The following is a 115343-nucleotide window of genomic DNA, read 5'->3' as shown; positions in this document are numbered from 1 at the left end:
TCGCCGTCGAGCTTGGAGAGCACCACGCCGTCGAAGCCGACGCCGTCGCGGAAGGCCTCGGCGGTGTTGACCGCGTCCTGACCGATCATGGCGTCGACGACGAAGAGGACCTCGTCGGGGCCGACCGCGTCCCGGATGTCCGCGGCCTGCTGCATCATCTCCTGGTCGATGCCCAGGCGGCCGGCGGTGTCGACGATGACGACGTCGTACTGCTTGGTCCGCGCGTGCTCGACGGAGTCCTTGGCGACCTGGACGGGGTCACCGACGCCGTTGCCCGGCTGGGGGCCGTAGAAGGCGACGCCGGCGCGCTCGGAGACGACCTGGAGCTGGTTGACGGCGTTGGGGCGCTGGAGGTCACAGGCGACCAGCAGCGGGCTGTGGCCCTGGCCCTTGAGCCAGCGGCCGAGCTTGCCGGCGAGGGTGGTCTTACCGGCACCCTGGAGACCGGCCAGCATGATCACGGTCGGCGGCTGCTTGGCGAACCGCAGCCGGCGGGTCTCGCCGCCGAGGATGCCGATGAGCTCCTCGTTGACGATCTTGATGACCTGCTGGGCGGGATTCAGCGCCTGGGAGACCTCGCTGCCGGTGGCCCGCTCCTTGACCTGCTTGATGAAGGCGCGGACGACCGGGAGGGCGACGTCGGCCTCGAGCAGGGCGATACGGATCTCGCGCGCCGTGGCGTCGATGTCCGCCTCGCTCAGGCGGCCCTTGCCCCGGAGGTTTTTGAAAGTACTCGCCAAGCGGTCGGAAAGCGTATCGAACACGGCGGTCGTCGATCCTCGGGGTCGGGGGCGGGGTGCAGTCGGCTTCTAGGGTATCCGCCCTTGCAAGCGATACGGGCCGGGCCTTGGTGCGATGCGCTACAGCAGGGCGCTCTGCACGCTCTCCGCGAGCGCCGTCGCCGCCTTCTCGGCCAGCGGCCGCCCGTCCGGCTCCGTCACGTAGAAGGCGTCGACGGCGTTCGCGCCGAGCGTGCTGATGTGGGCGCTGCGGACGCGGACCCCGGCGGAATCCAGGGCCCGCCCGATCCGGTGCAGCAGACCGTGGGCGTCATGGGCGCGGACCTCGATGACGGTGGCCGTACGGGAGGTGCCGCGGGCGACGGTCACCCGGGGCGGCGGGGCGAGGGCGGCGCGGGCCCGGCGGGCGTAGGCGCGTTCGCGCTCCGCGAGGCGGGCGGGGATGTCGAGGGAGCCGTCCAGGGTGCGGATCAGGTCCACGCGCAGCCGGTCGGCGTCCGGCAGCGAGCCGTATTCGGCGGCCACCCGCCAGCTGAGCAGGAGCACCGGGCCGTCCCCTACGGGGTCGAGGGTGCGCAGATCGGCGGCGCGGACGGTGAGGCGGTGCAGGGCGAGGACGCCGGCCGCCGCGGGCAGCACGCCGGGCCGGTCGGGGACGGCGATGTGGAGTTCGACGCCGACGGGTTCCTGGGCGTCGTGCTCCGTGGGCGTTTCGGCGCGGGCGTGCAGGGCCAGGACCGGGCCGCCGGTGCGGGCGGCCTCGACGGCCAGCCGTTCCTGCTCCGCGGTCGGCTCGTCCGAGCCGACGACGTCCTCCTCGGCCTCCCCGGCGAGGTGCGCGGCGACGCGTTCCACCAGGCCGGCGACGAGCCCGCCGCGCCAGGCGCTCCAGGCGGCCGGCCCGGTGGCGAGCGCGTCGGCCTCGGTCAGGGCGTGCAGCAGCTCCAGTGTGCCCGCGTTGCCGACCGCGGCCGCGACCGCGCCGATGGTGGCCGGATCGTCCAGGTCGCGGCGGGTGGCGGTCTCGATGAGGAGGAGGTGATGGCGTACGAGCGCGCCGATCACCGCCGTGTCGCGGGCCTCGAAGCCGAGGCGGGCGGCGATGTCCCGGGCGAGGGGCTCGCCGGCCACCGAGTGGTCGCCGGGCAGTCCCTTGCCGATGTCGTGCAGCAGGGCGGCGATCAGCAGCAGGTCGGGGCGGTGCACCCGGCGGGTCAGGGCGGAGGCGCGGACGGCGGTCTCGACGAGGTGACGGTCGACGGTCCAGGTGTGGACGGGGTTGCGCTGCGGGCGGCAGCGGACGTGCTCCCACTCGGGCAGCAGCCGCGTCACGATCCCCTCCGCCTCCAGGGACTCCCATACCGGAACGGTGGGCGCGCCGGCGCCCAGGAGGGTCACCAGCTGCTCGCGGGCCTCGGCGGGCCAGGGCACGGGCAGCGGCCGGGCGGCCGCGGCGGTGGCGCAGCGGCGGATGGCGTGGGTGGCGAGCGGCAGCCCGGCCTCGGCGGCGGCGGCCGCGGCCCGCAGCACCAGCACCGGGTCGTGTCCGGGCCGGGCGGTGCGGGCCAGGACGGCCTCGCCGTCGAGTTCGACGACTCCCTCGGCGAGCGGTGAGCGTTCGCTCCGGCCCGTCGTACGGCCGGAGAACAGGCCGCGCAGAGTGGGCCGCACGGAGCGGGCGCGCAGGACGCGGCCGACCTCGCGCCAGGTGACGTCGGCGGCGTAGGAGATGGTGCGGGCGGCTTCGTAGGTCCGGCGGAGCAGCGTGTCCGCGTCCGGCGCGCCGAGGGCGGCGGCGACCTGGTCCTGTTCCTGGAGGGAGAGCCGGTCGGTGGCGCGGCCGGTCACCAGGTGGAGCGCGTCGCGGGTGTCCAGGAGGCGGGTGCGGGCGGCTTCCAGGCCGCCGCGGGGCGCGTCGGCGAGCCAGGAGGCGGCGACGGCCCGCAGCGCGGTGGCGTCCCGCAGGCCGCCCTTGGCCTCCTTGAGGTCCGGTTCGAGGAGGAACTGCAGCTCGCCCTGGCGCTCGGCGCGTTCCTGGCACAGGTCGTGGAGTTCCGGCAGGCGTTTGGGGGCGCTCTCGCGCCAGTCGGCGTAGGCGGCGGTGCGCAGCGCGGTGGTCAGTTCGCCGTCGCCGGCCAGGTGGCGGGCGTCGAGCAGGCCCAGCTGCACCTTGAGGTCGTCGCGGGCGGCCTTGCGGGCCTCGTCGGGGGTGCGTACGGAGTGGTCGAGGTCGAGGCCGAGGTCCCAGACGGGGTACCAGAGGTGGTCGGCGAGCTTGGCGACGGCGCCGGGGTCGGTGCGGCCGTCGTGCAGGAGCAGGAGGTCGAGGTCGCTGCGGGGGGAGAGTTCGCCGCGGCCGTAGCCGCCGACGGCGACAAGGGCGGCGCCGGGGACGCCGGCCTCGGTGGCGGCGCGGTCCAGGAGGGCGGCGAGCCAGTCGTCGGTCAGCCGCGCGAGGGCGGCCCGGCGGTCCGGGCCGGCGGTCGCCTCGCCCTGGAGGAGGCGCAGGCGGGCGGCAGGGTAGCCACCGGTCTCATCGACACTCTCCGTCAAGGGATCCTCCTGGGCCGCGATGGTGTGCTCATGTGGGCCGCGTCCGCCGTTCACTCGGTGGGCCGCCTTCCGCCGTTCACTCGGTGCGCCACGTGCCGCCGCCCACTCGGTGGGCCGCGCTCCGCCGCTCACTCGGTGGGCCGCGGGAACCGCCAACCGGCAATCGCCAACCGGCAAGCGGGAACCGGGAATACCGCCCCGCACCCGCCGCGTTGTGGCCCCGCAGGGGGCGCCTGCATCCCCTACGGGATCCGTTCGACCACCCCTCAGGACAAGCCCCGCGCGGTGGACCGGCGCTCCCCCGGCGAGCGCCGGTCCACCACCACAGGCAGCCGCGGGCGGCCAGGTGCTACAGCGCGTCGGGTCCGCGCTCCCCCGTCCGCACCCGGACGGCGTCCTCGACCGGCACGCTCCACACCTTGCCGTCCCCGATCTTGCCGGTACGGGCCGCCTTGACGACGACGTCCAGCAGCTCCGGCGCGTCCGCGTCCTCCACCAGCACCTCGATGCGGATCTTGGGCACCAGGTCGACGGTGTATTCGGCGCCGCGGTACACCTCGGTGTGGCCGCGCTGCCTGCCGTAGCCGCTGGCTTCGGTGACGGTCAGTCCGTGCACGCCGAACGCCTGCAGGGCTTCCTTCACCTCGTCCAGCCGGTGCGGCTTGATTACTGCCGTGATGAGCTTCACGCGTCCACCTTCTTCGTCAGGGTCTCGCCGAGTGCCGGGCCCTTGCGGGCCATCGCGCCGCCGCCCGCACCGGTGAAGTCGTAGGCCGTCTCGGCGTGTGCGGCCTGGTCGATGCCGGAGATCTCCTCGTCCGCATCGACCCGGAAGCCCATCACCAGGTCGATGGCCTTGGCAAGGATGTAGGAGACGACGAGCGAGTACAGCAGCACACAGACCACTCCGACGGTCTGCTTGCCGAGCTGTTCGAAGCCGCCCCCGTAGAAGAGGCCCTTGGCCTTGCTCTGCACGCCGCCGGTGGCGAACAGCCCGATCAGCAGGGATCCGGTGACGCCGCCTACCAGGTGGACGCCGATGACGTCGAGGGAGTCGTCGTAGCCGAACTTGTACTTCAGGCCGACGGCCATCGCGCACAGCACACCGGCGATGGCGCCGACCGCGATGGCGCCGAGCGGGCTGACGCAGCCGCAGGCCGGGGTGATCGCGACGAGTCCGGCGACCGCGCCGGAGGCGGCGCCCAGGGTGGTGAAGGAGCCGTGGCGGAGCTTTTCGTAGGCGAGCCAGCCGAGCATCGCGGCGGCGGTGGCGACCTGGGTGTTGACGAAGGCGACCGCGCCGATCCCGTCGTCGTTGCCGAGCCAGGAGCCGGCGTTGAAGCCGAACCAGCCGAACCACAGCAGACCGGCGCCGAGCATCACCAGCGGCAGGCTGTGCGGCCGCATCGGGTCCTTCTTGAAGCCGATGCGCTTGCCGACGACGAGGATCACGCCGAGTGCCGCGGCGCCGGCGTTGATGTGTACGGCCGTGCCGCCGGCGAAGTCGATGACCTCCAGTTTGAAGAGCCAGCCGCCCTCGCCCCACACCCAGTGGGCGACGGGGAAGTAGACGACGGTCACCCACAGGGCGATGAACAGCGCCCAGGCGGTGAACTTCACCCGGTCCGCGAGCGCACCGCTGATCAGCGCGGGCGTGATGACCGCGAACATCAGCTGGAAGACCGCGAAGACATAGATCGGGATGGTGGTCGATCCCCACAGCTGGGTCAGGCCGATGTCGCTGAGGCCGGCGAAGTGGCTGTCCCAGCCGATGAAGCCGCCCTTGTCGGTGCCGAAGGTGAGCCCGAAGCCGTACAGGACCCACAGGATGGTCACGATGCCCAGGCTGATGAAGCTCATCATGAGCATGTTGAGGACGCTCTTGACCCGGACCATGCCGCCGTAGAAGAAGGCGAGTGCGGGGGTCATGACCATCACCAGTGCGGCGCAGATCAGCATGAATCCGGTGTTCGCCGGGCTGAGTGTGGCCTTGTCTGCTGCCAACGTCAGGATGCCTGGGGGCATCGGCGTCTCCTCGTCGTCGATGCGGCCCGTGCGGGCGTGTTTCTGGTGGGCCGACTTCGCGATGAGGTTGTCGCAGGGGGGTTTCGGCCAAACCTTGCCGGTGTTTCGCACCAGTGACGAAGACGCCCTGCGTGTTACGCCACGGTGAACTGCGCCCGCGCCCCCGTTCACCCGTTCGCCCCACCGCCCCCCATCGAGTAACCACCCATTGAGCAACCCCCACGGCGATCAACCCCCTCCGCGAATGCGGCGCCGGCTCAGGCGCAAAAAAGAGCCCGCCCGCGGTGCCGCTCCCGCATGACCTGGCGTGGGGAAGCCGAGTCGGGCTGTACGGGGCGGCGGCCGCGGGCGGGGGCCGGGGGCGGATGGGGTCAGACGGCCTGCGCGGCGTGCTCGGGAAGCTGGCGGGAGAGCTCGTCGCTCAGCCGGACCACCTCGGCGACGCCGGAGAACTCGCGGGCGGCGGTGTCCACGGTCTTGCGCAGCCGGGTGTTGACCCGCTCGGAGCGGACCTGTTTGGCGAACGGGATCGCCCGCTGCGCCATCGCCGCGCAGGCCTCGGGCTCCTTCTGCAGCAGATGGACGGTGGCCATGCCGATGAGGTTGAGGGCATATGACCGCTGATGCTCGGGGTCCTTGCCGAACAGCTCCACCGCGCGCTCCATGACGGGCTCGGCGAGCGAGGCGTAGGTGGGGCTGCGGCCGGCGACATAGGCGAGGTCGCGGTAGGAGTGGGCGTTCTCGGCGTTCAGCTCGGCCTCGGAGAAGAAGCGGATCCAGTCCGGTTCGGCCTCGCCGGGCAGCACGTCGGAGAAGGTGTCCTCGGCCATCCGTACGGCGCGCTTGACCTTGCTGGGCTGGCCCATTCCGGCGTAGGCGCGGGCCTCCATCGCATACAACATCGCCTGGGTGCGGGCGGTGGCCGTCTCGCGGCTGCCGTACTGGGCGAGGTGGATCAGCTCCAGCGCGTCCTCGGACCGGCCCAGGTGGATCATCTGGCGGCTCATGCTGGAGAGGATGTACGAGCCCAGGGGGCGGTCGCCTGCCTCCTTGGAGGCGTGCAGGGCCAGGACGAAGTACTTCTGGGCGGTGGGCTGGAGCCCGATGTCGTAGCTCATCCAGCCGGCCAGCTCGGCGAGCTCGGCGGCGACCCTGAACAGCCGCCTGGAGATCTCGTCGGGGTGTGGTTCCTGGAGGAGGTCGGTGACCTCGTGGAGCTGGCCGACGACCGCCTTGCGGCGCAGGCCACCGCCGCACTGGGCGTCCCACTGCCGGAACATCGCGGTCGTGGACTCGAGGAGTTCGAGCTCGGGCCGGGAGAGCCGGGCGGGCCGCCGGGCACGGTCCTGCGGTACGTCGACGCCGCCCTGCCCGGCAGGCACCGGCACCAGCCAGCGTTGCATCGGCTCGATCAGGCTGGGGCCGGCGGCCAGTGCCAGGGACGTGCCCAGGAAACCGCGGCGGGCCAGCATCAGGTCGCTGCGGGAGAACTCGCTGATGAGGTTGACCGTCTGGGGGCCGGCCCAGGGCAGGTCGACGCCGGAGGTGGACGGGGACTGGTGGGCGGTGCGCAGACCCAGTTCCTCGATGCCGACGACGCAGCCGAACCGCTCGGAGAACAGCTCGGACAGGATCCGCGGAATGGGCTCGCGCGGCTGCTCGCCGTCGAGCCAGCGGCGTACCCGCGAGGTGTCGGTGCTGATGTGGTGGGCGCCCATCTGGCGCGCCCGGCGGTTGACCTGCCGTGCCAGCTCGCCCTTGGACCAGCCGCTGCGCATGAACCACGAACCCAGTTGTGCGTTGGGTCGTTTGACGGCGTCGGTGCCGCCCGTGCCGCCGTTGCCGGCCACTTGGTAGCCCCCATCCCGATCGTTGCCCGGTGCTTGGTGCGAACCCTTCACAGGACGCCGCCCGTTGCGACGCCTGTCCGCGGTACATCTACCCGATCACGTCTTCCGGCCACACCTCTTGGCCTGTGCCGGACCGGTGCGTTGCCACCGGCATACCCGTGCGAGTGTTGCCTCTCCGGGGTTCGTGTACCGAAAGTAATCCTACGATCACGCCCCCCGCGAGGGCGATTACGGAAACGCCACCATTCGCCACCCCTTTGAATGAACTGCCCGGCGGGCTCTCGCGATTGACTTGACAGGGGTCGGAACGGGCCGGGCGGACCGAAGCGCACAAGGGAGTGCGGCCCACACCGCACCACCCGGCGCACCGCACCGCATCGCGCCGCACCACCTGCACGACCGGCCGGCCGGCTGTCGACGCGGCGGCGCAGCACGGCAGTTGGGGTCCGCCCGGCGGTTCGCCGACTCGTAACCACAGGCACACAGCACCCGTTGGAGGGGGTATGGGCTTCACGATCGGCGGCTTCCGGGAGATTCGGTCCGGCGCGCGGCGCCGCGCCCGCTCGTCCGAGATCACGGCGGTGGCGGAGTACACGGGGCTGTGGGGCTGGGACGTCGTTCCCGGCGCCCGCGCGGCGCGCTCCGGCAGCGGCCGTGCGGACTGTTCGTGCGGCGTCGCCGACTGCCCCTCCCCCGGGGCGCATCCGCTGGACTTCGCCAAAGAGGTGGCTGCGGGGGCGACGCTGGAGGAGGCCGCGGCGGCCTGGGCCCGGACGCCGGGCGCCGCGGTGCTGCTGCCGGTGGGCCGGTCGTTCGACATCCTCGACGTCCCGGAGGCGGCGGGCCGCGGTGCGCTGGCCCGGCTGGAGCGGATGGGACTGCCGCTGGGCCCGGTGGCCGCCACCCCGACCGGCCGCGCCCTGTTCTTCGTCGCCCCCGGCGCGGCCGCCGGCCTGCCGGGCCTCCTCTACCGCACGGGCTGGGACGACGCCGATCTCGATCTGCGTCCGCTGGGCAAGGGCGACCACATCACCGCGCCCCCGTCCGACCTCGGCGGCCACGGCCCGATGCGCTGGCTGCGCCCGCCCGCCCTGGAAACGGCCGCCCGGCCGCCGCAGGCGCGGCTGGTCGTGGGCACCCTGGCGTATCTCTGCGCGCGCGTCTGCGTCTGAGCCGGATCCGAACCGCCCCGGTTGCCTGGCCGTTGCCGTACGTCATCCCCATACCGCGCGTCGTCCCGTACGGCGCGTCGGTCCCGTCACGGTGCATTGCCCCGTTACGGCGCGTCGGCCGGTCCCGCCGACCCGGTGCGGTCGAGGAGCGTACGGAGGATGTCCTCGGCGTGGGTCCACAGCACCGCGCCCCCGATCCCCGGAACGAGGTGCCGGACGGCTCCGGGGATCCGTTCGGTCAGGCCGGCTCCCTGGTCCGGTGAGTGGGTGGTGTCCTGTTCGCCGTACCAGAGGTCGACCGGGACCCGGATCGCGGAGAGGTCGATGTCCCACCGGCCCATGGCGAGCACGGTGTCCCGCGCATACCCCTGCGGCCCCGGCGCGAAGGCCTCTGCCAGCGCCCGGCGATAGGCGGCGGCGAACGCGGGCTCCTCGTAGACGGCGAGGTCGCACGCCGGGCTGCCGGTCATGACCATGTCCCACATGGCCTGCGGGGTGAACCCGGCGAAGAGCCGCTCGGCCGCGTCCGGGTCGGACACCGCGAGATCGACGAGTTGCCGCAGTTGGCCGGGCAGCGCCCCGGCGAACCGGTGGGCGGCGACCTCGTCCGCTCCGGAGACCACCGCCAGCGCGCCGGTCACGTCGTGCGCGGCGCAGGCGAGGGCGAACGGCGCGCCCTGCGAATTGCCGACCATGGCGGGCCGGCCCAGGTCCCGCCGGGCGGCGAAGTCCCGTACGTCGGCGGCGAAGCCGGCGAAGGTGCGCCGGGGCGCGGGCGAGGAGGCCCCCAGGCCGGGCCGGTCCAGGCCGATGAGCCGGACCCCGAGCGCGCCGACGGCCGCCGGGCCGAATCCCAGGGTCCGGCTGGTGGCCGCGCCCGGCGAGAGCAGTACCGGCGTGCCGTCCGCCGGGCCCCATTCGGCCCAGCCCAGCAGTCGTCCGTCGGGGAGGTGTTCCGCGCCGGTGCGGTCCGGGGCGGTGATGTGCGGCGTCATGGGCCCAGCGTGCCCAGTGCGGGGTGCGTTCGGCCGGGAATTATGCGCGTGCGGAGGCCGGCAGCTTCCCGGGGGCGCTGCGGGGCGCGCGGTCCGGCGTCGTGCGGAGCCTGCCGGTCAGGGCGAGGAAGGCGACGAAGGCGCCCATGGCGAGCCAGCCGGGCCAGCCGAAGAGCCCCATGTGCAGGGGGTCAGGGCGGGCGTTGGGTGCGGCGAATTCCTTGACCATGCCCACGCCGGCCGTGCTGACGAAGGCATGGCCGAGGACGGCGGGGATCACCGAGCCGGAGCGCAGCCGCAGCCAGGTGAAGACCGGCAGGGCGAGCGTGCAGCTGACCACCATCGCGGGCACGGCGACGTACCAGGGGCGTCCGGGGTACTGGCCGCCCATCAGGAGGGTGGGCAGATGCCACAGCGCGAAGGCGATGCCGGTGGCGAGGTAGGCGGCGATCAGGCGGGGGCGCCGTCCGTCGCCTGCCAGGCGCGGGAAGAGATAGCCCTGCCAGCCCAGTTCCTCGCCGAAGAACAGCGGCAGCGACGCCACGAGTTCCAGCAGCGTGGCCGCCGCCCAGGGGCCGAGTCCGCTCGGGGGCACCTGCGCGGGGTAGACGCCCGCCGCGGCGCCGATGGCCAGGGCGGCGGCGGTCAGGCCCGCGGGGACGGCGAGGGCCACCAGGCATGCCCGTACGGCGCGGGTCCAGGGCGTCGGCCACCGCAGGGCGAGGACGTCCCGCAGCCGGCCGCTCCGCTCGATGCGGTGGATCACGAGGACCGCCGCGAGCGCCGGCGCGCACATCGCCGCGGCGATGCACCACTGCGCGAGGGCACCGGTCTCCGCCCGCCCGTCGGTCCGGGTGAATCCCGTGACCAGGAGCGGCGTCATGGCCACCCACATGCCCAGATAGGCGACGCCCAGGAACACCGTCAGGCCGCGGCGCCGCGGTAACGAGGCCGGCGCCTCGGAGGAAGTTGTCATGGCGGGACGCTAGGGGCGTGCCCCACGGGCGGGGAATGGGGTTGTCCCGACACCTGATCCTGCGGTGTTCCCCAGGGGGCGCGGACGGACGTCGGCCCCCGGTGCCCGCCAGGTGCGGGTCCGGGGGCCGGGGACAGCCAGGGGCGCGGCGCCCTGACGGCGTCAGCCGATCAGCGCGTCGACGAAGGCCTCGGGCTCGAACGGCGCGAGGTCGTCCGCGCCCTCGCCCAGGCCGACGAGCTTGACCGGTACGCCGAGCTCGCGCTGGACGGCGACGATGATGCCGCCCTTGGCGGTGCCGTCGAGCTTGGTGAGGACCACGCCGGTGATGTCGACGACCTCGGCGAACACCCGGGCCTGCACCAGGCCGTTCTGGCCGGTGGTGGCGTCCAGGACGAGGAGGACCTCGCCGACCGGGCCGTGCTTCTCGACGACCCGCTTGACCTTGCCCAGCTCGTCCATCAGGCCGGTCTTGGTGTGCAGGCGGCCGGCGGTGTCGATCAGGACGACGTCGGCGCCCTCGGCGATGCCTTCCTTGACCGCGTCGAAGGCGACCGATGCGGGGTCGCCGTTCTCGGGGCCGCGGACGGTACGGGCGCCGACCCGCTCGCCCCAGGTCTGCAGCTGGTCGGTGGCGGCGGCGCGGAAGGTGTCGGCGGCGCCGAGAACCACGGACTTGCCGTCGGCAACCAGGACGCGGGCGAGCTTGCCGGTGGTGGTGGTCTTGCCGGTGCCGTTGACGCCGACGACCATCACGATGCCGGGGATCTCCTCGCCGCCGTTGCCGATGCCGTTGTGGGTGTGCACGGTGCGGTCGGCGTCGGTGCCGATGAGGGTGAGCAGCTCCTCGCGCAGCAGGGCGCGCAGGTCGTCGGGGGTGCGGGTGCCCAGGACCTTGACGCGCTCGCGGAGGCGGTCGACGAGTTCCTGGGTGGGGGTGACGCCGACGTCGGCGGTCAGCAGGGTGTCCTCGATCTCCTCCCAGGTCTCCTCGTCGAGGTGTTCGCGGGAGAGCAGGGTCAGCAGGCCCTTGCCCAGGGTGTTCTGGGAGCGGGAGAGCCGGGCGCGCAGCCGTACCAGGCGGCCGGCGGTCGGTTCGGGGACCTCGACGGCCGGGGCCGCGGGCGCCTCGGGCTCGGCGGCCGGAGCGGGGGCCTCCGCCTCGGCCTCGGGCAGTCCGACTTCTTCGATGGTGCGACGTTCTTCGTCGCGGGGGGTTTCGGCCTCCTCACCGACGTGCGGTTCCGCGGGGGGTGCGGTGACGGAGGGGGTGGAGGGCGCGGACGGGGCAGCCGGCGGGGACGGCGGCAGCTGCTTCTTCTTGCGGCCGCTGACGATGAGCCCGCTGATCGCGCCGAGCACGACCACGGCGATGACTACAGCAAGGATGACGGTTTCCATAACCCCTCCAGTATCAGTCACGGCCCGCCGGTGGGGACTGCACGCGCCGGACCCGGATTGCGGGCCTCTGGGGCGGGCTGCGGGGATGCGGAATCCGGCATCCGTGCGCCCCCGTTGAGGGATTCTGGATTGTCACTCTCCAGATTGATTCTGGATGTGTAATATCCGGATTCATCTCCCGGGACCCGCCCGCGGAGCACCGGAAGGAGAATCTGGATGTTTGATGTCCTGGTTTTGGGCGGCGGTTTCGCCGGACTCTGGAGCGCCGCCGCGGCGACCCGCCTGCTGCGCAGCCGTACGGCCGAGCACCCCTCGGCCGCAGGCACCAGGGTCGCGCTGCTCACCCCGCTCCCCGACCTGACCATCCGTCCGCGCCTCTACCAGGCCGACCCGGCCGGCTTCCGCGTTCCGCTCGACCGGGTGCTGGGCCCGGTCGGCGTCCACCGGATCGCCGCCACCGCGACCGGCGTCGACACCGAGCGCCACCGGGTCGGCGCGACCACCGCCGACGGCACCCGTACCGAGGTGGGCTACCGGCGGCTGATCGTGGCCACCGGGAGCGCGGTGGTACGGCCCGATCTGCCCGGCGCCGAGCTGCTGCACGACATCGACACGCTGGCCGCCGCGGTGAAGCTGGAGGACCATCTGCGGGCGCTGCCCCACGGACCGGAGGGGCCGGACCGCTGGAGCGCGGTGGTGGTCGGCGCCGGATTCACCGGGCTGGAGATCGCCACGGAGCTGGTCGGCCGACTGCGCGCCAAGGCGGCCCCGTACGGCGCCGCGGACGAGGTGCGGGTGACGCTCGTCGAGCGCGCGGCGGCCGTCGGGGAGGCGCTGGGCGAGGCGGCCCGGCCGGTGATCACCCGGGCGCTGGACGAGCTGGGCGTCGAACGCCGCCTCGGGGTCACCGTGACGGGGCTGGACGCGCACGAGGTCCGCCTCTCGGACGGCAGCGCGCTGCCCGCCCGTACGGCCGTGTGGACCGCGGGGATGCGGGCGAGCGCGCTGACCGCGCAGATCCCCGCACCGCGCGACGAGCTGGGGCGGCTCGCCGTGGACACCCGGCTGCGGGTGCGGGGCGTCGCCGACGTCTACGCGGCCGGGGACACCGCGGCGGCCACGGCCGAGGGCGGCCACACGGTGCTGCAGAGCTGCCAGCACGCGACGCCGCTGGGCAAGACGGCGGGCCATAACGCCGCGGCCGGTCTGCTCGGCCTGCCGGAGGTCGACTTCGCGCCCGACCCGTACAGCACCTGCCTGGACCTCGGCGCGGCCGGCGCGGTGGCCACCACCGGCTTCGACCGCACGCTGCGCCAGGGCCCCGAAGGCTTCGCGAAGGAGCTGAAGCGCGCCATCAACGAGACATGGATCTCGCCGCCGGTCGACGATCCCCAGGAGCTGCTGCGGCGGGCCGACCACCGCGTCAGCCAGCGGCGGTCCGCACCGTCCCCGGCCTGATCAGCGGCGTGTGCCTGGTCACTCCGACGAGGGTGTGTGACGCCCGCCCTTGTCGGAGGGCCCAAAGGTATGTACGAGTAGAAGTCGGTTCAAAGTACGATGGCCCCCAGCCGCTCAACGCGCGTAGAGTCCTGGCAGCCAATTTCGGCCAGGTACCACAGCCGCTGCCTGCACCCCTCCCCCACCGGGGGTGCCCAGATCCCCCCCCGCACGGAGACACCGCACCTATGGGCACCAGCACCACGTCCCCCGCCACTCCCGAGAACGACGGCGCCGTCGAGACCCGGGGCATCGAGCCCGTCCCGGACAACGAGCGCCAGGGTCGCGTCCGCGAACTCTTCCCCACCTGGGTCGCCGCCAACATCAGCGTGCTGCTGCTCACCATGGGCGCCTCCCTGGTGGTCAACAACGGGCTGAACTTCTGGCAGGTCCTGCTGGTCGCCGCGGTCGCCGCCACCGTCGCGTTCGGCATGGTCGGCGTGCTGTCGGTCTCCGGTAAGTGGGGCGGCGCCCCCGGTGCGCTGCTCTCCCGGGCCGCCTTCGGGGTGCGCGGCAACTACTTCCCCGGCTCGATCCTGTGGGTCGCCCGCTTCGGCTGGGAAACGATCAACGCCGTCACCGGTGCCTACGCCGTGCTGACCGTGCTCGATCTGTGCTTCGGCATCAAGAGCAACAACGTCCTGATCGTCGTCACCCTGCTCGCCTTCGTGGCCGTGACGTACCTGGTCAGCGGCATGGGCCGGAAGGCGCTGAACGTCTGCAACAAGTACTCGACGTACCTGTTCGGCCTGTTCAGCATCATGGTGCTGGTCTATCTGATCGCCACGATGGACTGGAACGCGATCTTCGCCAAGAAGGCCGGCACCACCGCCATGGTGATCGCGGGCATCGGCACGATCGCGGCCGGCGGCATCAGCTGGGTCCCCACCGGCCCCGACTTCGCCCGCTACCTCCCGCACTCCGTCTCCGGCAAGAAGATCGCCGGTACGACCGTCTCCGGTGCCGCCCTGGTGATGGTGCCGATGGTGCTGATGGGTGGCGTGATGGCCGTCTCCAGCCCGAAGCTGGCCGGTCAGAACACCGACCCGATGTCGTTCCTGGGCACCATCCTGCCGACCTGGCTCGCGATCCCGTACCTGATCACCGCGCTGGTCGGGATGGTGCTGATCAACAGCCTGTCGATGTACTCCGCCGGCTTCACCGCCCAGACGATGGGCGTCAAGCTGCCGCGCGCCCTGGCGGTCAGCATCAACGCCGTCATCAGCCTGGTCGGCGGCCTGTTCATGATGCTGGTGGCCAAGGACTTCATCGGCCAGTTCATCGCCTTCCTGACGCTGCTCGCGGTCTCCTTCTCCGCGTGGATCGGCGTCTACGGCATCGACATGGCGCGGCGCCGCAAGAAGGCGGTGCGCTACGACGGCGACAGCCTGATGAACACCGGCCCCACCAGCCGCTACTGGTACGCCGGCGGCTTCTGCTGGCAGGCCATGACCGCCTGGGGCGTCGCGCTGGCCGCGGGCCTGTGCTTCACCAAGGTCCAGTGGTTCACCGGCCCGCTGGCCACCACCTGGGTCGGCGAGAACGGCCTGGGCTGGGCGGCCACGATCGCGATATCCGCGGCGGTCTTCGCGGTGCTGCCCGCGGCCGCGGAGCGGACCCCGGCCGAGGCGTCCGAGCGGACCGCCGACGAGGCCCCGCAGCCTGCCGGGGTCGGCTGACCGGCCGGGCCGCGGCCCCCGCACCCTGGTGATCTGACGCAACGTCAGCTAGCGTCCCCTTCGCCCACCGCCCGGCGAAGGGGACGTCGTCATGTCTGCTGCCACGCCCATCACGGTCCTGCGCTTCAACCTCGTCGACCCTTCGCCCACCCCCGAGGCGCTCTCCGCCCGCTACCGCGCCGCCGTCGAGATGGCCGCCTTCGCCGACGACCGGGGCCTGACCATGGTGCAGACCGAGGAGCACCACGCCACCACCAACGGCTGGATGCCCTCCCCGCTCACCTTCGCCGGCGCCGTCCTCGGCGCCACCCGCCGCATCGGCGTCACCGTCTCGGCCATGATCACCCCGCTCCACGACCCGCTGCGGCTGGCCGAGGACATCGCCGTGCTCGACCTGCTCAGCGCCGGCCGGCTGATGACCGTCGCCGGACTCGGCTACCGGGAAGCGGAGTACGCGGCGCACGGCAAGGACTGGAAGCGCCGCGGCGCGCTCCAGGACGAGGTGCTGGAGACGCTGCTCGCCGCATGGACCGGCGAACCGTTCAGCTATCAGGGGCGTACCGTCCGCGTCACCCCGCGCCCGTACACCCAGCCGCATCCCCTCCTGCTGATCGGCGGCAGCTCGCGGGCCGCGGCCCGGCGCGCCGCCCGCCTGGGGCTCCCCCTCTTCCCCAGCGCCCATCTCCCGGAGCTGGCGGCCTACTACGACGCGCAGCGCGCCGAACACGGCACCGAGGGCTGGGTGATGCAGCCGCCCGAGCGGACCTGCCTGCTCCACCTCTCCGAGGATCCCGACCGCACCTGGGACGCGTACGGCGCGCATCTGCTGCACGAGGCGGAGACCTACGCCTCCTGGCAGTCCGCGGGTATCCGCTCGGCGGTGCGCTCCGCCGCGGCGGACACCGAGGCGCTGCGCAAGGAGGGCGTCTACCGGATCGTCACGCCGGACGAGTGCGTACGGCTGGCCCAAGAGGCGGGTGCGCAGGGCTCGTTGATTCTGCATCCGCTGTGCGGCGGGATGCCGGTCGACGAGGGCTGGCGTTCGCTGCATCTCTTCGCGGAGCGGGTGCTGCCCCGGCTCGGGGCCGGCGCAGCGGGTGGTGCGGCCGGCTGACCTGCGGCGTCGCCCGGCCGGGCGGCGTTGTCAGTGGCGGGTGTCACTATCTGTCACATGAACTTCTGCGACGGTCAGGGCACCGGCGAACCACTGCCCGCACCACCGGCCGGGTCCATGGCATTGGGTGCCTACGAGCCGGTTGAGGACGAGGACTTCCCGCCCGACCACTGGTTCGTGCCGGCGCAGCTGCCGCAGGTCGCGGAGGTCGGCGCGGGTCCCTACGTACGGATCGTGCTCACCGGGTGGGAGGTCTGGCCGGGGTCGGTGACGATGCGTCTGGGGCTCTTTCTGCGGCGGATCCGGCCGCGGGACCCTTCGTACGACGACGGCCCGGGAGCCGGGGGGCTGCGCGTGGGCCTGTTGCTTGCCGACGGGAGCACGGTCACCACGCTCGACGGCGAGGCGCCCGCGGGCGGACCGGCCCGCCCGGCCCTGCGGCTGATCAGCGGCACGGGCGGTGCCTTCCACTACCAAATGGAGCTGCATCTTTCGCAGTTGCCGCCCGCGGGACCGGCCCGGCTGGCCGTCGCGTGGCCGGACGAACAGGTGCCCGAGACCTGTACGGTCATCGACGCGGCCGTGCTGCGGGCGGCGGCCGGTGACGTGCGGGAGATCTGGCCGGACGCCGGGCCGCCCGCCCCCGCGGTGGCCGGTGCGCAGCCGCAGGGCTTCCTCACCGCGCCCCTCGGGCCGTACGAGATCCTGGCTCAGCCCTCGGAGGAGGAGCCGTCGGGGCTGTGGGCTCCGTTCCGGGAAGAGGGCCCGACCGCCGTCGACGGCCCGCGCGGCGACTGGGAGGGCATGACCCGCCACGACTGGCAGGATCCGGAGCTGGTCCGGGCCCGCCTGGCGGCGGGCGCCGACCCCGCCGCCACCGGCCTCGACTCGCGGGTGACGCCCCTGCATCTGGCCGCCGCCGGGAGCCCGCCCGAGATCGTCGCCGAACTCATCGCACGGGTGCGCGATGTGGACGCCCGGGACGACGAGGGCTGCACCCCCTTGTGGGAGGCCGTCACCCACGGCGCGGAGGCGAACGCCGCGCTGCTGCTGGGAGCCGGCGCCGATGCCTGGAGCCCGGTGATCGGCGGCCGTTCGCCGGGCCGGCTGGCCCTGACGACGGCCATGGCGCCGCTGTTCGCCGATCTGCCGGGGGCCGTTGCGCTGACGGCCGCGGAGCGCGCCGCCCAGCAGGAGGCCGACGACCGGATGGCCGTCTTCAAGGGCGTGGACACCTTCGGCCTGGCGGCCGCCTTCGTTCCCGGCATCGACGAGGAGGAGGCGATACGGCGCCTCGGCGGCGACCCGCTCCTCTGCCCGGCGCCCGATCCGGACGCGGATCCGGGCCCCTACGGCACGGGCCCGGACGGCTTCGATCCCTATGACTTCGACGAGGCCGAACGCCAGGTCGGGGTGACGGGCGTGCCGGGCGGATGTGTGCTGGTCCAGCTCTCGTCGTATCTGCTCGGCACGGCCCCGGTCCTCGATGCCCTCTCCCCCGGCACGACCGCCTACGGCCTCTTCTTCAACCCCAAGGGCGGCACCTTCGGCACGTTCTCCCGCGACGGCCGCACCGAGCTCACCGAGGAGATCGGTCTGCCGACGCACGGCGCCGACTCTCCCGACGCGCACTGGCTGTACCGCTTCTGGGACTGGGGCATACCGAAGGAGATGCACGGCGCCCCCGCGCTCGCCTACGCCTCCGCCATGGCGGGACTGCGGGTCAGGGACATGGCTCCGGTGGACGGCCTGCCGCGGCGCTGGGTGGAGATACCCGAGGGCAGCCCGCTGCTCGGGTAGTACGGCCACGGTTGCTGCGCCGACGCCCGCCGCCGGGCGCCTCCCACGCGTGCCGGGCGTCTCCCGCGCGTATGGACCGGTGGATCCCGCCCACTTTGGCTCTGTCCGCCGAACCATGACCACAGCAGGGTGAGATGACCTTGAACGTTGCGGAGGTCCCCTTGAGTATCGCGTTCCTGCTGACCACCCTGGTCATGGTGGTCACCCCCGGCACCGGCGTGGTGTACACCCTCGCCGCCGGGCTGTCCCACGGCCACCGGGCGAGTGTGATCGCCGCGTTCGGCTGCACCCTTGGCATCGTGCCGCATCTGGTGGCGACGATCAGCGGTCTCGCGACGCTGCTGCACACCAGCGCCGTTGCGTACGACGCGGTGAAGTACCTCGGCGTCGGCTACCTGCTGTACATGGCCTGGGCGACGCTGCGCGACAAGGAGGCGCTGGTGGTCGAGGGCGGGGCCGAGCCGCGGCCGGCGGCCCGCGTGATCGTCTCCGGGGTGCTGGTCAATCTGCTCAACCCCAAGCTCACGATGTTCTTCGTCGCGTTCCTCCCGCAGTTCGTCCCCGCCGGCGGGTCCGGGTCCGGGTCCGTCGGTGCGATGCTCCGGCTCGGCGCGGTCTTCATGGCGCTGACCTTCGTGGTCTTCGCCGCGTACGGGATGTGTGCCGCCGCCGTGCGGGACCGCGTACTGGCCCGGCCCGCGGTGATGACCGGGATCCGCCGGGTGTTCGCGGCCTGCTTCGTGGGCCTGAGCGTGCGGCTGGCGGTGGCGTGACCATGCGCTTTCGCCATGCGGACGCCCTCTGGTCCGGCTTTCCCCGGCTCACCGCCGGCGCGCTGTACGCCACCGGTGTGGATGCCGCCGCCGACGTCGGACCGGACACCACGGCATACACCGCCCGTGCCGCGGCCCGGCTGGCAGACGCCACCGAGAGCGAGTTCCCCGAAGTACTGGCCTGGCGGCGGGCCTTCTCCCGGATGGGGCTCAAGCCGACGAAGTACCGGTGCGCCTCGGAGTCGCTGCTGCGTCAGCTGCGGAACAAGGGGGCACTGCCGCGCATCCATCCGGTGGTGGACCTGTGCAACGCGATCTCGGTCGCCTTCGCGGTCCCGGTCGCGGCCCTCGACGCCGACCGCATCACCGGCCCGCTGCTCGAGGTACGTCACGCCCGGGGCGACGAGCACTACACGCCCTTCGGTGGCGGCACCGAACACCCCGCCCCCGGCGAGGTGACCTTCGTCGACTCCGCCGGACGGGCCCACGCCCGCCGCTGGACCCACCGCCAGAGCGGCCATTCGGCGGTCGGCGAGCACACCGGCCGGATCCTCGTGGTGACGGAGGCCCTGCACGAAGGCGGCGCGGACATCGTGCCGGAGCTGCTGAAGACGCTCACCGAAGCGCTGACCGCGCACTGGCCGGTCACCACCGAGGCGGCCGTCCTCACGCCCTCCGCACCGGACTTCACCTTCGACGGCTAGGCGACCGGCGCGGCCGCCACCGGGTACGGCGCCCCGCGCCCCGCGCCCCGCGCCCCGCGCCCCGCGCCCCGCGCCCCGCAAAACGGTGCTGCCCCGGCTCGGGTGAGCCGGGGCAGCAGCCACAACTGAGGAGACGGACTGGCGGGGGGTTAGCCCATCTCCTCCAACGCCTTGCCCTTGGTCTCCTTGACGTACCTGAGCACGAAGGGGATCGAGAGCAGAGCGAAGACCGTGTAGATCACGTACGTGCCCGAGAGGTTCCAGTCCGACAGGCTCGGGAAGCTGGCGGTGATGGCCCAGTTGGCGATCCACTGCGCGCAGGCGGCGACGCCCAGCGCGGCGGCGCGGATCTTGTTCGGGAACATCTCGCCGAGGAAGACCCAGACCACGACGCCCCAGGAGAGCGCGAAGAAGAGCACGAAGACATGCGCGGCGATCAGGGCCACGGTGCCCTCGGTGGTCGGCAGGGTGCCGGCCGCGGTCTTGGCGGAGAAGGCCCAGGCCTCCAGGGCGAGCGCGATGGCCATTCCGGCCGAACCGATCAGCGCCAGCGGGCGGCGGCCGATCCGGTCGACGAAGATCATCGCGATCACGGTGCCGATGATGTTGATGATGGAGGTGGTGAAGCTGTAGAAGAACGAGCTGCTCGGGTCGATGCCCACCGACTGCCACAGCGTCGAGGAGTAGTAGAAGGCGACGTTGATGCCGACGAGCTGCTGGAAGACCGAGAGCCCGATGCCGACCCAGACGATCGGCAGGAAGCCCATCTTGCCGCCGAGCAGGTCCTTGAAGCTCGACTTGTGCTCGCTGCGCATCGCTTCCTGGATCTCCACGACCCGGGTGTCGAGGTTGACGGTGTGGCCCTCGACCTCGGACAGCACCTCCTTGGCGCGGGAGATCTTGCCGACGGAGATCAGGTAGCGCGGCGACTCGGGGATCGCGAAGGAGAGCAGACCGTAGAGGACGGCGGGCACGACCATCACGCCGAGCATCCACTGCCAGGCTTCCAGGCCACCGATCGTGCCGCGCTGGTCGCCGCCGGCGAGGTTGAGGATGCCCCAGTTGACGAGCTGCGAGACGGCGATGCCGATGACGATCGCGGCCTGCTGGAAGGAGCCGAGCCGGCCGCGGTAGGCGGACGGCGAGACCTCGGCGATGTAGGCCGGGCCGATGACCGAGGCCATACCGATCGCGAAGCCGCCGATGACCCGCCAGAACGCCAGGTCCCAGAGGGCGAACGGCAGGGCGGAGCCGACCGCACTGATGGTGAACAGCGTCGCGGCGATCTGCATCACCCGGATACGGCCTATCCGGTCGGCGATCCGGCCCGCGGTCGCGGCGCCGATGGCGCAGCCGATCAGGGCGACGGCGATCACCTGGGCGAGAACGGCCGATCCGACGTCGTAGCGGCTGCGGATCGCCTCGACGGCACCGTTGATGACGGAGCTGTCATAGCCGAAGAGAAAGCCGCCCATCGCGGCAGCCGCGGTGATGAAGATGACATGGCCGAGATGGTCCGGGTGTGCCTTGCGGCCTTCCGGGACCTTTGGCTGCGCGGTGCTGGTCAACGTGAACTCCAGTGGCCCGGCTGCGCTGCCGGGCGTCGGGGGCTGGCCCTTCCAGTGGCGCATAGGTTGGGGGTACCCACCACTTGAAGGTAAAAGCGACGTTGCAGAGACTATGCCTTCAAGTTTCGAAGTCAATAGGCCGTGATGAATTCGTTTCCCGACACGAACTGAGGGGTCCCGAGCGCCCTTCGTTCAAGTCGTAAAGAGATGTCACGGAGGGTACGGAGGGGGCGCCGACCCGGAGGGCGCACCCGCTCGCAGCCCCTCTCACAGCGCCCGCGCCGTCGCCGACCGGGGCCGGGTCACCGCAGCCGCTGGCTGATGACCTTCGAAACGCCGTCGCCCTGCATCGATACGCCGTAGAGCGCGTCCGCGACCTCCATCGTCCGCTTCTGATGGGTGATCACGATCAGCTGGGAACTCTCCTGCAGCTCCTCCATGATCCGGATCAGCCGCTGCAGATTGGTGTCGTCCAGCGCCGCCTCGACCTCGTCCATCACATAGAACGGACTGGGCCGCGCCTTGAAGATCGACACCAGCAGCGCCACGGCCGTCAGCGACCGCTCGCCGCCCGAGAGCAGCGACAGGCGCTTGACCTTCTTGCCCGGCGGCCGCGCCTCCACGTCCACCCCGGTCGCCAGCATGTCGTCGGGATCGGTCAGCACCAGCCGGCCCTCGCCGCCGGGGAAGAGCCGCGCAAAGACCCCCTCGAACTCCCGGGCCGTGTCGTGGAAGGCCTCGGTGAAGACCTGCTCGACCCGCTCGTCGACCTCCTTGATCACCCGTAGCAGGTCGGCCCGGGTCTTCTTCAAGTCTTCAAGCTGCTCGCTGAGGAACTGGTGCCGCTCCTCCAGCGCCGCGAACTCCTCCAGCGCCAGCGGGTTCACCTTCCCGAGCTGCTGATACGCCCGCTCGGCGGCCTTGAGCCGCTTCTCCTGGCCGGCCCGTACGTAGGGCACCGGCTGATTGCGGGGATGCTCCGGGTCCTCCGGCAGCACCTCGCCCTGGGCCGGCGGCGAGGGCGGTACGGGCTGGTCGGGGCCGTACTCCGCGATCAGCGCGGCCGGCTCCACCCCCAGCTCCTCCAGCGAACGGCTCTCCAGCTGCTCGATCCGCAACCGCTTCTCCGCGCCCAGCACCTCACCCCGGTGCACCGAGTCCGTCAGCTTGTCCAGCTCCGACTTGAGCTCGCGGCCCTGCTCGCGCTCGGCCACCAGCGCCACTTCCCGCTCGGCCTTGGCCCGCTCGGCGGCCGCGCGCTCCTCCTCGGCCCGTACGACCGACACCTCGACATGCGCCAGCAGCTGCCGCGCGCCGGAGGCGACCGCCGAGGCCACCTCCGCCTCATGGCGCAGCCGGGCGCGTCGCCGTTCGGCCCGCGCCCGCGCCTCGCGTTCGGCGCGCGCCCCCCGGTCCAGGGAATCCGCCCGCCCGGCCAGCGCCTTCACCCGCTCCTCATGGGTGCGCGCCTGGAGCCGGGCCTCCATCTCCGTCTGACGGGCGTTGGCCCCGTCCGCGGCCAGCCGGTCCCGTACCGAGGTGTCGGGCGCCTCGTCACCCGCGCCCGGGTCCTCCTCGGCCACCGCCAGCCGTTCGGCCAGCTCCTCGGCCTCCTCGGTGGCCCGCAGCAGCGCCTCCTCCGCCTTGGCCGCCGCCGCGGCGGCGCGCTCCGCCTCGCCCGCGGCCGCCCGCGCCTGCCCGCCGAGCCGCCCCAGGTCCCCCGCGACCTTCGACTTCTCCCGGTCCGCCGCACGGCGTCGTTCGCCCAGCTCCTCGACGAGCGCGGCACACTCGCCGCGCCGTTCCTTCGCGGTCCGCTGCGCCGCCGTCAGCTCCTCGCAACGCTCCTCCAGGCGCTCCAGCTCGGCGGCCGCCTCGTCGACGGACGCCTGCACCTCCAGCAGACTCGGCGCCCCGGCCGAACCGCCCTGTGCGAAATGCGCCCCGAGCAGGTCCCCTTCCGCCGTCACCGCCGTCAGTCCGGGCCGCGCCGCCACCAGGTCCTCGGCGTCCTCCAGCGTCCCGACCACCACCACATCCCGCAGCAGCCGCGCCACCGCGGCCGTCAACTCCTTCGGGCCCCGCACCAGTTGATCGGCCCGTACCGGCTCGGAACGGGGACCGGGCACCCGGGGTACGGCGGACTCGACGGCGCCGGCCTCACCCGCCGCGACACCAACGGACGCCGAAACCGCCTCACCGGTCCCACCAGTGTCAGCAGACTCACCAGCCCCAGCAACTCCGGCAGCCCCACCGAACGCACCGCCCGTTGCCCGCACCGCTCCGTTCCCATCGGACCCCACGGCCGCACCGGACGCATCGTCCCCACCCGTCCCCGGCGCCCCCTGTCGGCCGATCACCCCATGTGTTTCCGCGGCCCCCACCCGCGCGGGGCCCGGCACCCGGCCGATCGCCGGATCGCCCGCCTCACCGGCCCCGCCCGCCGCCGTGTACGCATCCCCCGCGGCGCCTCTCACAGCACCTCCCTCAGTGCCCTCCGCGGCCCCTTCCACAACACCCGCCCCAAAGCCCCCGCCCAGCACCATCGCCGCCCGCCCCGCGTCCTCCTTGCGCAGCAGCCGGATGGCCTCGGCGGCGGTGGCCGGTCCCGTGACGGCGACGGCGTCGGCGGCCGCCCCGAGGGCCGCCGCCACCGGAATCTCGAAGCCGGGAGTGACGGTCAGCAGTTCCGCCGCGGGACCGAGCAGACCGGTGAGCCGGTCGGCGGCGGCCAGCAGCGCGCCCGTGCCGTCCTTGCGGCGCAGCCCGAGCGCCAGCGCATCGTGCCGGGCGGAGGTCGCCGCGCGTGCCCGTTCGGCGGCGGTCAGCGCCTCGCGCGCCGCGGACAGCCCGCTCTCCGCCGACGCCAGCTCCCGGCGGGCCGCCTCGTACGCTTCGCCGAGCTCCTCGTCGTCCGCATCCAGACCGTCGACCTCGGCCTTGAGCCGCTCGTACGCCTCCTGCGCCGCGGTCGCCCGCTCCTGGGCGCCGTCCCGCGCTTCGGTGAGCCTGCCGATCTCCGCCCGCGCCGAGGCCGCCCGGCCGCGCGCCGCGGTGACCTGTCCGCTGAGCCGGGCCAGCCCCTCGCGGCGGTCGGCGATGGCGCGGGCGACATCGCGCAGCCGGCGTTCCTCGTCCGCCAACTGCCGCTCCAGTTCGGCGCGGTGTTCCACGGTGTCCTCCAGCGCCCGGCTCGCCGCCTCCAGCGCGGCGGCCAACTCCGCCTCCTGCTCGCGGATCCGGGCCGCCTCGCGCTCCATGTCCTCCGGGTCGCGCCCCTGCCGCTCGTCCGGCGGGGCCGCCGCGGCGCTCTTGACCCGCGCCTCGGCCAGCGAGACCGTGCCGCGTACCCGCTCCGCGAGCTGCGACAGCTCGTACCAGGTCTGCTGGGCGCGCTGGACGCGCGGCGTCAGCGCCCGTACCTCCGCCTCGAGCACCGCCTCGCGCTGCTGCGCGGTGCGCAGCTGGGTCTCGGCGGCCTCCTTGCGTTCCTTGAGTGCGGCCTCGTCCTCGATCTCGGCGCGCAGCGCGCGGCGCAGGGTGACGAGATCGTCGGCGAGCAGCCGCAGCCGGGCGTCGCGCAGGTCCGCCTGGATGACGGCGGCCCGGCGGGCGACCGCGGCCTGCCGCCCCAGTGGCTTGAGCTGGCGGCGCAGCTCATCGGTGAGGTCCTGGACGCGGGCGAGGTTCGCTTTCATCGCGTCGAGCTTCCGCAGCGCCTTCTCCTTGCGCTTGCGGTGCTTGAGGACGCCCGCCGCCTCCTCGATGAAGCCCCGCCGGCCCATCGGGTCGGCGTGCAGCACGGAGTCGAGCTGTCCCTGTCCGACGATGACATGCATCTCGCGTCCGATGCCGGAGTCGGAAAGCAGCTCCTGGATATCGAGCAGCCGGCAGGTGTCGCCGTTGATCTGGTACTCGCTGCCGCCATTACGGAACATGATCCGGGTAATGGTGACTTCGGCGTATTCGATGGGCAGCGCGCCATCGGAATTGTCGATGGTGAGCGAGACCTCGGCGCGGCCGAGTGGGGGCCGGCCGGTGGTGCCGGCGAAGATGACGTCCTCCATCTTGCCGCCGCGCAGCGACTTGGCACCCTGCTCGCCCATGACCCAGGACAACGCGTCCACGACATTCGACTTGCCGGAACCGTTGGGTCCCACGACGCAGGTGATGCCGGGCTCGAACCGCAGCGTTGTGGCGGATGCGAAGGACTTGAAGCCTCGCAGGGTCAGACTCTTGAGATGCACGCTTTTGGACTCTACCGGCCGTTTGTCGGGGTGCGACCCCAACATTCCGCCGCCGGTCGCCGCCGCCGTTTCGCGGTGCGTACGGCTCTCGGGTATGCGGCGGCGTTCATTTTCGGTTTCACCGGGGAATGTGCAGGGCACATGATGCGGTAAGGAAGACGCCGTGTGGCCGAAGAGGCCGTGCGGGCAAAGCGAAAGCGGGGGAATCAGCGGTTTCGACCGCGTATCGGCGGCCGGGAAAATCCACTGCGCCCACTACCGGGGAAACGACGAAGGGACGCCGAAGCGTCCCTTGCAGATCTTGAAGAGAGCGGCGGTGCCTCAAGCGGCTGGCGAGCAGCCCGACCGGCCCTGGGGTTGGGGTCAGGTGAGCGCGGGCTCCGCCTGGGGTACGTCGATGTCGAGCATCGAGTCGTCGTGACGTGCGGCAGCGGACAGCATGTCGTTTTCGGCCTGCATCCGAATAAGTTCGGATTCAAGGTCTTGGACGCGCTGCTGAAGCCGTCGCATCTCGGAGAGGACTCGGGGGTCGGAGCCGCCGACGTAACCGAGAAGCGCCTTTGCCATGATGGATGGTCCTCCACACTGAGTGACCGACCGAAGCGGTGTGGGTCGTGAGGGATTCGCACCCGCGGTGCTTGCCATTACCGGTGTCTTCAATGCCAAACAGCTAAGGTGCGCGGGGATTCCAGAGTCTCACCAAAAGGTTTGAGGGTCAACACGATCACACCCCGTATCCTCGGGCGCCCGAGAGTGCGCGGCCGTCACGGCTCTGCGCCTACTCTCCAGAAAGGTCCCGCGGGGGTGTGGAGATCATCCGTACAGCGGCAGCCTTGCACGGGTCGGCCGAGTTGGCAACCACCAGGCCTTATCTCCTGTGAGCAGCTGACAAAGGCATAGCCCAAAGATCATTTTTGACGGCCGTACGGATCAGTTCCGGCGGGCCCTTCAGCGGATCTCGAAGCCGTCGTATCCGCCGCGGGGCGTGTCCCATATCTCAGTGACACCGTCGACCCGGCCGGGCGTGTCTCCGGTGCGCAGCCAGTCCAGCAACTGATCGCAGCGGTCCTTCGGCCCTTCGGCCACCACCTGGACCCGGCCGTCGCCGAGATTGCTCGCGAATCCGGCGAGTTCACCGATGCGCAGTGCGTTCGCGCGGGTGAACCAGCGGAATCCGACCCCTTGGACGCGACCGCGCACCCACGCGGTCACCCTGACCTCTTCCTTCATGTGTGCACGTTAACCGGCCAATTGCCCGGTGAGCACCTCGGCCCCGCATGCCATGGCGTACAGTCCCCCGACATCGAGACTCACCCGTTCGGGTGAGTTGATTTGACGCCGAGAAGGCAGTGCGGCGGTAGCCGCGGCAGTGGAACCGGTGCTCGCACCGGGGAAAGGAAGACAGCGGATGGGCCGCCATCGACGCTCTGCTCCCGACGCGCCGGAACCCATAGGTGCTCACCTTGTTGACGCACCGGAGGATGCGGCCGCAGGGCGTCCCGCCCCGCGCGCCGGACATCGCGCGGCGCGCGGCCGCCGGATGACGCCGGTACGCACCGGGCTGCTCGGCGCGTCCGCCGCGGTGGCCATGGGAGCCGTGGCGGTGGCCTCCGGACTGATCCCGGGCGGCGGCCAGTTCGAGCTGGGCGGCAGCGGTGACCGGGTGCGCGCCGACTCGCTGCCGGACGCCGGGCCGCAGGCCGGCAACTCCGCGGCGCCGACGGACCGCGCCAGCACCCCGGCGAGCCGCGGCAGCGACCGCCCCACGGCCCCGCACGCCCGCCGTCCCTCCTCCGCGGCGACCCCGTCCGCCTCGCCCGCCCCGCGCCGTACGGCCAAATCCCCCGCGGAAAAGTCCGGTTCGCAGCGCCCCACGAAGACCGCGAGCCCGACGGCCGCGCCGAAGCCGCCGAAGAGCTCCGCGACCCCGTCGGCCTCCGCCGACCCGGAGTCGTCGGCCGAGGCGCAGGTGCTCGCCCTCGTCAATCAGGAGCGCGCGCAGGCCGGCTGCTCCCCGGTGACCGCCAGCAGCCAACTGGCCGGACTGGCGCAGCGCTTCAGCGACGACATGGCCGCCCGTGGCTTCTTCGACCACACCGACCCGGACGGCCACACGCCCTGGGACCGCGCCCGTGACCTGGGAATTCCGAACCTCGGCGGGGAGAACATCGCCCGTGGCCAGGCCAATGCGCAGTCCGTGATGGACTCCTGGATGAACAGCCCCGGCCACCGCGCCAACATCCTCAACTGCGAGTACAAGACCCTGGGTGTGGGCGCCCACTTCGGTCCGGGCGGGCCCTGGTGGACCCAGGACTTCGGCTTCTGAGGCGTTCGCGGGCGGGCCGGGCGGGCCCCGGCCGCTGCGCGTTCACCCGTACAGCCGTGCCGTGAGGGTGTGAAAGGACCGTCGCTCGATGAAGTGCGGGTGGACCGGGTGCGGTACGCCGTCCAGGATGTCGACCCCGCACAGGTACAGATCCGGCCGGCCGGTGAGCAGCTCGAAGTCCCGCAGGCCGTCCTCGAACCGGCAGATCACGCCGGGCTCGCGGGCCGAGTCGATGATCAGCACATGGCGGTGCGCGGCCACCGGGGTCCGGCGGGCCCAGGCCACCACGGTCTCGTCCGGGACATCCGCGTCCAGCGTGAGCGTCCGGTGCGGCAGCCCCTGCCACCGGATGCCGGCCCCGGCCCACGGCAGCGTGCACAGATAGGCGTCGAAGGCGGCCGAGAGCCCGGCCGTGCCCAGCATTGCCCCGCGTTCGGCGACCCAGGCCGCCACTCCCCCATCGCTACGCACCTCCGGAGGCTAACGCAGGGCGGGCCCCGTACGGTCGTACGTCCGCGGAGGCCGGGCGGCGCCGAAATCCGCTCGGGGTCCGGCCACTCCCCCTGCTACCGTCGCGCCATGACGTCGTACCGAAAGGGCCGTGCCGCGTAGGCGCCCCTCCGCCGTACGCGGCGACCTCCCCCTCCGTGATCACGGCCGGCAGCGGTTCCCGGCGATCGACGGTCTCTCCGGCGCCTGTGTGGCGCATCTGCGAAGGCTGGAACGTATCCGGCGGACTCCGGGCGCGACGGCCGAAGCCTTCTGGCACTGGTCGGTCCTGGCGCGCCGGCCGGCCGGCGCGTTCGCCCACGGCCGTCCCGACGCGGGCTGCTCCTGCCGGGAATGCGAGGGCGGACTGGGATACACCGCCACGTATTACCGCTCGGTGCTCGAATCCGTTCTGCACCGGCTGCCCAGGAAATCCGCCCGCGAGCTGCGCGCCCTGGTGTGGGCCCTCGATGCCCGGATCCTGGCCAAGGCGGTGGACCTCCACGCCGACTCCCCGGACGCGCTCTGGTGGGAGGGGCAGTGGTAGGGCGGCCGGGACGGCGGGCTGTCAGGTGAGGACGTGGGCCCAGAACTCCGCACGGCTCGTGGGGAAGTCGTCCGGCCGCTCCCGCCGCAGCACGTCGTGGCGGGCGCGATGGACGTCCCGGGCCTCGTGCACCGAGCAGCCGAGGTGGTCGAGGAGCGGCTTGGGGCCGGGGACGATCATGCCGGCGACGATCTGGTCGTCCGCGATGGCGAGGGTTTCGCCCCGTGCGTCCATGGCCGTGGGCTCAGCCGGTCTGCGCCGGTCGCGGCGGCCGCTGGCAGCGGGGGCAGAAGTAGCTGGAGCGGTTCATCCAGGGGCGGCGGCGGATGGGGGTGCCGCAGCGGCGGCAGGGTTCGTCCTCGCGGCCGTAGGCGTCCAGGGAACGGTCGAAGTAGCCGGACTCGCCGTTGACGTTGACGTAGAGGCTGTCGAAGCTGGTGCCGCCGACGTCGAGGGCGGCGTTCATCACGTCCCGTACATGGCCGAGCAGCTCGGCGGTGCGCGGGCGGGTGAAGGTGGCGGTGGGCCGGTCGTAGTGCAGCTTGCTGCGCCACAGCGCCTCGTCGGCGTAGATGTTGCCGACGCCGCTGATCAGGGACTGGTCGAGCAGGGCCCGTTTGATGGTGGTCCGGCGGCGGCGCAGCGCGTCGTGGAACGCGGCGTCGTCGAAGGCCGCATCGAGTGGGTCGCGGGCGATATGGGCGATGACGTCGGGGAGGTGGTCGGGGTCGCCGGGGACGGTGTCGTGGAGCGAGAGGCCGCCGAAGGTGCGCTGGTCGACGAAGCGGAGTTCGGTGCCGAGGTCGTCGGCGAAGCGGATGCGGATGCGCAGGTGCTTTTCGTCGGGGGCGTCCTCGGGCTGGACCAGCAGCTGACCGCTCATGCCGAGGTGCGCGAGGATCGCCAGGCCGTGGGTGACGGAGGGGGTGACGAGGGGGCCGATGCCTTCGGCGGCGGTCTGCGCGGCGGGGCCGCCGCCGGTGACCGGGAGCCAGAGGTACTTCCCGCGGCGGCGTGCCTCGGCGATGCGCAGGCCCGTGAGGCGGGCGGCGAAGTCGGCCGGACCGGCGGTGTGACGGCGGATCGCGCGCGGGTGGCGGACCTCGACGGCGTCGATGGTCCGGTCGCTGATCCATCGCTGGAGTCCGCGGCGGACGACCTCGACCTCGGGCAGCTCGGGCACGGGGAAGCTCCTCACGATCCTCGGGTACGGCCGGGGAAACGGCCTCGGGAAAGACTTCTGACCCCGTCCGGGGCGGCCGGGCCGCCCTGGACGGGGTCAGAAGAGGTGATTCAGTGTGCCGACGACTCGGTGTCGCCGGAAGCCGGAACCGCATCGGGCCGCGCGGCGGCAGCCGCTTCGGTGGAGCCGGCGGGATCCTGCGACGCATCGTCGCCGGAGGCCGCCTCCTTGGCCTTGGCCGCTTCGTCCGCGGCGGCGCGAATGGCACGCCACGCGGATTCGGCCGCCTGCTGCTCGGCTTCCTTCTTGCTGCGGCCGGTGCCGGTGCCGTACGAGACACCACCGACGCGGGCGGCAGCAGTGAAGGTCTTCTCGTGGTCCGGGCCGGTCTCGGAGACCAGGTATTCCGGGACGCCGAGGCCTTCGGTCGCGGTGAGTTCCTGGAGGCTGGTCTTCCAGTCCAGGCCCGCTCCCAGGCTGGAGGACTTCTCGATGAGCGGGTCGAAGAGCCGGTGCACCAGCTCGCCGGCCGCGTCGAGGCCCTGGTCGAGATAGACGGCGCCGATCACCGCTTCGAGGGTGTCGGCGAGGATGGAGGCCTTGTCCCGGCCGCCCGTGCCCTCTTCGCCCCGGCCGAGGCGGATGAAGGCGCCGAGGTCGAGGCCGCGGCCCACCTCGGCAAGTGCACGCGAGTTGACCACCGCGGCCCGCAGTTTGGCCAGCTGGCCTTCGGGCAGGTCGGGGTGGATGCGGTACAGCGTGTCGGTGACCACCAGACCGAGCACCGAGTCCCCGAGGAACTCGAGCCGCTCGTTGGTGGGCAGACCGCCGTTCTCGTATGCGTACGAGCGGTGCGTCAGCGCGCGCACCAGAAGGGCGGACTCGAGCTTGTACCCGAGCCGCCCTTCCAGAAGCGTGTGGGACGAGGCTGTGTCCGCCGGATTTTCATCCCCGCGCTTGCGGGGCGACGGATTGGCGTCTTCCGCCTTCTTGGCGCTGGACACGTTGCCTGTCACCAGCCGCTCAGACCTCGAGGACCTGGCGCTTGTTGTAGGTGCCGCAGCTGGGGCACGCGATGTGCTGCTGCTTCGGCTCGTGGCAGCGCTCGCACGCCACCAGGGTGGGGACCGCAGCCTTCCACTGCGACCGGCGGTGGCGCGTGTTGCTGCGCGACATCTTCCGCTTCGGAACAGCCACGGCTACTTCTCCTGAGGTTCATCCCCGCCGTTGCGGGGAACGTTGTCCTTCTCGTCGTCCTGGTTGGTCCCGACGAGTCCCTGCAGTGCCGCCCAACGTGCGTCGACGGCGTCATGGTGGTGGTCCGGGTCGTCCGCGAGCCGCGCTCCGCAATCGGAGCACAGACCCGGGCAGTCGTCCTGGCACACCGGCTGCAGCGGCAGTGTGAGCACCACCGCATCCCGCAGCACGGGTTCGAGGTCGAACAGGTCGTCCTCGATGAAGAAGGTGTCTTCCTCGTCCTCGGCGTCGTCGCCGGACTCCGCGGGGCGGCTCCGGTCATCGGCGTCGGGGTAGGAGAACATCTCCTGGAAGTCCGCGTCGAGCTCTCGCTCCAGCGGCTCCAGACACCTTACGCACTCCCCCTTCACGGCCGCACGGGAGGTGCCTGTGACAAGCACCCCGTCCATGACCGACTCCAGGCGGAGGTCGAGCTCCATCGGGGCACCCTCGGGCACTCCGATGACCTCATTGCCGAGGTCCCGGGGGGCCTCGACGGTGCGGGAGAGCCGCTTGAGCGTGCCGGGACGACGCCCCAGCTCGCGTGTATCGAACACGAGCGGGGAACGGTGGTCGAGGCGGGCGTTGATGGCTTCCTGCTTTCTGTACTGCGCTACGAGCCGCCCGATACCGGCTGGAAATGCGGGCAGCAGTGATCGCGGACGTAGACGCGACCGAACAGCCAGGATACTGGACGGGCCCCGTTAGGCCCAATCCGCTTCCGGCCGCTCCCGGGCCGGCTACTGGCGCCGCTGTTCGTACTGCTCTTCGTACTGCCGGATCTGGTCCATGTTGATCATGCTGGTGTCGAAGAGGCTGGTCTCGTCCAGCGCCCCGGCCTGGGCATTCGGGTCGTGGGGGGCCTGCTGGGGCTGCGGCGGCTGGAGGTAGGCGTTCGGGTCGTAGCCCTGCTGCTGGGCCTGCTGCTGCCAGTCGTAGCCGTACGGATCCTGGCCGTGCTGGGCGTAGGGCACCTGCTGCGGCTGCTGATAGCCGTAGGCGTCCTGCTGCTGGTAGGCCGCCGGGTCCACGTAATAGCCCTGCTGGAGCTGATCCTGGGGCTGGAGCTGTTCCTGAGGCTGGGGCGGGGCCTGGGGCTGCGGCGGGACCTGGGGCGCAGCCTGGGGCGGCTGCGGGTCCTGGCCGGCGCCGATGCCCGCGAGCTCGGCGAGATACTCGGCGTCCGCCTGCACCTGGCCGCCCTGGGGGTCGCCCGCCGTCGCCAGATGCACCGCGAGCTCATCGATCGCTTGCGCGCCCTGGAGCTTGTCGCGGCCGCGGCCGACCGCCTCCAGCGTCTTGGTCAGGACGGCCTGGAAGGCGCCGAACTTGGCGTCCACATAGGCGTCGGCACGCTGTTTGAGGGTCTCCGGGTCGGCGCTGCGCTCGGGGGCCTCGGCATCCGCATAGCCCTGCTCGTCCAGCCCCGGCCCGCGGCCGAGCAGCTTCTCGCGGCCGCGGTCGACCGAGCCGATGGTCTTGGTGAGGACGACCTCGAAGTTGGCGAGCTTGGAGTCGACGTAGTCGTCGGCCTCGGCGCGGATCTCCTCGGCCTCGCGGCGGGCCTCGGCCAGAATCCGGTCGGCCTCGTCCTGGGACTGCCGGGCCACCTCGGTGTCGGAGATCAGCGACTCGCGCTGGGCGTGCGCGGACTCGATGATCCGCTCCGCCTCGGCCCGCGCCTCCTCGACCATCTGCTCGCGCCCGCCGAGCAGCTCCTGCGCCTGGGCGAGGGAGCCGGGCAGGGCCGCCCGGACCTCCTCGAGCAGGGCGAGCAGCTCGGCGCGGTTGACCACGCACGAGGCCGACATGGGCACGGACCGGGCGCTGCCGATGGCCCCGACGATGTCGTCGAGCTTCTTCTGCACGTCCACCTTGGACTCGCCACTCTCTGAAGGGTTGGAACGAGGGAACGGGACGACTGTACGACCACGGGGCCCCGGCCCGACACCTACTGACGCTTCGTCAGGCCGGCAGCCGGCGGACGGGCGGCGCGGCGGGTCACCGCTTCTTGCGCAGGCGCTCGGTCAGGGCGTCGAGGACGAAGGCCGGGACCAGATGGGAGACATCGCCGCCCCAGGCCGCCACCTCCTTGACGAGGCTGGAGGAAAGGAAGCTGTAGGTGGGGTTGGTGGGGACGAAAAGGGTCTCCACGCCGGACAGCCCGTTGTTCATCTGGGCCATCTGCAGCTCGTAGTCGAAATCGCTGACGGCGCGCAGGCCCTTGACGATGGCGGGGATGTCGCGCTGCTTGCAGAAGTCGACGAGCAGGCCGTGGAAGGACTCGACCTCGACATTGCCGTATTCGGCGGTGGCCCGGCGGATCAGGTCGATCCGCTCGTCGACGGTGAACAGGCCCTGCTTCGACTGATTGATCATCACGGCGACGTGGACGACGTCGTACAGCTTGGAGGCACGGGCGATGATGTCCAGGTGCCCGTTGGTGATGGGGTCGAACGACCCCGGACAGACGGCGCGGCGCAACTTCGTCTCCTCGCTCTGCGGTCCGGTGCTCTGCGGTCCGGTCATGACACGCTTGTTGACGTCGATTCGGCGGACGTCGAAGCGGCGCGACCGTACCAAAGCGTGGCCTCGCCGTAACGACGGGCCTTGATCGCTTCAAAGCCCTCCGGCCAGGGGAACGTGCCGCTTCTCGTGCTGCGTTCCACGGTGACGAGTGCCTCCTCCGCAAGCCACCCCTGACCACGGAGTGTGAGCAGGATCTCGCGAAGATCCGCGTCGGTGGCGGCGTAGGGCGGGTCCAGGAAGACGATGTCGTACGGGTCGCCCGGGGCCGAGGTCGCGACGGTCTGCTCGGCCTTGCCGGTGCGCAGTTCGACGCCGGGGAGGCCGACGGCGCGGATGTTCTCGCGGATGGTGCGGGCGGCGCGGGTGTCGGCCTCGACCAGCAGGACGTGCGCGGCGCCCCGGGAGAGCGCCTCCAGGCCGACCGCGCCGGAGCCACCGTAGAGGTCGAGGACCCGGGCGCCGCTCAGGGGGCCGTCGAGCGACTCCCAGGTGGAGAACAGGCCCTCGCGCGCCCGGTCGGAGGTCGGGCGGGTGCCGTTTCCCGGTGGTACGGCCAGGCGGCGGCCGCCGGCCGAACCGGCGATCACGCGGGTCATGGGCCCGTCCTTACGTGGGTGGGGTGGTGGGAGGTGGGGAGTGCGTGGGGTGGAGGTGACACAGGCGGAGCCGGGTGGGCTCCGCTCCCACGATATTCGGTCGTCGGGCGGCCGGCGCCGGGCGGCGGCCCTCCGCGTCGTACGGGACGGGTGATCGATCTCACCCCTGTCTCACCCCCGTCTCGTCCCTGTCTCGTCCCTGTCGCGTCCCTGTCTCATCCCTTGTCCAGATACTGCTCGCGTTCGTCGTCCAGCAGGGCCGACAGCGCGATCCGCAGCTCGGGGTAGCCGGCCAGCTCGGGATCGGCGGTGACGACGGCGGTGGCTTCCTCCCGGGCGGCCGCGATGACCTCCTCGTCCTCGATGACGGCGAGCATCCGCAGCGAGGAGCGGACGCCGGACTGGGCCTGTCCCAGGACGTCACCCTCGCGGCGCTGTTCGAGGTCGATCCGGGAGAGTTCGAAGCCGTCGAGGGTGCCGGCGACGGCCGCCAACCTGGCGCGGGCCGGGCTGGCCTCGGGCATCTCGCTGACCAGCAGGCACAGGCCGGGGGCGGAGCCGCGGCCCACCCGGCCGCGCAGCTGGTGCAGCTGGGAGACGCCGAAGCGGTCCGCGTCCATGATCACCATGGCAGTGGCGTTGGGGACGTTCACGCCGACCTCGATGACGGTCGTCGCCACCAGGACGTCCAGCTCGCCGGCCGCGAACTTCCGCATCACCTCGTCCTTGTCGTCCGGGGCCATCCGGCCGTGCAGCACCGCCACCCGCAGGCCGGCCAGCGGCCCCTCGGTGAGCTGCCCGGCGATGTCCAGCACCGCCAGCGGCGGCCGCTTCTCCTCGATGTCCTCCGGCGAACCCTCCTGGGGTCCGTCGCCCTTGGCGCCCTTCTTCGCGGCCTTGGGCGCGTCCTCCTCGTCGCCGATCCGCGGGCAGACCACATAGGCCTGATGGCCTGACGCCACCTCTTCGCGGACCCGCTCCCAGGCACGCGCCAGGAAGTGCGGCTTGTCCTTGGCGGGCACGACATGGCTGGCGATCGGCGAGCGCCCGGCGGGGAGTTGGTCCAGTACGGAGGTCTCCAGATCGCCGAAGACGGTCATGGCGACCGTGCGGGGAATGGGCGTGGCCGTCATCACCAGCAGGTGGGGCGGTTGTTTGCCCTTGCCGCGCAGGGCGTCGCGCTGCTCGACGCCGAAGCGGTGCTGTTCGTCGACGACGACCAGGCCCAGGTCGTGGAACTGCACCTTGTCCTCGATCAGCGCATGTGTGCCGATGACGATGCCGGCCTCGCCGGTGACCAGGTCGAGCAGCGCCTGGCGGCGGGCCGCGGCGCCCATGGAGCCGGTCAGCAGGACGACTTTGGTGCCCTGTTCGGCGCCGCCGAGCATGCCGCCCTCGGCCAGCTCCCCCATCATCTCGGTGACGGAGCGGTGGTGCTGCTGGGCGAGGACCTCGGTGGGCGCGAGCATCGCGGCCTGGCCGCCGCTGTCGACCACACCGAGCATGGCGCGCAGCGCCACCATGGTGTTGTGGGTGACCGTGAAGTGGTCGGTCACATAGGCGTGGGAGGGGTGGGCGACGCTGATGCACTGGACGGGTTTGCGGCCGACGTGCTCGATGGCCTCGATGGTGCGGCGGAAGCCCGCCGTGTCCCCGGGGCTCGGACGGCCCCGCTCGGCCTCCTCGGCCTCTTCGCGGAACGGCGGCCAGGCGTCCGGCAGCGCCATGTGCACGTGGTGCGCGCCGTCCCGTACGGGGACGATCCGGGCGCGGCCGCCCAGGGAGCGCACCAGCCATGCGAGGTCCTCGGCGAGCGGGGCGGGGGCCGCCCGGAACACCGCCGCGCCCCCCGCGGGCGCTCCCCCGGCGTCCATCAGGCCCTGCAGCACGGCCAGCCGGTCCTTGAGCGGTGCGTTGCGGTAGGCGGCCGGTACCCGGTCCCCGGCCCGGCCGTCGCCGCCGTCCGCCAGCCCCCGGCCCAGCAGGTACGGGTCGAGCGGCCGGTCCTCGCCGCCGTCGAGGTCGACCGGGGTGGCCGGCGGGACGGTCCACTTGGGCCGGCCGTCGGCGCCCAGCAGATCGGCCCGTAGCTCGCGGGTGGTCAGCACCCGCTCCTCCGTGCCGCGGGAGCGGACGATCCACAGGTGCTCGTCATCGCATTCGACGGCGCTGCCGTCGGAGAACACCAGCCGCCACACCTCCCGCTCCCCCTGCGGGAAGACCCCGTCCACCACGGCGCGCTCACCGGACGGCACCACGACCTCGGTGCCGACGGCCATCTCCCCCATGGGCCGGAAGCCGCGGGGCGTCAGCACCAGGGCGTCCAGCGGCTGCGCCTTGCCGGAGCCCACCTCGCCCTGGAGGAGGCGGTGCATGGGGTGGCTGGTGGCCAGGTCGTCGAAGATCTCCCGGCTGACCTTCTGCTGGCCGTCGGTGAGGGTGAAGGGCAGCTTGGCGTCGAAGGCGTCGAGGAGGCCGCCCTCGGTCACCGCGCGGGGTACGGCGGGGAGTTGGGTCTCGGCCAGCCGCCGCCGGGCGAGCGCCACCTGGAGGACGAAGGCCTCGTCCCACTTGAGGCGGGCGCGCGCGTCGGCGATATCGGCCTTGGTGCCGGGCCGGTGGATCTTCAGCAGCGCCTCGGTGAGGGGGATCAGATCGCGGCCCGCGCGCAGCGCCTCCGGCAGCGGGTCGAGGGCGTCCTGCGCGCTGGGCAGCACCGCGTCCACCGCCTTGGCGATCTTCCAGGAGGCCATCTGCTGGCAGGCCGGGTAGATCGGCATCAGCTGATGGGCGAAGGCGTCGACGGCGCCGTTGTCGCCGTCCTTGTCGAGGAGCTCGTATTCGGGGTGCGCGAGCTGGAGTTTGCGGTTGAAGACGGAGACCTTGCCGGCGAACATCGCGCGGCGGCCGGGCAGCAGCTCCTTGTGGGGTTTGTGGAGGCCCTTGCCGAAGAAGACCAGCTGGAGGCGGCCGCTGCCGTCGGTGAGCGTGACCTCCAGCCGCTGCCCCCTGCCGGCGTTGAATTTGAGCACGCGGGCGTCCGCGACCTGGGCGACGACCGTGACGTGTTCGTCCAGCGGCAGATCCGCGAGGCGGGTCAGCTCACCGCGCTCGGCGTAGCGCCGGGGGTAGTGGTGCAACAGGTCGCCGACCGTATGCAGGTCGAGATGCTCGGCGAGCACCTTCGCGGTGCTGCCACCGAGGATTTTCTTCAGAGGTTCGTCGAGCGCTGCCACGCTTCACATTGCACACCACGGCACTGACAACGAGCCACCACCGGCCCTTTCCGCGCCGTGGCGGGGCGTATCGCCGTTCGACTCGCTATTCGACGCCGATGAGCAGCGGTGCCGCGTGCTGCCCGCCTTCGTAGACGACGGTGTCGACGGCCAGATGGCGTTCGCGGACATGCCGTTCGAGCCGGTCCGCGAGGGAATCGGGGACGTCGGCGCCGAGTACGAGGGTGACCATTTCGCCGCCCGCGGAGAGCATCCGGTCCAGCACCGTCGTCGCGGTGGCGGTCAGATCGGAGCCGATCACCGCGACATCGCCGTCGATCAGCCCGAGGATGTCGCCGGCCTGGCAGACGCCGGCCATCGTCCACGACTGCCGCTCGGCGACGGCCAGCTCGGCGTAGCGGGTGGCGCCGGCGGCGGCGGTCATCGCGACGACGTCCTCGTCGAAGCTGCGCCCCGGCTCGTGCACGGCCAGCGCCGCGATGCCCTGGACGGCGGAGCGGGTGGGGATCAGGGCGACCCGTACGCCTTCGGTGCGGGCCTGTTCGGCGGCGGCCGCGGCGGTGTGCCGCAGTTCGGGGTCGTTGGGCAGCAGCATCACTTCGCGGGCATGTGCCTGGCGGATCGCCTGGACCAGTTCGCCGCTGGCGGGGGGTTCGCCGGGGCGTACCGAGACCGCGGTCGCGCCGGCCTCGGTGCAGAGCCCGGCGAGCCCGGCGCCCGGCACCACGGCGACGACGGCCCGCGCCGCCATTTCGGGCTCCTTGGTGCGGGTGGTGCCGCCGAAGTGGGTGATGCGGATCCGGTACGGGCGGCCGGCTTCGATGCCGGCCTCCACGGCGGCGCCCGCGTCGTCGACGTGGACATGGACGTTCCACAGGCCGTCGCCGCCGACCACCACGAGGGAGTCGCCCAGCCCGTCGAGCCGGGTGCGCAGCCGTGCCACGGCGGAGTCGTCGGCCTCCAGGAGGTAGATCACCTCGAAGGCGGGTCCGTCTCCGTCGCTGTCGGCGCAGCCCTCGGCGCCGGTTGCCGCGCGGCCGCCGGCCTCGGGGAGCGGTGCGTCGGCCCGTACGGTGACGGGCGCTACGGAGACCTCGCCGGACAGGGCGTCGGCGAGCGCGCCGAGCAGGGCGACCAGGCCGCAGCCGCCGGCGTCCACCACGCCCGCGCGGCCGAGCACCGCGAGCTGGCCGGGGGTGGCCTTGAGGGCGCTGCGGGCGCCGTCGTGGGCGGCCCGTGCGATGTGGGCGGCGTCTCCGGTGGCGCGGTCCGCGGCGTCGGCGGCGGCGGTCGCCACGGTCAGGACCGTGCCCTCCACCGGGTGTGCGACGGCCTCGTACGTCGATGCGGCGGCGCGGCGCAGCGCCCGGCGCAGCGCGTCGGCGGGGCCGTCGGTGCCGCCGTCCGGCTCGTCCCCCGAGGCCAGGACCTCCGTCATCCCGCGCAGCAGCTGCGCGAGGATGGTGCCGGAGTTGCCGCGGGCTCCGATGAGGGCGCCGTGGGCCATGGCGCCGATGGCGTCGGCGAGGCGGGGTGTGGTCCCGGTGGAGGCGTGGCCGTCGAAGGCTGCCTCGACGGCGCGGGTGGCGGATTCGAGGGTCAGGTAGAGGTTGGTGCCGGTGTCGCCGTCGGCCACCGGGTAGACGTTGATCGCGTCGATGCGCTCGCGCTCCCGGCCGAGCGCCTCCAGGGCCAGCCCGCACCAGGCGCGGACCGCGGCGGCGTCGAGCGGGTAGGGCACTGCGGCCTCCTGGTACTCCTGGATCGCGGGGATGCACCGCACAGTAGCCGCGCTCCGGCGGGGAGGCCGGGGCGGGGCCCCGGGGCTGCGTGATAGTTTCGTTCTACGGGAGCGGTCGTTGTATGCTGCTCCGGTTGCCCGATGAAAATCGGGCCATTCCTCTCCTGACGGTGCCGGTCGGGTAATGCACTCGGCTCGTCAGGATTTCACCGTAAGTGCATCTGAAGTCTTTGGAGTGACCCGTGGCTGCCAACTGCGACGTCTGCGGCAAGGGGCCGGGCTTCGGCAAGAGTGTCTCGCACTCGCATCGCCGTACCAACCGTCGTTGGAACCCCAACATCCAGACGGTGCGTGCAGTGATCGGGCGCACGCCGAAGAAGCTGAACGCCTGCACCTCGTGCATCAAGGCCGGCAAGGTCTCGCGCTGACGTCTATGCCGTAGCGCAGCCCAGCCGGTTGCTTGTGAAGCCGGTCCACCGTCATGGTGGGCCGGCTTTCGCCATTCCCGGGGGCGGGCTGCCGTGCCCGGGGCCGGGGGCTGCCGCGCCCGGCCCCGTCGGTCAGGTCCTGAGACCTGCCTGCGACCTGCCTAAGACCGCTCCGAAGCCCGCAGACGCCAGCCGTGGTCAACGGGGCCGATGCCCGTGCCCAGCCGGAAGCCGGCCGCGATGGCGCCGTTGACGTAGTCCTTCGCGGCGGCGGCCGCCTGCGGGACGGTGTCCCCCTTGGCGAGCTGTGCGGCGATCGCGCTGGCGAGGGTACAGCCGGTGCCGTGGGTGTGGCGGTTGTCGTGGCGGGGGGCGCGCAGCCAGTGTTCCTCGGTGCCGTCGGTGAGCAGATCGACGGCTTCCTCGGCGTCGGCCGCCAGGTGGCCGCCCTTGATGAGGGCCCAGCGCGGCCCGAAGCCGAGGATCGCGGCGGCGGCCCGCCGCATATCGGCCTCTTCCCGGACGTGTACGCCGGTGAGCTGGGCGACCTCGTCCAGGTTGGGGGTGGCGACGGTGGCGGTCGGCAGCAGCTTGGTGCGGACCGCGTCGAGGGCGGTGGTGGCGAGCAGCGGGTCACCGTGCTTGGAGACGCCGACGGGGTCGACGACGACCGGGACGCGCAGGTCCGCGAGGAGCTCCGCGACGGTCTCGACGAGTTCGGCCGAGGAGAGCATGCCGGTTTTGACGGCCTGGACGCCGATGTCGTCGACGACGCTGCGGAACTGGGCGCGCACGGCCTCGGCGGGCAGTTCCCAGGCGCCCTGTACACCCAGCGAGTTCTGGGCGGTGACGGCGGTGAGCACGCTCATGCCGTGGGTGCCGAGCGCCAGCATCGTCTTGAGGTCGGCCTGGATGCCCGCACCGCCGCCGGAGTCGGATCCGGCGACGGTCAGGACGCGTGGCGGTATCTGCGGAAGGCTCTGCCGGGGGCTCTGCGTACGGCTCTGCATACCGCCGAATCTACTCGCCCTCCCGTCACCCGACCTCCACCCCCAGAGGACGCCGCTGCGCGCCGGCCCATTCCCCGTCACCCGACCTCCACCCCCGGAAGAAGCCGCGACGCGCCGACCCCCTCTACTCGTTGTCCCCGAAGTGGTCCCAGCCGGCCTTCGCCCAGGGGGCGCCGTCGACCGTGACCTGGGGCAGTGCGGAGGGGTGGAGCACCTCGCCGATGACCTTCCACCGGGCGGGCAGTTTCACGTCCGGGGGGAAGGTGGCGACGATGGCGTGGTCCTCGCCGCCGTTGAGGACCCACTGCATCGGGTCGACGCCGACGGCGGTGCCGATGTCGGACATCTGCGAGGGGATGTCGATGGCCGCGGAGCGCAGGTCGATGCGGACGTTGCTGGCGTCGGCGATGTGCCCGAGGTCGGCGACGAGTCCGTCGCTGACGTCGGTCATGGCGGTGGCGCCGAGTCCGGCGGCCGCCGGGCCGGCGTGGTAGGGCGGTTCGGGCCGGCGGTGGGCCTCGACGAAGGCGCGCGGTGAGCGGAAGCCGCGGGAGAGGACGGCGTGGCCCGCGGCGGACCAGCCGAGCCAGCCGGTCACCGCGACCACGTCGCCGGGCTGGGCGCCGCCACGGGTGACCGGCTCCGCGTTGCGCAGATCGCCGAGGGCGGTGATGGCGACGGTGATGATCTCGCCGCGTACGACGTCGCCGCCGACGACCGCGGCACCGGCCACCTGGCATTCGTCGCGCAGGCCGTCCATCAGCTCGGTCGCCCAGGTCGCGGGGAGTTCCGCGGGGACGACCAGGCCGAGCAGGATCGCGGTGGGCACGGCGCCCATGGCGGCGATGTCGGCGAGGTTCTGTGCGGCGGCCTTGCGGCCGACGTCGTAGGCCGTGGACCAGTCACGGCGGAAGTGCCTGCCCTCCAGGAGGACGTCGGTGCTGGCCACCACCCTCCGGTCGGGCGCGGTGACCACCGCGGCGTCGTCGCCCGGCCCGATGCGTACGGCCGGGGTGGAGGTGAGCCGGGCTGTCAGCTCCTTGATCAGCCCGAATTCCCCCAGCTCGCCCACGGTGCCCTTCATGCTGTTGCCCTTCCCCTGCGTACGGACGGTCCGTACTTGGCTGACGACTGCGCCGCACTTGCCGCTTTCACCGCGCGGGTCTCCCCGCTCCGCACGGTGACGCGGTACCGTGGCGTCCCTTCTTCCCACATGATCCCGGTAGCCGCCCTGGAGGTCCCGTGGTACAGGCATACATCCTGATCCAGACCGAGGTCGGCAAGGCCTCGGCCGTGGCCGAGGTGATTGCGAAGATCCCCGGCGTACTGCAGGCCGAGGACGTCACCGGACCCTATGACGTGATCGTGCGGGCGCAGGCCGACACCGTGGATGAACTGGGCCGCATGGTGGTCGCCAAGGTCCAGCAAGTGGAGGGCATCACGCGTACCCTCACCTGCCCGGTGGTCCATCTCTAGCTCCCCCGTATGCTCGGCCGGGTGATATCTGTGCGCCGCCGGTACCTGGCCCTGCCGGTGCTGACCTTGCTGTTCGCGGCGGTGGGCTGTTCCTCGTCGGACGTCGCGGTGCCTTCCCCGCGGGGCGAGGCGGTACGGCATTGCCGGGCGCTCCACAAGGCGTTGCCGGAGACCGTGGACGGCCAAAAGCGCGGCGATGCGCAGCCGGACTCCGATTTCACCGCCGTCTGGGGCGATCCCGCCGTTCAACTGCGCTGTGGGGTGCCGAAGCCGGATGTGCTGACGTACGGGAGTGAACATTACAACCCCAACGCGGACGCGGCGGTGGTCGACGGCGTCCAGTGGCTCTTCGAGAAGCGGGACGACGGCTACCGCTTCACGACCGTGCTGCGCAAGGCCTATGTCGAGGTGACCGTGCCCGGGACGTACGCCCCCGAGGTCGATGTGCTCACCGACCTCGCGGGCGCCGTCAAGAAGGCCGTTCCGGAGGGCGTCTAGTCCCGCTCAGCGCAGTCCCGTGGAACGGGTCAGCGCCGCCTGGAGCAGCCGGTCGATCAGCTCCGGGTAGCTCACACCGCTCTCCTGCCACATCCGCGGGTACATGGAGATGGGCGTGAAGCCGGGCAGCGTGTTGATCTCGTTGATCACGAACTCGCCGTTGTCCTGCAGGAAGAAGTCGGCCCGCACCAGGCCTTCGCAGGACGCCGCCTCGAACGCCTCGACGGCCAGCTTCTGGACCTCTGCGGTCTGCTCGGGGGTCAGCGGCGCCGGGACGATGCCGTCGGCCGAGTCGATGTACTTGGCCTCGAAGTCGTAGAAGTCGTGGGCCGTGACCGGCGGGATCTCGGCCGGGACGCTGGCGCGCGGGCCGTCCTCGAACTCCAGGACCCCGCACTCGATCTCGCGGCCGGTCAGCAGCGCCTCGACGATGACCTTGGGGTCGTGGCGGCGAGCCTCCTCGATGGCCTCGTCCAGGCCCGCGAGGTCGTTGACCTTGGTGATGCCGATGGACGAGCCGGCCCGTGCGGGCTTCACGAACAGCGGCCAGCCGTGTTCGCCGGCGAAGTCCACGATCTTCTTGCGGGCGGCCGCGGGGTCGTTGTCCCACTCGCGGGGGCGGATGACCTCGTAGGGGCCGACCGGCAGCCCGAAGGAGGTGAACACCCGCTTCATGTAGTCCTTGTCCTGGCCGACGGCGGAGGCGAGGACGCCCGAGCCGACGTAGGGGACGCCGGAGAGCTCCAGCAGGCCCTGGAGGGTGCCGTCCTCGCCGTACGGGCCGTGCAGCACCGGGAAGACGACGTCGACCTCGCCGAGCGCCTTGGGCACCGAGCCGGGCTCGGTGTAGACGATCTCGCGGTTGGTCGGGTCGACCGGAAGCACGACCCCGCCCTCGGGGGACTCGGCGAGCGCGGCCACGGTGGGCAGCTGCCGGTCGGCGATGGCCATCCGCTCGGGGTCGTCGGCGGTCAGCGCCCAGCGCCCGTCGGTGGTGATCCCGATGGGCAGCACGTCGTACTTCTCGCGGTCGATGGCGCGCATGACGGCGCCGGCGGTGACAACGGAGATGCCGTGCTCGGAGCTGCGACCGCCGAAGACGACGGCGACGCGGGGCTTGTGGGAGGAGGTCTGGCTGCTCATAACGCGTTGAGAGTACCTGCTGAGGGGGCGCACGTCAGCGCTGAAGCGCCGGGTGTGTGTACGAGCGCAACCGACAACGGCTCCCGCCCCGGCCCACCACGCCGCGGGTTACCGTTCCGGCTTCGCGGTGCGCGACATCAGTTCCTTGAGGGCGACCATCGGCGGCTTGCCTTCGTGGACGATGTCCACGACCGTCTCGGTCAGGGGCATGTCGACGCCGTGCCGGTGCGCGAGATCGAGCACGGACTCGCAGGACTTGACGCCCTCGGCGGTCTGTTTGGTGACCGCGATGGTCTCCTCGAGCGTCATGCCGCGGCCGAGGTTGGTGCCGAAGGTGTTGTTGCGCGACAGCGGCGAGGAACAGGTGGCGACGAGGTCGCCCATGCCGGCCAGGCCCGCGAAGGTGTGCGCGTCGGCGCCCATGGCGAGGCCGAGCCGGGTGGTCTCGGCCAGGCCCCGGGTGATCAGGGAGGCCTTGGCGTTGTCGCCCAGGCCCATTCCGGTGGCGATGCCGACGGCGAGCGCGATGACGTTCTTGACCGCGCCGCCCAGTTCACAGCCGACCACGTCGGTGTTGGTGTACGGGCGGAAGTACGAGGTGTGGCAGGCGGTCTGCAGCCGCTGGGCGACCGCTTCGTCGGCGCAGGCCACGACCGCCGCGGCGGGCTGGCGGGCGGCGATCTCCTTGGCGAGGTTGGGGCCGGTGAGCACCGCGACGCGTTCCGCGGGGACCTTGGCGACCTCCTCGATGACCTCGCTCATGCGCTTGGCGGTGCCCAGTTCGACGCCCTTCATCAGGGAGACCAGGACCGTGTCGGCGGGCAGCAGGGGCGCCCATTCGGCGAGGTTGGCGCGCAGCGTCTGCGAGGGGACGGCCAGGACGGTGAAGTCCGCGCCGCGGGCCGCTTCCGCCGGGTCGGTGGTGGCCCGTACGGACGGCGGGAGGGTGACCCCGGGCAGGTAGTCGGGGTTGGTGCGGCCGCTGTTGATGGCGTCGACGACGGCCGCGCGGCGCCCCCACAGGGTCACCTCGCATCCCGCGTCGGCGAGCACCATCGCGAATGCGGTGCCCCAGGACCCCGTGCCGTAGACGGCGCAGCGCGTCACTTGCCTTCATCCTCCTGTGCCTGCTGGGTGCTTCCCGCCCGCTCAGTGGCGTCGACGGCCCCGCCGCAGCCAGGCTCCATGAGGGCACTCGCGGCGGCCTTGGCGGCCTCGCGGGCGGCGCGGCGCTCGCGGGCGATGGCCTTGCGGTAGTCGTACGGTTCGGCGGGCGCGGGCTCGCCGCGGAGCAGGGCCAGCTGCTCGGTGATGGCGGCCATGATGGTCTCGGTGACGGCGCGCAGTACCTCGGCGGTGGGCTCCTGGCCGTAGTACTCGCTCAGGTCGACCGGCGGTCCCGCCTTGACCTTCAGCGTCTTGCGGGGGAAGAGCTGGAGCTTGTTCTCCTTGGCGTACGGCGGCATGGCCGCATTCGCACCCCACTGGGCGACGGGAATGACGGGCGCCTTGGTCAGCAACGCGACGCGGGCGGCACCGGTCTTGCCCTGCATGGGCCACATCTCGGGGTCCCGGGTGAGGGTGCCTTCGGGATAGAAGGCGACGCATTCGCCCTTGTCGATGGCGGCGACCGCGGCACGGAACGCGGTGGCCGCGTCGGTGGTTTCCCGGTAGACGGGGATCTGGCCGGTGCCGCGCATCATCAGACCGACAAAGCCGCTCTTGAAGAGCCCGGACTTGGCGAGGAATCGCGGGACCCGTCCGGTGTTGTACTGATAGTGCGCATAGGAGAGCGGATCAAGATACGAGTTGTGGTTGACGGCGGTGATAAATCCGCCGTCGGCCGGAATGTGCTCCATTCCCTGCCAGTCCCGCTTGAACAGAACCAAGAGCGGCGGTTTGCAGATGACCGCGGCCAAGCGGTACCAGAAGCCGATTCTGCGGCGGGACACTTGGACACCCTCCTTGTGGGACCTGCGAAGCTGCGCCGGGCCGGCAGCCGCACAAGTGTCGCTCCGGGTACCCGCTATGTCGAGAACACCGTAACCCCGCCGCTGTCGAACGGCGGCGAGTGCGGGTGAGAATGACGTCGATGCGAAGAGACGGAGGGGATGTGGACTGGAGCCTGGTGGTGCCACTGAAACCGCTGGTACGGGCCAAAAGCAGGCTCTCGCAGGCGGCCGGTGAACACTTCCGGCCCCACTTGGCGCTCGCTTTCGCCCTGGACACCGTGACCGCGGCGCTGGCCTGCACCAATGTGCGCGATGTGGCGGTTGTCACGGACGATGCGCAGGCCGGAGAGCGTCTGGCGGCCCTGGGGGCGCGCATCGTGCCCGACACTCCGGCCCGTGGGCTCAACGCCGCGCTGGCACACGGCGCGGCCGCGGTACGCGCGCGTCGGCCCGGTGCGCCGGTGGCGGCGCTGAACGCCGACCTTCCGGCGTTGCGTCCGGCCGAGCTGGAACTGGTGCTCCATTCCGCCGCGCTATTTCCTCGCGCATTTCTCGCGGATGCGGCGGAAATCGGGACAACACTTCTCGCCGCGAGTTCCGGAGTGGAATTGGCACCCGCATTCGGCGGCGCTTCCCGGGCGCGTCACCTGGCGTCCGGAGCGCGGGAGATCACCGCACCGCAGGTGCCGTCGGTACGCCGTGACGTGGACACCGGTGAGGATCTGCGGGCGGCGCTGGCGCTGGGCGTGGGCCCGCATACGGCGCGCCAGGTGCCGCGGCTGGCGCTCGGCGCCCCGGCAGGCACCAAGGGGCCGCCGACCGGGCTCAGAGCGTTTGGAGGGTGATCAGCACGATCCTGCGGTCGTCGCCCTGACCGGCTCCGGAACCGCTTCCCGTGCCCTCCGCGAGCTCGATGCGTACCCGCTGGCCGGGCCGCAGCAGCCGCAGGCCGCCGGCGTCGAAGGCCGCCGCGTCGAAGGGCAGCGGGGTGCCGTCGTCCAGCAGCACGCTGCCGGAGCGGGTGTCGTCGTCGTAGGTGTACGCGGTGGCCTGCATGGCAGAAAGCCTAGTTCAGGGCCCTGGGCGCCAACGCACCGCGGGCCGGGCTCCCCGAAGGGAGACCGGCCCGACGCTCGGCGTCGCCGCTGCTTCACCGCTTGCGGGCGGTGGCCTTCTTGGCGGTGGTCTTGCGCGCCGTGGCCTTCTTGGCGGGCGCCTTCTTCGCCGTGGCCTTCTTGGCGGGGGCGGTCTTCTTGGCGGTGGCCTTCTTGGCGGTGGCCTTCTTCGCCGTGGTCGTCTTCTTGGCGGCGGCCTTCGTCGCGGTGGCCTTCTTCGCCGTCGTCGTCTTCTTGGCGGTGGCCTTCTTCGCGGCGGTGGTCTTCTTCACCGCGGCCTTCTTCGCCGTCACCTTCTTGGCGGCAGCCTTCTTGGCGGTGGCCTTCTTCGCGGCCGCCTTCTTGATGGCGGCGCCGCCGGTAAGGCTGCCCTTGGGGGCCTTCTTGACGGAGACCTCGCCGCCCTTGGGGAGCTTCTTCGAGCCGCTCACCAGGTCCTTGAAGCCCTGACCGGCGCGGAATCGCGGCACCGAGGTCTTCTTGACCCGCACGCGCTCGCCGGTCTGCGGGTTGCGGGCATAGCGGGCCGGCCGGTCGACCTTCTCGAACGAGCCGAATCCGGTGACCGAAACACGGTCGCCGCCGACAACTGCGCGGACGATTGCGTCCAGTACCGCGTCAACCGCGTCCGCGGCGTTCTGGCGGCCGCCGAGCTTGTCGGCAATGGCTTCTACGAGCTGCGCCTTGTTCACGTCTTCCCCTTCGGAGACATTGCTGGAACGAAAGTTTCCAAGCTTTTTCGCACGTTAGGCAGATACATACCGCAAATCAAACACGAAACGGGCTAATCACCCTTGTGCCGCAACAAACTCGACCTTCACGGACTTCCGTCGCGGTGCGCATCTTCGGGATAACGACCTTCATCGAGGTCTTCCATGAACCACTCCAGACGCCTTGCCGCGTCCGCAAGATCGTGTTTAGCCGCGGCCGTGATGACTAGCAGCTTCCGGGTCAGCGCCATCCGTACGCCCTCCGGGACTTGCAGTGTCCGCACTCTTGCGTGTGCGTCCTTGAGTCGGTCGGCGACGAAACCGTAGAGCTCGAGTTGGCCGTCGCGTTCCATGCGCTAATTGTGCCATCTGCGGCGAGTTGTCGCTTCACGGGGCCTCAACAGCGGCCCCGACAAGCCGAAGCGCCCCCTGCCAACTGCACAGGGGGCGCATCGTACGCAATAACGCTTTGAGCCAAAAACCCGAGGTCAGACCTCGAGGGTACGCGGTTTGAACGACGGGCGATTCGCCTCGTACGTCACGATGGAGGACTCCTCCCGAAGGGTGAGGCTGATGTCATCCAGCCCCTCCAGCAGCCGCCAACGGGCGTTCTCGTCCAGCTCGAAGTCGGCAGCCACCCGCGTTCCGTCGAGTCCTTCGGCCCGCACCTGCCGGGCGACCAGGTCGACCGTCACCTCGGCGGTGGGGTCGGCCTCCGCCAGCTTCTGCAGCCGGTCCACGGTCTCCTGCGGCAGGACCACCGTCAGCAGGCCGTTCTTGAGGGAGTTGCCGCGGAAGATGTCCGCGAACCGCGAGGAGATGACGGCCTTGAAGCCGTAGTTCTGCAGCGCCCAGACGGCGTGCTCGCGCGAGGAGCCGGTGCCGAAGTCGGGGCCGGCCACCAGGACGGTGGCGCCCTGGTAGGCCGCCTGGTTGAGGACGAACTCCGGGTCCTTGCGCCAGGCCTCGAACAGCCCGTCCTCGAAGCCGTCGCGGGTGACCTTCTTCAGCCAGTGGGCCGGGATGATCTGGTCGGTGTCGACGTTGCTGCGGCGCAGCGGGACGGCCCGGCCGGTGTGGGTGGTGAAAGCTTCCATGGTTCAGACTCCCGCGGGCGTGGCGACGGCTGCGTCGGACAGGTCGGCCGGTGAGGCCAGATGGCCGAGAACCGCCGTTGCGGCGGCCACCTGCGGCGAGACCAGGTGGGTGCGGCCGCCCTTGCCCTGGCGGCCCTCGAAATTCCGGTTGGAGGTGGACGCGGAGCGCTCACCGGGCGCCAGCTGGTCGGGGTTCATGCCCAGACACATCGAGCAGCCCGCGTGCCGCCATTCGGCCCCCGCCGCGGTGAAAACCTTGTCCAGACCCTCGGCAACGGCCTCCAGGGCGACACGGACCGAACCGGGCACGATCAGCACCCGTACGCCCTCGGCGACCTTGCGGCCCTCGAGGATGGCCGCGGCCGAGCGCAGGTCCTCGATACGGCCATTGGTGCACGAACCTACGAAGACGGTGTCCACGGTGATCTCGCGCAGCGGCTGACCGGCGGTCAACCCCATGTATTCCAGGGCCTTTTCGGCGGCCAGGCGCTCCGAGGCGTCCTCGTACGAAGCAGGGTCGGGGACGCTCGCCGAAAGCGGCGCACCCTGGCCCGGGTTGGTGCCCCAGGTGACGAACGGCGACAGCGCGGCGGCGTCGATGTGCACCTCGGCGTCGAAGACCGCGTCCTCGTCGGTGCGCAGCGTCTTCCAGTAGGCGACCGCGGCGTCCCAGTCCTCGCCCTTGGGGGCGTGGTCGCGGCCCTGGAGATAGTCGAAGGTGGTCTGGTCGGGGGCGATCATGCCCGCCCGCGCACCGGCCTCGATCGACATGTTGCAGATGGTCATCCGGGATTCCATCGACAGCTTCTCGATGGCCGAACCGCGGTATTCCAGGACATAGCCCTGGCCACCGCCAGTGCCGATCTTGGCGATGATCGCCAGGATCAGGTCCTTGGCCGTGACCCCCTCGGGCAGCTCGCCGTCGACGGTGATCGCCATCGTCTTGAACGGGGCCAGCGGCAGCGTCTGGGTGGCCAGGACGTGCTCGACCTGGCTGGTGCCGATGCCGAATGCCAGGGCGCCGAAGGCTCCGTGGGTGGAGGTGTGGCTGTCACCGCAGACCACGGTGGTACCGGGCTGGGTCAGTCCCAACTGCGGTCCCACAACGTGGACAACGCCCTGCTCGACATCGCCCAGCGGGTGCAGCCGGACGCCGAACTCCGCACAGTTCTTGCGCAGCGTCTCCAGCTGGGTGCGCGAGACCGGGTCGGCGATCGGCTTGTCGATGTCGAGGGTCGGGGTGTTGTGATCCTCGGTGGCGATGGTCAGGTCCGTACGGCGCACCTGGCGGCCGGCCTTGCGGAGACCGTCGAACGCCTGCGGGCTGGTGACCTCGTGCAGCAGGTGCAGATCGATGAAGAGGAGGTCGGGCTCGCCTTCCGCGCGCCGGACGACATGGTCGTCCCAGACCTTCTCCGCGAGTGTCCGTCCCATCGCTTTCCCTCCGGCCGGCCGCTGTGCCGGCCTTACTCGTCTGTGCGCGGATGCCCGCGGAAATCCCCTTGGCGGGCCTGACGCCGGGCCCTGGTCGAGGGCCACATCTACAGATTGACGACTTCCCTGGAAAATTGAACTTGCGTTTCACAGTGTGAGACGCGAGTATCGTTGCATGGACAACTCTAGCGGCGTCGGCGTTCTCGACAAGGCGGCTCTCGTATTGAGCGCTCTGGAGTCCGGTCCGGCCACCCTCGCCGGGCTGGTCGCGGCGACAGGGCTTGCACGACCCACGGCCCATCGGCTGGCCGTGGCTCTGGAACACCACCGGATGGTGGCGAGGGACATGCAGGGCCGGTTCATCCTGGGCCCCAGGCTCTCCGAGCTGGCCGCGGCGGCCGGCGAGGACCGCCTGCTGGCCACGGCCGGACCGGTACTCACCCACCTGCGCGATGTGACGGGCGAGAGCGCCCAGCTCTATCGGCGGCAGGGCGATATGCGTATCTGCGTGGCGGCGGCGGAACGGCTGTCCGGACTGCGGGACACCGTCCCGGTCGGCTCCACGCTCCCCATGAAGGCCGGCTCGGCCGCCCAGATCCTGATGGCCTGGGAAGAGCCCGAGCGGCTGCACCGCGGCCTGCAGGGCGCCCGCTTCACGGCCACCGCCCTGTCCGGCGTACGGCGCCGGGGCTGGGCCCAGTCGATCGGCGAGCGCGAGCCCGGCGTGGCCTCCGTCTCCGCGCCCGTCCGCGGCCCCTCCAACCGCGTGGTGGCCGCCGTGTCCGTCTCCGGCCCCATCGAGCGGCTGACCCGCCACCCGGGCCGGATGCACGCCCAGGCGGTCATCGACGCGGCCGCCCGCCTCTCCGAGGGCCTGCGCCGCAACGGCTGACGACACCGAAAAGGCGGCCCCGTACGGATCCTCCCGTACGGGGCCGCCCCACATACCCGCAACCGCAACCGACGACGGCCCCCGCCCCGGCCCACCCCGCCGCGGGGTGCCGCTCAGACCGCCAGCCGCTCCGCCGCCCGTTCCCCGCGGCGCCCGACCGGCACCACTCCCAGGGCCTTCCCCAGCCCGAACTCCGGCATATTGGCGTAGATGCTCTCGTACGAGCCCGCCGGGACGATGAAGGTCTCGTGCCAGATGCCGACCTTGTTCCGCCCCTCGCGCGCCCGCCGATTGAATGCCGCCCAGGCCGGCCGGTGCTCAGCGCTCCGGTCGGCGGCGTAAGCCAGCAGCTTCTCCTTCGACTCCCAGTACTGGATGACGCCGAAATTCCTCGGGAGTCCGGGGAGCAGGCGGTAGCCCAGCATTCCGCTGTCCGGATCGCGGGCCAGCTCCTTGATCATGCGGGGCATCGCCCGGAACACCGGCAGCCAACTCCGCACCGCCCACCAGCTGTTGACCCGCATCCCGACCAGGAAGACCACCACGCCCCCCGCACCGTCCGCCGTCATCCGCCCCTGCACCGGCTCACCGCTCACGACAGCCCCCTTCGTCACACCGGACGCATTGAATAGTGCCACTATCCATGTTTGGATAGTGGCACTTTCCAATACGGAACGCAAGGGAAGGCGCACGGACGATGCGACTGGCGGAGCTGAGTGAGCGCAGCGGGGTCTCCACCCCGACGATCAAGTACTACCTGCGCGAGGGACTGCTGCCGCCGGGCCGCCGCATCACGGCCACCCAGTCCGAGTACGGCGAGGAGCATCTGCGCCGGCTGCGGCTCGTACGGGCCCTGATCCAGGTCGGCCGGATCCCGGTCGCCACCGCCCGCGAGGTCCTGGCCGCCATCGAGGACGACTCGCGCGACCATCACCACCGGCTGGGCGCGGCCGTCGGGGCGCTCCCGCACGGCCCGGAGCCCGACGAGACGGACCCGGCGACGGCCGCCGCCCGGCGCACCGCCACCGAGCTGCTGGAACTCCTCGGCTGGCGCGCCGGCCTCGCCGCCGCCCCCGCCTTCGGCACGCTCGTCGCCGCCATCGCGGCACTGCGTCGCCTCGACTACGCCTGCGACACCGCACATCTGCTGCCGTACGCGCGCCAGGCGGAACAACTCGCCGTCGTGGACCTGGATCTGGTCGAGGAGTTCGGGACGCCGGAGGAGCAGGTGGAGGCCGCCGTGGCCTTCACCGTGCTGTACGAGCCGGTGCTGCTGAGCCTGCGCCGGCTGGCCGAGTCGGAGGAGTCCAACAGGCGTTTCGGCACCGGGAGTTGAACGCGAGAAGGCCCCCCGCATGATGCGGGGGGCCTTCTTCTCTGTACCCCCGACCGGATTCGAACCGGCGCTACCGCCTTGAGAGGGCGGCGTGCTAGGCCGCTACACAACGGGGGCAAGTTTTCCTGCAGTTGAGCCTGTCACGGGGACACGCTGCGCTGGGCTACCAGGACTCGAACCTAGACTAAATGAACCAGAATCACTCGTGCTGCCAATTACACCATAGCCCATGGTGGTTTAGACCAGTACCCCCGACCGGATTCGAACCGGCGCTACCGCCTTGAGAGGGCGGCGTGCTAGGCCGCTACACAACGGGGGCCCTAGCGATCCTCAACGTCGTCGCATCCGGGAGCGACCCGAAGGAGACGGAGTGAAAGGATCTGTACCCCCGACCGGATTCGAACCGGCGCTACCGCCTTGAGAGGGCGGCGTGCTAGGCCGCTACACAACGGGGGCGTTGCAGATAAGCTCTGCGAGCTGGCCTACCAGGACTCGAACCTAGACTAACTGAACCAGAATCAGTCGTGCTGCCAATTACACCATAGGCCATCAAAGCGCAACCCCCGGAGGGGGTTTTATTTTGACTTGCGCTTCCCGGCCGGACCTTTCGGCCCTCTCGGGCGGCGCAGGAAGAACATTACCTGATCGTGGACGGCGCACCAAAACCGATAACTCCGCGCAACAGCTCGGGGAGCTCGGCCAGGCTCACGATGCGGCGCACACCCGCCGGCAGCTCCTCCCCGGCGCCCGTACGGTCCAGCCATACGGCCGTCAGACCGGCGTCCCGCGCCCCGAGCGCGTCGACGTCGAGACGGTCGCCGACGTAGGCGACTTCCTCCGGCGGGAGGCCCAGCGCGTCGCAGGCGGCCGTGAACGCCTCGGGGGCGGGCTTGGCGTGTCCCAGCGCGTCGGAGCACAGCACCGCTTCGAAGTACCCGCGGATCCCCAGAGCGGCCAGCTTGCGCTCCTGACTGGCGGTCCCGGAGTTGGACAGCACGGCCTGCCGTACCAGCGGCGACAGCGCCTCCAGGGCGGGCGCGGAGTCCGGGAAGAGCACCCAGGCGGCTTCGTAGTGCGCGATGTAGCGCCCGAACCAGGCGTCCGCCTCCTCGTCCGAGAGCGCGGTGCCCAGGAACCGGCGGGCGCGGCCCCGGCGGTGATCGAGAAACCCCACCTCGCCGGCGAGGAACCGCGCGAACTCGGTCTCCATCGCCTCCTGCCAGCGCGCCAGCGCCGCCTCGGGGCCGCCGTACGCGCCTGTCAGCCCCTCGGCCTCCAGATGCCGCAGCACTCCGGCGCGGTCCGAGCCGGTGTAGTCGAAGAGGGTGTCGTCGAGGTCCCAGAGGACGGCGTGGAGGGGCATGGGGTCAGCTCACCCAGTCCTTGAGCGGCTCGGTGTCGAGATCGATGCCGACCGGGTCGGGGAGGGTCACCTGCTTGCCGAACGGCACGGTCACCGCCTTTTCGTAGCGATCACCTTCGGGCTCCGAGTAGACCGTCACCTCGCAGCTGTCGCGGTCGATCAGCAGGTAGACCGGGATGCCGCTCTCAGCGTAGGCGCGGGGTTTCTTCCGGCGGTCCCGGCCGTCTGCGTCCCGGTCGAACGAGGTCACCTCGACAGCCATCAGCACGGCTTCGGGGTCGCTCCACTCACCGTGACCGGCAAAGGAGCCGGGCCGGGCGAGTGACGCGTCAGGCATCGCCCTGCCCTCGCGGTACGCCTTGATCTTGAGGCCCCGCTCGCCGTAGAGGTGCAGTTCAGGACGGTGCTGCATGCACACGCGCTGAAGCCACGCAACGATCTCGTCGTGGTCGCCGTTCGGCACCGGCTTGACCCCCAGCCTTCCGTTGATGAATTCCAGACGCAGCCCCTCGGCGGTGCGGGCGGCAAGGCGAGCCAGCTCTTCGAATTCGCTCAGCAGCATGTGCGGCCGGTCGGCGAACGCGGTCACGGTCAGCCCTCCTCTTGCCTCAGCCTCTATTACGGTCATTGTCCCCACCCTTCAGCTTGTCGTCCGCTTCTGGATACGCCAAGGGCCCGGAAGCCGTAGTGGCTTCCGGGCCCGGGGCACTCGTACGGGATCAGCCCGCCAGCTTGGCCAGTGCCGCGTCGATGCGGGCGAGGGTGCGCTCCTGGCCCAGGACCTCCAGGGACTCGAAGAGCGGCAGGCCGACCGTGCGGCCGGTGACGGCCACGCGGACCGGGGCCTGGGCCTTGCCGAGCTTGAGGCCGTGCTCCTCGCCGGCGGCCAGGACGGCCTCCTTGAGGGACTCCGGGGAGGACCAGTCGGCGGCCTCCAGCTTGGCGCGGGCCGTGCGGAGCAGGGCGTCGGAGCCCTCCTTCATGGCCTTCGTCCAGGAGGGCTCGTCGAAGACCGGCTCCGGCAGGAACAGGAAGTCGACGTTGGCCGTGATCTCGGAGAGGACCTTGAGGCGGGACTGGGCGTGCGGGGCGATGGCCTGCCAGGCCGCCTCGTCGAAGTCCTCGGGGGCCCAGTTGGCGTGCGGGGCCTTGAGCCAGGGCGCGCAGGCCTCGGCGAAGGCCTTCACGTCCAGCATGCGGATGTGGTCGGCGTTGATCGCCTCGGCCTTCTTCAGGTCGAAGCGGGCCGGGTTGGCGTTGACGTCCGCGAGGTCGAACTTGGCGACCATGTCCTCGATGGAGAAGACGTCCTGGTCGGCGGAGAAGGACCAGCCGAGCAGGGAGAGGTAGTTGAGCAGGCCCTCGGGCAGGAAGCCGCGCTCGCGGTAGAGGTTCAGGGACGCCTGCGGGTCGCGCTTGGAGAGCTTCTTGTTGCCCTCGCCCATGACGTACGGGAGGTGGCCGAACGCGGGAATCGCCTTCGCGATGCCGAGCTCGATCAGGGCCTTGTAGAGGGCGATCTGGCGCGGGGTGGAGGAGAGCAGGTCCTCGCCGCGCAGGACGTGGGTGATCTCCATCAGGGCGTCGTCGACCGGGTTGACGAGCGTGTACAGCGGGGCGCCGTTGGCGCGGACGATGCCGTAGTCGGTGACGTTCTCCGCCTGGACGGTGATCTCGCCGCGGACCAGGTCCGTGAAGGTGGTCGCCTCGTCCGGCATCCGGAAGCGGACGATGTGGCTGCGGCCCTCGGCCTCGTACGCCTGCTTCTGCTCGTCCGTGAGGTCGCGGCAGTGGCCGTCGTAGCCGGAGGGCTTGCCGGCGGCGCGGGCGGCCTCGCGGCGGACGTCCAGCTCCTCGGTGGTGCAGTAGCAGGGGTAGGCGTGGCCGGAGGCGAGGAGCTTCTCGGCGACGTCCTTGTAGATGTCCATGCGCTGCGACTGGCGGTACGGCGCGTGGGGGCCGCCGACCTCGGGGCCCTCGTCCCAGTCGAAGCCCAGCCAGCGCATGGAGTCCAGGAGCTGCTCGTAGGACTCCTCGGAGTCGCGCGCGGCGTCCGTGTCCTCGATGCGGAAGACCAGGGTGCCCTCGTTGTGCCGGGCGTAGGCCCAGTTGAACAGGGCGGTACGGACCAGGCCCACATGGGGATTGCCGGTCGGGGAGGGACAGAAACGGACGCGGACGGGGGTCGCGTTAACCACGCTTGATCACCTTGTTGGTAAGAGTGCCGATGCCTGAGATGGTGACGGCGACCTCGTCACCGACGTTGAGCGGGCCGACCCCGGCCGGGGTGCCCGTGAGGACGACGTCGCCGGGGAGCAGCGTCATCGCCTCGGTGATGTGGACGATCAGGTCCTCGATCGGACGGACCATCTGGCTGGTGCGGCCGAGCTGGCGCTGTTCGCCGTTGACGGTGCACTGGATGGTCAGGTCGCTGGGGTCGAGTTCGGTCTCGATCCAGGGGCCGAGGGGGCAGGAGCTGTCGAAGCCCTTGGCGCGGGCCCACTGCTTCTCGCGCTTCTGGACATCGCGCGCGGTGACGTCGTTGGCGCAGGTGTAGCCGAGGATGACGTCCTTGACGCGCTCGCGGGGCACCTCACGGCACATCCGGCCGATGACGACGGCGAGCTCCGCCTCGTGGTGCACCTCCTGGGAGAAGGAGGGGTAGGCGATGGGGTCGCCGGGGCCGATCACGGAGGTGGAGGGCTTGAAGAAGGTGACCGGGGCGTCGGGGACCTCGTTGCCCAGCTCCGCCGCGTGCTCGGCGTAGTTGCGGCCGATCGCGACGATCTTGTTGGGCAGGGTGGGTGGCAGAAGCCGGATCTTGTCGAGGGGGACCTTCTGGCCCGAGCGCTCGAATTCGGCGAAGGGATGCCCCTTGATGACGTCGAGTTCGTCGCCCTCGACCACGCCGAAGCCGACGTTTCCGTCGATGGAGAATCTGGCGATGCGCACGGGTGCCGCTGCCCCTCATTGATCACTGGCCGGAGTTGACACTCCAGGCTATCGCGGGGCCGCGGCCGTCCCGCGCCCCGGATTACGCCGGTACGTCCTGCACCGGCGCGTCCATCAGGACCGTGCGGCGGGGGTTGGCCGTCTGGGCGGGCAGTTCGACGGTGTGTTCCGGGGCCGCTGCGGCGGCGAGCTCGTCGGCGTCCTTGAGGTGCGCGAGGGTGGTGCGCCGCGGGTTGGCTATGTTGCGGAACATCATCGTGGACTTCGCCTTCACTGCTTCACGCCTCGCGTTGTGATCGTTGTGGGTGTGATCGTTTTGTGGAGGACAAGGGAAAGGGGTTGCCCCCGGCCGCCTTGTCATTGCTGCCTTGTTTCAGTGCCCTTGTCGTATCGGGCAACTGTGTAAAGCGTCAGGCTACGGGCGCTATTCCCTGTGATGCGTTGGAGGAGTCTGCGATCTTCCTGTGAGTTTGCTCACGAGGCGGCCGACAAATGCCGCAATTGACGTGATCAACATCCCAGGGCGAATCGGACATTGACGGATTGAAGCGCATGTTCCGCTCCCGATCACCGCACCTGGGACAGCGCCTCCGAGCGCGCGAATCGCGGGCAAAAGTCCGGTATTGGATACGGAATCCTCTACGAGTCGTCACGTAGTCCGTACATTGCGTCACCCATGTCACAGCGACCGGCTCTGCTCTTGTTGGAGATCCGGCACTGTGCTGGAATTCCACGGACCGCCGCACGTTTCAGCCGGCGCGCAGGGCGCAAGGTGGCGCCGCGCGGTGGTGCCGCTCTCTCGGCCAGAGGGGGCAGCCCGCCGGTCACTCACGACCGCCATGGGGGACTACGCGGTCCCCCACGACTCGACACCGCCCCGCCGTTCGCGCGGAGGGGCGCCTGGTCCAGAGGTTGCGACGCTAGTGCAGGGACGTTTCAAGAGGGATGGCAGCGCTGCGGCGGACCCGGAGCTGCGCGGCGGGACCGACCGCGCCTCCTCGCCCCAGCCTGCCCAGAGCAACGGTGCGCCGTCCGACCGGGGCGGCCGGACGCAGGGCGGTGACGCGGCGGAGAGCGGCAAGGCCGCGCCTCCCAAGGGTGCGGTCGGCCCCGGGTCCCGAATATCGCTGCGCAACTGGCGCATCAGCACCCGCCTGGTCTCCCTGCTCGCGCTTCCCGTGGTCGCCGCGACCACCCTCGGTGGAATGCGCATCGACACGCAGCTGGACAACATCGACGCGCTCGACAAGATGCAGCTGCTCACCGAGATGACGCGGCAGGCGACCGAGCTCGCCGACGCGCTCCAGGTGGAGCGGGACAAGTCCGCCGGTCCGCTGGCCGGCAGCGGCAACGCCAAGGACGACGCCAATGTCGTGGCGCCGCGCGAGGCGACCGACCGCGCCAAGATCTCGTTCAACCAGGCCACCGGGGACGTCCAGCCCCGCGACCCGGCCATGACCGGTGTCCGGGCGACCATCCTGGAGATCGGGCGCCAGCTCACCGGGCTCAACGAGATCCGCGCCAACGCCTACAAGGACGACAACAACGTCGCGCAGACGGTCGGCAAGTACAACGAGCTGATCAATTCGCTGCTGTCGCTCTCCCAGGACATGGCGCAGGCGACCAGCAACACGGAGATGATCAAGTCCACGCGTGCCCTGGCGGCGTTCTCGTCGGCCAAGGAGTACGCGTCGATGCAGCGTGCGCTGATCAGCGCCGGCCTCGCGCACAAGGGCGGCCCCCGGCTCTCCGCCAACGACCGGCAGGCCGGCCACACCGCCGAGGAGAACGAAAAGGCGGCGCGGGCCCGTTTCTCGCAGATCTACACCCCCCAGGAAGCCGCCAGCGAGCTGACCCGTGGTCTGGACGGCAACAACGACCAGATCAAGGAAGCCGGCAACTTCGCCGACCGCGCCTTCAACTCCGGCAACGGCATCCGCAGCCAGGAGTACAAGTACCTCGACTGGTACGACTCCGACTCGGTCAAGATCGCCGAGATGTCGCGGATCGAGACGTCGCTGCTGCACGAGATGGAGCAGAAGTCGCGCGAGCTGCGCGACGAGGCGACCCAGGACGCGATCCTCAACGGTGCGCTGATCCTGCTCGTCCTCGGTGTCTCGCTGATCGGCGCATTCGTCGTGGCCCGGTCCATGGTCCGCTCGCTGCACCGGCTGCAGGACACCGCGCAGCGGGTCGCCCAGGACCGGCTGCCCGAGCTGGTCAAGCAGCTGTCCGAGGCCGATCCGCAGGACGTGGACACCTCCGTCGAGTCGGTCGGTGTGCACAGCCGGGACGAGATCGGCCGGGTGGCCGCGGCCTTCGACGACGTGCACCGTGAGGCGGTCCGTCTCGCCTCCGAGCAGGCGCTGCTGCGGGGCAACGTCAACGCGATGTTCACCAACCTCTCGCGGCGTTCACAGGGTCTGATCCAGCGCCAGCTCTCGCTGATCTCCGAGCTGGAGTCCCGCGAGGCCGACCCGGACCAGCTGTCCTCGCTCTTCAAGCTCGACCACCTCGCCACCCGTATGCGCCGTAACGGTGAGAACCTCCTGGTCCTCGCCGGTGAGGAGCCGGGGCGCCGGTGGACGCGTCCGGTGCCGCTGGTCGACGTCCTGCGTGCCGCCGCCTCCGAGGTGGAGCAGTACGAGCGGATCGAGCTGAACGCCGTACCGCAGACCGAGGTGGCCGGCCGGGTCGTCAACGACCTCGTCCACCTGCTCGCCGAGCTGCTGGAGAACGCCACCTCGTTCTCCTCCCCGCAGACCAAGGTCAAGGTCACCGGCCACGCGCTGCCCGACGGCCGGGTGCTGGTCGAGATCCACGACACCGGTATCGGCCTCTCCCCCGAGGACCTGTCGGCGATCAACGAGCGGCTGGCCAGCCCGCCGACCGTGGACGTCTCGGTGTCCCGGCGGATGGGTCTGTTCGTGGTCGGCCGCCTGTCGCTGCGGCACGGCATCCGTATCCAGCTGCGGCCCTCCGACTCCGGTGGCACCACCGCGCTGGTCATGCTTCCCGTCGATGTGGCACAGGGCGGCAAGAAGCCCGCGCCGAGCACCGCCAAGAGCGGCGCCGGTGACGTCGGCGGCTCGCCCTCCAGCCGGCTCGCCGGTCTTCAGCCGCGCGGTCAGGTCGGCGCCGGCCCGTCGGCCGGGCGCCCCGCGCTGCCCGGACGCGGCGGCTCCGGTGGGGCCGGCGGCGGCGGTGCGGCGAACGCCTTCGGCGGCGCGCCCGCGGCCCGTCGTACGACTCCTCCCGGCGTGCCCGCACCGGGCGACGCCCGTCCGGCGTCCGGTCGGTCCGGCAGCGCACTGCCCTCGCTTCCCACCCGCGGCGCGGACGGCGGCCAGCCGCCCACCGTCGCGCCGCCGACCGGCGCGCCCCGGCGCGAGGAGCGGCCGCAGCTGCCCCCGCGCGGCCCCGCGGCCGAACTGCCCGGCGGTTCCGGCGCGTCCGGCGGTCAGGACGGCCGGCAGCCCACGACCACGAGCTGGGGCACCCGCCGCGAGCGCGGTGCCGACGACGACTGGCCGCTGGCGCCGCGCGAGGCGCAGGACGTGCCGCGCGGCCACGAGGAGCCGGAGGCCACCGGCGGCTTCGGGCAGAGCCCGTCCGGCGGCGGCCCCGGTGACACCGCTGCGTTCGCCCGCCCCGACTTCAACGGCCCGCCGCCCGGCGCGGAGGGTCCGCAGGGCGGGCGCGGCCCGGCCGACACCACGCAGTTCACGCGTCCGGAGACGCGCGGCACGGGCGGCATCGCGCTGCCCGGCGGCGCGCCGGAGCGGACGGGCGCCGGTGCGTCCGGCGGTCCCGGTGAGCGCGCGGCGGACCCGTACGAGACCGGTCAGTTCGAGACGACCGGTCAGTTCCGGACCACCGGCCAGTACGAGACCACCGGCCAGTTCGAGCGGCCCGACAGCCGTCCCGGCGGCGACGCGGGACGGCAGGACGACACCGGCCGGTTCCCGCGGCCGGAGCGCGAGGCGGACCCGTACGAGACGGGCCGGCTCCCGGTGCAGCCGCAGGGCCGCGACGAGCTCGGCGAGACCGGCACGGCCGATCCCGGTGACGGCCGTACGCCGATCTTCGACACCATCGAGTCGAACTGGTTCAGCCACCCGGCGTCCGCCGCGGCCGGCGTCCCCCCGCAGTCGGGCGGTGCCGCCGAGGCGCCGCTGATGCCGCGCCGCGGCGCGGCGCAGGAGGACCCCGCCCCGGGCGGCTCCCGCAGCGGAGCGCAGCGCGCGTCCGGCGACGCCGCGTCCGAATGGCGCAGCTCGCCCAATGACGAGACCTGGCGGCAGGCGGAGCAGATCCGTCAGCCCGCCGCGGGCGGCGTCACCACGTCCGGACTGCCCCGCCGTGTCCCGCGCGCGAACCTCGTCGCGGGTACCGCACAGCAGCAGCAGTCCCCCCAGACCGGTCCGCAGGTCTCGCGTGCGCCCAGTGACGTGCGCGGGCGGCTGACCAATCTCCGCCGGGGTATCCAGCAAGGCCGGCAGGCCGGAGGGACTTCCTCCACCGGCAACCACGGCATTGTCGACCCCACTCACCAGCAGGAGCGTTAAGTTTGAGTCCGATGAGCCAGGCGGCGCAGAACCTGAACTGGTTGATCACCAACTTCGTGGACAACACCCCCGGGGTGTCCCACACGGTGGTGGTCTCCGCGGACGGGCTGCTCCTCGCGATGTCCGAGGGCTTCCCACGCGACCGTGCCGACCAGTTGGCGGCGGTGGCCTCCGGGCTGACCTCGCTGACCTCGGGTGCGTCCCGGATCTTCGAAGGCGGGACCGTGAACCAGACCGTGGTGGAGATGGAGCGCGGTTTCCTCTTCATCATGTCCGTCTCCGACGGTTCGTCGCTGGCCGTACTGGCGCACCCCGAGTGCGACATCGGCCTCGTCGGCTACGAGATGGCCCTGCTGGTCGACCGCGCGGGCACGGTGCTGACGCCCGATCTCCGCGCCGAACTGCAGGGCAGCCTGCTGAACTGAGGCGTCCGCAGCGCCCCCGTCCAGCAATCCACCCACCATGTGCCGCACCCCCCACCGGCCCAACCCGACGACAGTCAGTTGTCCGCCCTCGGAGGACCCATGACCCCGCCACCCGCCACTTCCGGCCCGTACGGCGCGTACAGCCAAGCGCCGTACGGGAGCGAAGGTGATCAACCGCTGGTGCGCCCGTATGCAATGACCGGAGGCCGGACCCGGCCGCGCTACCAGCTCGCCATAGAGGCGCTGGTCAGCACCACGGCCGACCCCTCGCAGCTGCCCGGACTGCTGCCCGAGCACCAGCGGATCTGCACCCTGTGCCGCGAAGTGAAGTCGGTGGCGGAGGTCTCCGCGCTGCTGCACATCCCGCTGGGTGTGGCGCGGATCCTGGTGGCGGACCTGGCGGAGGCGGGGATGGTGGCGATCCATCAGCCCGGTGGCAGCGGTGAGGCGGGGGGCACGCCGGACGTGACCCTGCTGGAGAGGGTGCTCAGTGGACTTCGCAAGCTCTGACGCGGGCGCCGGCCAGAGCGCGGCCCGCGCCACGACCTCGGCGAAGATCGTGGTGGCGGGCGGCTTCGGCGTGGGCAAGACCACGTTCGTCGGGGCCGTCTCGGAGATCAATCCGCTGCGTACGGAGGCCGTGATGACCTCCGCTTCGGCGGGGATCGACGACCTCAGCCACGTCCAGGACAAGACCACGACGACCGTGGCGATGGACTTCGGCCGGATCACGCTGGACCAGGACCTGATCCTGTACCTCTTCGGTACGCCCGGTCAGGACCGCTTCTGGTTCATGTGGGACGACCTGGTCCGCGGCGCGATCGGCGCGGTGGTGCTGGTCGACACCCGCCGCCTGGCCGACTGCTTCCCCGCGGTCGACTACTTCGAGAACAGCGGGCTGCCGTTCGTCATCGCGCTCAACGGCTTCGAGGGGTACCAGCCCTACACGCCGGACGAGGTGCGCGAGGCGCTCCAGATCGGTCCCGGGACGCCCATCATCACCACCGATGCCCGGCACCGCAGCGAGGCCAAGAGCGCGCTCATCACGCTTGTCGAGCACGCCCTGATGGCCCGGCTCCAGTAGTCGGCGCCAGGGCCCGGTTCCCGGTATGCCTGAATGGATCTGTGTCCTTCGACACGCCTACGAAAGTGCTTCATAACGTTTCGACAGTGAATCGGGTGCCGTTCGACACCCCTCGCGCATGTGCGGCTTCGCTGTGCGCACAAGAGCCCCGCCATTTGGCGGGGCTCGCCCATTAACGCCCCTTTTATCTCTCGCTCTTGCGAGACCGCTGCGGCTTTGCCGGGTGTTTGGAAGGCACCGCCCTGACGTGCTGAAATTCGCTGAACTACGGAGTAGTAACGCCCAGAAGAAACGGCACAGCAAATACGTGCCGGCGCCGAGAGGTTGTTGGTCGAGTGAGGCGAAGCAAAGCGAGCCCAGAGCCGGAGGAACCGCGGCGGGGCAACTTCACCCCGCCGCCGCGTGGCGGCGTACCGGCTTCCGACGCGTCCGAGAACACGGTCGCGAAGCCTCCGGTCAGCGGCGGTAAATACTCCCCGCGCAACTGGCGGGTGGCCACGCGCCTGAACGCCATTCTGCTGATCCCCGTACTGCTCGCCCTCGTCTTCGGCGGCCTGCGGGTGAACAGCTCCTTCGCCACCTGGCAGGAGGCGCAGGACGCGGAGAACACCGCGAAGCTCGTTCGCGCAGCGCTTTCCTACAGCAACGCCCTGATCGACGAGCGGGACCGCACCGCCGCCCCGCTCCTGAAGGGCAAGAAGGACGACCCGGTCGTCGAGGAGGCGCGCAACGCCACCGACGACGCCGCTGCGGCCTTCCACGAGGCCGCCAAGGCCATGCCGGACAAGCCCGGTCTCCAGCGCCGGCTCGCCTCGTTCGAGAAGGTGGAGCCCAAGCTGGACGGGCTGCGCAAGATCGCCTTCACCTCCCGGCTGAGCGGTGTGCAGACCGAGGAGAACTACGTCGGGATCCAGCACCCGCTGATGGAGTTCGCCAACGAACTCGGTCTGGGCACCGGCAACATCACCTCCTACGGCCGGACGGTCTACGCCGTCGCACTGGCGAAGGCCGCCGAGTCGCTGGAGCGCTCCATCGGCACCCACCTCCTGGTCGACCCGGCGTCCCCGCAGGGCGGCAAGGAGCACAAGCTCCAGCTGACCGCGTTCGGCTCGTACCGCTACCTGGAGGGCATCGCCATCGGCGAGTACACCTCCGGCGGTACGCCCGAGGACGTCGAGCGGCTCACCAAGGACGCCGCCGCGCTGAAGGAGAAGGCCAAGCAGCAGGTGGCACGGGCCAAGGCCCAGGCCACGGCGGTCGGCCGGACGTTCCGTACGCCGCCGTCCATCGACCAGATGAGCGCCCTGATCGCCACCGGCGCGGCGCCCGAGACGCTGGCCCTGCGGGGCCTCACGTCCGAGACCTGGTTCGCGGCCGCAACGGGCAAGTTCGACATGTACCGGTCCATCGAGAAGGACCTGGCGAACAAGGCGGTCAACGAGGCCGCGGGGATCTCCGCGGACGCCAAGCAGTCCACCTTCGTCGACTCGGCGATCGTGCTGGCGGCCCTGATCATCGCGTTCGTCGTGGCCGGTCTGATGGCCCGCCGGATGAGCCGCAACATGCGCCAGCTGCGTACCGCCGCCTTCGGTGTCGCCGAGCAGCGGCTGCCCATGCTGGTCGACCAGCTCTCCCGCACGGATCCGGGCCGGGTCGACACCCGCGTCCAGCCGATCCCGATCTCCACCACGGACGAGATCGGCGAGGTCGCCCGCGCCTTCGACCAGGTGCACCGTGAGGCCGTCCGGCTCGCCGCCGAGCAGGCGCTGCTGCGGGGCAACGTCAACGCGATCTTCACCAACCTCTCGCAGCGCAACCAGGGCCTGATCGAGCGGCAGCTGACGCTGATCACCGACCTGGAGAACAACGAGGCGGACCCGGACCAGCTGGAGAGCCTCTTCCGGCTCGACCACCTCGCCACCCGTATGCGGCGCAACGGCGAGAACCTCCTGATCCTCGCGGGCGAGGAGCCCGGCCGCCGCTGGAACCAGCCGGTGCCGCTGATCGACGTGCTGCGCGCGGCGACGTCCGAGGTCGAGTCGTACGAGCGAATAGAACTCTCCGGCGTCCCCGAGAGCGAGATCCACGGCACCGCCGTGACCGACCTCGTGCACCTGCTGTCCGAGCTGCTGGAGAACGCCACCACGTTCTCCTCCCCGCAGACCAAGGTGCGGGTGGCGGCGACCCGGCTGCCCGACGGCCGGGTGATGATCGAGATCCACGACAAGGGCATCGGGCTGACCCCCGAGGACTTCGCGGACATCAACCACAAGCTGGCCAACCCGCCGAGCGTGGACGCCGCGGTCTCCCAGCGGATGGGCCTGTTCGTGGTCGGCCGGCTGGCCGACCGGCACGGGATCCGGGTCCAGCTGCGCCCCTCGGGCGAGCAGGCCGGCACCACCTCGCTCGTGATGCTGCCGGACGCGATCACCCACGGCGGCGGCGGGGAGCCGGCCGACTACGAGGACGACTTCACGGTCTCCCGGATCGTCCCCGAGCACCAGCACACGCCGTACGAGGGCCGCCAGCGGACCGCCGCGGAGCTGGGCTTCGACGACGGCGGCTACGGCCAGGCGGACGACAACCCCGAGCTGGACCCCGTGGGCCGCTCGCTGCTCCGCGAGGAGCGCCGTGCGGCGCTGGAGGCCCAGGCCGGCGGCCATGGTGACCAGGACGCGTTCCAGGTCGACGACCGCCCGCTGTTCCGCGACGAGGTGCCCACCGGTGCGGCAGACGCCTTCTCCGGCTTCCCCGACCAGTCGGCGCACTCCAGTCACCAGGCATATGCGGAAGGCGATCAGCCGCTCTACGACGACCGGTCGCACGGCGGCCTGGCGTTCGGCGATCCGTCCTCCGCAGGGACCACCGGCCAGCACCCCTTCGTGTCCGACGAACCCGCCGCGCACACCGACCGGGCCGAACCGCCCGTGTTCGGCGGCTACTTCGGGACCGAAGCGGAATCTGACCGGAATACAACTGCCGCTCCCGCTGATGCGTCCGAGCGCGTACCATTCGAGCGTCCGGGCCCCACCCCGAGCGACTCCCCTTCGCTGACCGACGCCGGCCTTCCGCGCCGCGGAGGCCGTGGCCAGCAACCGCCGCAGGCTCAGCAGAACGCTCAGCCGCAGTGGCAGGAGCAGCCCGTGGAGCCGGTGGCGCCCCCGCAGCAGCGGAGCACACCGGTCAACGGCCAGGACGGCTCCGAATGGCGCAGCTCCAACGACGAGCGCTGGCAGCGGGCGGAGCGACTGCGCGAGCCGAAGGCGGGCGGAGTCACTGCCTCCGGCCTCCCCCGTCGGGTGCCCAAGGCCAACCTGGTCGAAGGCGCCGCGGAGCAGACCCCGCAGGGCGGCCCACAGGTCTCCCGCGCACCGGAGGACGTTCGCGGCCGGCTGAGCAATCTGCGCCGTGGTGTCCAGCAAGGGCGCAATGCGGGCACGGAACCCCACAATGACCGACAGGGCTTCGGCCCCGGCAGCACCTACGATCAGGAGCGTTAGTGTGAGCCCGATGAGCCAGGCGGCGCAGAATCTGAACTGGTTGATCACCAACTTCGTGGACAACACCCCTGGGGTGTCCCACACGGTCGTGGTCTCCGCGGACGGACTCCTCCTCGCCATGTCCGAGGGGTTCCCTCGTGACAGAGCCGATCAGTTGGCGGCGGTGGCCTCCGGGCTGACCTCGCTGACTGCCGGCGCCTCCCGCATCTTCGAGGGCGGGAGCGTGAACCAGACCGTGGTGGAGATGGAGCGCGGCTTCCTCTTCATCATGTCCGTCTCGGACGGATCGTCGCTGGCCGTGCTCGCGCACCCCGAGTGCGACATCGGCCTCGTCGGCTACGAGATGGCCCTGCTGGTCGACCGCGCGGGCAATGTTCTGACGCCCGATCTCCGCGCCGAACTGCAGGGCAGCCTTCTCAACTAACAGACAGGCAGTGCGTTTCCCGCCACCGCGCCTTATGGTTCGGTGGCGCGACCGGCGTCAGATTGGCAAGTTGGAGGAGGAGACGTGGCAACGCCCCCTAGCGGATACCCGTACGGTTCCGGGCAGGAGTCCGGACCTGTGGGCGAGACCCATCACAACCGCTTCAACTTCCCGTCTGCGCCGAGCCGCCGGCCGCAGCGGCCAGAACCGCCGCGGCCGCCGCAGCACCAGCAGCCGCCGCAGCAGCGGCCGTACGGTTCCCAGCCGTACGAGCCGTCGCCGTACGAACAGCCGCAGGCGCCCCGCATCCAGCCGGTGCAGCCGCAGCGGCGTACGCCCGAGCCCGCCCCCACCGGGGGCATGCACAATCCGCTCGTGCGTCCGTACGCGATGACCGGAGGGCGGACCCGGCCGCGCTACCAGCTCGCCATCGAGGCGCTGGTCAGCACGACCGCCGACCCCTCGCGACTGCAGGGCCAGCTGCCGGAGCACCAGCGCATCTGCCACCTCTGCCGTGAGATCAAATCGGTGGCTGAGATCTCGGCCCTGCTCTCCATCCCCCTCGGCGTCGCCCGGATCCTCGTCGCCGACCTGGCGGAGGCCGGACTTGTCGCCATTCATCAGCCCGGCGGGGACGAGACCGCCGGCGGACAGCCAGATGTGACACTGCTCGAAAGGGTGCTCAGTGGACTTCGCAAGCTCTAGCGGTGCAGCCCGCTCCACCACCTCCGCGAAGATCGTGGTGGCGGGCGGCTTCGGCGTGGGCAAGACCACGTTCGTCGGGGCCGTCTCAGAGATCAATCCGCTGCGTACCGAAGCCGTGATGACCTCCGCTTCGGCGGGGATCGACGACCTCACGCACGCGCCGGACAAGACGACCACGACCGTGGCGATGGACTTCGGCCGGATCACGCTGGACCAGGACCTGATCCTGTACCTCTTCGGTACGCCCGGTCAGGACCGCTTCTGGTTCATGTGGGACGACCTGGTCCGCGGCGCGATCGGCGCGGTGGTGCTGGTCGACACCCGCCGCCTGGCCGACTGCTTCCCCGCGGTCGACTACTTCGAGAACTCCGGCCTGCCGTTCGTCATCGCCCTCAACGGCTTCGACGGACACCAGCCCTACACGCCGGACGAGGTGCGTGAGGCCCTGCAGATCGGCCCGGACGCACCGATCATCATCACCGACGCCCGCCACCGCAGCGAGGCCAAGAGCGCGCTCATCACGCTCGTGGAGCACGCTCTGATGGCGCGGCTGCGCTAGTGCCCTGCGGGCTCCCCGTGCCCGCAGGACCGCCGTACACGCCGAAGGCCCCCGGACACCTGCCAGGTGCGGGGGCCTTCGGCGTGGGCGCTCGCTCCAGGACGTCGCCGGGGCCCGTACGCGGTGTGCGTACGGGCCCCGGGTCATCGCTCAGCGGGTGCGGCTACCCGCGGGAGGCCGGGCACTCCTTCCACGCGAAGTGGTACAGGGTGTTGATGCTGCCGTCGGTGGAGTCCATGGCCATGAAGCTGGTGGCCGCGCGGGCCGAGGTGGCGTCCACCCGCAGTTCGGTGTTGATGTTGAAGTAGCGCTGCTCGCCGCACGGGGCGTAGACCAGCGCATCGATGTCGGTCTCGTCCGACGTCTGCCAGTTGGTGTCGTAGGGACCGCCGAAGGTATGGCTCTTACGGGCCGTCTCCTGCTGGCCCTGGAAGTAGTAGCCGGCCTGCTCCAGCCCCTTGGCGCCCGGGGCCAGGGAGGCGTAACCGCGGTAGTCGGCGCGGGCGATCGCGTAGGTGAAGCCCTGCGGGACATGCACATTCAGCGCGATCTGGCAGTTCTTGCGGGCGTCGGTCGGCTTGCTGCCGCCGCCCGCCTGGGCGAGGTATTCGCTGTACGTGACGGTGAACGCGGTGTTGTCGGGCGCGATGGCCACGGCGGCGCTGCCGGGTCTGCAACCCGAACCGTTCACCGTGGCGACATCAATGGTGATCTTGCCGGCCGGCGGTTCGTCGCCGACCCGGGCCATCGGGGTGGGGGATGCCGATCCGGCGAGGAGCAGGGATGCCGCGGCGGCCGCAGCACCGAGCGTGCTGAGCATGGGCACTTCCTTCCGGTCGTCCTGGAACCCGTGGCGCGGGGGTCCGCGTCACGCGGACCCGCAGCGCGGGAACTCCAGAAGTGGAATGACGAGCGCATGCCAGCACGGGGATCTCGCCGTGAACAGCTCTGCTTCCGAGGGTTGGGGCGAACCTACGCCAGTATTCGGACTCCCCACGTTTTTGGCTTTCCCGCCGCGGGGGTTTCTCGCCGTTGCGCCTGCGGCCCCTTCGCTGCGCTTTGCCTGGGCCCCACGTTTTTGGCTTTCCCGCCGCGGGGGTTTCTCGCCGTTGCGCCTGCGGCGGGCGGTGCCGCTTGCGCGGGGCTGTTCGGCAGCGGGACCGGGCCTCCGGACTCCGTCCTGCGGCCCGCCCCCTCCCCGATGGGGGTAGGAGGAGGACGGTGGGGGTGTACGTCGGTTGTCACGTGCACCTGGTGGACATGACCACCTGCACCGGACACGGGACGCTCGCCCCCACCCACGGGAGGGGACGGCCCGTAGCGGCGGAGCCGTGTAGGGACGTCACCGCACCCGACAAAACCACGCCCGCCGCAGGCGCAACGGCACCTGCGGCGGGAAAGCCAAAAACGTGGGGCCAAGCCCAGCGCAGCGTTACCGCTGCCAGCTGGTCGCCGCGTGGAACCCGTGCTGCCGCTCCAGGCGGCGCCAGCGGGCGGCGGTGTGCCGGGGGCGGGTCGGCGCGGCGGTGGGGCGGTGTGCGGCGCGGGCCAGGAGGACGGCGGTCAGGGCGGCGAGCTCTTCCTCGCTGGCCTGGCCCTTTTCCACGCGGATGGGTTGGTCGGCAGGACTCTTCACTGGTCGTCTTCTCGATTCTGCGTCGTCGCGACAGGCGGATGACTACTGGGGCGGGTTGCCGTGCTTACGGGCGGGCAGGTCCGCGTGCTTGGTGCGGAGCATCTCCAGCGAGCGGATCAGCACCTCACGGGTGTTCGACGGGTCGATGACGTCGTCGACCAGACCGCGCTCGGCCGCGTAGTACGGGTGCATCAGCTCGGACTTGTACTCCTTGACCATCCGCGCGCGCATCGCGTCGGGGTCCTCGGCGTCGGCGATCTGCCGGCGGAAGATGACGCCGGCGGCGCCTTCCGCGCCCATGACGGCGATCTCGTTCGTGGGCCAGGCGTAGGTGAGGTCGGCGCCGATGGACTGGGAGTCCATGACGATGTAGGCGCCGCCGTAGGCCTTGCGCAGCACGATGGAGATGCGCGGGACGGTGGCGTTGCAGTACGCGTACAGCAGCTTGGCGCCGTGGCGGATGATGCCGCCGTGCTCCTGGTCGACGCCGGGCAGGAAGCCGGGGACGTCGAGCAGCGTGATGAGCGGGATGTTGAAGGCGTCGCACATCTGGACGAAGCGGGCGGCCTTCTCGGAGGCCTCGATGTCCAGGACGCCGGCCAGCGACTGGGGCTGGTTGGCGATGATGCCGACCACCCGGCCGTCGAGGCGGGAGAGCGCGCAGACGATGTTGGTCGCCCACCGCTCGTGGACCTCGAGGTACTCGCCGTCGTCGACGATCTCCTCGATGACCTTGTGCATGTCGTACGGGCGGTTGCCGTCGGCGGGCACGAGGTCGAGCAGGGCGTCGCCGGAGCGGTCGGCCGGGTCCTCGCAGTCGACCGTCGGAGGGTTCTCCCGGTTGTTGGACGGGAGGAGCGAGAGGAGGTAGCGGACCTCCTCCAGGCAGGTCGCCTCGTCGTCGTACGCGAAGTGGGCGACGCCGGAGGTCTCGGCGTGCACATCGGCGCCGCCGAGGCCGTTCTGGGTGATCTCCTCGCCGGTGACGGCGCGGACGACGTCGGGGCCCGTGATGAACATCTGCGAGGTCTCGCGGACCATGAAGACGAAGTCCGTGAGGGCGGGGCTGTACGCGGCGCCGCCGGCGCAGGGGCCGAGCATGACGCTTATCTGCGGGATGACGCCCGAGGCCTTGGTGTTGCGCTGGAAGATGCCGCCGTAACCGGCGAGCGCCGAGACGCCCTCCTGGATGCGGGCGCCCGCGCCGTCGTTCAGGGACACCAGGGGCGCACCGGCCTGGATGGCCATGTCCATGATCTTGTGGATCTTGGTGGCGTGCGCCTCGCCCAGCGCGCCGCCGAAGATCCGGAAGTCGTGGGCGTAGACGAAGACGGTCCGGCCGTGGACCGTGCCCCAGCCGGTGATGACGCCGTCGGTGTAGGGCTTCTTGGCCTCCAGGCCGAAGCCCGTCGCCCGGTGCCGCCGCAGCGGCTCGACCTCGTTGAACGAACCCTCGTCCAGCAGGAGGTCGATCCGCTCGCGGGCGGTGAGCTTGCCCTTGGCGCGCTGGGCCTCGGTGGCCCGCTCGCTCGGGCCTCGCCGGGCCTGCTCACGGATGGCGTGCAGTTCGGCGACGCGCCCGCGGGCGTCGTTGGCACCGGCGGGCGCATCTTCGACAGTGGTCATGTATCGACGGTACGTGGGCGGACCCCGCCGCACCGATGTTGGTTTCGTACAACGTCGGGTCCGATTTCGTGGGCAGGCAGCACAGAATCGCGCTGTATGCGTTGCGCGTCCGGCCCCCCGAACGGGTGGCGGTGCCGTACTCCGACTGTATGAGGCCGACAAAGGCCGGGGCGGGTGCCGGTCCGGTCAGCCCAGGGCGACGGTGCAGGTGTGGGTGGCGCAGGCGGTGCCGGGGGTGATGCGCAGGCGCAGGGCGGGCGCGGTGGCCAGGACCTCGACGGACGGGTCGTGGGCGAGGACCGCGCGGACCGGCCGGGACCAGGTGAGCTCCAGCGGGGCGCCGGTGCGCTCGGGGGCCGCGGCACAGAGCGTCGCGGTCCGTCCGCGGTGTCCCGCGCGTACCAGGACGCTCGCCGGGCCGCCACTGGTGAGCTCCCCCGCATGCCCGGCCCGCCAGAAGTTGGCGGCCGTTACGCCGAGGGAGTGCACGGTGACGGCCTGACGGGTGGCGTCGTTGGCGAGCACGCTCACCCAGTGCCGGTCGGCGGCGCGGGCGGCGAGGGTGCGCGGGGTGGCGCCCGGCATGAGGAGATAGGCGTAGCGGGCGTCGGTGGGGTCGGTGCCGTGGTCGTGCCAGAGGGTGAGGTAGCGGCGGGTGAGCGGGGCCGGGTCGGAGCCGGTGTTGATGTCGTGCCAGGAGCCGGTGCGGGCTTCGCGCAGTACGGTCAGCGGGGCGCCGCCCGGGGAGACCGGGAAGACATAGCCGCCGTGTCCGGCGAGGTGGGCCCATCGGGCGTGGGGGTGGCGGACGGCACGGCCGAGGGCTTCGGGCTGCGGTACGCCGTCGACGGTGAGCGTGGCGGCGTCCGGCTGCCCCAGCCTGCGGTTGTCGACGACGGTCTCGACGGGGACGCCGTCCCGTGCCGTGATGCCCGCGCCGAGGCAGACGACGGCGTCGGCCAGGAAGAACCACGACTTCTTGGCCGTGAGGGTCGAGGACAGTCCCCGCAGGTCCTGCCCGATGGCCGCGAAGGTGCCGTCCGTGGTGCCGCCCACCCAGCGCACCGCGGGTTTCGGTTCGCCCCAGCCGCCGCCCTCGTTGTCGGCCAGCCGCTTGGTGGAGACGGTCGTGCCAGGCAGCCGGTAGGGGTCGACGGTGGGCCAGAAGGCGTCCGTGTACTGGTCGCCGCCGAAGTCGGCACCCCACCAGGAGAGCATTCCGGCGCCGGTGTGCCAGCCGCGCGGGTTCTCGCCGTTGCCGTTCTCGTAGTAGGTGATGCGGTCGGAGGCCATGGCGAGGCCGGCGGCCCAGCCGGGGCGGCGGTGGACGGCGCGGTCCATGGCGGGGAAGAGGCGGTGGCCGACGGGTTCGGGGGCGGCGGGTGCCGGGCCGTCGTCGATGGCGGCGAGGCGGGCCAGGTCGGCGACGGTGTACTGCCGGTCGGTGAGCACGGGCAGCGTGCGGTCGCGGGCGATCCAGCCCTTGATCATGCCGTGCCAGCGGGACCGTTCCGTGTCGCCGGCGGCCTCGGCGAGCAGGGCCACGGCGGCGATCAGCGCATGGCCGTGGAAGTGGTCGCTGCGCATGATGTGCCGCTCGTCGCCGCGGAGGTAGCCGCGGCTGATGGCGCGCCCGTTGACGCAGTCCATCATCAGACCGTTGTGGAGCAGGGGCGCGTACGCGCGCTCCACGCTGTCGAGGACGATCCCCCGGGCCGGGTCGGTGACCTGCCAGGACGAGCCGTCGAGCAGGGTGAACAGCCGGCCCAGGCCGTCGAGCAGGACATAGCCGTAGGTGCCGGAGTAGGCGACCCAGGTGTGCTGGACGAAGGACCCGTCGGCGTAGAGGCCGTCGCCCTTCGTCACGTACGGGAAGACCGGGGAGAGGGCGTCGCGGGCGAGGGCGATCTTGGCGGGGGCGCGGCCGAGGATGCCGCGCAGGGCGACGACGCGGCAGAGGTCGACGCGGTTGGCGCCGGTGCTGGTGCCGGTGTAGTCGCCGAGCATCGTGTCGGGGACGAAGTGGTCGACGGCGGCGAGGCAGCGGGCGCGCAGGGCGTCGGTGGGCCCGTCGCCGCCGGTCATCCGCTGGTCGAGGACGGCGAGGGTGTCGAGGAGGAGTCTGGGGGTGCCGATCTGCCACTCCCACCAGTTGCCGTAGCGGGTGGTGCGGGTGTTGTACACGGTGGTGTCGAGGTGGTCGAGGCCGGCGATCACGTCGGCGGCGAGGTCCGGGTCGCCGGTGCGGCCGGTGCCGGGCTGGGCGTACGCCTGGGCCATGGTGTTCAGCCGGCCGTAGCTGCGGGTGATGCCGGACGGCGGGTCGTAGGGGCAGTCGGGCCAGAGGGAGGCGCCGGTGGGCCGCATGGCGGTACGGAAGCGGTCCGCGAGGTCGCCGGTTTCCCTGAGGGCGGCGGCGTAGGGGGCGGCCGCGGGGTCGAAGCCGGTGCCGAGGGTGAGGTCGACCCAGCGGGCGCGGAGGGCGGCGTACTCGTCGTCGGGCGCGGCGTACGCGGAGCCGGCGCGGAGCGAGAGGGCCAGTGCCCCCGCCGTCGAGACGGCGAGGAAACCTCGGCGGGACCAGGCGGACGGAGCGGGGTCTCTCGGCACGGTCGGTCCTCTCGACGGCATCAACGAGGCTGTGGCGCTGAGCACTTGAGGGCGTTCGGACGGTCTAGCACGGCCGGTGCGCGGCGGCAATGACCGCGCCGGAACGGCGTCCGGAGCCACCCGAAAAACCAATAGGTTGAACTTTGAACTAAATCTGCTACGCTCAATCTCGTTGAACGTTAAATCAACCCTTCGCTACCGAGGAGGAGCCATGGCTCTGTTCACCCGCACCAAGCGCAACGCCGCCCCCGCCGGCGCCACGACCCCCGCTGCCGCCCCGGTGGCGGACCCCGCGCTCGCCGCACTGACCGGCGACTACACCATCGACCCGGCCCACAGCAGCATCGGCTTCACCGTCCGGCACGCCATGGTCACGAACGTCCGCGGCACCTTCGGCGAGCACGAGGGCCGCCTGCGCCTCGACGGCACCGACCCCGCCCGCTCCACCGCCACCCTCGACATCAAGACCGCCGCCGTCGACACCGGCATCGCCGACCGCGACGCCCATCTGCGCGGCGCCGACTTCTTCGACGCCGAGGCCTTCCCGCTGATGAGCTTCCGCAGCACCGCCGCCGAGCAGATCTCCGGCGACCGATTCCGCATCACCGGCGACCTGACCATCAAGGACGTCACCAAGCCGCTCACCATCGACCTGGACTTCCACGGCTCGGCCACCGACGTCTACGGCGCCGAGCGGGTCGGCTTCGAGGGCCGCGCCGAGATCCTGCGCTCCGATTGGGGCCTGACCTGGAACGCCGCGCTGGAGGCCGGCGGCGTGATGGTCAGCGACAAGGTCAAGCTCACCTTCGACATCTCCGCGGTCCGCGCCTGACGGCCGCAGACACAGCGACGCGAGGGCCCCGGCACAGCTGCCGGGGCCCTCGCGTTCCTCCGCGGCGCGGCTCGCGCCCGCGCCCGCGTGCTACTCCTGCGGCTCCACCCCGGCCCGCAGCAGCCCATAGGCGTACGCGTCGTCCAGCGCCTGCCACGACGCCGCGATCACGTTCTCCGCGACGCCGACCGTCGACCACTCGCCCTGCCCGTCACTGGTGGAGACCAGCACGCGGGTGATGGACCCGGTGCCCTGGGCGCCCTCCAGGATGCGGACCTTGTAGTCCACCAGCTCCAGGTGCGCGAGCTGCGGGTAGATCCGCTCCAGGCCCACCCGCAGCGCCCGGTCCAGCGCATTGACCGGGCCGTTGCCCTCGGCGGTGGCGACGATCCGCTCGCCCTTGGCCCACACCTTCACGGTCGCCTCATTGGCGTGCGTGCCGTCGGGGCGGTCCTCGACGATCGCCCGCCACGACTCGACGGTGAAGTAGCGCGGCGCCTTCCCGCCCGACCCGGCCCGCAGCAGCTCTTCCCGCAGCAGCAGCTCGAAGGAGGCGTCGGCGGCCTCGTACGTGTAGCCCGCCAGCTCCCGCTCCTTGACCCGCGCCACGACCCGGCCGACCAGCTCGCGGTCGCCGCTCAGATCGATGCCGAGCTCCTTGCCCTTGAGCTCGATGGACGCCCGCCCGGCCATGTCGGAGACCAGCATCCGCATGGTGTTGCCGACCAGCGCGGGATCGATGTGCTGATACAGATCCGGGTCCACCTTGATGGCGGAGGCGTGCAGCCCAGCCTTGTGGGCGAAGGCCGAGACGCCGACGTAGGGCTGGTGGGTGGAGGGAGTGAGGTTGACGACCTCGGCGATCGCGTGCGAGATCCGGGTGGTCTCGGCGAGCTTGCCCTCCGGCAGGACCCGCCGTCCGTACTTGAGCTCCAGCGCGGCGACGACCGGGAAGAGGTTGGAGTTGCCGACCCGCTCGCCGTAGCCGTTGGCGGTGCACTGGACGTGGGTGGCGCCCGCGTCCACGGCGGCGAGGGTGTTGGCGACGGCACAGCCCGTGTCGTCCTGGGCGTGGATGCCCAGCCGCGCGCCGGTGTCCGCGAGGACGGTCCGTACGACGGCGGTGACCTGCGCCGGCAGCATCCCGCCGTTGGTGTCGCACAGCACCACGACGTCCGCGCCGGCCTCGCTCGCGGTGCGCACGACCTGCTTGGCGTACACCGGGTCCAGCACATACCCGTCGAAGAAGTGCTCGCAGTCCAGGAAGACCCGGCGGCCCTGGGAGCGCAGATAGGCGACGGTGTCCCGCACCATCGCGAGGTTCTCCTCCGGCGTGGTGCGCAGCGCCAGTTCCACATGACCGACATGGGACTTGGCGACCAGCGTGATGACCGGGGCCTGCGAGTCCAGGAGGGCGGCGACCTGCGGGTCGTCCTCGACGCGTACACCGGCCTTGCGGGTGGCGCCGAAGGCGACCAGCTGGGCGTGCCGGAAGTCGATCTCCGTACGGGCCCGCTCGAAGAACTCGGTGTCGCGGGGGTTGGCGCCGGGCCAGCCGCCCTCGATGAAGCCCACGCCGAAGTCGTCCAGGTGCCGGGCGATGGTCAGCTTGTCGCCGACGGTCAGGTTGATGCCCTCGCGCTGCGCGCCGTCGCGCAGCGTCGTGTCGAACACATGGAATTCGTCGGACACGGCGTGTTCGGGTACGTCCGTCATTGCTGGTCTGGCTCCTGTCGGGTCTCGGTCTACCGGAATGACCGGTTCCACCGTCCCTCCATGGTCCCTCGCGCTCCGCCTCCGGCGACGGGTGGGCCGGAAACGAAAAAACCTCTCGCGGGTGCGAGAGGTCTGCGCGCGGGTCTGGGACGACGAGGGCCGCGCCGTACTCGGTTCGTACGGGGCGGTCACTGCGGACCGGCGCGCCTGCTGCCAATAATCATGGCGAACGAGAGCACGGGGGCAGTCTGGCACACCACCGCCCCCGCGGCCCGGCTCGTCTCAGGATGCGAGCAGCGGCTCGTCCTCGGCGGTGCCCTTGGTGGCCTTGCCGCCCTTGCCGACGCGATGCAGATCGATGTCGCGCGTTTCGCGCATCGTCACGTAGACGATCAGCGAAACGGCGGCGCACCCCGCCACGTACCAGTAGTAGCCGGACTCGATGCCGCCGTCCTTGAACCACAGGGCGACATATTCCGCGGTGCCGCCGAAGAGCGCGTTGGCGATGGCGTACGGCAGGGCGACGCCCAGCGCTCGGATGCCGGTCGGGAACAGCTCGGCCTTCACACAGGCGTTGATGGAGGTGTAGCCCGTGACCACGACCAGCGCGAGCAGCGAGAGTCCGAGCGCCGGCCAGAAACTCCCGGCGTGCCGCAGCAGCGTCATGATCGGCACGGTCAGGAACGTCGAGCCGACCGCAAAGGTGATCAGCAGCGGACGCCGGCCGATCCGGTCGGACAGCTTCCCGGCCAGCGGCTGCAGACACATGAAGACGAACAGCGCGCAGAAGCTGACCAGCGAGGCGGTCGGCTTGTCCAGCCCGGCGCTGTTGGAGAGGTACTTGGTGAGGTACGTCGTGTACGTGTAGTAGGCGACCGTGCCGCCCATGGTCAGCGCGATGACCAGGAGCGCCTCGCGCTTGTGGGCCAGCAGCGCCTTGATGGTGCCGCGGTCCGGGTCGGAGTTGGCGCCGTCGTCCTCGGCGTAGACCTCGGTCTCCAGCATGTTGCGGCGCAGATAGAAGACGATGCCGGCCCCGAGCGCCCCCACGATGAACGGGATCCGCCAGGCCCAGCTGTGCAGCGCGTCCTCCGACATGGTGCGCTGGAGCACGATCTGCAGACCGAGGCCGAGCAGCTGCCCCGCGGTCATGGACACGTACTGGAAGCTGGACGCGAAGCCGCGCCGGCCGGGCGCGGACGCCTCCGTCAGATACGTCGCACTGGCCGCGTACTCCCCGCCGACGGACAGCCCCTGAAGCATTCGCGCGATCAGCAGAACGGCCACGCCGCCGTATCCGGCCACGGCGTACGTGGGCGCGACGGCGATCAGGATCGCCGACGCGGACATCAGCGTGACGGTCAGCGTGAGCGCCGCCTTCCGTCCCCGCCGGTCCCCGACCCGCCCCAGCACCCAGCCGCCGACCGGCCGCATGAAGAAGCCCACGGCGAAGATCCCCATGGTGTTCATGAGGTTCGCGGTGTCATTCCCCTTCGGGAAGAACGAGTCCGCGAAATAGACCGCGAAGCTGGCGTAGACGAACCAGTCGAACCACTCGACCATGTTTCCGGCCGAACCCACCCAGATCTTCCGCCAGTTGGCGGTGTCACCGCTCACGTCCCGCTCCCCCGCACCCTGCGCCACGGCAGCCTCCTCATGTCCCCGGATCGATCGACCGACCAGCGGTTACGGTCGCCGATCCGGAGTGTGACTGACAAGAGCACGGCGGGCAACGATCGAGCGTACTTACGTGCTTTGCGTACGCGGCGGGGACAGGCCGCGCCCCGGAACCGGCGACGGCGTACGTGCACGCGGTGGCCGGCCGCTTCGCTACCTGCAGTCGGCGACCCTGGCAACGGGGATCTCCGCCGCCTACGGCGATCACAGCGACTCCATGCCGTACCGGACGCCGGAGGGCAAGCGGGAAACCGTGTACCGGATCTTCATCACGCCGGACATGACGGGCCGGCGCCTGGCGGACGGGGAGGTCAGCGCGCTGCCCAACTATCCGCCGGAGACAGCGAAGTTTCGACGCGGCCTTCGGCCTCTCAGGGGTTCAGCGATTCGTCCAGGAACTCCGCCACATGCCGACCCACCAGTTCCCGGTCGGTGCCCGGCAGGCCCACCACCAGGTGGGTGCCGAAGCCGTCGAGGAGGGCGCGGGTGCGGGTGGCGAAGCGTTCGGGGTCGACGGGGTTGAATTCGCCCTTGGAGGTGCCCTCCACCAGGAGGGCGACGAGGTCGCGGTGCCAGGCGAGTTCGAGGTCGAGCTGGCGTTCGCGGGCGTTGTCGTCGGCGTTCTGGGAGCGGTTCCAGACCTCCAGCCACAGGGTCCAGCGCGGGTCGCGGTGGCCTTCGGGGAGGTAGAGGTCGACGAGGGCGTCCAGGCGTTCGCGGGCCGGGACGCGGCGGGAGAGGGCGGCCCGGCGTTCGGCGCCGAGCTGCTCCTCGCTCCACTGGAGGGTCTGGAGGAGCAGCTCGTCCTTGGTGCCGAAGTAGTACAGGATGTGGCCGCTGCTCATGCCGACCTCGCGGCCCAGGCCGGCCATGGTCAGCCGGTCCAGGCCCTCCGCGGCGATGGTGGCCATCGCCGCGGCGAGCACCTGTTCACGTGGCTGGTTGAGCCGCCGCCGGGGACGGCGCGCAGGTGCGGGACCGGGCACGAGGGGGACCTCCGGGGACGGCGGGGTCTGGCGTGGCTCAGACCTTGGGCTGCTGCTGGGTGATGCAGTGGATACCGCCACCCGCTGCGAAGATCGTACGGGCGTCCACCAGGGTCACGGTCCGGCCGGGGAAGAGGCGGCGGAAGATGGCGGCCGCCTCCTCGTCGCGCGGGTCGTCGAAGGCGCAGAGCACGATGCCGTCGTTGCACTGGAGATGGTTGATGTAGGAGTAGTCGACGAGCTCGCCGTCCTCCTCGATGACGGTGGGCGCGGGGATCTCGACGACCTCCAGCTGGCGGCCCTTGGCGTCGGTCGAGGAGCGCAGCAGCTTGACGATCTCGTTGCAGATCGCGTGGTCGGGGTGGTCCGGGTTGGGCTGGGTGTGGACCATCACGACGCCGGGGCGGGCGAAGGCGGCGACGATGTCGACGTGGCCGCGGGTGCCGAACTGGCCGTAGTCGGCGGCCAGGCCGCGCGGCAGCCAGATCGCCTTGGTGGTGCCGAGGTGTGCGTGGATCTCGGCCTCGACCTCCGCCTGGGAGCGGCCGGGGTTACGGCCCGGGTCGAGCTGGACGGTCTCGGTGAGCAGGACGGTGCCCTCGCCGTCGACGTGGATGCCGCCGCCCTCGTTGACCAGGTCGGTGGCGTAGCGGCGGGCGCCGGCCAGGCCCGCGACCTGCTCGGCGATCTTCTCGTCGAGGTCCCAGCGGGCCCACTCCTGGGCGCCCCAGCCGTTGAAGACCCAGTCGGCGGCGGCGAGGTTGCCCTTGCCGTCGGTGAGGAAGGTGGGGCCGATGTCCCGCATCCAGGCGTCGTTCAGCGGCCGCTCGACCAGCTCGATGTCGTCGCCGAGCAGGGCGCGGGCGCCGTCCAGCTGGCCGGGGCCCGCCACGACGGTGACCGGCTCGTACCGACGGACCGCGCGGGCGACGGTGGCCCAGGCCTCGCGGGCCTCGGCGAGCGTCTCGCCGCCCTCCTCACCGAAGGTGAAGTTGGGGCTGGGCCAGGCCATCCAGGTGCGCTCGTGCGGTGCCCACTCCGGGGGCATGGAGAAGCCGTCGGCGACGGGAGTGTTCATGTGGGGTCCTCGAAAGGTGAGCGGGGCGGGTCGGAGCGGGGGGACGTACCGGCCGTCACGGGGTGACGGCCGGTGCTGTCACAGGAAGTACAGGCGCGACAGCGACACGGTGTCGGCCGGGTCGGAGCGCATCGGGTCGCCGTCGAGGGTGACCAGACCACTGCTGCCGTCCACCTGCACCTGTCCGACGCGGGAGTTGTGGATGAGGTCGGCGGGGCCGATGCCGCGGGTGCCGCGGACGGCGACGCGACGGCGGCGGGTGGGCATGCCGTCCATCCCGCCCTCGGCCGCGGCGCGCGAGACGAAGGCGACGGAGATCTCGGCGGGGGTGGCGCCGTGGGCGCCGAACTGCGGGCCGAGCACCAGCGGTTCGCAGGTGTCGGTGGCGGCGTTCGGGTCGCCGGTGACGCCGTAGGCGGGGAAGCCGGACTTCAGCACCAGCTGGGGCTTTGCGCCGAAGTACCGCGGCGACCAGAGCACGATGTCGGCCATCTTGCCGACCTCGATCGAGCCGATCTCGTGCGAGAGGCCGTGGGCGATGGCGGGGTTGATCGTGAGCTTGGCGATGTAGCGCAGGACGCGGGCGTTGTCGTCGTGGGCTCCGTCGCCGTTCCCCCCGTCATGGGGAAGGAGGGGCCCCAGCTCGGCCTTCATCTTCCCGGCCATCGCGAAGGTACGGCGTACGGTCTCGCCCGCGCGGCCCATGCCCTGGGCGTCGGAGGAGGTGATGCCGATCGCCCCGAGGTCGTGCAGCACGTCCTCCGCGCCCATCGTCCCGGCCCGGATCCGGTCGCGGGCCATCGCCGCGTCACCCGGCAGGTCGGTCTTCAGGTCGTGGACCGAGACGATCATGCCGTAGTGCTCGGCGACCGCGTCCCGCCCGAAGGGGAGAGTGGGGTTGGTGGAGGAGCCGATGACGTTGGGGACACCCGCCATCTTCAGCACGTTGGGGACGTGACCGCCGCCGCAGCCCTCGATGTGGAACGCGTGGATGGTGCGGCCGTCCAGCACCCGCAGGGTGTCCTCGACGGAGAGACACTCGTTCAGGCCGTCGCTGTGCAGCGCCACCTGCACGTCGTGCTCCTCGGCCACGCGCAGCGCGGTGTCCAGGGCACGGGCGTGCGCACCCATGTCCTCATGCACCTTGAAGCCCAGGGCACCGCCCTCGGCCAGCGCCTCGACCAGCGGTGCTTCGCCGGAGGAGGAGCCGCGGCCGAGGAAGCCGATGTTGACCGGCCAGGCGTCGAAGGCGCTGAAGGCGTGGCCGAGCGCCCACGGGGAGTTGACGCCGACGCCCCACACGGGGCCGAATTCCTGGCCGATGATCGTCGTCACGCCGGAGGCCAGGGAGGCTTCCATGACGCGGGGCGAGAGGAGGTGGACGTGGGTGTCGACGGCCCCGGCGGTGGCGATCATGCCCTCACCGGAGACGATGGACGTGCCGGTGCCGACGACGACGTCGACGCCTTCGAGGGTGTCGGGGTTGCCCGCCCGGCCGATCGCGTGGATGCGGCCCTCGCGGATGCCGATGGACGTCTTGCGGATGCCCTGGATCGCGTCGATGACCAGGACGTTGCTGATCACCACATCGCAGGTCTCGCGCAGCGACGCGGCCTTGAGGTGGAGTCCGTCGCGCGCGGTCTTGCCAAAGCCGGCGAGGAATTCGTCGCCGTGCTTCTGGGAGTCGGACTCGACGCGGACGACCAGGCCCGAGTCACCGAGGACGACCCGGTCGCCGGCCCGCGGGCCGTGCACCGAGGCGTACTCCTGAGGGTCGATGCTGCCAGTCACGCCTGCTCCTCCGCTCCCAGGTAACCGCATGCGACGGCCCGCCGCAGCGCTTCTGTCTTTGCTCCCGGTGCATCCAGCGGGCCGTCGACCAGACCGGCGAAGCCGATCGCGATGCGGGCGCCGCCGATCGGGACCAGACCCACCTCGTGGGTGCCGCCCGCGTCGAACCGCTCGGACGAGCCGGCCGGGACGCACAGCCGCATGCCGTAGGCAGCGGCGCGGTCGAAGTCCAGCCGCGGGTTGGCCTCGAAGAAGTGGAAGTGGGAGGTGACGCTGATCGGCACACTCGCGGTGTTGTGGACGGTCAGCGTCACCGCGGGGACCGGCTCGGGGTCGGCGGGGCCGGGGAGCACCGCGCCGGGCACCGCGGTCTCGTCCGCGTCGCCGGCGGGCTCCGCCTCGGGCGCGCCGCCACGGATCGGGTCGGTGACCACCGCGAGGCGGGAGCCGTCGTCGAAGACGGCCTCGACCATCACATCGCCGACCACATCGGCCACGCCCGGCAGCACATCGTCCGGGCCCAGCACGCTGCGGCCCGCCTCGATGGCCTGAGCGAGGCGGCGCCCGTCCCGCGCCGCCTCGCAGACTGTGTCCGCGATCAACGCGGTCGCCTCAGGCACATTCAGCTTCAGTCCGCGGTCGCGGCGAGCGCGCGCCAGCTGTGCCGCATTGAAGAGCAGCAGCCGGTCGCGTTCCGTGGGGGTCAGCCGCATCCCGTCGCACCTCCAGCTCGATGACTTGATTAGAGCACCACTCTAACTCTCAAAAAGTCAAGAAGAAAGCATTGACCTGGAGCCCGTTCATGAGTCACATTGAGCGCTGCTCTAAGTCGAAGGCGTTCGGCGAGCCGCATAGAACGCCACTCAAAGATCCACACATCGATCTCCGGCACGAGCACCACGGCGATCACCACCACAGTGATCGCGAAGAACACCACCCGATACCGCCCGAAACCCCCGGGCGTGCGCCGCTCATGGAGCACTGCACAAAGCAGCCACCGAGCACCGAAATCACACTGTTCCGGCCTCTCAGGGGAGCCTCATGCCGATCGAACAACGCGGAGTCGACACGATCCCGGACGAGGAACGCACCAGCGGTCCTCGAGACCTCATTTCCATCCTGCTCGGCTCGAACCTCGCCCTCGGCGTGGTGATCTTCGGCTGGCTCCCGGTCTCCTTCGGGCTCGACTTCTGGGGTTCGATCAGTTCCCTCGCGGCCGGCACCCTCGTCGGCGCCGTACTGACCGCACCGCTCGCACTCGTCTCGCTGCGCAGCGCGACGAACCTGTCCACCAGCAGCGGCGCGTTCTTCGGCGTCCGCGGCCGGCTCATCGGCTCGATCATCGGGCTGCTGCTCTCGCTCGGCTACACCGCGCTGACCCTGTGGGTCGGCGGCGATGCGATGGTCGGCACCCTGCACCGCCTCGTCGGCCTGCCGGCCGGCGGCGTCTCGTACGCCCTCGTCTACGCGCTGCTGGCCGGCGCCACCGCCGTGGGCGCGGTCTACGGCTACAAGGTGCTGCTGAAGCTGAGCAAGGTGCTCACCATCGGCCTGACGGTCCTGCTCGCGGTCGGCGTGATCGCCTATCTGCCGCACTTCACCACCGCCGCCGTGCACGGCGTCCCCTACGCGCTCGGCGGCTACTGGCAGACCTGGCTGCTGTCCGCGGTCTCCGCCGGTCTGAGCGGCCCGATCGCCTTCATCACCCTGCTCGGCGACTACAGCCGCTACATCTCGCCGCGCCGCCACAGCTCGAAGAAGGTCTTCGGGGCCACGTACGTCGGCCTGGTGCTCGGTCTGCTGGTGCCGCAGCTCTTCGGTACGTTCAGCGCCCTCGCGGTCGGCGCGGGCGACGACTACGCGGGCCCGCTGGTGGCCGGCGCGCCCTTCTGGTACCTCGCGCTGCTGCTGGTCAACGCCTCGGCCGGGTCGGTCGGCAACTCCGGTCTGATGCTCTACAGCATGGGCCTGGACCTGGACGCGATCCTGCCGAAGGCCACCCGTACCCAGGCCACCTACGTCGTCGCCGGGATCTCGACCCTGCTGGTCTTCGCCGGTCACTTCCTGTGGGAGGCGCAGGACGCGATGACGTCCTTCGTCCTCCTGATGACCGCCATCGGCACCCCGTGGGCGGTCATCACCGTGATCGGCTTCGTGCGCTGCCGCGGCAGCTACGACCCGGATTCGCTGCAGGTCTACAACCGCGGCACGGTCGGCGGCGTGTACTGGTTCCGGGCGGGCTGGAACGTCCAGGCCACCATCGCCTGGGCGATCGGCTCGGCGGTCGGTCTGATGGCCGTGGACGTGCCGTTCTACAACGGGCCGCTGCTGGCCTACACGGGCGGTATCGACTGCAGCTTCCTGCTCGCCGCCGCCGTGGCCGCCGTCGCCTACCTGGCTCTCGTCGCCCGCCAGCCGCGCCCGGTCCCGGCGCTCCGGGCCGCTGCCGGGGGCGCCGCGGAGGCCCCCGTGGAGGTCGGCTGAGCCGACGTACACACGACTGAGGCCGCCCCCGACGCGATGTCGGGGGCGGCCTCAGTCGTGTACGGACCGGTACGGGCGGGCGCGGGGCTCAGCCGAGGGGGTGCATCCAGCCGTGCTCGTCCTGGGCGATGCCGCGCTGGATGTCCAGGAGCGTCTCGCGCAGCTTCAGCGTGACCTTGCCGGGCTCGCCGCCGGACTGGGTCCACTCGCCGCCCGCGCTCTTGACCGTGCCGACCGGGGTGATCACGGCGGCGGTGCCGCAGGCGAAGACCTCGGTGAGGGTGCCGTTCTCCGTGTCCGACCGCCACTGGCCGATGGAGACCCGGGCTTCCTCCGCGGCGTAGCCCAGGTCGCGGGCGACGGACAGCAGGGAGTCACGGGTGACACCGGCGAGGAGGGAGCCGGTAAGCGTCGGGGTGACGATCTTGACGCCGCCCGCGGCGTCCTCGTAGACGAAGTAGAGGTTCATGCCGCCGAGCTCCTCGACCCACTTGTGCTCCACGGCGTCGAGGTAGGCGACCTGGTCGCAGCCGTGCACCGCGGCCTCGGCCTGGGCGAGCAGCGATGCGGCGTAGTTGCCGCCGGTCTTGGCGTCGCCCATGCCGCCGGGGACGGCGCGCACCCGGTCCTCGGACAGCCAGATGGAGACCGGCTTGACGCCGCCGGCGAAGTACGCGCCGGCGGGCGAGGCGATGACGACGAAGAGGTACTCGTTGGCGGGCTTCACGCCCAGGCCGACCTCGGTCGCGATCATGAACGGGCGGAGGTAGAGCGACTCCTCGCCGCCGTGCGCGGGCACCCAGTCCTTGTCCTGCTGGACGAGCAGGTCACAGGCCTCGATGAAGGTCTCGACGGGCAGCTCCGGCATGGCCAGCCGGCGCGCCGAGGCCTGGAAGCGCCGGGCGTTGGCGTCGGGGCGGAAGGTGGCGACGGAGCCGTCGGGCTGGCGGTAGGCCTTGAGGCCCTCGAAGATCTCCTGCGCGTAGTGCAGGACGTTGGTCGCCGGGTCGAGGGCGAGCGGCCCGTACGGCACGAGCTGGCCGTCGTGCCAGCCGCGGCCTTCCGTCCACTTGATCGTCACCATGTGATCGGTGAAGTGGCGGCCGAAGCCGGGAGCGGCCAGGATCTGCTCCCGCTCCGCCTGGGACAGCGGGTGCGAGGAGGGCTTGAGCTCGATCGTGGGCGTCGTCATGAATGCGTGTCCTTCACTGCGTGTTCCGCACCGGTGCGGTTGGTGGCGGCCGCGTACGACGGTCTCTTGACGTACCGGTCGTTACTGGGACGTCCGAGTTTCCTCGCGGACGACGGCCCCGCGTCCGATTATCGCTCGGGGGGGTCCGCCGCCGTACACCTGTGCACGGTCTCCGGGTCCGATGGTCGCATCCAACCCGGCGGTAGCACAGGGCGGGACGGCGACCGGAATGCGGACAGCGCCGGAACCCCTCGGGGCCCGGCGCTGTCCGTACTGCCTGATTGCGCTGCTGAGGGCCTCAGCCCGCTACTCGCGCGGCGAGGGCGTCGCCGATTTCGTCCGTGCTGCGGGCCGTGCCGTCCCGGGCCTCCAGGTCGGCCGCGACGGCCTGCTCGATGCGCGCGGCCTCGCTCTCGTAGCCGAGGTGGCGCAGCAGCAGGGCGACGGAGAGGATCGTCGCCGTCGGGTCGGCCTTGCCCGTGCCCGCGATGTCCGGCGCGGAGCCGTGCACCGGCTCGAACATCGAGGGGAACTCGCCGGTGGGGTTGATGTTCCCGGAGGCGGCCAGGCCGATGCCGCCGGTGACGGCTGCGGCGAGGTCGGTGAGGATGTCGCCGAAGAGGTTGTCGGTGACGATCACGTCGAACCGCTCGGGCTGCGTGACGAAGAAGATCGTCGCGGCGTCGACGTGCAGATAGTCGGTGGTGACCTCGGGGTACTCCTTGCCGACCCGGTCGAAGATGTTCTTCCACATGTGGCCGGCGTAGACCAGGACGTTGTTCTTGTGGACGAGCGTCAGCTTCTTGCGGGGGCGGGCGTTGGCGCGCTCGTAGGCGTCCCGGACCACGCGCTCCACGCCGTAGGCGGTGTTGAGGCTGACCTCGGTGGCGACCTCGGCGGGGGTGCCCGTGCGCAGCGAGCCGCCGTTGCCGGTGTACGGGCCCTCGGTGCCCTCGCGGACCACGACGAAGTCGATCTCGGGGCGGCCGGCGAGCGGGGTCGCGGTGTTCGGGAACAGCTTCGAGGGACGCAGGTTGACGAAGTGGTCGAAGGCGAAGCGGAGCTTGAGCAGCAGACCGCGCTCCAGCACGCCGGAGGGGACCGACGGGTCGCCGATCGCGCCGAGGAGGATCGCGTCGTGCTGCTTGAGCGACTCCAGTTCGGCGTCGGGGAGCGTGTCGCCGGTCTCGTGCCAGCGCTTGGCCCCGAGGTCGTACTCCTGGGTTTCCAGCTTGACGTCCTGCGGGAGTACGGAGGTCAGGACCTTCAGGCCCTGGGCCACGACTTCCTGGCCGATACCGTCACCGGGGATCACTGCGAGGCGAATGCTGCGAGACATGTCTGGACCCTACTCTCCGTCCCATTGATTGACACGTAACGTCCGTCATGCGGACACATGGGAATCCGGTCAGCTGCCGTTCATCCGTACGCCCCACTCCGGTCGACGGGCGCTGCGAAATTCAACGGCATGACTGCACCTTCCCAGGGGGCCGGCCCCCAGCCCTCGCACCTCCCCCGCGTCGGTATACCGGAGCGGCTCGCGGCCCGGATGAGCATGCCCGAGCAGCATGAATACCTCCGTACGAAGCTGACCCGCCGCGGTCTGCTGCGGACCTCGGCCGCCGCCGCGGGCGCGGTCGCGGGCTCCGGTCTGCTGGCCGGTTCGGCCCAGGCCGTCTCCCCCACCCTGCTGACGTCGGGCGCCACCGCCGTCGTCGACGGTGCGCTGGTCGCGCCCTTCGGCCGCCACCTGGCCTTCGGCGGCGACCCCAGGACCCAGATGCGGGTGGCCTGGCAGGTGCCGTTCGCGGTCAAGCGGCCGTATCTGCGGGTGGGCCTCAAGCCCTGGGACCTGGGGCGCAAGATCCAGGCCGAGGTGCGCGATCTGCACACCCCCGCGCTCTCCTCGAAGCTGCCGGCCGTCGACCAGTACTACCTGCACGCGGCGCTCGACGGGCTGCAGCCGGGCACCACCTACTACTACGGCGTCGGCCACGACGGCTTCGACCCGGCCGACCCGCGGCACTTCGGCACCGTCGGCACCTTCCGCACGGCCCCGGCCCGCGCGCGGAAGTTCGTCTTCACCGCCTTCGGCGACCAGGGCGTCAGCTATCACGCGCTCGCCAACGACCAGCTGATCCTGGGTCAGGACCCGTCCTTCCACCTGCACGCGGGCGACATCTGCTATGCCGACCCGGACGGCCAGGGCTCCGACCACGACACCTATGACGCCCGCGTCTGGGACCAGTTCCTCGCCCAGACCGAGTCGGTGGCCAAGACCGTGCCGTGGATGGTGACGACCGGCAACCACGACATGGAGGCCTGGTACTCCCCCAACGGCTACGGCGGCCAGAACGCCCGCTGGACGCTGCCCGGCACCGGCCCGGACGCCGAGAACGCCCCCGGCGTCTACTCCTTCACCTACTCCAACGTCGCCGTCGTCGCCCTCGACGCCAACGACGTCTCGTACGAGATCCCGGCCAACCAGGGCTACACCGACGGCAAGCAGACCCGCTGGCTGGACCGCCGGCTGGGCGAACTGCGCGCCATGGACGGGATCGACTTCATCGTCGTCTTCTTCCACCACTGCGCCTTCTCCACCACCAACTCGCACGCGTCGGACGGCGGAGTGCGCGACGCCTGGCTGCCGCTCTTCGAGAAGCACCAGGTGGATCTGGTCGTCAACGGCCACAACCACGTCTATGAGCGCACCGACGCCATCAAGGGCGGCCGGGTCTCGAAGAAGGTGCCGATCGGCGAGCGGGTGGACTCCTCGCGCGAGGGCATCGTCTACGTCACCGCGGGCGGCGCGGGCAAGGCGCTGTACGACTTCCCCGTGCCGGACAGCTACGAGGGCCATGTCAAGGACCTCGACGAGGTGAAGACGTACCACTGGACCAAGGACCGCACCAAGGCCGTGGACACCGTGGAGTGGTCGCGGGTGCGCTACACCGGCTTCTCGTTCCTCGCGGTCGAGGTCGAGCCGGGGCACCGCCCCCGTATGAAGGTCACCGCGCTCGCCGAGTCGGGCGAGCGCGTGGACCACTTCGAGGTGACGCGCTAGGCGCGGCCGCGGGCAGGAGCTGAGCCCTGAGCGCGCCGTGGGGGGCGGGCTCGGGGCATCAGTGCCCCGTGGCGCCGCCGTTGTCGCGGCGGTCGAGCGCCCGCTGGAGGGCGGCCGCGGCGGCCCGGCGGTCGGCTTCGTTGGTCGTACGGGCGGAGTGACGGGTCCTGCGGACGGCGGTCTCGGCCATGATTCACGTCTCCAATGCCAAAGCCCCGAGAGCTTGAGGGGTGCGTCGATGCAGACACGGCCGGAAAGGGCGGGGGCCGCGGCGCGGCAGGGATCACCTGCATGGGCGCGCCGGGCCGCATCCGCCTCGCTCGATCGAGCGATACGTTCGGCTTCTACAAAGCTAGGACAGCTCGGCCGTGATGTCTGCACAATTACTTGGGCTTCCTACTATCTGAGACGGACGCCACTGCGTGGCCTTGGGGCGAGGGGCGCTCGGCCGCCGTTTGCGCCGTTCGAGTGCCGCACATGAGGAAGAACACCGACCCGCGGGCGACGGTTGCCGTGCGGGAGCGGAGCAGCCCGGCCGGCGCAACGCCGACGGCCCGGCACCCCCGTCGAGAGGGTGCCGGGCCGTCGGCGTGTGCGCGGGCCGTCAGCCCATGTGCGGGTACCGGTAGTCGGTCGGCGGCACCAGCGTCTCCTTGATGGAGCGGGTGGACGTCCACCGCATCAGGTTCTGCTTGGCGCCGGCCTTGTCGTTGGTGCCGGATGCGCGGCCGCCGCCGAAGGGCTGCTGGCCGACGACGGCGCCGGTGGGCTTGTCGTTGATGTAGAAGTTGCCGGCCGCGAAGCGAAGCTTTTCGCAGGTGGCGGCGGCCGCGGCGCGGTCCTGGGCGATGACGCAGCCGGTCAGGCCGTAGGCCGAGGCGGACTCCATCTGCTCCAGCATCTCGTCGTACTTCGCGTCGTCGTAGACGTAGACGCCGAGGATCGGGCCGAAGTACTCGTCCTTGAAGATCTCGTTCTCCGGGTCGGTGGAGACCAGGACCGTCGGACGGACGAAGTAGCCGTTGCTGTCGTCGTACGTACCGCCGGCGACGACCTCGACGGTCGGGTCGGCCTTGGCACGGTCGATGGCCGCCTTGTTCTTGGCGAAGGAGCGGTCGTCGATGACGGCGCCCATGAAGTTCGCCAGGTCGCAGACGTCACCCATGGTGAGGGACTCGACCTCGGCGGCGAACTCCTCCTTGAAGCCCGCGTTCCACACGGACGCCGGCACGTAGGCGCGGGAGGCGGCGGAACACTTCTGGCCCTGGAACTCGAAGGCGCCACGGGTCATGGCGGTCTTCAGCACGGCGCGGTCGGCCGAGGGGTGGGCGACGATGAAGTCCTTGCCGCCGGTCTCGCCGACGAGGCGCGGGTAGGTCTTGTAGTTCTCGATGTTGATGCCGACCGTCTTCCACAGGTACTGGAAGGTCTTGGTCGAACCGGTGAAGTGGATGCCCGCCAGGTCGGGGTGGGTCAGGGCCACCTCGGAGAGGTCCTTGCCGTCACCGGTGACGAGGTTGATGACGCCCTTGGGCAGCCCGGCCTCCTCCAGCAGCTGCATCAGCAGCACGGCGGCGTAGGTCTGGGTCGGGGACGGCTTCCAGACGACGACGTTGCCCATCAGGGCGGGGGCGGTCGGGAGGTTGCCGGCGATCGCGGTGAAGTTGAAGGGCGTGATCGCGTAGACGAAGCCCTCGAGGGGGCGGTGGTCGGAGCGGTTCCAGACGCCGGGGGAGTTCGCGGGGGGCTGCTCGGCGAGGATCTGGCGCGCGAAGTGCACGTTGAAGCGCCAGAAGTCGATCAGCTCGCAGGGGGTGTCGATCTCGGCCTGCTGGGCGGTCTTGGACTGGCCGAGCATGGTGGCGGCGGCCATCGTCTCGCGCCAGGGGCCGGAGAGGAGCTCGGCGGCCCGGAGGATGATCGCGGCGCGGTCGTCGAAGGACATCGCGCGCCAGGCGGGGGCGGCGGCCAGCGCGGCGTCCACCGCGTCCTGGGCGTCCTGGACCGTGGCGTTGGCGTAGGTGCCGAGCCGGGCGGCGTGGTTGTGGGGCTGCACGACGTCGAAGCGCTCGCCGCCACCCATCCGCCGCTCGCCGCCGATGGTCATCGGCAGTTCGATCGGGTTGTCGGCCAGCTCCTTGAGCTTGGCCTCCAGGCGGCTGCGCTCCGCGCTGCCGGGGGCGTAGGTGTGAACCGGCTCGTTGACCGGCACGGGGACCTGGGTCACAGCGTCCATGGCGGCGGTGTCTCCTTCGCTGTCGTTCGCGGTGGCGATCGTCGGTGGTGATCGTCGGTGTGCGTACGGAGTCGTACGGCGGTGTACGGGTCGTACGGGGCGTACAGGGGGTCTGCGGTGCGGCCCGGGTTTCCAGCATCCACCCGAACCGGCCGCTATGGGGCGCTCAGCCCCGTGTGGCGAGCGACCTCAGGAAGAACCCCAGGTTCGCGGGACGCTCGGCCAGGCGGCGCATGAAGTAGCCGTACCAGTCGGTGCCGTAGGGGATGTAGACCCGCATCCGGTGGCCCTCGGCGACCAGCCGCTGCTGCTCGGCCTCGCGGATGCCGTAGAGCATCTGGAATTCGAAGTCGCCGGGCTTACGGCCGTTGCGGTGCGCCAGCTCCTGGCCGATGGCGACCATCCGCGGGTCGTGCGAGCCGATCATGGGGTAGCCCTGCCCCGCCATGAGGATCTTCAGGCAGCGGACATACGCCTTGTCGACCTCTCGTTTGTCCTGGTAGGCGACGGTCGCGGGCTCCTTGTACGCGCCCTTGACCAGCCGCACCCGGGAACCTTCCCCGGCGAGGGCGTGGCAGTCGTCCTCGGTGCGGAAGAGATAGGACTGCACCACCGCGCCGGTCTGCGGAAAGCGGGCGCGCAGCTCGGCGAGGATGGCGAGGGTGGAGTCGACGGTGGTGTGGTCCTCCATGTCGAGGGTCACCGTCGTGCCGGCCGCGGCGGCGGCCTCGACCACCGGCGTGACGTTCTTCAGTGCCAGCTCGTGGCCGCCGGCCAGCGCCTGGCCGAAAGCGGAGAGCTTGACGGACATCTCGGCCTTGGTGCCGAGCCCCTGATCCTTGAGCGCCTCGGCCAGCTGGAGGTAGGCGTCGCGGTTGCGCAGCGCCTCGGCCGGATCGGTGATGTCCTCGCCCAGGAAGTCCAGGGTGACCTCCATACCGCGCGCGGCCAGCGACCGTACGACCGTCATGGACTCGGCCAGCCGCTCGCCTGCGATGAAGCGGTCCACCACAGGGCGGGTGACCGGAGCGGCCGCGACGATGCGGCGGATGCTGTCGCTGCGCGCTGCGGCGAGAAGCACGGGACCCAGCATGGGGCACCTCCACGGTTCAGGATGACAAATGCCGGGTGGCCGCCCAGCGGCGGCGCAGCGGCAAGATGAGCCACCTGAAACTTAAGGATCTCGCCATCTTCCGGCCATCGACAGCTGTCACGCCTTCGTGGTCAGGATCTCAGACAGATGTATGAGAATGGTGCTCACACGGGGGCGGCAGAAGCACGGCAACGGGGCACCACACGGGACGCGGCACGGACGGGAAAGGGGCCGGACGGCGGATGCGGGGCGACTACCAGCAGCTCGTGGACGAGATCTCGGCGGCGCTCGGCGCGCCGGCGACGCTGGAGGACCGGGATTTCGGGCTGATCGCCTTCGGGGCGCACGAGGGCGACGACGACGAGGTCATGGACCCGGTACGGACCCGGTCGATCCTCCAGCGCCGGTCGTCGGCGGCCGTACGGGCCTGGTTCGAGGCGTTCGGCATCGCACGGGCCACCACGGCGCTGCGCATTCCGCCGGATCCGGCGGCCGGGGTCTTCCGTGGCCGGATCTGCCTGCCGGTACGCCATGGCGGCATCGTGCACGGCTATGTCTGGCTGCTGGACGACGGGCATCTGACCGATCTGGAGCTGGGCGGCCGCGGCGCGCCCCCGGACCCGCGGATCGCGCAGGCGATGGAGACCGCCGCCCGGATCGGCGCCCTGCTGGCGGACGAGGCCCGCGCCGGGTCCGAACTCGCCGATCTGCTACGGGAGTTGCTGACCTCCGGGCCCGGCGCGCGCGGAGCCGCCGAGGCCGCGCTGCGCGGGGCGCTGCGGGACACCCTCCGCTTCCCGCCGGGGTCGCCGCTCACCCTGGTGGCGGTGCTGCCCTGGGACACCACGGACGCCGAGGCCGCGCCGATGCCCAGCCTGCCGGGGCTGCTCGCGGCCTGTGCGCTGCCCGCGGGCAGCGCTCTGCCGACCACCACCGAGGCCCCGAGGACGGGCACGACGACGGACGGCCGCGCTTCCGGGGCCGCCGACAAGAACGGTGGCACCGGCCTACCGCACCCCGCATCCCCCGCCCCCGCGCTGGCCGCCCTCGTACGTCTGCGCTCGCCCGGCTCGCTCGCCCCGGCCCATACGGTGGCCGAGCAGCTGCTGCGCTCGCCGCGCGCGGGCGCCGCACCGGCCGCCAGGGGCACCGCCGGAGCCACCGGGGCGACCGGGGGCCGCACCGCCGCGCCCCGGCCGCGGGCCGCCGGAATCGGCACCGGGACACAGGAGTTGACCGATCTTCCGGCCGCCTGGCGGCAGGCCCTGGCCGCGGCCCGCGCGGCCCGCGCCGAGCCGCGACTGGGCCCCGTCACCCAGTGGGACACGATCGGCGCCTACCGCCTGCTGACCGCGCTGCCCGCCGTCGCCCCGGACCCGTCCGTCGCCGCGCTGCTGGCCCCCGCGCACACCGAACTCGCCCGCACCGCCGAGGCGTTCCTGGACTGCGCGGGCCAGGCCGGCCGCACCGCCCAGGTCCTGGGCATCCACCGCCAGACGCTCTACTACCGCCTGGGCCGGGTGAAGAAGCTGACCGGCCTCGACCTGGACGAGGGCGAGGACCGGCTGCTGCTGCACATGGCGCTCAAGGCGGCGCGGCTCTGAGCCGGGCGGGCCCCGGCCCCCGCGCGAAAAGGACCTGAGGGAAACACCGTGTGCGTGCTTCCATGGGCGCCATGGTGTCCGCCGACCGTCTCCTCGCCTTCGCGGCCATGTCGTTCCTGCTGATCGTCATCCCCGGGCCCAGCGTGCTCTTCGTCGTCGGACGGGCCCTGGCGCAAGGGCGGCGCGCCGCGCTGACCACCGTCGCGGGGAACACGATGGGCGCCTATGTGCTCGTCGTGGCCGTGGCGCTGGGCGTCGGGGCCGTCGTGGCGCGCTCCGTCGTCGTCTTCACGGCGCTGAAACTGGCCGGCGCCGCCTACCTCGTGTACCTCGGCGTCCGGGCATGGCGGCAACGCGGCTCGTTCCAGGCCGCGTTCACCACCGGCACGGCGGCGCGGGGCGGCCTGCGCACGCTGTGGGAGGGGTTCGCGGTCGGTGTGGCCAACCCCAAGACCATCGTGTTCTTCGCCGCCGTGCTGCCGCAGTTCGTCGACCGCAGCCAGGGGAACGTCACGGCGCAGATGCTGCTGCTCGGGCTGGTCTTCAACGGCATCGCGGTGGCCTCCGACACCGTGTGGGGGCTGGCCGCGGCCACCGCACGGGACTGGTTCGCCCGCTCGCCGCGGCGGCTTTCCCTGGTCGGCGGGGTCGGCGGGCTCGCGATGATCGGCCTCGGCGTCACCGTCGCCGCGACCGGCCGCAAGGACTGACGCCGCCGCCCGGCGCCTACCCCTCGCCCTCCGGCCCCAGCACCTCGCCCGCCGCCACCCTGCGCAGCGCCTCCGCCAGATCGCGGCCGGACGGCAGCGCGTCCGGCCGGACGAGCGACTGCACCATGAGGCCGGTGAGCAGCGCCTGGTAGAAGGAGCCGACCACCCGGGCCGCCTCCGCGTCGACCTCGGTGTCCGGTACCCCTTCGAAGACCGCGACGAGCCCCTCGCCGCCCTCCGGAAGCACCTGGGCGATCGCCTCGCGCAGCCCGGCGTCCCGCGGCAGCAGCCCCAGCACCTCGACCTGTGAGGCGATGAACTCCGGCTCCGTGGCGATGCGTTGCAGGACCTTGCCCCAGACTGCGGCGAACCGCTCCAGCGGCTCAGCCGTCCTGTCGACGTCGCCGGGCATCTCCCCCACCCCGGCACCCCACTCCTCGCTGGAGGCGATGACGGCCTGGCGCATCAGCGCGTCCTTGGAGCCGTAGTGGTATCCGATGGAGGCGAGGTTGGCGCCGGATGCGGCCACGATGTCGCGAGCGGTGGTGCGCGCGTACCCCTTCTCCAGCAGGCACCGTTTGGCGCCTTCCAGAAGATCTTCGCGGTGTCCCATGCGGACAGCCTACCGGCGCGCCATACGCCCGTACCAGACGAATGTCTTATACGTACGTATGTCGCGCTTGGGTCTTCGGGGAGGGACGGCGAGGGAGGGAGCGGGCGGGCGCCGATGACGCGCTCCTCGACGCTCCGCGGACTCCCTCCGGCCCTGCCTGCCCGCCCGCCCGCCTGCCCGCCTGCCCGCCTGCCCGCCTCAGGAAGAATTCCCGGACGGATCCCCCGGCCGGTCCCCCGACGTACCGGCGTCCGGCCCGGACCGGGAAGAGGGACTGTCGGGCCGGCCCGGCCCGTAATGGCGGTAGAGCTCCGCCTCCTCGGAGGGATCGAGGTGACCGTCGGCGTCGATCCGCGGCGCGTTCTTGATCGTCTCCTTGGTGTACGGAACATGCAGCTCGCCGCCCGCCTGCCGGGCCCCGGCAAGCGGCACGAAGGCCTCCCGCATGCCGAACAGCCCGGTGCGCACGGTGATCCACTCGGGGGCCTCGGTGGCGTCGTCCCGGTAGACCTGCTGGACGCGGCCGACCTTGGAGCCCTGGATATCGATCACGGTCAGGCCGGTCAGCCCCTGAGGGGCGTCACCCTTGTCGCCCTGCGGTGCGTTCATGGCGCGTCCTCTCCTTCCGGTCCTTCCGGTCCTTCCGGTCGTTCCGCGCGCCGCCCTGGGCACGCGCACCTCCCATTGCGCGTCGCGAAGACACCCGCAGCGACTCGGGAGGACCGGGAATCGGCGGGCCCGAAGCCGCCGGGACGGCGCTGACGCCGCGCCCGCCCGCGGGGCCGGGCACCCCCTCGCTACGCCGTTCGAGTGACGGGCGAAAGCATCCGCCCGGGCGGCGCGGGCGGCACCCGTCTGCCGCCCTCTCCCCCGGGCCGACCCGTCACGCAACGGGGCCCGGCCCCCGCCGAAGCGAGGGCCGGGCCCGGTGAGCTGCGAAAACCGGGGGATCAGCCGAGGTTGACGGCGCGCACGGAGGTGGCGCCGATCTCCTGCTCGATCTCGGCGAGCACGGCCGCCGGGATCGTGTCGTCGACGGTCAGCGCGACCAGCGCCTCGCCGCCGACGGTCTCCCGCGAGACCTGCATGTTGCCGATGTTGATGCCCGCCTCGCCCAGGATCTTGCCGACGGTGCCGACGACGCCGGGGCGGTCGCTGTAGCGCAGGAACGCCATGTGGTCGGCGAGCGCCAGGTCGACGGAGTGCTCCCCGACCGCGACGATCTTCTGGATGTTCTTGTTGCCGGCGAGCGTGCCGGAGATCGACACCTCGTCGCCGCCCGCGAGCGTGCCGCGCACCGTCACCACGTTGCGGTGCTCGGGCGACTCGCTGCTGGTCGTCAGCCGCACCTCGACGCCGCGCTCCTGCGCGAACAGCGGGGCGTTGACGTACGACACCGTCTCGTCCACGACATCCTCGAACACGCCCTTGAGCGCGGAGAGTTCGAGCACCTTGACGTCGTGCTGGGTGATCTCGCCGTACACCTCGACGTCGAGCCGCAGGGCCACCTCGCCGGCCAGCGCGGTGAAGATCCGGCCCAGGCGCTCGGCCAGCGGCAGCCCCGGCTTGACGTCCTCGACGATCACACCGCCCTGGACGTTGACCGCGTCCGGCACCAGCTCACCGGCGAGCGCCAGGCGCACCGACTTGGCGACCGAGATACCGGCCTTCTCCTGCGCCTCGCCCGTCGACGCACCGAGGTGCGGGGTGGCGACGACCTGGTCGAACTCGAAGAGCGGCGAGTCCGTGCAGGGCTCGGTCGCGTACACGTCCAGGCCCGCGCCGGCGACCCGGCCCTCCTTGAGGGCGGTGGCCAGGGCGGCCTCGTCCACGATCCCGCCGCGCGCGGCGTTGACGATCCGGACCGACGGCTTGACCTTGTGCAGCGCCTCGTCGCCGATCAGACCGACCGTCTCGGGGGTCTTGGGGAGGTGGACGGTGATGAAGTCCGCGACCTCCAGCAGCTCGTCGAGGGTGAGGAGCTTGACGCCCATCTGCGCGGCGCGGGCCGGCTGGACGTAGGGGTCGTAGGCGACGACCTTCATCCCGAAGGCCGACATGCGCTGGGCGACCAGGACGCCGATCCGGCCGAGGCCGACCACGCCGAGGGTCTTCTCGCTGAGCTCGACGCCGGTGTACTTGCTGCGCTTCCACTCGCCGTTCTTCAGGGCGGTGTTGGCCTGCGGGATGTTGCGCGCGGTGGCGACCAGCAGACCGCAGGCCAGCTCGGCGGCGGTGACGATGTTGGAGGTCGGGGCGTTGACGACCATCACGCCGGCCTTGGTGGCGGCGGAGACGTCGACGTTGTCCAGGCCCACGCCGGCGCGGGCGACGACCTTCAGCTTCTTGGCGGCGGCGATGGCCTCGGCGTCGACCTTCGTCGCGCTGCGCACGAGGATGGCGTCGACATCGGCGATCGCGGGCAGCAGCTCGGCGCGGTCCGCGCCGTTGCAGTGCCGGATCTCGAAGTCGGGCCCGAGGGCGTCGACGGTGGCGGGCGACAGCTCTTCGGCGATGAGTACGACGGGTTTCGAGCTCACGTGGTCTTCAGTCCTCACTAGTCCTTCGCGGACGGCCGTCCCGACGGCCGAAGGCGGTGAAGGGGGAAAGCCGCGTGGAAGACGCACGACGTTGTGAGCCTGACGCGCTTGTTGGGTTTGAGTGTAGTGGCGCGTGGGGACGCAGCCTGCGCCGAAGCGGAAGGATCACCCGTGCGGGCTTCTACGCGGTGGACAATGCGGCGCCGCCGCCTGGACGTACGGGCCGCACCGGTACGGACGAGGGGGCCGCGGCCTGCGCCGCGGCCCCCTGTCCGGTGGGCTTATGCCTCGTTGTCGTCGACCCAGCTCATCAGCTTGCGCAGCTTCTTGCCGGTGGTCTCCAGGAGGTGGTCCTCGTCGGCCTTCTTGTACTCGTTGTACTTCGGCAGACCGGCGTTGTACTCCGCCATCCAGTTGTTGGCGAAGGTGCCGTCCTGGATCTCGGCCAGGACCTTCTTCATCTCGGCCTTGGTGGCGTCGGTGATGATGCGGGGGCCGGTGACGTAGTCGCCCCACTCGGCGGTCTCGGAGACCGACCAGCGCATCTTCTCCAGGCCGCCCTCGTACATCAGGTCCACGATCAGCTTGAGCTCGTGGAGGCACTCGAAGTACGCGATCTCGGGCTGGTAGCCCGCCTCGACCAGGGTCTCGAAACCGGCCTTGACCAGCGCCGAGGCGCCACCGCACAGGACGGCCTGCTCACCGAACAGGTCGGTCTCGGTCTCCTCGGTGAACGTGGTCTTGATGACGCCGGCGCGGGTGCCGCCGATGCCCTTGGCGTACGAGAGCGCCAGCGCGAAGGCCTTGCCGGACGCGTCCTGCTCGACGGCGGCGATGCACGGCACGCCGCGGCCTTCCTCGTACTGGCGGCGCACCAGGTGGCCGGGGCCCTTGGGGGCGACCATGCAGACGTCCACGCCGGCCGGGGCCTTGATGAAGCCGAAGCGGATGTTCAGGCCGTGGCCGAAGAACAGCGCGTCGCCGTCCTTCAGGTGGTCCTTGATGGACTCCTCGTAGACCTTGGCCTGGATCGGGTCCGGCACCAGGATCATGATGACGTCGGCCTCCGCGGCCGCCTCGGCGGGCGTCACCACGCGCAGGCCCTGCTCCTCGGCCTTGGCCTTGGACTTGGAGCCCTCGTGCAGACCGACCCGCACGTCGACGCCGGAGTCACGCAGGGACAGCGCGTGCGCGTGGCCCTGGCTTCCGTAGCCGATGACCGCGACCTTGCGGTTCTGGATGATGGACAGGTCGGCATCGTCGTCGTAGAACAGCTCGGCCACTTGGGGTATCTCCTTGGATGTAGCTGGTTGCCCACACAGTATGTCGGGCGGGGTGCGGAAGGTTGGGGGGTCTCGGCATGCGGTCCGGGTGAACCGCGGCGAGGTCAGGCCGTACGGTCCAGGGCGCGCAGCGAACGGTCCGTGATGGAGCGGGCGCCACGGCCTATGGCGATCGTGCCGGACTGCACCAGCTCCTTGATGCCGAACGGCTCCAGCATCTTGAGCATCGCCTCCAGCTTGTCGCTGGACCCGGTGGCCTCGACGGTGACGGCCTCCGGGGAGACGTCCACGGTCTTGGCGCGGAAGAGCTGGACGATCTCGGTGATCTGCGAACGGGTCTCGTTGTCCGCGCGGACCTTGACGAGGACCAGCTCGCGCTGGACGGCGGTGCCCGGCTCCAGCTCGACGATCTTCAGGACGTTGACGAGCTTGTTGAGCTGCTTGGTGACCTGCTCCAGCGGCAGCGACTCGACGCTGACCACGATGGTGATGCGGGAGATGTCGGGGTGCTCGGTGACACCGACCGCGAGGGAGTCGATGTTGAAGCCGCGGCGCGAGAACAGCGCGGCGATCCGGGCCAGGATGCCGGGGGTGTTCTCCACCAGGACGGAGAGCGTGTGCTTGGACATTCGTCTTCTCTCTTCTTCCGTGCGTCCGTGACGTCCTGGGCTCAGTCGTCTTCGTTGTCGCCGAAGTCGGGACGCACGCCCCGGGCGGCCATGACCTCGTCGTTGGAGGTGCCGGCGGCGACCATCGGCCACACCTGGGCGTCCTCGTGGACGATGAAGTCCACGACGACCGGGCGGTCGTTGATGGCGTTGGCCTTGGCGATGACCGCGTCCAGCTCGGCCGGGTCCTCGCAGCGCATCGCGACACAGCCCATCGCCTCGGACAGCTTCACGAAGTCCGGGACGCGGGTGCCGCCGCTGGCCTTGCCCTCGGCCGCGACGCCGTCGGACTCGGGGCCGCTGTGCAGCACGGTGTTGGAGTAGCGCTGGTTGTAGAACAGGGTCTGCCACTGGCGGACCATGCCCAGCGCGCCGTTGTTGATGATCGCGACCTTGATCGGGATGTTGTTCAGCGCGCAGGTGACCAGCTCCTGGTTGGTCATCTGGAAGCAGCCGTCGCCGTCGATCGCCCAGACCGTACGGCCCGGCTCGCCGGCCTTGGCGCCCATCGCGGCGGGCACGGCGTAGCCCATGGTCCCGGCGCCGCCGGAGTTCAGCCAGGTGGCGGGCTGCTCGTAGTTGATGAAGTGGGCGGCCCACATCTGGTGCTGGCCGACGCCCGCGGCGTAGATGGTGTCGGCGGGGGCCAGCTGCCCGATCCGCTCGATGACCTGCTGCGGGGAGAGGCTGCCGTCCTCCGGCTGGTCATAGCCCAGCGGGTAGGTGTCGCGCCAGCGGTTGAGGTCCTTCCACCAGGCGCTGTAGTCGCCCTTGTGGCCGGCCTCGTGCTCGGCCTGGACGGCGACGATCAGATCGGCGATGACCTCGCGGGCGTCGCCGACGATCGGCACATCCGCGGCGCGGTTCTTGCCGATCTCCGCCGGGTCGATGTCCGCGTGCACGACCTTGGCGTACGGCGCGAAGGAGTCGAGCTTGCCGGTGACGCGGTCGTCGAAGCGGGCGCCGAGGGTGATCAGCAGGTCCGACTTCTGCAGCGCGGTGACGGCCGTGACCGCGCCGTGCATGCCGGGCATGCCGACGTGCTGGGGGTGGCTGTCGGGGAAGGCACCCAGCGCCATCAGGGTGGTGGTGACGGGGGCGCCGGTCAGCTCGGCGAGGACCTTGAGCTCGGCGGTGGCGCCGGCCTTGAGCACGCCGCCGCCGACGTAGAGCACCGGGCGCTTGGACTCGACGATCAGCCGGGCGGCCTCGCGGATCTGCTTGGCGTGCGGCTTGGTCACCGGGCGGTAGCCGGGCAGGTCGGTGTGCGGCGGCCAGGCGAAGGTGGTCCGGGCCTGGAGGGCGTCCTTGGCGATGTCGACGAGGACTGGGCCGGGGCGGCCGGTGGAGGCGATGTGGAACGCCTCGGCGATCGTCCGGGGGATCTCGGCCGGGTCGGTGACCAGGAAGTTGTGCTTGGTGATCGGCATCGTGATGCCGCAGATGTCCGCCTCCTGGAAGGCGTCCGTACCGATCGCCTTGGACGCGACCTGACCGGTGATCGCGACCAGCGGGACGGAGTCCATGTGGGCGTCGGCGATCGGGGTGACGAGGTTGGTGGCACCCGGCCCCGAGGTCGCCATGCACACGCCGACCTTGCCGGTGGCCTGGGCGTATCCCGTGGCAGCGTGTCCGGCGCCCTGCTCGTGGCGCACCAGGATGTGCCGGACCTTCGAGGAGTCCATCATCGGGTCGTACGCAGGCAGGATCGCACCGCCGGGAATGCCGAACACGGTGTCGGCCCCGACCTCCTCGAGCGAACGGATGAGGGACTGCGCGCCCGTGACGTGCTCGACGGTGGCGGGCTTCTGCGGTCCGCCGGCGTTACGGGCCCGCGGCTGCGGATGGTGGGCCCCGGAGGCCTGCTCGGTCATCTGCGTCTCTTCTCGAAGCTGAGGGTTTTGACGGGATTTGTGAGGTAGCTGTGCAACAAAAAACCCCCCGTGCCTAGTGGCAAGCGAGGGGAGCGCGTCGGAGCGGTTCGCTGGGCATCATCGGGCCCTGGCTTCAGCCGACGCGCTTTCCAAGTACGAGAATTCGGGTGCGCATGGCACTGACCCTCCCCCCGGCGTGCACCGAGTGTCAAGTGGGTGGGACAGAGGTCTCACTATTTGAGCGCAATGGCGGATGTCCGAGCGAATCCGGACCCGCCGCACCGCCCCTCCGGACGGGCAGTCCGCCGCCGCTGAGCACCACCGCGCGGCCCTCTCCCGCGGGCTCGGGCACGGGGTAGCTACCGCGGCTCAGGGCATGCCGCAGCCGGAGTTCGTCCAGCGGCCCGGCGAAGGCCAGGCCCATGCCGTGGGTGCAGCCCATGGAGCGCAGCGCCAGGACCTGCTCGGGCAGATCGACGCCGTCCGCGACGGACTGCATGCCGAGATCGGCGGCGATCCGCAGCAGCCCGGAAGTGATCTTGTGCAGCCGGGGGGACTCCACCACGCCGTCGACCAGCCCGCGGTCCAGCCGCACCACGTCGATGGGCAGCCGGCGCAGCGCGCTCATGGCGGCGTACCCGCTGCCGAAACCGTCCAGCGCGATCCGCACACCCAGTCGGCGCAGCGCCACCAGACGGCGCTCCAGCTCGTCCAGGGGGACGCGGGGGTCGTTCTCGGTCAATTCCAGGACGACCGAGCCCGGGGGCAGGGCGTGCCGGGTGAGCAGCGCCTCGACGGCCTTGGGGGGCGTGCCGTTGCGTTCGCCGCCGAGCAGGCGGCGGGCGGAGAGCCGGATGGCGACCGGGGCGGTGTGGCCCGCGCGGTGCCGCGCCGCGGCCTGCTCCAGGGCCTCCGCCAGCTGCCAGCGACTCAGCTCCGCGGCGCGCTCGCCGTCCTCCGTGCGCCGGCCGCGGGCGCCGACCCGGAGGAACTCGGCGGGGGTGAACAAGATGCCCTCGGCGGAGCGCCAGCGGGCGTGCGCGGCGATCGCGGTGACCTTGCCGCTGGTGAGCTCCACCACCGGCTGGTGCAGCAGCGCGAACTCGCCGTCGTGCAGCGCCGTGCGGAGCTTGGTGGCGAGCTCGGCGCGCTGGACCACCTCGGCCTGCATCTGCGGGGCGTACATCTCAACCCGGCCCTTGCCCGCCTGCTTGGCGCGGTACATCGCCATGTCGGCGTTGCGCAGCAGGGCGGACGGGGTGATGCCCGGGTCGGCGAAGGCGACGCCGATGCTGGCGGCGACGCGGACGTCGCGGCCGTCGATGCGGTACGGCTCGGAGAGCTTGATGCGCAGCCGGTCGGCGATTTCATGGACGCGCGTCTCGCGCTTCGCGTGGTCGCGGGTGCCCTCGCCCGTGATCAGCGCGGCGAACTCGTCGCCGCCCAGCCGCGCCGCTATGTCCCCCGAGCGCACGGATTCGCCGAGCCTGCGGGCGGCCTGCACCAGGAGTTCGTCGCCCGCCTGATGCCCGATGGTGTCGTTGACCTGCTTGAAGCCGTCCAGGTCGATATAGAGCACGGCGGTGTCGTGGTCGCTGGCGCGGCGGCCGGTGACGGCCTGGCTGACGCGTTCGGTGAACAGCGCGCGGTTGGGCAGGTCCGTGAGCGCGTCGTGCGAGGCGTTGTGCTGGAGCTGGGCCTGCAGCCGGACCCGTTCGGTGACATCGCGGGAGTTGAAGATCAGGCCGCCGTGATGGCGGTTGACCGTGGACTCCACATTCAGCCAGCCGTCGCCGCCGGAGCGCCGCACACCGGCCCGGAAACGGCATTCGATACGGGTGGTCGGCTCCTTCTCGGGGGCGGCGGCGAGGAACCTGCGCACCTCGTGCACCACCCGCCCCAGGTCCTCGGGGTGGATCAGCGAGGCCAGCTCGGAGCCGACCAGCTCCTCCGCATCCCGGCCGTACACGCCCGCCGCGGCGGGGCTCACATAGCGCAGCACCCCGGTCGGGGCGGCGATCATGATGACGTCGCTGGAGCCCTGCACCAGGGAGCGGAAGTGGTTCTCCTTCTGGGCCAGCTCCTGGGTGAGGGTGATGTTGTCGAGCAGCATGATGCCCTGGCGGACGACCAGCGCCAGGACGACCGTGCAGCCGGTGAAGAGCACCACACGGTCGATCCGCCGCCCGTCCAGGACGTTGGTGAGGATGCCCAGGGTGCATACGGCGGCGGCGAGATACGGGGTCAGGGCGGCGAGGGAGCCGGCGATGGGCCGGCTGCCGGGCGGCTGGGCGCGGCGCGCGGCGCGCTCGAAGTCGTCGCCGGCGCGCTGGGGGTCGTCGGCGGCGGCCCCGGCCGTACGGCGCGCGACCCACGGCGCGTAGGCGAGGAGTATCGAACCGGCGAACCAGCCGGCGTCCAGGATCTGGCCGGACCGGTAGTGGTCGCGCAGCAGCGGCGAGCTGAACAGGGCGTCGCACAGCACCGTCAGCGCCAGCGCCGCGATGGCGGTGTTGACCGCGGAGCGGTGCACGGAGGAGCGCCGGAAGTGCAGCGCGAGCACCATGCTCACCAGCACGATGTCCAGCAGCGGATAGGCGAGCGAGAGCGCGCTCTGGGCGACGCTGGTGCCCTGGAAGTGCGCGGTGTGGGCGAGCGCGAGGCTCCAGGAGAGGGTGAGCAGGGAGCCGGCGATCAGCCAGGCGTCCAGGCCGAGGCAGACCCAACCGGCCCTGGTGACCGGCCGCTTGGCGAGCACCAGCAGTCCGACGATGGCCGGCGGCGCGAACAGCAGGAAGCAGAAGTCGGCGAGGGAGGGGCTGGGCACCGGGGCCCGCAGGACGACTTCGTACCAGCCCCAGATGCCGTTGCCGACGCCGGCCATCCCGGAGGAGGCGGCGAAGAGCATCCAGGCCGGCCGGAAGCGGCTGCCGCGGTGCCGATGGGCGTACAGTCCGCAGGAGACGGCCGCGAGCAGGGCGGCGACGCTGAGGCCGAAGTCCCCCATGAACAGCGCGACTTCATGCGACCCCCAGCCCAGGGCGGCGCCGAGGGCATAGCCGCCGCAGACCACGGCCAGAGTGACTTGCGGCACCACGCTCGGCGGGCCGCCCGCAGGGGCCGACGGCCGGGAGAGCACCGCCCCCGGGGCGCTCACCGCTCTCTCCCGCTCGCTCGCGCACGACGACGTCGCGATCGGCGCACCTGGAGGTCCAGCGCTATCCCCTCGGGCGCTCGTGGATCGCGCGTCTCGCGATTCGCCCATCGGCTGTACATCGCCCGTCGCCCCCCTCGAGTTCCGGATCCTTCGCACCGCGCCGCGCAGACCCCGGCGCCGTCCCCAATCCGGACGATACACCAGTTCCGTCACTCAGGGACATAGTCACTCTACAGAGCGTGACTGACAGCGGAGAGATGAGCACCCCTTGCAGTCGTACGGCCTCGTAGAGCTACTCACCACCGCTTCCGTCGGCTGTGGCGACCACGTTCCGCAGGGGCTTCCCGACGGCGAAAAGCGTCAACTGGTCCCGCAGAAGCCGCTTCGCACGGGGCAGAAAGGCAGAACTGGGGCCACCGACGTGTGGAGTGATGAGCACGCCGGGAGCGTGCCACAGCGGATGTCCGGCGGGCAGGGGTTCCGGATCGGTCACATCGAGTGCGGCGCGCAGCCGTCCGGACGCCAATTCGGGGAGCAGTGCGGCGGTGTCGACGATCGCCCCGCGGGCGATGTTCACCAGGAGTGCGCCGTCCTTCATCCGGGCCAGAAAATCGCGTCCGACCAGGCCACGGGTCTCGTCGGTGAGCGGAGTGGCCAGGATGACGACGTCCGCGTCGGGCAAGAGGGCGGACAAGGCGGAGAGTGGATGCACGGGACCGCGCACAGTTTCACGGGCGGTGCGCGCGATGCGCGAGACCCGCGCGCACTCAAAAGGTGTGAGCCGGTCTTCGATGGCACTGCCGATCGAACCGTACCCCACAATGAGGACGGACTTGTCGGCGAGCGCCGGCTGGAAACCCGCCCCCCATTTCTCCGCGTCCTGGTCCCGTACGAATCCGGGAATTCCGCGCAGCGCCGCCAGCGTCAGCGTGAGCGCGAGCTCGGCGGTACTGGCGTCGTGCAGCCCGCGGGCGTTGCACAGTTCGGCGCCGGCCGGCATGGAGGGCAGGCCGGGCAGCATGTGCTCGATCCCCGCGGTCAGCATCTGCACGGCCCGGAGCCGGGTCATCAGCGGCAGCGGCCGCAGGCAGATCTCCGCGCGCTTCATGTAGGGGACGGCGTAGAAGACACAGTCGGCGGGGTCGGCCGGGTAGTCCGGGCCGGCGTCCCAGTGGAGGTAACGGAACCCCTCGGGGAGGCCGTCGATCTCGTCGGGCGGGATGGGGAGCCAGACGTCCCGGGCGCCGGTGGGGCGGTGTCGTGTTGCCATGCCCGCAGGCTATGCGAAAAGGCGTTTGGTTCAGACGTTAGTTTGGTGAGGGCCCTTGATCGGGGGCGAGGGGACGGAGGCACGACCAGGTGGAGCGCAGGACAATCGGTGCGGCGGCCCTCGAGGTGGGCGCGGTCGGACTGGGCTGTATGCCGATGAGCTGGGGGTACACCGCGTCGCAGCGCAGCGGGGAGGGCTCGCTGCGGGCCGTGCACACCGCGCTCGACCAGGGCTGCAGCCTGCTGGACACCGCCGATATGTACGGCCCCTTCACCAACGAACTGCTCGTCGGCCGGGCGCTCAGGGAGCGGCGCGAGGACGCCTTCGTCTCGACCAAGTGCGGGTTGCTGGTCGGCGAACAGCACATCGTCGCCAACGGGCGCCCCGGCTATGTCAAACGCGCCTGTGACGCCTCGCTGCGTCGCCTGGGGACCGACCGCATCGACCTCTACCAGCTGCACCGCGCCGACCCCGAGGTGCCCATAGAGGAGACCTGGGGTGCGATGGCGGAGCTGGTGGCGGCGGGGAAGGTGCGGTCCCTGGGGCTGTGCGCGGTCGGCGCGCGGGCGGTACGGCCGCCCCGCGCGTCCCGCGGCGAGCGCCGGCCGGCCGCCGGGCGCCGCCCGCCGTCACGGATGCACGACGGCACACTGCGCCAACTGGAGCGCATCCAGCAGGTGTTCCCGGTCAGCAGCGTCCAGGCCGAGCTGTCGGTGTGGTCGCCGGAGGCGCTGGAGGCGCTGCTGCCGTGGTGCGAGTCCCGGGGCGTCGGCTTCCTCGCGGCGATGCCGCTGGGCAACGGCTATCTGACCGGCACCCTCACCCCGGGCCAGGGCTTCGAGCCGGAGGACGTCCGGGCCCGGCACCCCCGCTTCACCGCCGAGATGATGGCGGCGAACCAGCCGGTGGTCGCGGGGCTGCGGCGGGTCGGCGCCCGCTACGGCGCGACGCCCGGCCAGGTGGCGCTGGCGTGGGTGCTGGCGCAGGGCCGCCATGTGGTCCCCGTGCCGGGCACGAAGAAGGAACGCTGGGCGGCCCAGAACGCCAAGGCGGCGGAACTGGTGCTGAGCAGGGACGACCTGGCGGAGATCGCGCGGCTGCCGCCCGCCCGCGGGTCCTGGTACTGAGGGCGGACCCAGGGGCGCGCCACCTCCCGCCCCGCCCGGCGCGATGTGGTCTCCTTGTCCCGCCCGCCGACGAGAGGATCCCCGCCGTGCAACGCCGTTCCCGGACCGCCGTGTTGACCGCCGCTTCGCTGCTTCTGGCGGCGGGCTGCTCCTCCGGCGGCGCACCGGCCACCCCCAAGGGCACATCCGCCGCCCCCAAGGGCAAGAGCTCCGCCACACCGGCCACACCGAGCGCCGGTCCGTCCAGCACCGCGCCGCCCGCCAAGGGCTCGGTCAAGGTGACCGGCACGCTGACCACCGGGCTGAAGTCGCCCTGGGGGGTCGCGGTATTGCCGGGCGGGGATCTGCTGGTCGCCTCCCGGGACACCGGGAAGATCGTCCGGGTGTCGGCGGACAACGGGAAAACCACGGAGCTGGGCTCGGTGCCGGGCGTGGATCCGGGCGGCGAGGGCGGGCTGCTGGGGATCGCGGTGTCCCCGTCGTTCGGGGTGGACCACCAGGTGTACGCGTACTTCACCACCGCGTCCGACAACCGCATCGCGCGCATGATCTACGACGAGAAGCGCCCCCCGGGCGACCAGTTGGGCGCCCCCGACACGATCCTGCGGGGCATCCCCAAGGGCCAGATCCACAACGGCGGCCGGATCGCGTTCGGCCCGGACAAGATGCTCTACGCCGGGACGGGCGAGACCGGCGACACCGGGCTCGCGCAGGACAAGACGTCGCTGGGCGGCAAGATCCTGCGGATGACGCCGGACGGCGAGCCGGCGCACGGCAACCCGAGTGCCGATTCGGTGGTCTACGACTACGGCCACCGCAATGTGCAGGGCCTGGCCTGGGACGACGACAAGCGGCTGTGGGCCTCGGAGTTCGGGCAGGACACCTGGGACGAACTCAATCTCATCGAGCCGGGCAAGAACTACGGCTGGCCGGAGGCGGAGGGCAAGGCGAAGAAGGGCGGGGCGGGCACCGGGTTCGTGGACCCGGTCGAGGAGTGGAAGACCAAGGACGCCTCGCCCAGCGGCATCGCCTACGCGAAGGGCTCTATCTGGATGGCCTCGCTGCGCGGCGAGCGGCTGTGGCGGATCGCGCTGAACGGTACGAAGCCGGTGGCCGCCCCGCAGGCCTTCCTCAAGGGCACGTACGGGCGGCTGCGGACCGTCGTCGCGGCCGGTGACGGCTCGTTGTGGCTGGTCACCAGCAACACCGACGGGCGGGGCCGGCCCCGTAAGGGCGATGACCGGATTCTCCACCTGAAGGTGACCTGATCCCTTTTCGGGGCGGACTGATCCCCTTTTTCCGCGGCCTGCCTACACTCGGATCCGGGGGACGGGGCTACCGGAAGGGGGCACGTTGTTCAACGTCGTCGAGGAGCTGTTCGCGCCCGGCCGCAAGCACACCGACGAGGAGCGGCAGAAGATGTCGCTCGTCGTCGATGACGTGGGGGACGCCGATCCCGGTGCGGGACCGATAGACCTCGCGTCCGGGGCCGTCGTCGTCAGGGCACCCCGTCCGCGGCCCGCGCCCGCGGCCGACGCGGGCTGAGCAGGCCGCCGGAACGTTCGCGGCGTCAGGAGACGGTCCTGCGGAACACCTGGCGGGAACCGCCCTCCGGGCCCGGGGCGGCGGGCTCGCCGGGGGCGAAGCCGAGGCGCTCGTAGAAGGCGCGGGCGCCGCTGGGATGGCCGGCGGCGCCGAAGGTGACCACCTCGATGGTCCCCGGGCCCCGTACGAACCTGCGCACCGCATCCGCGATCAGCGCGCGGCCGACGCCCCGGCCGCGCGCCCGCTCCGCGACGACGAGCCAGCGGACGTGGTACCTCGCGTCCTCCTTCGCGCTGAACAGCAGCCCGCCGAGGAGGCCCGGCTCTCCCGGCGCCGTGGCGACGAGCGCGGTGGACCGGCGGAGGTGCCGGTCGAGGGCGGCGCGGAAACCGGGGTCCTCGACCAGCGGGCCGAACCAGTGCTCCACCTCGGCGGCCAGGGCGAGGAGGCCCGGGACGTCCGCTTCCCGTGCGGGTCCGACGATCATCGGGAGTCCTTACGCCGCGCCGGTGCAAAGCCGTCCCGGACGACCGCCGTACCGGAGCGCGCGCATCGCGCCGTCCCACCGCACCGCCCGCACCCCGCCGTCGCCCTCGGCCGCCTCACCGGGCCGTCGGCTCCCCGAACAGGCGGAGGCGATGGGCCACCGCACCCGCCTCGCCGCGGCCGGAGACGCCCAGTTTGGCGAGGATGTTGGAGACGTGGACGCTGGCGGTCTTCGGCGAGATGAACAGGGCGTCGGCTATCTGGCGGTTGCTGCGGCCGTCGGCGACCAGGCGCAGGACATCGCTTTCCCGGGGCGTCAGGCCCAGCGTTTCGGGGGCGGCGCCGGGCTCGGCGGACGCCGGGGACGGGGCGGCGGCCGCGGTCTGGCCGGGGAGGGGTATGCGGGCGCGCTGGGCGAGGAGTTCGGCCTCGTCGGTCAGGGGGCGGGCGCCCATCGTGACGGCCGCGGCGTGGGCCCGCGCGAGGAGGTCGACGGCGGCCTCGCGCGGGGTACGGCCGTCCAGGCCGGCGGTCGCCCGCTCGGTGCCGTGGAGCAGCGATTCGGCCCAGCGGTAGCAGGCCCAGGCCAGCGCGTGCGGCTGTTCCAGCGGCTCGAAGGCGCCGACCGCCGCGGCCCAGGCGTCGGGCGCGGCACGGCCCTCGGCGCGGCGGAGTTCGGCGTCGACCGCCAGTCTGTACGCCTCCCAGATCGGGGAGAGGCGGGGCAGCCGCTCGACGACGTCGCGGATGCGGGCGAGGACCCCCGCCCGGCCGGGCCCGGCGACGGGCAGCCCGCGGGCGTCCGCCTCGGCGGCCGTGGCCGACCACAGCAGCGGCCAGGCATAGCGCACGGTGCCGAACGGGAAGCCGGCGTCCAGGGCCTGCTGGAGGATGTCGCGGGCGTCGAGGAGCCGTCCCTGGGCCGCGGCGATGCGGAGGGCCTGGCGGCTCATCGGGATGATCTGCTGGGGCTGGCGGTCGTGGGTGCCGTAGGTCTCCTTCGCCAGGGCAAGTTCGCGTTCGGCCGCGGCGATGTCGCCGGTGTCCAGGGCGAGTTCGATGCGGCGGTTGGCGGCCAGCACCATGGAACGGGAGCTCTGCGAAAGGCGGCCGGCGTCGGCGGCGGCCCGGCGCGCCTCCTCCCAGAGGCCCAGCGAGTGCAGCGATTCGGCGAGGTTTGCCGTCACCCAGCTGGCGGTCTCCTTCAGGCCGTGGCGGATGGCCAGTTCGACGCCCCGGGTGGCGACCTCGACCGCCTCGCGGGAGCGGCCGACGCCCTCCAGCGCGCAGGGGAGGTTGTTGTGGCCGCGGCCGATGACGGCGAAGTAGCTGCGGTCCATGGCCAGAGCGAGGACGGTACGGAATTCGGCGAGGCCGTCCTCGACCTCGCCCGCGTCGATTCTCAGACTTGCCAGCGTCAGCCGGGAGTTGAGCTCGGCCTCTTCGTCACCGACCGACCGGGCCAGCTCCACGGCCTGTTCGGCGGTCGCGAAGGTGCCCGGACCCGGTTCGTGCAGCATCTGCCAGCCGGCGACGCCGGCCATCACCGCGGCGTGCACCGAGGACGGCGGCAGGCCGCGCATCAGCTCCTGCGCCTTGCCCAGGTCCTCCCAGCCGTCGCCGCGGCCGGTGCTCTGGACCAGCCGGGAACGCTGCAGAAGGAACCATGCCTCCCGGAGGGGGTCCCCCCTGCTCGCACTCTGTTGAGAGCTTGGGGGAGGGTCGTTCCCCTCGCGCAGCGAGCGCAGGGCGCGCTTGGTGATGGTGAAGGCCCGCTCGCCGTCGCCGGTCAGCCGGGCGGCCACCGCGATCTCGGCGAGCAGGTCGAGGAAGTGCAGGGCGTCGTCGCCGCAGCCGCAGGCCGGATACGCCTCCGCGGAGTCGACCGGGCGCACGCTCTGGCGGACCTCCAGGGGCGCGTCGTCCCACAGCTCCAGGGCGCGGTCCAGCAGCCGCAGCTGCTCGGCGTAGGCATGGCGGCGACGGGCCTGGACGGAGGCGGCGAGGACGGCGGGCAGCGCCTTGGCGGCGTCATGTGCCTTGTACCAGTAGCTGGCCAGGCGGGCGGCGCAGGCGTCGGCGCGGACCAGGGTGCGGTCGGCCTCCAGGGCCTGGGCGTAGCGGCGGTTGAGGCGGGTGCGCTCGCCGGGCAGCAGGTCGTCGACGACGGCCTCGCGCACCAGGGCGTGCCGGAAGCGGTAGCCCGTACCGTCCTGGGTGGGCACCAGGGTGTTGCTGCCGACGGCGGACCGCAGCGCCTCGATGAGGGCGTCCTCGGACATCCCGCTGACGGCGGCGAGGAGTTCGTACTCGACCGTGGAGCCGCCCTCGGAGGCGATCCGCACCACGCGCTGGGCGTCCTCGGGGAGCGCCTCGACGCGCACCAGCAGCAGATCCCGCAGCGGGTCGCTGAGGCCGTGCAGACAGCCGTCGGCGAGGCCGCGGGCCAGCTCCTCGACGAAGAAGGCGTTGCCCTCGGAGCGCTTGAAGACCCGTTCGACGGTGTCCTCTTCGGGCTCGCTGCCATGGATCCCGGCGATCTGGGAGCGGACCTCGTCGCGGTTGAAGCGGGCCAGCTCGACGCGCCGGACCGTGCGCATCCGGTCGACCTCGGCGAGGAAGGGGCGCAGCGGGTGGCGGCGGTGGATGTCGTCGGAGCGGTAGGTCGCGACCAGGAGGACGTTGGCGTCGTGCAGGGCGCGCAGGAGGTAGGCGAGGAGTTCGCGGGTGGAGCGGTCGGCCCAGTGGAGGTCCTCGATGACGATGACGAGGGTGCGGTCGGCGGCGAGCCGCTCCAGGAGGCGGGCGGTCAGCTCGAAGAGCCGGGCCCGGCCGATCTCCTCGTCGCGCGTCTCTCCCGGCGTCTCGCCCAATTCGGGCAGGATGCGGGAGAGTTCGCCCTCCTGGCCGGCGACGGCGGCGGCGAGCTCGTCGCGCAGGTGCCAGTTGAGGGTGTGCAGGATCGAGGAGAACGGCGCGAAGGGCAGTCCCTCGGAGCCGATTTCGATGCAGCCGCCGAGCGCGACCAGCGCGCCCTGGCCGCGGGCGGATTCGGTGAACTCCTCGATCAGCCGGGTCTTGCCGACCCCGGCCTCGCCGCCGATGAGTATCGCCTGCGGCGCTCCGGAGGCCTCGATACGGGCGAGCGCCTCGCGCAGCGCGGCGAGTTCGGCCGCGCGGCCGACGAACACGGGACTGACGGACCTGGTCTGCACGCTGCTGAGCATCGCACAGAGGTCTGACAATGCGGCAGTGTGTTTCCTCCCGCGGCCCGTCCCGTCGGCCCGCCCGCGGTCAGACGGTGGCACGACGCAGCCGCGCCCACCGGCCCCGCCGCCGACTCACCCGCCCTTCCGGTTCGTGCTGTCCGGAACGGGCCGCGGCGCGCCGCCCCGCGAGCGCCTCCTGCGCCAGGCGCTGCCGGTCGGCCGCGCGGCGCAGCTCTTCGTAACGGACGCGCTGTGCGAGTTCGGAGGTGTACATGATGTCTCTCCCGATGTGGTGGTGACCCTGGTGTGGCGTCGACGTCGCGGCGCCGGCGTTGTGGCGCCGGCTGCTTGTCGATGTGCTCAAGCTTCGTCGCCGAGGGGGGTCCACCACATCGGGAGAGTGCCCGATCTTCGTGCCCGTGCGGGAGTCCGAAATCCGCGAGGCGCCCCGCACGGTCCTTAGAAACCGGCGGGGCGCCCCATACGGACCTTAGATACCGGCGGGTCCGGCCGGAGGGGACTTAGAGAGACCGGCGGCCTCCGGTCGCGGGGACTCAGGCACCCGGCGCACCGCCCGTGGGGATGCTGGGCATGCTCGCGAAGAGGTCGAGGTACATACCCGCCGAGATGAAGAGGCCGAGCACGCCGAGCGCCAGGCCGCCCCAGGCGACGGCGCGTACCCAGGTGGCGCGCGCCCGGGCCAGCACCACGGCGGCGACGATCAGGGCGAGCAGCGCGAAGACGCCGTTGACCAGGGCGGTGGTGTGCCAGGGGGTTCCGTAGACGGCGGCGATCTGGTCGGTGGTGCGGTGCGCCTGAAGGTTGATCTGGCCCATCAGGGTCTGCCGCTCGGCCATCAGGGTGCCGAGCCAGGTGCCGGTGACAGAGGCGAGGCCGAGCCCCGCGGCCACCACGGCACCGGCGCCGGCGGCGACCCCGGGGGCGGGCCGGGCGGTCTCCGCGTCCTCGGCCGCCTCCTCGGCGGGGTCCGCATCCCGCGGCGCGCCGCTCCGGTCGTCGGCGGTCCCTTCGGCGGTCTCGTCGGCGGTCTCGTCCACGGCCTCCGTGGCGCTCTCGGGGGTGGTCTTCCCCGCCTTGTCCGCCTTGTCCGCCTCGGAGGCGTTCTCGTCGTCGGTGCGCTTTTCCGTAGTCGTCGTTCCCATGGGCGCGACCGTAGGTGCCGCGGATGAGAGTCGGATGAGAGCCGCGGCACGGGGCCGTCGGGGCACCGCGCAACGCCCCGGACGCGGCACCGGGCAAGGCCCCTGGCGGGTCCCGCGCCCTAGACCTTCACCAGCGGATTCTCCCCGTCCTGCGGGCCGGGCTCGGGGCTCCGGTCGGCGGCCTGCGGCGGCGGTTCGATGCTGATCCGGGGCAGCCGGCGGTCCAGCCAGGCGGGCAGCCACCAGTTGGCGCCGCCGAGCATGTGCATCAGGGCGGGGACCAGCAGCGTACGGAGCACAAAGGCGTCCAGGGCGACGGCCGCGGCCAGCCCGATCCCGAACATCGCGATGATCCGGTCGCCGCTGAGGACGAACGCCCCGAACACCGCGATCATGATGACCGCCGCGGAGTTGATCACCCGGCTGGTCTCGGCGAGGCCGACCCGTACCGCCCGGCGGTTGTCGTGCGTCAGCTGCCACTCCTCGTACATCCGGGACACCAGGAACACCTGGTAGTCCATGGACAGTCCGAAGAGCACGGACACCATGATGACCGGCAGGAACGGCTCGATCGGTCCGGCGCTGCCCAGCCCCAGCCGCTCGCTCCCCCACCCCCACTGGAAGATCGCGACGACGATGCCGAAGGACGAGGCGACGGCGGCGACGTTCATCAGCGCGGCCTTCACCGGGATGCCGATGCTCCGGAAGGCGAGCAGCAGCAGGACCGATCCCAGCGCGATGACCACACCGACGAAGAGCGGCAGCTTGCCGATGATGACGGCGGCGAAGTCGTCGTAGCTGGCGGTGATGCCCCCCACGTGCACCCGCATCGTCGTGCCCTCCGCGGCGTCGGGGAGGACCTCGCCGCGCAGTCGTTGCACCAGGTCGGAGGTCTGCTGGGACTGCGGGGAGCTGGTCGGTACGACGGTGATCACGCCCGTGCCGCGGCTGCCGTCGAACTCGGGTCCGCTGGCCTGGGCGACCCCGGGCACCTCGCGCAGCCGGTGCGGCAGCTTGTCGAAGGCGAGCCGGTCCTTGGCACTGTCCAGGCTGCCGACCAGTGTCAGCGGGCCGTTGAACCCGGGGCCGAAGCCGCTCCGCGCACCGTCCCGCCCCGCGCCCCGGGTGTCGCCCCCGTGGGTGCCGCCCGCCAGCAGGTCGTACGCCTTACGGGTCGTCGAGGTGGCCGGATTGTTGCCCTGGTCGGAGGTGCCCAGGTGGAGGCCGAAGGTGGGCAGGGCGAGGGTGATCATGACGGCGGCGGCGGTCACGCCCAGCAGTTTGGGGTGCCGCTCGACGAAGGAGGCCCAGCGGGCGGCGATCCCGGTGGGCTGTTCGGGCCGCGGGCCGTGGCCGGCCAGCCGCCGGCGTTCGCGGCGGCCGAGCGCCCGCATGCCGATCAGACCGAGCAGCGCGGGCAGCAGGGTGATCGAGGCGGCGACGGTCAGGACGACGGTGAGCGAGGCGGCCAGGGCGACGCCGTTGAGGAAGCTCAGCCGCAGGATCAGCATGCCGAGCAGCGCGATGCAGACGGTGGCGCCCGCGAAGACGACGGCGCGGCCGGACACCGATACGGCGCGTTCGGCGGCCTCCTGGACGGACAGCCCCGCGCGCAGTCCCTTGCGGTGCCGGGTGACGATGAACAGCGCATAGTCGATGCCGACGCCGAGGCCGATCAGCATGCCCAGCATGGGGGCGAAGTCGGCGACGGTCATGGCGTGGCCGAGCAGGGTGATGGCGGCCGAGGCGGTACCGACGGCGGCCAGCGCCGTGATGATCGGCAGGAAGGTTGCGGCGAGCGAGCCGAACGCGAGGAACAGCACCACGGCCGCCACGCACAGCCCGATGACTTCCGGCAGCTGGGCGCGCGGCGCCTCGGTCAGCGCGATCCCGGCGCCGCCCAGCTCCACCTGGAGGTGCGGGCCGGCGGCGGCCCGCGCGGTGTCGACGACCTTCTTCACCTGGGCCGCGCGCAGTTCGTCGGTCGGCCGGTCGAAGACGACGGTGGCGTAGGCGGTGTGCCCGTCCCGGCTGATCCGGCGCTGCGGGTGCGGGCCGTCGCCCGCGCGGCCGTAGGGGCCGTGCACCTGGGAGACTCCGGGCAGCCCGGCGACGTCCCGCAGGGCATGCGTCATCCGCTTCTTGACCGCACCGGCCCGCACCGACCCCGTGTCCGTGTGCCACACGATGGTGTCGCTGTCCCCGGACTGCCCGGGAAACGCCTTCGCCAGCAGGGCGCCGGCCTGCCCGGACTCGGTCCCGGGAACCTCGTAATCGGTCGAGTAGGCGGATCCCGCCATCCCCGCGGCGGCGGCGACCCCCGCGAAGGCGGCGAGCCAGAGCACGATCACCACGATGCGGCGTCTGAAACACCACCGAGCCAGAGAGGTCACGGACTTCGTCGTCTGCTTCCCGGGTTGAGCGT

The 115343-nt window shown here is 71.5% G+C and carries 99 protein-coding genes and 5 tRNA genes (1 of these 104 only partly in view); 32 read left to right on the top strand and 72 right to left on the bottom strand.

Annotated elements, in window-relative coordinates:
• The 4 genes from ffh to AC5677_RS27910 form a co-directional block, all read right to left on the bottom strand.
• Positions 1–764, bottom strand: partial view of a signal recognition particle protein gene (gene ffh, locus AC5677_RS27925; RefSeq protein ID WP_497190668.1) — the start only. The gene continues 787 nt to the left of window position 1, outside the view; only the first 764 of its 1551 coding nucleotides appear in the window; its start codon is at positions 762–764; the stop codon falls past the left edge of the window.
• Between the two features lie 96 nt (positions 765–860).
• Positions 861–3293 carry a [protein-PII] uridylyltransferase gene (locus tag AC5677_RS27920; protein ID WP_497190667.1) on the bottom strand — a complete coding sequence of 811 codons (2433 nt, stop codon included), beginning with the start codon at positions 3291–3293 and terminating at the stop codon, positions 861–863.
• A 349-nt stretch (positions 3294–3642) separates the two neighbouring features.
• On the bottom strand, positions 3643–3981 hold the full coding sequence (locus AC5677_RS27915) for a P-II family nitrogen regulator (protein ID WP_400070011.1): 339 nt from the start codon (positions 3979–3981) through the stop codon (positions 3643–3645).
• A complete protein-coding gene (locus AC5677_RS27910) occupies positions 3978–5318 on the bottom strand; it encodes an ammonium transporter (RefSeq protein ID WP_497190666.1) in 1341 nt (446 codons plus the stop codon). The genes AC5677_RS27915 and AC5677_RS27910 overlap by 4 nt, the downstream gene beginning before the upstream one ends.
• On the opposite strand from AC5677_RS27910, the gene AC5677_RS27905 reads away from it, so the two are divergent.
• The gene (locus AC5677_RS27905; protein ID WP_497196949.1) at positions 5221–5466 is read left to right on the top strand and encodes a hypothetical protein; all 246 of its coding nucleotides are present in this window, start codon (positions 5221–5223) and stop codon (positions 5464–5466) included. The genes AC5677_RS27910 and AC5677_RS27905 overlap by 98 nt on opposite strands.
• A gap of 223 nt (positions 5467–5689) precedes the next feature.
• On the opposite strand, the gene nsdA is transcribed toward AC5677_RS27905, so the two are convergent.
• Positions 5690–7168 (bottom strand): transcriptional repressor NsdA, encoded by a 1479-nt coding sequence (nsdA, locus tag AC5677_RS27900; RefSeq protein WP_497190665.1) that lies wholly within the window; start codon positions 7166–7168, stop codon positions 5690–5692.
• 503 nt (positions 7169–7671) lie between these two features.
• Between nsdA and AC5677_RS27895 the strand changes: the two genes are divergently transcribed.
• A complete protein-coding gene (locus AC5677_RS27895; protein WP_497190664.1) occupies positions 7672–8340 on the top strand; it encodes a bifunctional DNA primase/polymerase in 669 nt (222 codons plus the stop codon).
• Positions 8341–8444: 104 nt separating this feature from the next.
• Here AC5677_RS27895 and AC5677_RS27890 read toward each other — a convergent pair whose 3' ends face one another.
• The 3 genes from AC5677_RS27890 to ftsY all read right to left on the bottom strand — a co-directional run bounded on the left by AC5677_RS27890 (position 8445) and on the right by ftsY (position 11712).
• On the bottom strand, positions 8445–9335 hold the full coding sequence (locus AC5677_RS27890; protein ID WP_497190663.1) for an alpha/beta fold hydrolase: 891 nt from the start codon (positions 9333–9335) through the stop codon (positions 8445–8447).
• Between the two features lie 40 nt (positions 9336–9375).
• Complete coding sequence (locus tag AC5677_RS27885; protein WP_497190662.1) at positions 9376–10311, bottom strand: CPBP family intramembrane glutamic endopeptidase; 936 nt, start codon at positions 10309–10311, stop codon at positions 9376–9378.
• A 162-nt stretch (positions 10312–10473) separates the two neighbouring features.
• Positions 10474–11712, bottom strand: a complete 1239-nt coding sequence (gene ftsY / locus AC5677_RS27880) for a signal recognition particle-docking protein FtsY (protein WP_497190661.1) — start codon at positions 11710–11712, stop codon at positions 10474–10476.
• A 216-nt stretch (positions 11713–11928) separates the two neighbouring features.
• On the opposite strand from ftsY, the gene AC5677_RS27875 reads away from it, so the two are divergent.
• The 6 genes from AC5677_RS27875 (at position 11929) to AC5677_RS27850 (ending at position 19279) form a co-directional block, all read left to right on the top strand.
• Positions 11929–13170 carry an NAD(P)/FAD-dependent oxidoreductase gene (locus AC5677_RS27875; RefSeq protein WP_497190660.1) on the top strand — a complete coding sequence of 414 codons (1242 nt, stop codon included), beginning with the start codon at positions 11929–11931 and terminating at the stop codon, positions 13168–13170.
• A 227-nt stretch (positions 13171–13397) separates the two neighbouring features.
• Complete coding sequence (locus AC5677_RS27870; RefSeq protein ID WP_497190659.1) at positions 13398–14888, top strand: purine-cytosine permease family protein; 1491 nt, start codon at positions 13398–13400, stop codon at positions 14886–14888.
• A gap of 91 nt (positions 14889–14979) precedes the next feature.
• Positions 14980–16002: an LLM class flavin-dependent oxidoreductase gene (locus AC5677_RS27865; protein WP_497190658.1), complete on the top strand. Its 1023-nt coding sequence runs from the start codon at positions 14980–14982 to the stop codon at positions 16000–16002.
• Positions 16003–16059: 57 nt separating this feature from the next.
• Positions 16060–17802, top strand: coding sequence for an ankyrin repeat domain-containing protein (locus AC5677_RS27860; RefSeq protein WP_497190657.1), 1743 nt, complete (start codon positions 16060–16062; stop codon positions 17800–17802).
• A gap of 161 nt (positions 17803–17963) precedes the next feature.
• Positions 17964–18575, top strand: a complete 612-nt coding sequence (locus AC5677_RS27855; RefSeq protein WP_497190656.1) for a LysE family translocator — start codon at positions 17964–17966, stop codon at positions 18573–18575.
• Positions 18576–18577: 2 nt separating this feature from the next.
• Positions 18578–19279 (top strand): B3/B4 domain-containing protein, encoded by a 702-nt coding sequence (locus tag AC5677_RS27850; RefSeq protein WP_497190655.1) that lies wholly within the window; start codon positions 18578–18580, stop codon positions 19277–19279.
• A gap of 149 nt (positions 19280–19428) precedes the next feature.
• Here the strand turns inward: AC5677_RS27850 and AC5677_RS27845 are convergent, their stop codons facing one another.
• The 4 genes from AC5677_RS27845 to AC5677_RS27830 form a co-directional block, all read right to left on the bottom strand.
• Positions 19429–20847, bottom strand: a complete 1419-nt coding sequence (locus AC5677_RS27845; RefSeq protein ID WP_497190654.1) for a sugar porter family MFS transporter — start codon at positions 20845–20847, stop codon at positions 19429–19431.
• 302 nt (positions 20848–21149) lie between these two features.
• Positions 21150–25094: an AAA family ATPase gene (locus AC5677_RS27840; RefSeq protein ID WP_497190653.1), complete on the bottom strand. Its 3945-nt coding sequence runs from the start codon at positions 25092–25094 to the stop codon at positions 21150–21152.
• A gap of 363 nt (positions 25095–25457) precedes the next feature.
• Positions 25458–25661, bottom strand: coding sequence for a hypothetical protein (locus tag AC5677_RS27835; RefSeq protein WP_046925798.1), 204 nt, complete (start codon positions 25659–25661; stop codon positions 25458–25460).
• Between the two features lie 381 nt (positions 25662–26042).
• Complete coding sequence (locus tag AC5677_RS27830) at positions 26043–26324, bottom strand: acylphosphatase (RefSeq protein ID WP_497190652.1); 282 nt, start codon at positions 26322–26324, stop codon at positions 26043–26045.
• Between the two features lie 178 nt (positions 26325–26502).
• On the opposite strand from AC5677_RS27830, the gene AC5677_RS27825 reads away from it, so the two are divergent.
• The gene (locus tag AC5677_RS27825) at positions 26503–27420 is read left to right on the top strand and encodes a CAP domain-containing protein (RefSeq protein ID WP_497190651.1); all 918 of its coding nucleotides are present in this window, start codon (positions 26503–26505) and stop codon (positions 27418–27420) included.
• 42 nt (positions 27421–27462) lie between these two features.
• On the opposite strand, the gene AC5677_RS27820 is transcribed toward AC5677_RS27825, so the two are convergent.
• Positions 27463–27891: a hypothetical protein gene (locus AC5677_RS27820; RefSeq protein WP_497190650.1), complete on the bottom strand. Its 429-nt coding sequence runs from the start codon at positions 27889–27891 to the stop codon at positions 27463–27465.
• A gap of 130 nt (positions 27892–28021) precedes the next feature.
• Between AC5677_RS27820 and AC5677_RS27815 the strand changes: the two genes are divergently transcribed.
• Positions 28022–28456, top strand: a complete 435-nt coding sequence (locus tag AC5677_RS27815; protein WP_497190649.1) for a hypothetical protein — start codon at positions 28022–28024, stop codon at positions 28454–28456.
• 21 nt (positions 28457–28477) lie between these two features.
• On the opposite strand, the gene AC5677_RS27810 is transcribed toward AC5677_RS27815, so the two are convergent.
• The 10 genes from AC5677_RS27810 to AC5677_RS27765 all read right to left on the bottom strand — a co-directional run bounded on the left by AC5677_RS27810 (position 28478) and on the right by AC5677_RS27765 (position 38977).
• Entirely contained in the window at positions 28478–28690 is a 213-nt protein-coding gene (locus AC5677_RS27810) for a hypothetical protein (protein ID WP_497190648.1), read from the bottom strand.
• 10 nt (positions 28691–28700) lie between these two features.
• Positions 28701–29639 carry a bifunctional DNA-formamidopyrimidine glycosylase/DNA-(apurinic or apyrimidinic site) lyase gene (mutM, locus tag AC5677_RS27805; protein WP_497190647.1) on the bottom strand — a complete coding sequence of 313 codons (939 nt, stop codon included), beginning with the start codon at positions 29637–29639 and terminating at the stop codon, positions 28701–28703.
• A 110-nt stretch (positions 29640–29749) separates the two neighbouring features.
• On the bottom strand, positions 29750–30643 hold the full coding sequence (gene rnc, locus AC5677_RS27800) for a ribonuclease III (RefSeq protein ID WP_497196782.1): 894 nt from the start codon (positions 30641–30643) through the stop codon (positions 29750–29752).
• Between the two features lie 19 nt (positions 30644–30662).
• The gene (rpmF, locus tag AC5677_RS27795; RefSeq protein WP_003951102.1) at positions 30663–30836 is read right to left on the bottom strand and encodes a 50S ribosomal protein L32; all 174 of its coding nucleotides are present in this window, start codon (positions 30834–30836) and stop codon (positions 30663–30665) included.
• 2 nt (positions 30837–30838) lie between these two features.
• The gene (locus AC5677_RS27790; protein WP_497190646.1) at positions 30839–31432 is read right to left on the bottom strand and encodes a YceD family protein; all 594 of its coding nucleotides are present in this window, start codon (positions 31430–31432) and stop codon (positions 30839–30841) included.
• A 183-nt stretch (positions 31433–31615) separates the two neighbouring features.
• The gene (locus AC5677_RS27785; RefSeq protein WP_497190645.1) at positions 31616–32749 is read right to left on the bottom strand and encodes a F0F1 ATP synthase subunit B; all 1134 of its coding nucleotides are present in this window, start codon (positions 32747–32749) and stop codon (positions 31616–31618) included.
• Between the two features lie 127 nt (positions 32750–32876).
• Positions 32877–33404: a pantetheine-phosphate adenylyltransferase gene (coaD, locus tag AC5677_RS27780; protein WP_497190644.1), complete on the bottom strand. Its 528-nt coding sequence runs from the start codon at positions 33402–33404 to the stop codon at positions 32877–32879.
• Complete coding sequence (rsmD, locus tag AC5677_RS27775) at positions 33401–34000, bottom strand: 16S rRNA (guanine(966)-N(2))-methyltransferase RsmD (protein WP_497190643.1); 600 nt, start codon at positions 33998–34000, stop codon at positions 33401–33403. Before rsmD ends, coaD begins: the two co-directional genes overlap by 4 nt.
• 215 nt (positions 34001–34215) lie before the next feature.
• Positions 34216–37236, bottom strand: a complete 3021-nt coding sequence (locus tag AC5677_RS27770) for a helicase-related protein (protein ID WP_497190642.1) — start codon at positions 37234–37236, stop codon at positions 34216–34218.
• A gap of 85 nt (positions 37237–37321) precedes the next feature.
• The gene (locus tag AC5677_RS27765; RefSeq protein WP_497190641.1) at positions 37322–38977 is read right to left on the bottom strand and encodes a DAK2 domain-containing protein; all 1656 of its coding nucleotides are present in this window, start codon (positions 38975–38977) and stop codon (positions 37322–37324) included.
• 242 nt (positions 38978–39219) lie between these two features.
• Between AC5677_RS27765 and rpmB the strand changes: the two genes are divergently transcribed.
• Positions 39220–39405: a 50S ribosomal protein L28 gene (rpmB, locus tag AC5677_RS27760; protein WP_006602870.1), complete on the top strand. Its 186-nt coding sequence runs from the start codon at positions 39220–39222 to the stop codon at positions 39403–39405.
• 161 nt (positions 39406–39566) lie between these two features.
• Here the strand turns inward: rpmB and thiD are convergent, their stop codons facing one another.
• Both thiD and AC5677_RS27750 read right to left on the bottom strand, forming a co-directional pair.
• The gene (gene thiD, locus AC5677_RS27755) at positions 39567–40415 is read right to left on the bottom strand and encodes a bifunctional hydroxymethylpyrimidine kinase/phosphomethylpyrimidine kinase (protein WP_497190640.1); all 849 of its coding nucleotides are present in this window, start codon (positions 40413–40415) and stop codon (positions 39567–39569) included.
• Positions 40416–40539: 124 nt separating this feature from the next.
• Positions 40540–41499 carry a thiamine-phosphate kinase gene (locus AC5677_RS27750; RefSeq protein WP_497190639.1) on the bottom strand — a complete coding sequence of 320 codons (960 nt, stop codon included), beginning with the start codon at positions 41497–41499 and terminating at the stop codon, positions 40540–40542.
• Positions 41500–41657: 158 nt separating this feature from the next.
• Between AC5677_RS27750 and AC5677_RS27745 the strand changes: the two genes are divergently transcribed.
• Together AC5677_RS27745 and AC5677_RS27740 are read left to right on the top strand one after the other, a co-directional pair.
• Positions 41658–41891, top strand: coding sequence for an Lrp/AsnC family transcriptional regulator (locus AC5677_RS27745; protein WP_046925812.1), 234 nt, complete (start codon positions 41658–41660; stop codon positions 41889–41891).
• A 9-nt stretch (positions 41892–41900) separates the two neighbouring features.
• On the top strand, positions 41901–42389 hold the full coding sequence (locus AC5677_RS27740) for a DUF3515 domain-containing protein (RefSeq protein ID WP_497190638.1): 489 nt from the start codon (positions 41901–41903) through the stop codon (positions 42387–42389).
• A 6-nt stretch (positions 42390–42395) separates the two neighbouring features.
• Here AC5677_RS27740 and AC5677_RS27735 read toward each other — a convergent pair whose 3' ends face one another.
• The 3 genes from AC5677_RS27735 to AC5677_RS27725 all read right to left on the bottom strand — a co-directional run bounded on the left by AC5677_RS27735 (position 42396) and on the right by AC5677_RS27725 (position 45484).
• The gene (locus AC5677_RS27735) at positions 42396–43532 is read right to left on the bottom strand and encodes a D-alanine--D-alanine ligase family protein (RefSeq protein WP_497190637.1); all 1137 of its coding nucleotides are present in this window, start codon (positions 43530–43532) and stop codon (positions 42396–42398) included.
• A gap of 108 nt (positions 43533–43640) precedes the next feature.
• Entirely contained in the window at positions 43641–44639 is a 999-nt protein-coding gene (locus tag AC5677_RS27730; protein ID WP_497190636.1) for an NAD(P)H-dependent glycerol-3-phosphate dehydrogenase, read from the bottom strand.
• Positions 44636–45484, bottom strand: coding sequence for a lysophospholipid acyltransferase family protein (locus AC5677_RS27725; RefSeq protein ID WP_497190635.1), 849 nt, complete (start codon positions 45482–45484; stop codon positions 44636–44638). Before AC5677_RS27725 ends, AC5677_RS27730 begins: the two co-directional genes overlap by 4 nt.
• Positions 45485–45624: 140 nt before the next feature.
• Here AC5677_RS27725 and cofC point away from each other — a divergent pair, with 140 nt between their 5' ends.
• Positions 45625–46329 carry a 2-phospho-L-lactate guanylyltransferase gene (gene cofC / locus AC5677_RS27720; protein WP_497190634.1) on the top strand — a complete coding sequence of 235 codons (705 nt, stop codon included), beginning with the start codon at positions 45625–45627 and terminating at the stop codon, positions 46327–46329.
• Here cofC and AC5677_RS27715 read toward each other — a convergent pair.
• The 5 genes from AC5677_RS27715 to leuC form a co-directional block, all read right to left on the bottom strand.
• Positions 46310–46540: a hypothetical protein gene (locus AC5677_RS27715; RefSeq protein ID WP_497190633.1), complete on the bottom strand. Its 231-nt coding sequence runs from the start codon at positions 46538–46540 to the stop codon at positions 46310–46312. The two genes, cofC and AC5677_RS27715, sit on opposite strands and share 20 nt — an antisense overlap.
• Before the next feature lie 94 nt (positions 46541–46634).
• Positions 46635–47291, bottom strand: a complete 657-nt coding sequence (locus AC5677_RS27710; protein WP_497190632.1) for an HU family DNA-binding protein — start codon at positions 47289–47291, stop codon at positions 46635–46637.
• Positions 47292–47416: 125 nt separating this feature from the next.
• A complete protein-coding gene (locus tag AC5677_RS27705) occupies positions 47417–47662 on the bottom strand; it encodes an SCO5555 family protein (RefSeq protein WP_362706758.1) in 246 nt (81 codons plus the stop codon).
• A gap of 135 nt (positions 47663–47797) precedes the next feature.
• Positions 47798–48406, bottom strand: coding sequence for a 3-isopropylmalate dehydratase small subunit (leuD, locus tag AC5677_RS27700; RefSeq protein WP_497190631.1), 609 nt, complete (start codon positions 48404–48406; stop codon positions 47798–47800).
• Positions 48407–48409: 3 nt separating this feature from the next.
• Positions 48410–49840 (bottom strand): 3-isopropylmalate dehydratase large subunit, encoded by a 1431-nt coding sequence (gene leuC / locus AC5677_RS27695; RefSeq protein WP_497190630.1) that lies wholly within the window; start codon positions 49838–49840, stop codon positions 48410–48412.
• Between the two features lie 175 nt (positions 49841–50015).
• Here leuC and ndgR point away from each other — a divergent pair, with 175 nt between their 5' ends.
• Entirely contained in the window at positions 50016–50732 is a 717-nt protein-coding gene (gene ndgR / locus AC5677_RS27690; protein ID WP_030414225.1) for an IclR family transcriptional regulator NdgR, read from the top strand.
• Positions 50733–50845: 113 nt separating this feature from the next.
• Here ndgR and AC5677_RS27685 read toward each other — a convergent pair whose 3' ends face one another.
• Positions 50846–51301 (bottom strand): DUF4188 domain-containing protein, encoded by a 456-nt coding sequence (locus AC5677_RS27685; RefSeq protein ID WP_497196781.1) that lies wholly within the window; start codon positions 51299–51301, stop codon positions 50846–50848.
• Between the two features lie 128 nt (positions 51302–51429).
• On the opposite strand from AC5677_RS27685, the gene AC5677_RS27680 reads away from it, so the two are divergent.
• A complete protein-coding gene (locus AC5677_RS27680) occupies positions 51430–52068 on the top strand; it encodes a MerR family transcriptional regulator (RefSeq protein WP_497190629.1) in 639 nt (212 codons plus the stop codon).
• A gap of 44 nt (positions 52069–52112) precedes the next feature.
• Here AC5677_RS27680 and AC5677_RS27675 read toward each other — a convergent pair.
• From AC5677_RS27675 to AC5677_RS27630, 10 genes are all read right to left on the bottom strand, one after another.
• Positions 52113–52185: transfer RNA gene (locus tag AC5677_RS27675), tRNA-Glu, on the bottom strand.
• A gap of 41 nt (positions 52186–52226) precedes the next feature.
• Positions 52227–52298, bottom strand: a tRNA-Gln gene (locus AC5677_RS27670).
• A gap of 16 nt (positions 52299–52314) precedes the next feature.
• A tRNA-Glu gene (locus AC5677_RS27665) sits at positions 52315–52387 on the bottom strand.
• A gap of 64 nt (positions 52388–52451) precedes the next feature.
• Positions 52452–52524 (bottom strand) — tRNA-Glu (locus AC5677_RS27660).
• 21 nt (positions 52525–52545) lie between these two features.
• Positions 52546–52617 (bottom strand) — tRNA-Gln (locus tag AC5677_RS27655).
• Between the two features lie 88 nt (positions 52618–52705).
• Positions 52706–53431 (bottom strand): HAD family hydrolase, encoded by a 726-nt coding sequence (locus AC5677_RS27650; RefSeq protein WP_497190628.1) that lies wholly within the window; start codon positions 53429–53431, stop codon positions 52706–52708.
• Positions 53432–53435: 4 nt separating this feature from the next.
• Positions 53436–54020 (bottom strand): Uma2 family endonuclease, encoded by a 585-nt coding sequence (locus tag AC5677_RS27645; protein ID WP_497190627.1) that lies wholly within the window; start codon positions 54018–54020, stop codon positions 53436–53438.
• A gap of 130 nt (positions 54021–54150) precedes the next feature.
• Positions 54151–55629 (bottom strand): glutamate--tRNA ligase, encoded by a 1479-nt coding sequence (gene gltX / locus AC5677_RS27640; protein ID WP_497190626.1) that lies wholly within the window; start codon positions 55627–55629, stop codon positions 54151–54153.
• On the bottom strand, positions 55622–56383 hold the full coding sequence (locus AC5677_RS27635; protein ID WP_497190625.1) for a fumarylacetoacetate hydrolase family protein: 762 nt from the start codon (positions 56381–56383) through the stop codon (positions 55622–55624). The genes gltX and AC5677_RS27635 overlap by 8 nt, the downstream gene beginning before the upstream one ends.
• Positions 56384–56465: 82 nt before the next feature.
• Positions 56466–56657: a hypothetical protein gene (locus tag AC5677_RS27630; RefSeq protein ID WP_497196948.1), complete on the bottom strand. Its 192-nt coding sequence runs from the start codon at positions 56655–56657 to the stop codon at positions 56466–56468.
• Positions 56658–57306: 649 nt separating this feature from the next.
• On the opposite strand from AC5677_RS27630, the gene AC5677_RS27625 reads away from it, so the two are divergent.
• From AC5677_RS27625 to AC5677_RS27590, 8 genes are all read left to right on the top strand, one after another.
• Positions 57307–60951, top strand: coding sequence for a sensor histidine kinase (locus AC5677_RS27625; protein WP_497190624.1), 3645 nt, complete (start codon positions 57307–57309; stop codon positions 60949–60951).
• A gap of 11 nt (positions 60952–60962) precedes the next feature.
• Positions 60963–61376, top strand: a complete 414-nt coding sequence (locus tag AC5677_RS27620; protein WP_039632486.1) for a roadblock/LC7 domain-containing protein — start codon at positions 60963–60965, stop codon at positions 61374–61376.
• 99 nt (positions 61377–61475) lie between these two features.
• Complete coding sequence (locus tag AC5677_RS27615) at positions 61476–61886, top strand: DUF742 domain-containing protein (RefSeq protein WP_046925829.1); 411 nt, start codon at positions 61476–61478, stop codon at positions 61884–61886.
• The gene (locus AC5677_RS27610) at positions 61867–62460 is read left to right on the top strand and encodes a GTP-binding protein (protein WP_497190623.1); all 594 of its coding nucleotides are present in this window, start codon (positions 61867–61869) and stop codon (positions 62458–62460) included. The genes AC5677_RS27615 and AC5677_RS27610 overlap by 20 nt, the downstream gene beginning before the upstream one ends.
• A gap of 335 nt (positions 62461–62795) precedes the next feature.
• Complete coding sequence (locus AC5677_RS27605; RefSeq protein WP_497190622.1) at positions 62796–65960, top strand: sensor histidine kinase; 3165 nt, start codon at positions 62796–62798, stop codon at positions 65958–65960.
• A gap of 10 nt (positions 65961–65970) precedes the next feature.
• Complete coding sequence (locus tag AC5677_RS27600) at positions 65971–66384, top strand: roadblock/LC7 domain-containing protein (RefSeq protein ID WP_044368295.1); 414 nt, start codon at positions 65971–65973, stop codon at positions 66382–66384.
• 84 nt (positions 66385–66468) lie between these two features.
• Positions 66469–67089, top strand: a complete 621-nt coding sequence (locus tag AC5677_RS27595; protein WP_497190621.1) for a DUF742 domain-containing protein — start codon at positions 66469–66471, stop codon at positions 67087–67089.
• A complete protein-coding gene (locus AC5677_RS27590; protein WP_073760799.1) occupies positions 67070–67648 on the top strand; it encodes a GTP-binding protein in 579 nt (192 codons plus the stop codon). Before AC5677_RS27595 ends, AC5677_RS27590 begins: the two co-directional genes overlap by 20 nt.
• Positions 67649–67811: 163 nt before the next feature.
• Here the strand turns inward: AC5677_RS27590 and AC5677_RS27585 are convergent, their stop codons facing one another.
• From AC5677_RS27585 to AC5677_RS27570, 4 genes are all read right to left on the bottom strand, one after another.
• Positions 67812–68468, bottom strand: coding sequence for a DUF4360 domain-containing protein (locus AC5677_RS27585; protein WP_497190620.1), 657 nt, complete (start codon positions 68466–68468; stop codon positions 67812–67814).
• 612 nt (positions 68469–69080) lie between these two features.
• Positions 69081–69260, bottom strand: a complete 180-nt coding sequence (locus tag AC5677_RS27580; protein WP_497196780.1) for an acyl-CoA carboxylase epsilon subunit — start codon at positions 69258–69260, stop codon at positions 69081–69083.
• A 66-nt stretch (positions 69261–69326) separates the two neighbouring features.
• On the bottom strand, positions 69327–70910 hold the full coding sequence (locus tag AC5677_RS27575; RefSeq protein ID WP_497190619.1) for an acyl-CoA carboxylase subunit beta: 1584 nt from the start codon (positions 70908–70910) through the stop codon (positions 69327–69329).
• Positions 70911–71096: 186 nt separating this feature from the next.
• On the bottom strand, positions 71097–73520 hold the full coding sequence (locus tag AC5677_RS27570; protein ID WP_497190618.1) for a polysaccharide lyase 8 family protein: 2424 nt from the start codon (positions 73518–73520) through the stop codon (positions 71097–71099).
• A 211-nt stretch (positions 73521–73731) separates the two neighbouring features.
• On the opposite strand from AC5677_RS27570, the gene AC5677_RS27565 reads away from it, so the two are divergent.
• Positions 73732–74352 carry a YceI family protein gene (locus tag AC5677_RS27565; RefSeq protein ID WP_497190617.1) on the top strand — a complete coding sequence of 207 codons (621 nt, stop codon included), beginning with the start codon at positions 73732–73734 and terminating at the stop codon, positions 74350–74352.
• A gap of 90 nt (positions 74353–74442) precedes the next feature.
• On the opposite strand, the gene cimA is transcribed toward AC5677_RS27565, so the two are convergent.
• From cimA to ureA, 6 genes are all read right to left on the bottom strand, one after another.
• Positions 74443–76068, bottom strand: a complete 1626-nt coding sequence (gene cimA / locus AC5677_RS27560; protein WP_497190616.1) for a citramalate synthase — start codon at positions 76066–76068, stop codon at positions 74443–74445.
• Positions 76069–76350: 282 nt separating this feature from the next.
• Positions 76351–77631 carry an MFS transporter gene (locus AC5677_RS27555; protein ID WP_497196779.1) on the bottom strand — a complete coding sequence of 427 codons (1281 nt, stop codon included), beginning with the start codon at positions 77629–77631 and terminating at the stop codon, positions 76351–76353.
• Positions 77632–78116: 485 nt separating this feature from the next.
• Positions 78117–78731, bottom strand: coding sequence for a TetR/AcrR family transcriptional regulator (locus AC5677_RS27550; RefSeq protein WP_497190615.1), 615 nt, complete (start codon positions 78729–78731; stop codon positions 78117–78119).
• A gap of 37 nt (positions 78732–78768) precedes the next feature.
• Complete coding sequence (locus AC5677_RS27545) at positions 78769–79809, bottom strand: agmatine deiminase family protein (RefSeq protein WP_497190614.1); 1041 nt, start codon at positions 79807–79809, stop codon at positions 78769–78771.
• A 78-nt stretch (positions 79810–79887) separates the two neighbouring features.
• On the bottom strand, positions 79888–81630 hold the full coding sequence (locus tag AC5677_RS27540; RefSeq protein ID WP_497190613.1) for an urease subunit alpha: 1743 nt from the start codon (positions 81628–81630) through the stop codon (positions 79888–79890).
• Positions 81597–82313, bottom strand: a complete 717-nt coding sequence (ureA, locus tag AC5677_RS27535) for an urease subunit gamma (RefSeq protein ID WP_497190612.1) — start codon at positions 82311–82313, stop codon at positions 81597–81599. Before ureA ends, AC5677_RS27540 begins: the two co-directional genes overlap by 34 nt.
• 328 nt (positions 82314–82641) lie before the next feature.
• Here ureA and AC5677_RS27530 point away from each other — a divergent pair, with 328 nt between their 5' ends.
• Positions 82642–84084, top strand: coding sequence for a cytosine permease (locus tag AC5677_RS27530; protein ID WP_497190611.1), 1443 nt, complete (start codon positions 82642–82644; stop codon positions 84082–84084).
• 88 nt (positions 84085–84172) lie between these two features.
• Here AC5677_RS27530 and AC5677_RS27525 read toward each other — a convergent pair whose 3' ends face one another.
• A complete protein-coding gene (locus AC5677_RS27525) occupies positions 84173–85276 on the bottom strand; it encodes a branched-chain amino acid aminotransferase (RefSeq protein WP_497190610.1) in 1104 nt (367 codons plus the stop codon).
• Positions 85277–85574: 298 nt separating this feature from the next.
• The gene (locus tag AC5677_RS27520; RefSeq protein ID WP_497190609.1) at positions 85575–86615 is read right to left on the bottom strand and encodes a 3-isopropylmalate dehydrogenase; all 1041 of its coding nucleotides are present in this window, start codon (positions 86613–86615) and stop codon (positions 85575–85577) included.
• A 129-nt stretch (positions 86616–86744) separates the two neighbouring features.
• Between AC5677_RS27520 and AC5677_RS27515 the strand changes: the two genes are divergently transcribed.
• Positions 86745–88340, top strand: coding sequence for a purple acid phosphatase family protein (locus tag AC5677_RS27515; protein WP_497190608.1), 1596 nt, complete (start codon positions 86745–86747; stop codon positions 88338–88340).
• 58 nt (positions 88341–88398) lie between these two features.
• Here AC5677_RS27515 and AC5677_RS27510 read toward each other — a convergent pair whose 3' ends face one another.
• The 3 genes from AC5677_RS27510 to AC5677_RS27500 all read right to left on the bottom strand — a co-directional run bounded on the left by AC5677_RS27510 (position 88399) and on the right by AC5677_RS27500 (position 91669).
• Positions 88399–88530: a hypothetical protein gene (locus AC5677_RS27510; RefSeq protein WP_403502025.1), complete on the bottom strand. Its 132-nt coding sequence runs from the start codon at positions 88528–88530 to the stop codon at positions 88399–88401.
• 414 nt (positions 88531–88944) lie between these two features.
• The gene (gene pruA, locus AC5677_RS27505; protein ID WP_497190607.1) at positions 88945–90576 is read right to left on the bottom strand and encodes an L-glutamate gamma-semialdehyde dehydrogenase; all 1632 of its coding nucleotides are present in this window, start codon (positions 90574–90576) and stop codon (positions 88945–88947) included.
• A 166-nt stretch (positions 90577–90742) separates the two neighbouring features.
• Positions 90743–91669: a proline dehydrogenase family protein gene (locus AC5677_RS27500; protein ID WP_497190606.1), complete on the bottom strand. Its 927-nt coding sequence runs from the start codon at positions 91667–91669 to the stop codon at positions 90743–90745.
• Between the two features lie 242 nt (positions 91670–91911).
• Here AC5677_RS27500 and AC5677_RS27495 point away from each other — a divergent pair, with 242 nt between their 5' ends.
• Complete coding sequence (locus AC5677_RS27495) at positions 91912–93273, top strand: PucR family transcriptional regulator (RefSeq protein WP_497190605.1); 1362 nt, start codon at positions 91912–91914, stop codon at positions 93271–93273.
• A 71-nt stretch (positions 93274–93344) separates the two neighbouring features.
• Positions 93345–93983, top strand: coding sequence for a LysE family translocator (locus AC5677_RS27490; RefSeq protein ID WP_497196778.1), 639 nt, complete (start codon positions 93345–93347; stop codon positions 93981–93983).
• A gap of 16 nt (positions 93984–93999) precedes the next feature.
• Here the strand turns inward: AC5677_RS27490 and AC5677_RS27485 are convergent, their stop codons facing one another.
• The 8 genes from AC5677_RS27485 to AC5677_RS27450 all read right to left on the bottom strand — a co-directional run bounded on the left by AC5677_RS27485 (position 94000) and on the right by AC5677_RS27450 (position 105388).
• Entirely contained in the window at positions 94000–94596 is a 597-nt protein-coding gene (locus tag AC5677_RS27485) for a TetR/AcrR family transcriptional regulator (protein WP_497190604.1), read from the bottom strand.
• A gap of 198 nt (positions 94597–94794) precedes the next feature.
• Positions 94795–95205 carry a PRC-barrel domain-containing protein gene (locus AC5677_RS27480; RefSeq protein ID WP_497190603.1) on the bottom strand — a complete coding sequence of 137 codons (411 nt, stop codon included), beginning with the start codon at positions 95203–95205 and terminating at the stop codon, positions 94795–94797.
• A gap of 341 nt (positions 95206–95546) precedes the next feature.
• Positions 95547–97136, bottom strand: a complete 1590-nt coding sequence (serA, locus tag AC5677_RS27475) for a phosphoglycerate dehydrogenase (protein WP_497190602.1) — start codon at positions 97134–97136, stop codon at positions 95547–95549.
• Between the two features lie 281 nt (positions 97137–97417).
• Positions 97418–98419: a ketol-acid reductoisomerase gene (ilvC, locus tag AC5677_RS27470; RefSeq protein WP_497190601.1), complete on the bottom strand. Its 1002-nt coding sequence runs from the start codon at positions 98417–98419 to the stop codon at positions 97418–97420.
• Between the two features lie 104 nt (positions 98420–98523).
• Positions 98524–99048, bottom strand: a complete 525-nt coding sequence (gene ilvN / locus AC5677_RS27465; RefSeq protein WP_497190600.1) for an acetolactate synthase small subunit — start codon at positions 99046–99048, stop codon at positions 98524–98526.
• 41 nt (positions 99049–99089) lie between these two features.
• The gene (locus tag AC5677_RS27460; protein WP_497190599.1) at positions 99090–100961 is read right to left on the bottom strand and encodes an acetolactate synthase large subunit; all 1872 of its coding nucleotides are present in this window, start codon (positions 100959–100961) and stop codon (positions 99090–99092) included.
• Positions 100962–101169: 208 nt separating this feature from the next.
• Positions 101170–104118 (bottom strand): putative bifunctional diguanylate cyclase/phosphodiesterase, encoded by a 2949-nt coding sequence (locus tag AC5677_RS27455; RefSeq protein ID WP_497190598.1) that lies wholly within the window; start codon positions 104116–104118, stop codon positions 101170–101172.
• Between the two features lie 292 nt (positions 104119–104410).
• Positions 104411–105388, bottom strand: a complete 978-nt coding sequence (locus AC5677_RS27450; RefSeq protein ID WP_497190597.1) for a 2-hydroxyacid dehydrogenase — start codon at positions 105386–105388, stop codon at positions 104411–104413.
• Positions 105389–105477: 89 nt separating this feature from the next.
• Between AC5677_RS27450 and AC5677_RS27445 the strand changes: the two genes are divergently transcribed.
• The 3 genes from AC5677_RS27445 (at position 105478) to AC5677_RS27435 (ending at position 108060) form a co-directional block, all read left to right on the top strand.
• Positions 105478–106515, top strand: coding sequence for an aldo/keto reductase (locus AC5677_RS27445; protein ID WP_497190596.1), 1038 nt, complete (start codon positions 105478–105480; stop codon positions 106513–106515).
• Between the two features lie 86 nt (positions 106516–106601).
• Positions 106602–107783 (top strand): PQQ-dependent sugar dehydrogenase, encoded by a 1182-nt coding sequence (locus AC5677_RS27440; protein ID WP_497190595.1) that lies wholly within the window; start codon positions 106602–106604, stop codon positions 107781–107783.
• A gap of 85 nt (positions 107784–107868) precedes the next feature.
• A complete protein-coding gene (locus AC5677_RS27435) occupies positions 107869–108060 on the top strand; it encodes a DUF6191 domain-containing protein (protein ID WP_497190594.1) in 192 nt (63 codons plus the stop codon).
• Positions 108061–108085: 25 nt separating this feature from the next.
• On the opposite strand, the gene AC5677_RS27430 is transcribed toward AC5677_RS27435, so the two are convergent.
• The 5 genes from AC5677_RS27430 to AC5677_RS27410 form a co-directional block, all read right to left on the bottom strand.
• Positions 108086–108547: a GNAT family N-acetyltransferase gene (locus AC5677_RS27430; protein WP_497190593.1), complete on the bottom strand. Its 462-nt coding sequence runs from the start codon at positions 108545–108547 to the stop codon at positions 108086–108088.
• A 115-nt stretch (positions 108548–108662) separates the two neighbouring features.
• Entirely contained in the window at positions 108663–111773 is a 3111-nt protein-coding gene (locus AC5677_RS27425) for a helix-turn-helix transcriptional regulator (protein ID WP_497196777.1), read from the bottom strand.
• Between the two features lie 67 nt (positions 111774–111840).
• A complete protein-coding gene (locus tag AC5677_RS27420; RefSeq protein WP_497190592.1) occupies positions 111841–112029 on the bottom strand; it encodes a hypothetical protein in 189 nt (62 codons plus the stop codon).
• Between the two features lie 280 nt (positions 112030–112309).
• Entirely contained in the window at positions 112310–112918 is a 609-nt protein-coding gene (locus tag AC5677_RS27415; RefSeq protein WP_497190591.1) for a hypothetical protein, read from the bottom strand.
• Between the two features lie 119 nt (positions 112919–113037).
• The gene (locus tag AC5677_RS27410; RefSeq protein ID WP_497190590.1) at positions 113038–115311 is read right to left on the bottom strand and encodes an MMPL family transporter; all 2274 of its coding nucleotides are present in this window, start codon (positions 115309–115311) and stop codon (positions 113038–113040) included.
• Positions 115312–115343 lie beyond the last annotated feature (32 nt).

It is taken from the genome of Streptomyces sp. JLSY215 (assembly GCF_059682825.1).
The sequence above is the reverse complement of the archived record's forward strand: the minus strand, read 5'-3'. Positions and strand labels throughout refer to the sequence as shown.

Excerpts from the sequence above, each read along its gene's own strand:
- AC5677_RS27705 (WP_362706758.1), bottom strand. The coding sequence starts at position 47,662 with ATGGAACGCGACGGCCAACTCGAGCTCTACGGTTTCGTCGCCGACCGA.
- AC5677_RS27555 (WP_497196779.1), bottom strand. The coding sequence starts at position 77,631 with ATGGTCGAGTGGTTCGACTGGTTCGTCTACGCCAGCTTCGCGGTCTAT.
- AC5677_RS27575 (WP_497190619.1), bottom strand. The coding sequence starts at position 70,910 with ATGACCACTGTCGAAGATGCGCCCGCCGGTGCCAACGACGCCCGCGGG.
- AC5677_RS27585 (WP_497190620.1), bottom strand. The coding sequence starts at position 68,468 with ATGCTCAGCACGCTCGGTGCTGCGGCCGCCGCGGCATCCCTGCTCCTC.
- AC5677_RS27500 (WP_497190606.1), bottom strand. The coding sequence starts at position 91,669 with ATGCTGGGTCCCGTGCTTCTCGCCGCAGCGCGCAGCGACAGCATCCGC.
- AC5677_RS27680 (WP_497190629.1), top strand. The coding sequence starts at position 51,430 with ATGCGACTGGCGGAGCTGAGTGAGCGCAGCGGGGTCTCCACCCCGACG.
- AC5677_RS27910 (WP_497190666.1), bottom strand. The coding sequence starts at position 5,318 with ATGCCCCCAGGCATCCTGACGTTGGCAGCAGACAAGGCCACACTCAGC.
- AC5677_RS27875 (WP_497190660.1), top strand. The coding sequence starts at position 11,929 with ATGTTTGATGTCCTGGTTTTGGGCGGCGGTTTCGCCGGACTCTGGAGC.
- AC5677_RS27810 (WP_497190648.1), bottom strand. The coding sequence starts at position 28,690 with ATGGACGCACGGGGCGAAACCCTCGCCATCGCGGACGACCAGATCGTC.
- AC5677_RS27870 (WP_497190659.1), top strand. The coding sequence starts at position 13,398 with ATGGGCACCAGCACCACGTCCCCCGCCACTCCCGAGAACGACGGCGCC.
- AC5677_RS27905 (WP_497196949.1), top strand. The coding sequence starts at position 5,221 with ATGACCATCACCAGTGCGGCGCAGATCAGCATGAATCCGGTGTTCGCC.
- AC5677_RS27485 (WP_497190604.1), bottom strand. The coding sequence starts at position 94,596 with ATGGGACACCGCGAAGATCTTCTGGAAGGCGCCAAACGGTGCCTGCTG.
- AC5677_RS27415 (WP_497190591.1), bottom strand. The coding sequence starts at position 112,918 with ATGGGAACGACGACTACGGAAAAGCGCACCGACGACGAGAACGCCTCC.
- ndgR (WP_030414225.1), top strand. The coding sequence starts at position 50,016 with ATGGACAACTCTAGCGGCGTCGGCGTTCTCGACAAGGCGGCTCTCGTA.
- AC5677_RS27835 (WP_046925798.1), bottom strand. The coding sequence starts at position 25,661 with ATGGCAAAGGCGCTTCTCGGTTACGTCGGCGGCTCCGACCCCCGAGTC.
- AC5677_RS27495 (WP_497190605.1), top strand. The coding sequence starts at position 91,912 with ATGCGGGGCGACTACCAGCAGCTCGTGGACGAGATCTCGGCGGCGCTC.
- cimA (WP_497190616.1), bottom strand. The coding sequence starts at position 76,068 with ATGACGGACGTACCCGAACACGCCGTGTCCGACGAATTCCATGTGTTC.
- AC5677_RS27480 (WP_497190603.1), bottom strand. The coding sequence starts at position 95,205 with ATGAACGCACCGCAGGGCGACAAGGGTGACGCCCCTCAGGGGCTGACC.
- AC5677_RS27890 (WP_497190663.1), bottom strand. The coding sequence starts at position 9,335 with ATGACGCCGCACATCACCGCCCCGGACCGCACCGGCGCGGAACACCTC.
- AC5677_RS27520 (WP_497190609.1), bottom strand. The coding sequence starts at position 86,615 with ATGTCTCGCAGCATTCGCCTCGCAGTGATCCCCGGTGACGGTATCGGC.
- AC5677_RS27650 (WP_497190628.1), bottom strand. The coding sequence starts at position 53,431 with ATGCCCCTCCACGCCGTCCTCTGGGACCTCGACGACACCCTCTTCGAC.
- AC5677_RS27450 (WP_497190597.1), bottom strand. The coding sequence starts at position 105,388 with ATGGCAACACGACACCGCCCCACCGGCGCCCGGGACGTCTGGCTCCCC.
- AC5677_RS27545 (WP_497190614.1), bottom strand. The coding sequence starts at position 79,809 with ATGAACACTCCCGTCGCCGACGGCTTCTCCATGCCCCCGGAGTGGGCA.
- AC5677_RS27850 (WP_497190655.1), top strand. The coding sequence starts at position 18,578 with ATGCGCTTTCGCCATGCGGACGCCCTCTGGTCCGGCTTTCCCCGGCTC.
- coaD (WP_497190644.1), bottom strand. The coding sequence starts at position 33,404 with ATGACCGGACCGCAGAGCACCGGACCGCAGAGCGAGGAGACGAAGTTG.
- AC5677_RS27735 (WP_497190637.1), bottom strand. The coding sequence starts at position 43,532 with ATGAGCAGCCAGACCTCCTCCCACAAGCCCCGCGTCGCCGTCGTCTTC.
- AC5677_RS27685 (WP_497196781.1), bottom strand. The coding sequence starts at position 51,301 with ATGACGGCGGACGGTGCGGGGGGCGTGGTGGTCTTCCTGGTCGGGATG.
- AC5677_RS27420 (WP_497190592.1), bottom strand. The coding sequence starts at position 112,029 with ATGTACACCTCCGAACTCGCACAGCGCGTCCGTTACGAAGAGCTGCGC.
- AC5677_RS27885 (WP_497190662.1), bottom strand. The coding sequence starts at position 10,311 with ATGACAACTTCCTCCGAGGCGCCGGCCTCGTTACCGCGGCGCCGCGGC.
- AC5677_RS27510 (WP_403502025.1), bottom strand. The coding sequence starts at position 88,530 with ATGGCCGAGACCGCCGTCCGCAGGACCCGTCACTCCGCCCGTACGACC.
- AC5677_RS27895 (WP_497190664.1), top strand. The coding sequence starts at position 7,672 with ATGGGCTTCACGATCGGCGGCTTCCGGGAGATTCGGTCCGGCGCGCGG.
- AC5677_RS27425 (WP_497196777.1), bottom strand. The coding sequence starts at position 111,773 with ATGCTCAGCAGCGTGCAGACCAGGTCCGTCAGTCCCGTGTTCGTCGGC.
- rsmD (WP_497190643.1), bottom strand. The coding sequence starts at position 34,000 with ATGACCCGCGTGATCGCCGGTTCGGCCGGCGGCCGCCGCCTGGCCGTA.
- AC5677_RS27490 (WP_497196778.1), top strand. The coding sequence starts at position 93,345 with ATGGTGTCCGCCGACCGTCTCCTCGCCTTCGCGGCCATGTCGTTCCTG.
- AC5677_RS27515 (WP_497190608.1), top strand. The coding sequence starts at position 86,745 with ATGACTGCACCTTCCCAGGGGGCCGGCCCCCAGCCCTCGCACCTCCCC.
- AC5677_RS27460 (WP_497190599.1), bottom strand. The coding sequence starts at position 100,961 with ATGACCGAGCAGGCCTCCGGGGCCCACCATCCGCAGCCGCGGGCCCGT.
- AC5677_RS27715 (WP_497190633.1), bottom strand. The coding sequence starts at position 46,540 with ATGCAGGCCACCGCGTACACCTACGACGACGACACCCGCTCCGGCAGC.
- AC5677_RS27740 (WP_497190638.1), top strand. The coding sequence starts at position 41,901 with ATGCTCGGCCGGGTGATATCTGTGCGCCGCCGGTACCTGGCCCTGCCG.
- leuC (WP_497190630.1), bottom strand. The coding sequence starts at position 49,840 with ATGGGACGGACACTCGCGGAGAAGGTCTGGGACGACCATGTCGTCCGG.
- AC5677_RS27825 (WP_497190651.1), top strand. The coding sequence starts at position 26,503 with ATGGGCCGCCATCGACGCTCTGCTCCCGACGCGCCGGAACCCATAGGT.
- AC5677_RS27540 (WP_497190613.1), bottom strand. The coding sequence starts at position 81,630 with ATGCGGTTACCTGGGAGCGGAGGAGCAGGCGTGACTGGCAGCATCGAC.
- AC5677_RS27615 (WP_046925829.1), top strand. The coding sequence starts at position 61,476 with ATGACCCCGCCACCCGCCACTTCCGGCCCGTACGGCGCGTACAGCCAA.
- AC5677_RS27865 (WP_497190658.1), top strand. The coding sequence starts at position 14,980 with ATGTCTGCTGCCACGCCCATCACGGTCCTGCGCTTCAACCTCGTCGAC.
- AC5677_RS27860 (WP_497190657.1), top strand. The coding sequence starts at position 16,060 with ATGAACTTCTGCGACGGTCAGGGCACCGGCGAACCACTGCCCGCACCA.
- ureA (WP_497190612.1), bottom strand. The coding sequence starts at position 82,313 with ATGCGGCTGACCCCCACGGAACGCGACCGGCTGCTGCTCTTCAATGCG.
- AC5677_RS27430 (WP_497190593.1), bottom strand. The coding sequence starts at position 108,547 with ATGATCGTCGGACCCGCACGGGAAGCGGACGTCCCGGGCCTCCTCGCC.
- AC5677_RS27565 (WP_497190617.1), top strand. The coding sequence starts at position 73,732 with ATGGCTCTGTTCACCCGCACCAAGCGCAACGCCGCCCCCGCCGGCGCC.
- thiD (WP_497190640.1), bottom strand. The coding sequence starts at position 40,415 with ATGCAGAGCCGTACGCAGAGCCCCCGGCAGAGCCTTCCGCAGATACCG.
- AC5677_RS27600 (WP_044368295.1), top strand. The coding sequence starts at position 65,971 with ATGAGCCAGGCGGCGCAGAATCTGAACTGGTTGATCACCAACTTCGTG.
- AC5677_RS27530 (WP_497190611.1), top strand. The coding sequence starts at position 82,642 with ATGCCGATCGAACAACGCGGAGTCGACACGATCCCGGACGAGGAACGC.
- AC5677_RS27830 (WP_497190652.1), bottom strand. The coding sequence starts at position 26,324 with ATGAAGGAAGAGGTCAGGGTGACCGCGTGGGTGCGCGGTCGCGTCCAA.
- ftsY (WP_497190661.1), bottom strand. The coding sequence starts at position 11,712 with ATGGAAACCGTCATCCTTGCTGTAGTCATCGCCGTGGTCGTGCTCGGC.
- AC5677_RS27750 (WP_497190639.1), bottom strand. The coding sequence starts at position 41,499 with ATGAAGGGCACCGTGGGCGAGCTGGGGGAATTCGGGCTGATCAAGGAG.
- ilvN (WP_497190600.1), bottom strand. The coding sequence starts at position 99,048 with ATGTCCAAGCACACGCTCTCCGTCCTGGTGGAGAACACCCCCGGCATC.
- leuD (WP_497190631.1), bottom strand. The coding sequence starts at position 48,406 with ATGGAAGCTTTCACCACCCACACCGGCCGGGCCGTCCCGCTGCGCCGC.
- AC5677_RS27620 (WP_039632486.1), top strand. The coding sequence starts at position 60,963 with ATGAGCCAGGCGGCGCAGAACCTGAACTGGTTGATCACCAACTTCGTG.
- cofC (WP_497190634.1), top strand. The coding sequence starts at position 45,625 with ATGCGAAGAGACGGAGGGGATGTGGACTGGAGCCTGGTGGTGCCACTG.
- AC5677_RS27525 (WP_497190610.1), bottom strand. The coding sequence starts at position 85,276 with ATGACGACGCCCACGATCGAGCTCAAGCCCTCCTCGCACCCGCTGTCC.
- pruA (WP_497190607.1), bottom strand. The coding sequence starts at position 90,576 with ATGGACGCTGTGACCCAGGTCCCCGTGCCGGTCAACGAGCCGGTTCAC.